The organism is Micromonospora sp. IBHARD004 (genome assembly GCF_052814115.1).
In genome coordinates this window covers 1,117,049-1,230,734 of the sequence record NZ_CP199934.1, presented here as the reverse complement: position 1 = coordinate 1,230,734, position 113,686 = coordinate 1,117,049, and the positions used below count along the sequence as shown (strand labels likewise).

The 113,686-nt window shown below is 71.2% G+C and carries 102 protein-coding genes and 4 pseudogenes (2 of these 106 cut by a window edge); 47 read left to right on the top strand and 59 right to left on the bottom strand.

Annotated elements, in window-relative coordinates; translation table 11 throughout:
* The 7 genes from ACTWO6_RS06045 to ACTWO6_RS06015 all read right to left on the bottom strand — a co-directional run.
* A protein-coding gene (locus ACTWO6_RS06045) for a UvrD-helicase domain-containing protein (protein ID WP_446218662.1) crosses the window boundary here: on the bottom strand, window positions 1-671 show its start. 1,165 nt of this gene lie to the left of the window's left edge; 671 of the gene's 1,836 nt are visible here — the first part of the coding sequence; its start codon is at window positions 669-671; its stop codon lies off the left edge, out of view.
* Entirely contained in the window at window positions 668-5,290 is a 4,623-nt protein-coding gene (locus ACTWO6_RS06040) for a DEAD/DEAH box helicase family protein (RefSeq protein ID WP_446218661.1), read from the bottom strand. Before ACTWO6_RS06040 ends, ACTWO6_RS06045 begins: the two co-directional genes overlap by 4 nt.
* A 119-nt stretch (window positions 5,291-5,409) precedes the next feature.
* Window positions 5,410-6,753: an AAA domain-containing protein gene (locus ACTWO6_RS06035; RefSeq protein WP_446218660.1), complete on the bottom strand. Its 1,344-nt coding sequence runs from the start codon at window positions 6,751-6,753 to the stop codon at window positions 5,410-5,412.
* 5 nt (window positions 6,754-6,758) lie between these two features.
* Window positions 6,759-9,104 (bottom strand): GmrSD restriction endonuclease domain-containing protein, encoded by a 2,346-nt coding sequence (locus ACTWO6_RS06030; protein WP_446218659.1) that lies wholly within the window; start codon window positions 9,102-9,104, stop codon window positions 6,759-6,761.
* A gap of 63 nt (window positions 9,105-9,167) precedes the next feature.
* On the bottom strand, window positions 9,168-10,682 hold the full coding sequence (locus ACTWO6_RS06025; RefSeq protein WP_446218658.1) for a hypothetical protein: 1,515 nt from the start codon (window positions 10,680-10,682) through the stop codon (window positions 9,168-9,170).
* Window positions 10,679-11,812, bottom strand: coding sequence for a hypothetical protein (locus tag ACTWO6_RS06020; RefSeq protein WP_446218657.1), 1,134 nt, complete (start codon window positions 11,810-11,812; stop codon window positions 10,679-10,681). The genes ACTWO6_RS06025 and ACTWO6_RS06020 overlap by 4 nt, the downstream gene beginning before the upstream one ends.
* Window positions 11,809-12,609, bottom strand: a complete 801-nt coding sequence (locus ACTWO6_RS06015; protein ID WP_446218656.1) for a hypothetical protein — start codon at window positions 12,607-12,609, stop codon at window positions 11,809-11,811. Before ACTWO6_RS06015 ends, ACTWO6_RS06020 begins: the two co-directional genes overlap by 4 nt.
* 104 nt (window positions 12,610-12,713) lie before the next feature.
* Between ACTWO6_RS06015 and ACTWO6_RS06010 the strand changes: the two genes are divergently transcribed.
* On the top strand, window positions 12,714-15,173 hold the full coding sequence (locus ACTWO6_RS06010) for an AAA family ATPase (protein WP_446218655.1): 2,460 nt from the start codon (window positions 12,714-12,716) through the stop codon (window positions 15,171-15,173).
* Window positions 15,170-15,589 (top strand): hypothetical protein, encoded by a 420-nt coding sequence (locus ACTWO6_RS06005; protein WP_446218654.1) that lies wholly within the window; start codon window positions 15,170-15,172, stop codon window positions 15,587-15,589. Before ACTWO6_RS06010 ends, ACTWO6_RS06005 begins: the two co-directional genes overlap by 4 nt.
* Before the next feature lie 347 nt (window positions 15,590-15,936).
* Here ACTWO6_RS06005 and ACTWO6_RS06000 read toward each other — a convergent pair whose 3' ends face one another.
* The 4 genes and pseudogenes from ACTWO6_RS06000 to ACTWO6_RS05985 form a co-directional block, all read right to left on the bottom strand.
* Window positions 15,937-17,496 carry a P-loop ATPase, Sll1717 family gene (locus ACTWO6_RS06000; RefSeq protein WP_446218653.1) on the bottom strand — a complete coding sequence of 520 codons (1,560 nt, stop codon included), beginning with the start codon at window positions 17,494-17,496 and terminating at the stop codon, window positions 15,937-15,939.
* Window positions 17,497-18,414: 918 nt separating this feature from the next.
* Window positions 18,415-18,586: pseudogene (locus ACTWO6_RS05995) on the bottom strand (VOC family protein); the annotation flags it as partial.
* Between the two features lie 9 nt (window positions 18,587-18,595).
* Window positions 18,596-18,757, bottom strand: a pseudogene (locus ACTWO6_RS05990) (RNA polymerase sigma factor SigM); the annotation flags it as partial.
* 108 nt (window positions 18,758-18,865) lie between these two features.
* On the bottom strand, window positions 18,866-20,476 hold the full coding sequence (locus ACTWO6_RS05985) for a protein kinase family protein (protein WP_446217566.1): 1,611 nt from the start codon (window positions 20,474-20,476) through the stop codon (window positions 18,866-18,868).
* 1,036 nt (window positions 20,477-21,512) lie between these two features.
* On the opposite strand from ACTWO6_RS05985, the gene ACTWO6_RS05980 reads away from it, so the two are divergent.
* The 4 genes and pseudogenes from ACTWO6_RS05980 to ACTWO6_RS05965 all read left to right on the top strand — a co-directional run.
* A complete protein-coding gene (locus ACTWO6_RS05980; RefSeq protein ID WP_446218652.1) occupies window positions 21,513-22,067 on the top strand; it encodes a DNA cytosine methyltransferase in 555 nt (184 codons plus the stop codon).
* Window positions 22,068-22,073: 6 nt separating this feature from the next.
* Window positions 22,074-22,397: a hypothetical protein gene (locus ACTWO6_RS05975; protein ID WP_446218651.1), complete on the top strand. Its 324-nt coding sequence runs from the start codon at window positions 22,074-22,076 to the stop codon at window positions 22,395-22,397.
* 395 nt (window positions 22,398-22,792) lie between these two features.
* A complete protein-coding gene (locus ACTWO6_RS05970; protein ID WP_446218650.1) occupies window positions 22,793-23,548 on the top strand; it encodes a hypothetical protein in 756 nt (251 codons plus the stop codon).
* A gap of 92 nt (window positions 23,549-23,640) precedes the next feature.
* Window positions 23,641-23,940: pseudogene (locus ACTWO6_RS05965) on the top strand (transposase family protein); the annotation flags it as partial.
* Window positions 23,941-25,064: 1,124 nt separating this feature from the next.
* On the opposite strand, the gene ACTWO6_RS05960 reads toward ACTWO6_RS05965, so the two are convergent.
* Together ACTWO6_RS05960 and ACTWO6_RS05955 are read right to left on the bottom strand one after the other, a co-directional pair.
* Entirely contained in the window at window positions 25,065-25,298 is a 234-nt protein-coding gene (locus ACTWO6_RS05960; RefSeq protein ID WP_446218649.1) for a hypothetical protein, read from the bottom strand.
* Window positions 25,299-25,613: 315 nt separating this feature from the next.
* On the bottom strand, window positions 25,614-27,722 hold the full coding sequence (locus ACTWO6_RS05955; RefSeq protein ID WP_446218648.1) for an MMPL family transporter: 2,109 nt from the start codon (window positions 27,720-27,722) through the stop codon (window positions 25,614-25,616).
* Between the two features lie 475 nt (window positions 27,723-28,197).
* Here ACTWO6_RS05955 and ACTWO6_RS05950 point away from each other — a divergent pair, with 475 nt between their 5' ends.
* A complete protein-coding gene (locus tag ACTWO6_RS05950; protein ID WP_446218647.1) occupies window positions 28,198-29,526 on the top strand; it encodes a right-handed parallel beta-helix repeat-containing protein in 1,329 nt (442 codons plus the stop codon).
* A gap of 76 nt (window positions 29,527-29,602) precedes the next feature.
* On the opposite strand, the gene ACTWO6_RS05945 is transcribed toward ACTWO6_RS05950, so the two are convergent.
* Window positions 29,603-30,952 carry a hypothetical protein gene (locus ACTWO6_RS05945; protein ID WP_446218646.1) on the bottom strand — a complete coding sequence of 450 codons (1,350 nt, stop codon included), beginning with the start codon at window positions 30,950-30,952 and terminating at the stop codon, window positions 29,603-29,605.
* Between the two features lie 106 nt (window positions 30,953-31,058).
* Here ACTWO6_RS05945 and ACTWO6_RS05940 point away from each other — a divergent pair, with 106 nt between their 5' ends.
* Window positions 31,059-31,190, top strand: coding sequence for a hypothetical protein (locus tag ACTWO6_RS05940; RefSeq protein WP_446218645.1), 132 nt, complete (start codon window positions 31,059-31,061; stop codon window positions 31,188-31,190).
* A 29-nt stretch (window positions 31,191-31,219) separates the two neighbouring features.
* Here the strand turns inward: ACTWO6_RS05940 and ACTWO6_RS05935 are convergent, their stop codons facing one another.
* The gene (locus ACTWO6_RS05935; protein ID WP_446218644.1) at window positions 31,220-31,987 is read right to left on the bottom strand and encodes a sterol desaturase family protein; all 768 of its coding nucleotides are present in this window, start codon (window positions 31,985-31,987) and stop codon (window positions 31,220-31,222) included.
* Between the two features lie 155 nt (window positions 31,988-32,142).
* Between ACTWO6_RS05935 and ACTWO6_RS05930 the strand changes: the two genes are divergently transcribed.
* The gene (locus ACTWO6_RS05930; protein ID WP_446218643.1) at window positions 32,143-32,427 is read left to right on the top strand and encodes a hypothetical protein; all 285 of its coding nucleotides are present in this window, start codon (window positions 32,143-32,145) and stop codon (window positions 32,425-32,427) included.
* Between the two features lie 20 nt (window positions 32,428-32,447).
* Here the strand turns inward: ACTWO6_RS05930 and ACTWO6_RS05925 are convergent, their stop codons facing one another.
* A complete protein-coding gene (locus tag ACTWO6_RS05925; protein WP_446218642.1) occupies window positions 32,448-33,467 on the bottom strand; it encodes a hypothetical protein in 1,020 nt (339 codons plus the stop codon).
* A gap of 197 nt (window positions 33,468-33,664) precedes the next feature.
* On the opposite strand from ACTWO6_RS05925, the gene ACTWO6_RS05920 reads away from it, so the two are divergent.
* Both ACTWO6_RS05920 and ACTWO6_RS05915 read left to right on the top strand, forming a co-directional pair.
* Window positions 33,665-34,033, top strand: a complete 369-nt coding sequence (locus ACTWO6_RS05920; RefSeq protein WP_446218641.1) for a VOC family protein — start codon at window positions 33,665-33,667, stop codon at window positions 34,031-34,033.
* Window positions 34,034-34,281: 248 nt separating this feature from the next.
* On the top strand, window positions 34,282-34,635 hold the full coding sequence (locus ACTWO6_RS05915) for a nitroreductase/quinone reductase family protein (protein ID WP_446218640.1): 354 nt from the start codon (window positions 34,282-34,284) through the stop codon (window positions 34,633-34,635).
* Window positions 34,636-34,652: 17 nt separating this feature from the next.
* Here the strand turns inward: ACTWO6_RS05915 and ACTWO6_RS05910 are convergent, their stop codons facing one another.
* The 5 genes from ACTWO6_RS05910 to ACTWO6_RS05890 form a co-directional block, all read right to left on the bottom strand.
* Window positions 34,653-35,546: a hypothetical protein gene (locus ACTWO6_RS05910; RefSeq protein ID WP_446218639.1), complete on the bottom strand. Its 894-nt coding sequence runs from the start codon at window positions 35,544-35,546 to the stop codon at window positions 34,653-34,655.
* A gap of 6 nt (window positions 35,547-35,552) precedes the next feature.
* On the bottom strand, window positions 35,553-36,386 hold the full coding sequence (locus ACTWO6_RS05905; RefSeq protein ID WP_446218638.1) for a PPOX class F420-dependent oxidoreductase: 834 nt from the start codon (window positions 36,384-36,386) through the stop codon (window positions 35,553-35,555).
* A 102-nt stretch (window positions 36,387-36,488) separates the two neighbouring features.
* Window positions 36,489-36,860, bottom strand: coding sequence for a YciI family protein (locus ACTWO6_RS05900; protein WP_446218637.1), 372 nt, complete (start codon window positions 36,858-36,860; stop codon window positions 36,489-36,491).
* Between the two features lies 1 nt (window position 36,861).
* Window positions 36,862-37,524: a DUF998 domain-containing protein gene (locus tag ACTWO6_RS05895; RefSeq protein WP_446218636.1), complete on the bottom strand. Its 663-nt coding sequence runs from the start codon at window positions 37,522-37,524 to the stop codon at window positions 36,862-36,864.
* 67 nt (window positions 37,525-37,591) lie between these two features.
* Window positions 37,592-38,860 carry an RNA polymerase sigma factor gene (locus tag ACTWO6_RS05890; RefSeq protein WP_446218635.1) on the bottom strand — a complete coding sequence of 423 codons (1,269 nt, stop codon included), beginning with the start codon at window positions 38,858-38,860 and terminating at the stop codon, window positions 37,592-37,594.
* A gap of 117 nt (window positions 38,861-38,977) precedes the next feature.
* Here ACTWO6_RS05890 and ACTWO6_RS05885 point away from each other — a divergent pair, with 117 nt between their 5' ends.
* The 3 genes from ACTWO6_RS05885 to ACTWO6_RS05875 are packed head-to-tail and all read left to right on the top strand — an operon-like array spanning window position 38,978 to window position 40,586.
* Window positions 38,978-39,406: a hypothetical protein gene (locus ACTWO6_RS05885; protein WP_446218634.1), complete on the top strand. Its 429-nt coding sequence runs from the start codon at window positions 38,978-38,980 to the stop codon at window positions 39,404-39,406.
* Window positions 39,400-39,624, top strand: a complete 225-nt coding sequence (locus ACTWO6_RS05880; protein WP_372433759.1) for a helix-turn-helix transcriptional regulator — start codon at window positions 39,400-39,402, stop codon at window positions 39,622-39,624. Before ACTWO6_RS05885 ends, ACTWO6_RS05880 begins: the two co-directional genes overlap by 7 nt.
* Complete coding sequence (locus ACTWO6_RS05875; RefSeq protein ID WP_446218633.1) at window positions 39,621-40,586, top strand: NAD(P)-dependent alcohol dehydrogenase; 966 nt, start codon at window positions 39,621-39,623, stop codon at window positions 40,584-40,586. Before ACTWO6_RS05880 ends, ACTWO6_RS05875 begins: the two co-directional genes overlap by 4 nt.
* Here ACTWO6_RS05875 and ACTWO6_RS05870 read toward each other — a convergent pair.
* Window positions 40,587-40,815 (bottom strand): annotated as a pseudogene (locus tag ACTWO6_RS05870) (tyrosine-type recombinase/integrase); the annotation flags it as partial.
* A gap of 206 nt (window positions 40,816-41,021) precedes the next feature.
* On the opposite strand from ACTWO6_RS05870, the gene ACTWO6_RS05865 reads away from it, so the two are divergent.
* The 6 genes from ACTWO6_RS05865 (at window position 41,022) to ACTWO6_RS05840 (ending at window position 46,981) form a co-directional block, all read left to right on the top strand.
* Window positions 41,022-41,540 (top strand): hypothetical protein, encoded by a 519-nt coding sequence (locus ACTWO6_RS05865; RefSeq protein ID WP_446218632.1) that lies wholly within the window; start codon window positions 41,022-41,024, stop codon window positions 41,538-41,540.
* Between the two features lie 25 nt (window positions 41,541-41,565).
* Window positions 41,566-42,411 carry a DUF4097 family beta strand repeat-containing protein gene (locus tag ACTWO6_RS05860; protein WP_446218631.1) on the top strand — a complete coding sequence of 282 codons (846 nt, stop codon included), beginning with the start codon at window positions 41,566-41,568 and terminating at the stop codon, window positions 42,409-42,411.
* 82 nt (window positions 42,412-42,493) lie between these two features.
* Window positions 42,494-43,465, top strand: coding sequence for an ATP-binding cassette domain-containing protein (locus ACTWO6_RS05855; RefSeq protein ID WP_446218630.1), 972 nt, complete (start codon window positions 42,494-42,496; stop codon window positions 43,463-43,465).
* Window positions 43,462-44,244, top strand: coding sequence for an ABC transporter permease (locus tag ACTWO6_RS05850; protein ID WP_446218629.1), 783 nt, complete (start codon window positions 43,462-43,464; stop codon window positions 44,242-44,244). The genes ACTWO6_RS05855 and ACTWO6_RS05850 overlap by 4 nt, the downstream gene beginning before the upstream one ends.
* A 118-nt stretch (window positions 44,245-44,362) precedes the next feature.
* Window positions 44,363-45,255 (top strand): IS5 family transposase gene (locus ACTWO6_RS05845; protein ID WP_446218628.1). Its coding sequence is split into 2 segments (ribosomal slippage): window positions 44,363-44,729 and window positions 44,729-45,255, totalling 894 coding nucleotides; the frame shifts between segments, so codons are not numbered across the junction.
* A 196-nt stretch (window positions 45,256-45,451) separates the two neighbouring features.
* On the top strand, window positions 45,452-46,981 hold the full coding sequence (locus tag ACTWO6_RS05840) for a transposase (protein ID WP_446218627.1): 1,530 nt from the start codon (window positions 45,452-45,454) through the stop codon (window positions 46,979-46,981).
* Between the two features lie 295 nt (window positions 46,982-47,276).
* Here the strand turns inward: ACTWO6_RS05840 and ACTWO6_RS05835 are convergent, their stop codons facing one another.
* Window positions 47,277-47,609, bottom strand: a complete 333-nt coding sequence (locus ACTWO6_RS05835) for a YnfA family protein (RefSeq protein WP_446218626.1) — start codon at window positions 47,607-47,609, stop codon at window positions 47,277-47,279.
* Between the two features lie 82 nt (window positions 47,610-47,691).
* Window positions 47,692-49,347, bottom strand: a complete 1,656-nt coding sequence (kdpA, locus tag ACTWO6_RS05830) for a potassium-transporting ATPase subunit KdpA (RefSeq protein WP_446220568.1) — start codon at window positions 49,345-49,347, stop codon at window positions 47,692-47,694.
* A gap of 498 nt (window positions 49,348-49,845) precedes the next feature.
* Here kdpA and ACTWO6_RS05825 point away from each other — a divergent pair, with 498 nt between their 5' ends.
* From ACTWO6_RS05825 to lysA, 4 genes are all read left to right on the top strand, one after another.
* A complete protein-coding gene (locus ACTWO6_RS05825) occupies window positions 49,846-50,103 on the top strand; it encodes a hypothetical protein (RefSeq protein WP_446218625.1) in 258 nt (85 codons plus the stop codon).
* 75 nt (window positions 50,104-50,178) lie between these two features.
* Complete coding sequence (locus ACTWO6_RS05820; RefSeq protein WP_446218624.1) at window positions 50,179-50,388, top strand: hypothetical protein; 210 nt, start codon at window positions 50,179-50,181, stop codon at window positions 50,386-50,388.
* Window positions 50,389-50,723: 335 nt separating this feature from the next.
* Window positions 50,724-51,056, top strand: coding sequence for an SAV_915 family protein (locus ACTWO6_RS05815; RefSeq protein WP_446218623.1), 333 nt, complete (start codon window positions 50,724-50,726; stop codon window positions 51,054-51,056).
* A gap of 48 nt (window positions 51,057-51,104) precedes the next feature.
* The gene (gene lysA / locus ACTWO6_RS05810; protein ID WP_446218622.1) at window positions 51,105-52,454 is read left to right on the top strand and encodes a diaminopimelate decarboxylase; all 1,350 of its coding nucleotides are present in this window, start codon (window positions 51,105-51,107) and stop codon (window positions 52,452-52,454) included.
* Between the two features lie 150 nt (window positions 52,455-52,604).
* Here the strand turns inward: lysA and ACTWO6_RS05805 are convergent, their stop codons facing one another.
* The 4 genes from ACTWO6_RS05805 to ACTWO6_RS05790 all read right to left on the bottom strand — a co-directional run bounded on the left by ACTWO6_RS05805 (window position 52,605) and on the right by ACTWO6_RS05790 (window position 55,689).
* Window positions 52,605-53,123 (bottom strand): hypothetical protein, encoded by a 519-nt coding sequence (locus tag ACTWO6_RS05805; RefSeq protein WP_446218621.1) that lies wholly within the window; start codon window positions 53,121-53,123, stop codon window positions 52,605-52,607.
* A 1,295-nt stretch (window positions 53,124-54,418) separates the two neighbouring features.
* Window positions 54,419-54,586 (bottom strand): hypothetical protein, encoded by a 168-nt coding sequence (locus ACTWO6_RS05800; protein ID WP_446218620.1) that lies wholly within the window; start codon window positions 54,584-54,586, stop codon window positions 54,419-54,421.
* A gap of 57 nt (window positions 54,587-54,643) precedes the next feature.
* Complete coding sequence (locus ACTWO6_RS05795; protein WP_446218618.1) at window positions 54,644-55,468, bottom strand: inositol monophosphatase family protein; 825 nt, start codon at window positions 55,466-55,468, stop codon at window positions 54,644-54,646.
* Window positions 55,469-55,554: 86 nt separating this feature from the next.
* On the bottom strand, window positions 55,555-55,689 hold the full coding sequence (locus tag ACTWO6_RS05790; RefSeq protein ID WP_446218617.1) for a hypothetical protein: 135 nt from the start codon (window positions 55,687-55,689) through the stop codon (window positions 55,555-55,557).
* Between the two features lie 52 nt (window positions 55,690-55,741).
* Here ACTWO6_RS05790 and ACTWO6_RS05785 point away from each other — a divergent pair, with 52 nt between their 5' ends.
* The 5 genes from ACTWO6_RS05785 (at window position 55,742) to ACTWO6_RS05765 (ending at window position 62,715) form a co-directional block, all read left to right on the top strand.
* A complete protein-coding gene (locus ACTWO6_RS05785) occupies window positions 55,742-56,227 on the top strand; it encodes an MmyB family transcriptional regulator (RefSeq protein ID WP_446220567.1) in 486 nt (161 codons plus the stop codon).
* A gap of 139 nt (window positions 56,228-56,366) precedes the next feature.
* On the top strand, window positions 56,367-56,996 hold the full coding sequence (locus ACTWO6_RS05780; protein WP_446218616.1) for an alpha/beta fold hydrolase: 630 nt from the start codon (window positions 56,367-56,369) through the stop codon (window positions 56,994-56,996).
* Between the two features lie 111 nt (window positions 56,997-57,107).
* Window positions 57,108-59,924: a BTAD domain-containing putative transcriptional regulator gene (locus ACTWO6_RS05775; protein ID WP_446218615.1), complete on the top strand. Its 2,817-nt coding sequence runs from the start codon at window positions 57,108-57,110 to the stop codon at window positions 59,922-59,924.
* Window positions 59,925-60,083: 159 nt separating this feature from the next.
* Window positions 60,084-60,563, top strand: a complete 480-nt coding sequence (locus ACTWO6_RS05770) for a sigma-70 family RNA polymerase sigma factor (protein WP_446218614.1) — start codon at window positions 60,084-60,086, stop codon at window positions 60,561-60,563.
* Window positions 60,564-60,675: 112 nt separating this feature from the next.
* Window positions 60,676-62,715 (top strand): BTAD domain-containing putative transcriptional regulator, encoded by a 2,040-nt coding sequence (locus ACTWO6_RS05765; protein WP_446218613.1) that lies wholly within the window; start codon window positions 60,676-60,678, stop codon window positions 62,713-62,715.
* Window positions 62,716-62,757: 42 nt separating this feature from the next.
* Here the strand turns inward: ACTWO6_RS05765 and ACTWO6_RS05760 are convergent, their stop codons facing one another.
* From ACTWO6_RS05760 to ACTWO6_RS05750, 3 genes are all read right to left on the bottom strand, one after another.
* Window positions 62,758-66,096, bottom strand: coding sequence for a S8 family serine peptidase (locus tag ACTWO6_RS05760; protein WP_446218612.1), 3,339 nt, complete (start codon window positions 66,094-66,096; stop codon window positions 62,758-62,760).
* A gap of 332 nt (window positions 66,097-66,428) precedes the next feature.
* Window positions 66,429-67,985, bottom strand: coding sequence for an MFS transporter (locus tag ACTWO6_RS05755; RefSeq protein WP_446218610.1), 1,557 nt, complete (start codon window positions 67,983-67,985; stop codon window positions 66,429-66,431).
* Window positions 67,986-68,079: 94 nt separating this feature from the next.
* The gene (locus ACTWO6_RS05750) at window positions 68,080-68,778 is read right to left on the bottom strand and encodes an SDR family oxidoreductase (protein ID WP_446218609.1); all 699 of its coding nucleotides are present in this window, start codon (window positions 68,776-68,778) and stop codon (window positions 68,080-68,082) included.
* Between the two features lie 115 nt (window positions 68,779-68,893).
* Between ACTWO6_RS05750 and ACTWO6_RS05745 the strand changes: the two genes are divergently transcribed.
* Window positions 68,894-69,373, top strand: coding sequence for a winged helix-turn-helix transcriptional regulator (locus ACTWO6_RS05745; RefSeq protein WP_446218607.1), 480 nt, complete (start codon window positions 68,894-68,896; stop codon window positions 69,371-69,373).
* 372 nt (window positions 69,374-69,745) lie between these two features.
* Here ACTWO6_RS05745 and ACTWO6_RS05740 read toward each other — a convergent pair whose 3' ends face one another.
* Complete coding sequence (locus ACTWO6_RS05740) at window positions 69,746-70,561, bottom strand: hypothetical protein (protein ID WP_446218606.1); 816 nt, start codon at window positions 70,559-70,561, stop codon at window positions 69,746-69,748.
* Window positions 70,558-71,142, bottom strand: a complete 585-nt coding sequence (locus ACTWO6_RS05735) for an RNA polymerase sigma factor (protein WP_446218605.1) — start codon at window positions 71,140-71,142, stop codon at window positions 70,558-70,560. The genes ACTWO6_RS05740 and ACTWO6_RS05735 overlap by 4 nt, the downstream gene beginning before the upstream one ends.
* A gap of 682 nt (window positions 71,143-71,824) precedes the next feature.
* Here ACTWO6_RS05735 and ACTWO6_RS05730 point away from each other — a divergent pair.
* The 3 genes from ACTWO6_RS05730 (at window position 71,825) to ACTWO6_RS05720 (ending at window position 75,645) form a co-directional block, all read left to right on the top strand.
* On the top strand, window positions 71,825-73,657 hold the full coding sequence (locus ACTWO6_RS05730) for an IS481 family transposase (protein ID WP_446220566.1): 1,833 nt from the start codon (window positions 71,825-71,827) through the stop codon (window positions 73,655-73,657).
* Complete coding sequence (locus ACTWO6_RS05725) at window positions 73,650-74,249, top strand: hypothetical protein (RefSeq protein WP_446218604.1); 600 nt, start codon at window positions 73,650-73,652, stop codon at window positions 74,247-74,249. Before ACTWO6_RS05730 ends, ACTWO6_RS05725 begins: the two co-directional genes overlap by 8 nt.
* Window positions 74,250-74,613: 364 nt before the next feature.
* A complete protein-coding gene (locus ACTWO6_RS05720) occupies window positions 74,614-75,645 on the top strand; it encodes an IS110 family transposase (RefSeq protein ID WP_446218603.1) in 1,032 nt (343 codons plus the stop codon).
* Window positions 75,646-75,775: 130 nt separating this feature from the next.
* Here the strand turns inward: ACTWO6_RS05720 and ACTWO6_RS05715 are convergent, their stop codons facing one another.
* Window positions 75,776-76,603 carry an alpha/beta fold hydrolase gene (locus tag ACTWO6_RS05715; protein WP_446218602.1) on the bottom strand — a complete coding sequence of 276 codons (828 nt, stop codon included), beginning with the start codon at window positions 76,601-76,603 and terminating at the stop codon, window positions 75,776-75,778.
* A gap of 369 nt (window positions 76,604-76,972) precedes the next feature.
* Between ACTWO6_RS05715 and ACTWO6_RS05710 the strand changes: the two genes are divergently transcribed.
* Entirely contained in the window at window positions 76,973-77,485 is a 513-nt protein-coding gene (locus ACTWO6_RS05710) for an N-acetyltransferase family protein (RefSeq protein ID WP_446220565.1), read from the top strand.
* An 82-nt stretch (window positions 77,486-77,567) separates the two neighbouring features.
* Here the strand turns inward: ACTWO6_RS05710 and ACTWO6_RS05705 are convergent, their stop codons facing one another.
* Together ACTWO6_RS05705 and ACTWO6_RS05700 are read right to left on the bottom strand one after the other, a co-directional pair.
* On the bottom strand, window positions 77,568-78,029 hold the full coding sequence (locus tag ACTWO6_RS05705; RefSeq protein WP_446218601.1) for a GNAT family N-acetyltransferase: 462 nt from the start codon (window positions 78,027-78,029) through the stop codon (window positions 77,568-77,570).
* A 276-nt stretch (window positions 78,030-78,305) separates the two neighbouring features.
* Complete coding sequence (locus tag ACTWO6_RS05700) at window positions 78,306-78,485, bottom strand: hypothetical protein (protein ID WP_446218600.1); 180 nt, start codon at window positions 78,483-78,485, stop codon at window positions 78,306-78,308.
* 215 nt (window positions 78,486-78,700) lie between these two features.
* On the opposite strand from ACTWO6_RS05700, the gene ACTWO6_RS05695 reads away from it, so the two are divergent.
* Window positions 78,701-79,561: an AraC family transcriptional regulator gene (locus tag ACTWO6_RS05695; RefSeq protein WP_446218599.1), complete on the top strand. Its 861-nt coding sequence runs from the start codon at window positions 78,701-78,703 to the stop codon at window positions 79,559-79,561.
* Window positions 79,562-79,567: 6 nt separating this feature from the next.
* On the opposite strand, the gene ACTWO6_RS05690 is transcribed toward ACTWO6_RS05695, so the two are convergent.
* The 3 genes from ACTWO6_RS05690 to ACTWO6_RS05680 all read right to left on the bottom strand — a co-directional run bounded on the left by ACTWO6_RS05690 (window position 79,568) and on the right by ACTWO6_RS05680 (window position 82,102).
* Complete coding sequence (locus tag ACTWO6_RS05690) at window positions 79,568-79,957, bottom strand: GntR family transcriptional regulator (protein ID WP_446218597.1); 390 nt, start codon at window positions 79,955-79,957, stop codon at window positions 79,568-79,570.
* Window positions 79,954-80,817, bottom strand: coding sequence for a hypothetical protein (locus ACTWO6_RS05685; RefSeq protein ID WP_446218595.1), 864 nt, complete (start codon window positions 80,815-80,817; stop codon window positions 79,954-79,956). Before ACTWO6_RS05685 ends, ACTWO6_RS05690 begins: the two co-directional genes overlap by 4 nt.
* 88 nt (window positions 80,818-80,905) lie before the next feature.
* Window positions 80,906-82,102: a phosphotransferase family protein gene (locus ACTWO6_RS05680; protein WP_446218594.1), complete on the bottom strand. Its 1,197-nt coding sequence runs from the start codon at window positions 82,100-82,102 to the stop codon at window positions 80,906-80,908.
* Window positions 82,103-82,250: 148 nt separating this feature from the next.
* Between ACTWO6_RS05680 and ACTWO6_RS05675 the strand changes: the two genes are divergently transcribed.
* Window positions 82,251-82,826 carry a hypothetical protein gene (locus ACTWO6_RS05675; protein WP_446218593.1) on the top strand — a complete coding sequence of 192 codons (576 nt, stop codon included), beginning with the start codon at window positions 82,251-82,253 and terminating at the stop codon, window positions 82,824-82,826.
* A 37-nt stretch (window positions 82,827-82,863) separates the two neighbouring features.
* Here the strand turns inward: ACTWO6_RS05675 and ACTWO6_RS05670 are convergent, their stop codons facing one another.
* On the bottom strand, window positions 82,864-84,189 hold the full coding sequence (locus ACTWO6_RS05670; RefSeq protein ID WP_446218592.1) for a hypothetical protein: 1,326 nt from the start codon (window positions 84,187-84,189) through the stop codon (window positions 82,864-82,866).
* Between the two features lie 169 nt (window positions 84,190-84,358).
* Between ACTWO6_RS05670 and ACTWO6_RS05665 the strand changes: the two genes are divergently transcribed.
* Window positions 84,359-84,790, top strand: coding sequence for a VOC family protein (locus ACTWO6_RS05665; RefSeq protein ID WP_446218591.1), 432 nt, complete (start codon window positions 84,359-84,361; stop codon window positions 84,788-84,790).
* 2 nt (window positions 84,791-84,792) lie between these two features.
* On the opposite strand, the gene ACTWO6_RS05660 is transcribed toward ACTWO6_RS05665, so the two are convergent.
* A complete protein-coding gene (locus ACTWO6_RS05660) occupies window positions 84,793-85,965 on the bottom strand; it encodes a hypothetical protein (RefSeq protein ID WP_446218590.1) in 1,173 nt (390 codons plus the stop codon).
* 263 nt (window positions 85,966-86,228) lie between these two features.
* Here ACTWO6_RS05660 and ACTWO6_RS05655 point away from each other — a divergent pair, with 263 nt between their 5' ends.
* Both ACTWO6_RS05655 and ACTWO6_RS05650 read left to right on the top strand, forming a co-directional pair.
* A complete protein-coding gene (locus ACTWO6_RS05655; protein ID WP_446218589.1) occupies window positions 86,229-87,773 on the top strand; it encodes a gluconokinase in 1,545 nt (514 codons plus the stop codon).
* Between the two features lie 48 nt (window positions 87,774-87,821).
* Complete coding sequence (locus ACTWO6_RS05650; RefSeq protein ID WP_446218588.1) at window positions 87,822-89,345, top strand: GntP family permease; 1,524 nt, start codon at window positions 87,822-87,824, stop codon at window positions 89,343-89,345.
* Between the two features lie 142 nt (window positions 89,346-89,487).
* On the opposite strand, the gene ACTWO6_RS05645 is transcribed toward ACTWO6_RS05650, so the two are convergent.
* From ACTWO6_RS05645 to ACTWO6_RS05625, 5 genes are all read right to left on the bottom strand, one after another.
* The gene (locus tag ACTWO6_RS05645) at window positions 89,488-89,811 is read right to left on the bottom strand and encodes a putative quinol monooxygenase (protein ID WP_446218587.1); all 324 of its coding nucleotides are present in this window, start codon (window positions 89,809-89,811) and stop codon (window positions 89,488-89,490) included.
* An 18-nt stretch (window positions 89,812-89,829) separates the two neighbouring features.
* A complete protein-coding gene (locus tag ACTWO6_RS05640) occupies window positions 89,830-90,588 on the bottom strand; it encodes a MerR family transcriptional regulator (protein ID WP_446218586.1) in 759 nt (252 codons plus the stop codon).
* A gap of 160 nt (window positions 90,589-90,748) precedes the next feature.
* Window positions 90,749-91,387, bottom strand: a complete 639-nt coding sequence (locus tag ACTWO6_RS05635) for a hypothetical protein (RefSeq protein WP_446218585.1) — start codon at window positions 91,385-91,387, stop codon at window positions 90,749-90,751.
* Between the two features lie 137 nt (window positions 91,388-91,524).
* Entirely contained in the window at window positions 91,525-93,798 is a 2,274-nt protein-coding gene (locus tag ACTWO6_RS05630; protein WP_446218584.1) for a putative bifunctional diguanylate cyclase/phosphodiesterase, read from the bottom strand.
* A gap of 148 nt (window positions 93,799-93,946) precedes the next feature.
* Window positions 93,947-94,462 (bottom strand): ArsR/SmtB family transcription factor, encoded by a 516-nt coding sequence (locus ACTWO6_RS05625; protein ID WP_446218583.1) that lies wholly within the window; start codon window positions 94,460-94,462, stop codon window positions 93,947-93,949.
* Between the two features lie 89 nt (window positions 94,463-94,551).
* Here ACTWO6_RS05625 and ACTWO6_RS05620 point away from each other — a divergent pair, with 89 nt between their 5' ends.
* Complete coding sequence (locus ACTWO6_RS05620; protein WP_446218582.1) at window positions 94,552-95,505, top strand: S41 family peptidase; 954 nt, start codon at window positions 94,552-94,554, stop codon at window positions 95,503-95,505.
* A 119-nt stretch (window positions 95,506-95,624) separates the two neighbouring features.
* On the opposite strand, the gene ACTWO6_RS05615 is transcribed toward ACTWO6_RS05620, so the two are convergent.
* From ACTWO6_RS05615 to ACTWO6_RS05600, 4 genes are all read right to left on the bottom strand, one after another.
* Entirely contained in the window at window positions 95,625-97,184 is a 1,560-nt protein-coding gene (locus ACTWO6_RS05615; protein ID WP_446218581.1) for a hypothetical protein, read from the bottom strand.
* Window positions 97,181-98,269, bottom strand: coding sequence for a hypothetical protein (locus tag ACTWO6_RS05610; RefSeq protein WP_446218580.1), 1,089 nt, complete (start codon window positions 98,267-98,269; stop codon window positions 97,181-97,183). Before ACTWO6_RS05610 ends, ACTWO6_RS05615 begins: the two co-directional genes overlap by 4 nt.
* Window positions 98,266-99,669 carry an MFS transporter gene (locus ACTWO6_RS05605; protein ID WP_446218579.1) on the bottom strand — a complete coding sequence of 468 codons (1,404 nt, stop codon included), beginning with the start codon at window positions 99,667-99,669 and terminating at the stop codon, window positions 98,266-98,268. Before ACTWO6_RS05605 ends, ACTWO6_RS05610 begins: the two co-directional genes overlap by 4 nt.
* A 263-nt stretch (window positions 99,670-99,932) precedes the next feature.
* Window positions 99,933-100,166, bottom strand: coding sequence for a zinc-ribbon domain-containing protein (locus ACTWO6_RS05600; protein WP_130340386.1), 234 nt, complete (start codon window positions 100,164-100,166; stop codon window positions 99,933-99,935).
* 122 nt (window positions 100,167-100,288) lie between these two features.
* Between ACTWO6_RS05600 and ACTWO6_RS05595 the strand changes: the two genes are divergently transcribed.
* Together ACTWO6_RS05595 and ACTWO6_RS05590 are read left to right on the top strand one after the other, a co-directional pair.
* Entirely contained in the window at window positions 100,289-100,621 is a 333-nt protein-coding gene (locus tag ACTWO6_RS05595) for a YciI family protein (protein WP_446218577.1), read from the top strand.
* A gap of 5 nt (window positions 100,622-100,626) precedes the next feature.
* Window positions 100,627-101,829 (top strand): RNA polymerase sigma factor, encoded by a 1,203-nt coding sequence (locus ACTWO6_RS05590; protein ID WP_446218576.1) that lies wholly within the window; start codon window positions 100,627-100,629, stop codon window positions 101,827-101,829.
* An 86-nt stretch (window positions 101,830-101,915) separates the two neighbouring features.
* Here the strand turns inward: ACTWO6_RS05590 and ACTWO6_RS05585 are convergent, their stop codons facing one another.
* Window positions 101,916-102,560 carry a CHRD domain-containing protein gene (locus ACTWO6_RS05585; RefSeq protein WP_446218575.1) on the bottom strand — a complete coding sequence of 215 codons (645 nt, stop codon included), beginning with the start codon at window positions 102,558-102,560 and terminating at the stop codon, window positions 101,916-101,918.
* Between the two features lie 501 nt (window positions 102,561-103,061).
* Here ACTWO6_RS05585 and ACTWO6_RS05580 point away from each other — a divergent pair.
* Window positions 103,062-104,198 carry a low temperature requirement protein A gene (locus tag ACTWO6_RS05580; protein ID WP_446218574.1) on the top strand — a complete coding sequence of 379 codons (1,137 nt, stop codon included), beginning with the start codon at window positions 103,062-103,064 and terminating at the stop codon, window positions 104,196-104,198.
* Between the two features lie 110 nt (window positions 104,199-104,308).
* On the opposite strand, the gene ACTWO6_RS05575 is transcribed toward ACTWO6_RS05580, so the two are convergent.
* From ACTWO6_RS05575 to ACTWO6_RS05560, 4 genes are all read right to left on the bottom strand, one after another.
* Window positions 104,309-105,169 carry an SRPBCC domain-containing protein gene (locus ACTWO6_RS05575; RefSeq protein WP_446218573.1) on the bottom strand — a complete coding sequence of 287 codons (861 nt, stop codon included), beginning with the start codon at window positions 105,167-105,169 and terminating at the stop codon, window positions 104,309-104,311.
* Window positions 105,162-105,722: a helix-turn-helix domain-containing protein gene (locus ACTWO6_RS05570; RefSeq protein ID WP_446218572.1), complete on the bottom strand. Its 561-nt coding sequence runs from the start codon at window positions 105,720-105,722 to the stop codon at window positions 105,162-105,164. Before ACTWO6_RS05570 ends, ACTWO6_RS05575 begins: the two co-directional genes overlap by 8 nt.
* 89 nt (window positions 105,723-105,811) lie before the next feature.
* Window positions 105,812-107,155 (bottom strand): class I SAM-dependent methyltransferase, encoded by a 1,344-nt coding sequence (locus tag ACTWO6_RS05565; RefSeq protein WP_446218571.1) that lies wholly within the window; start codon window positions 107,153-107,155, stop codon window positions 105,812-105,814.
* Complete coding sequence (locus ACTWO6_RS05560) at window positions 107,152-108,549, bottom strand: FAD-binding oxidoreductase (RefSeq protein WP_446218570.1); 1,398 nt, start codon at window positions 108,547-108,549, stop codon at window positions 107,152-107,154. The genes ACTWO6_RS05565 and ACTWO6_RS05560 overlap by 4 nt, the downstream gene beginning before the upstream one ends.
* A gap of 94 nt (window positions 108,550-108,643) precedes the next feature.
* On the opposite strand from ACTWO6_RS05560, the gene ACTWO6_RS05555 reads away from it, so the two are divergent.
* The 3 genes from ACTWO6_RS05555 to ACTWO6_RS05545 are packed head-to-tail and all read left to right on the top strand — an operon-like array spanning window position 108,644 to window position 110,224.
* A complete protein-coding gene (locus tag ACTWO6_RS05555) occupies window positions 108,644-109,114 on the top strand; it encodes an aminoacyl-tRNA deacylase (RefSeq protein ID WP_446218569.1) in 471 nt (156 codons plus the stop codon).
* 47 nt (window positions 109,115-109,161) lie between these two features.
* Window positions 109,162-109,446, top strand: coding sequence for a DUF427 domain-containing protein (locus ACTWO6_RS05550; RefSeq protein WP_446218568.1), 285 nt, complete (start codon window positions 109,162-109,164; stop codon window positions 109,444-109,446).
* Between the two features lie 58 nt (window positions 109,447-109,504).
* The gene (locus ACTWO6_RS05545; RefSeq protein ID WP_446218567.1) at window positions 109,505-110,224 is read left to right on the top strand and encodes an RICIN domain-containing protein; all 720 of its coding nucleotides are present in this window, start codon (window positions 109,505-109,507) and stop codon (window positions 110,222-110,224) included.
* A gap of 40 nt (window positions 110,225-110,264) precedes the next feature.
* On the opposite strand, the gene ACTWO6_RS05540 is transcribed toward ACTWO6_RS05545, so the two are convergent.
* A complete protein-coding gene (locus tag ACTWO6_RS05540; protein ID WP_446218566.1) occupies window positions 110,265-111,566 on the bottom strand; it encodes an MFS transporter in 1,302 nt (433 codons plus the stop codon).
* Window positions 111,567-111,636: 70 nt separating this feature from the next.
* Here ACTWO6_RS05540 and ACTWO6_RS05535 point away from each other — a divergent pair, with 70 nt between their 5' ends.
* The gene (locus ACTWO6_RS05535; protein WP_446218565.1) at window positions 111,637-112,608 is read left to right on the top strand and encodes a GlxA family transcriptional regulator; all 972 of its coding nucleotides are present in this window, start codon (window positions 111,637-111,639) and stop codon (window positions 112,606-112,608) included.
* 165 nt (window positions 112,609-112,773) lie between these two features.
* Here the strand turns inward: ACTWO6_RS05535 and ACTWO6_RS05530 are convergent, their stop codons facing one another.
* The 3 genes in view from ACTWO6_RS05530 to ACTWO6_RS05520 are tightly spaced (each overlapping or abutting the next) and all read right to left on the bottom strand, a layout consistent with a single transcriptional unit that may run on beyond the window.
* Window positions 112,774-113,394 (bottom strand): hypothetical protein, encoded by a 621-nt coding sequence (locus ACTWO6_RS05530; RefSeq protein ID WP_446218564.1) that lies wholly within the window; start codon window positions 113,392-113,394, stop codon window positions 112,774-112,776.
* Window positions 113,325-113,564 (bottom strand): hypothetical protein, encoded by a 240-nt coding sequence (locus ACTWO6_RS05525; RefSeq protein ID WP_446218563.1) that lies wholly within the window; start codon window positions 113,562-113,564, stop codon window positions 113,325-113,327. The genes ACTWO6_RS05530 and ACTWO6_RS05525 overlap by 70 nt, the downstream gene beginning before the upstream one ends.
* Window positions 113,561-113,686, bottom strand: partial view of an FUSC family protein gene (locus ACTWO6_RS05520; RefSeq protein WP_446218562.1) — the 3' portion only. 141 nt of this gene lie beyond the right edge of the window; only the last 126 of its 267 coding nucleotides appear in the window; the start codon falls outside the window, past its right edge; its stop codon occupies window positions 113,561-113,563. Before ACTWO6_RS05520 ends, ACTWO6_RS05525 begins: the two co-directional genes overlap by 4 nt.

Below are 113,686 nucleotides of genomic sequence, written 5' to 3'. Positions count from 1 at the left end.
CCGCACGCGAGGAGCCCGGGCGGACGTGGCGTACGTGCTCGGAAGTCCTGGGTCAGCGCGAGTTCCACGAGGTCACCGGCGTACCTGCCGCGTACCCACGAGAAGATGTCCGGCTCACCGCCGCGTTCGCGGACCTGGAATCCGTAGATGGCCTGAGCCGGGTCGCCGACCATGGTAAAGCCGCAGTCCACCGACGTCAGCAGTGCCTCGACAAGCTCTCGACGGACGCCGACGAGGTCCTGCACCTCGTCCAGGAGCACATGCCGGAGTGAGGCGGTGTACGCCTCGGCGTGCCCGTCGAGGACGGCGCCGGTCGCCTCGCGAATCCGTTCGTCGAAGGACAGCTGGTGCCAATCCTGGTCCGCGTAGGTCTGGTTCAGCAGATCCAGGGCCCAGGCGTCGAAAGTGCGGGCGGTCACGAACCGGCCGCGTCCGGTGGAAGCCGCGGTCCTCGCCGCGAGTTCACGCACCGCGGCTCGCGAGAACGAGAGCATCAGCACCTCGTCGGCGGACAACTCCTCGTCGAGCAGGTGGTCGAGGCGGCGGACCAGCGTGTACGTCTTCCCCGTACCCGCTGGCGCGATGACGAGGGTGCGCGAGTCAGCGGGGCGGGCCGCGGCCAGGGCCTGCTCCGGCGTCGGGCGGTCGTCGACGGCGGCCGGTGCGTTCACGACGCGCTCCACATCCTCTCGAACTCGGTGAAGGCGAGCTCCTCGCCGTAGTTGACGATGTTGTCGCGTACGTTGAGGATCAGGCACCGGTCGGTCCCACCATTGGCGCGGCCGCGCAGGCCGCGGCCGATCATCTGCTGGTACACGTTGGGGCTGTACGTCGGTCGGGCGACGACGACGGCGCGCGTGGCGGGCGCGTCGAAGCCCTGGTGCAGCACGCCGTAGTTGGTGAGAATGCGAATCCGACCCCGGCCGAACTGTTCGATGATCCGCCGCCGACGTGCCGGTGGCGTCTGCGAGTCGACAGCGGCGGCGCTGACGCCGTGGTCGTCGAGGACGGCGGCGAGGAACCGCGCGTGGTTGACCGAGGTCGCAAACACCAGGACCGGCCAGTCCGGATCCAGGTCGAGCAGCGCCTTGATCAGGGCCTCGTTCCGCGCCTGGTCATCGGCGAGCCGCCGTTCCGCCTCCGGCGGCAGCGTGCCGCCGCGCAGTTGGGACATCCGAGATACCTCGGATTCGGTGAGCGTCAGCTCGCCTCCCTCGAGGACGCGGTGGTCGACGCGGGCGAGGATTCGCTTGTCCTGCAGCGTCCGGTACACGTCGTCGCCGAACACGTCCTTGTCCAGCCGCGTGTTGCCATACCTGCTGACCAGGCGGCTCGTCTCCGCGCTGTTCTTCCCCCGGAACGGCGTCGCGGTGAGTCCGATGAGCGGGCGGGCCGTGCGGTACTGGGTCAGCCCGAGTTGCTCCAACAACCGGGTATAGCTCTTCGTGGTGGACCCGTGCGCCTCGTCGACGATTACCAGTGCGGGTTCACGCAGCCAGGCGTAAGCCGGCTTGTCGAGGTTGTATGTGAGCTTGTCGTCGGTGGCGATGACAAGGTGCGGATTATCCGTGACCGGGCCCGCGTCGCGGGTGCTCCAGAATCTGCTGATGGTCAACCGGGTCTGCCCCACGCCGGCCTTCTCCCAGACGTAACGCCAGCTCTGCACCGCCTGCTCGCACAGCTCCTCGGATTGGGCAATCCACAGGATTGGTCCGCCAGGACCCTCTGAACCGTATTCCTTGAGGTACCGGATGACCGCCTCGACGGCGATGCGGGTCTTGCCTGCACCGGTCGGCAGACTGAGCATCGCCCGCGTCTGGGTCTCCTGCATCAGCAGCCGATGCATCCGTCCGGCCAGCTTCTCCTGATAGTCGTGGAGTGGGAAGTGGGGCGTGGGGCCGGCGACGTGCTCGGTCTCCAGCGGCTGCTCCTCCCGCACGCCCCCGAAGGCGTCGGGCAGGCGCAGATCGGCGACAACGCTCAGGGACTTCCGGTCGCCAGTGAAGCCGACTGCGAGCGCCTCGTGGGTTTTCCCGAGATCCTCCCGGTGGTGCCGCAGGATGCCGTCACGGTGCGCATGTAGCGCCAACTCGGCGATGCGACGATCGTCGACGGGCGCACTCGTCCGTGCCGTCTCCCAGGCGAGCAGCCCTTCCGGCAGCCCGCGACGCAGCCGCTCCGCGCCGATCAGCAGGAGGACCTTGTCCACAATGTTCCTTGTGGCGCGGACCTGCTTGAGCACCTCTTCGTTCTTGGCCTCCTCGCTGCGGGCGAGAACGCTCTCAATCTCCTGCGGGGACAGGCCTAGGTCGAGTTCCCGAGTGATGGCCTGCAGGATCGACCGTTTGTCCGTCGTATGGCGAACGTAGACCACGCCGTCCCGTGCCGCGACGTCCAACGGGCTGGTTCGGATGCCGTTCGGTGTGCGCTTTACCTCCTCCAGTTCACTGCACTGCACGAAGGCCCACCCGTCGGCCTTTCGGCCGCGCAGGACTCTGAGGTGGGGGTACTCCGTGACGACCGCAACGGGTTCCGTCTCCTCGACCTTGCGCAGCTCGGTACTGACCGTCTCGGCGTACCGCCGCATGCCCCAGTGCTGCACCATCGCGTCGACGTCGGCCGCAGTCGGCGCCAGCAGCGCGGGAATGGTCTCCAGCACCAGTGAGTCGTATTCCTCCCGACTCGACGCGACGCAGATCTGGTCGTCGGGCCGGGTGCCCCAGTTGTCGCCGATCCGGCAGCGGGTGTCGCCACCGGGCCAGTCGGCCCCCGACCTCAACACCAGCGCGTAGGCCATGCCCGGCACGGCGTCGTCCTCGGTGACGGCAACGGTCTGCACCAGGTGCTGCCAGAGGTGGCCGGGAATCTGGCCGATGGTCGTGGGCAGCCCGAGCACGTCGGCGATGCCGCGGTCGATCAGCGCGACCGGCAGTACGCCGCGGTACTCGTTCAGCGAGGGACTGACGGCGAGGTCCATCGAGACGACGCCCTGACTGGTCTGCAGCATTCCGTGCCGACGGACCATCCACACCAGGGGCGAGTCGACTTGCTGCGTCAGCCGGCCGGCTCGAGCGCTCCAGTCGCGCACCAGCCGGTCGGCCGGGAGGTTCTTGATGAACAGATGCTTCGCCTCGGCGCTGAGGGTGGCCAGCACGCCGAGCGGTCCGGGCGGGTTGGTGCCACCGACGACGAGGCTACTCAGCCTAGGGTGGGGCACTCCGGCCGGGAGCAGCGCACACATTGCCTTAAGAGAAGCGACACGGTACTCGTCGAACCACGCCGGGCCATGCGGATCGATGTCGGGCACCGGCACGTCCGACATGCCGAGCGCCTCAAGTACTGGTCGGTCGGCGGAATGCACTCGCAGGTCCACTGCGACATCCCGGTCGCGGCTGCCGTCGGAAGGCACCACCCGTCCGGGAAGCAGGCAGTCGATGGGGCGGCGGTAGCTGCCGCCGACTGTACGGACGCGCAGGTCGTGCGACCAGTCGGCGGTTGACTTCGTGATCACCTCTGCGGCCTGGTGCGGTGTCACCCGACGGCACAGCCTCCAGAAGTCCTCCCACTCCTGCTCCTGGTAGTGGGTGAAACCCTTGTCTAGGACGGCGGTGAGCCGCCCTACAGGGGTGGCCTCGTGCACGCCCAACGTGTCCAGTGCGCTGCGCAGCCCGATCACGTCGGTCACTCGCGGATCGACGTAGACGAGGTCGTCGGTCAGCTCGTCCTGTCCACTGCGTTGGAAGACCTCGGTGGTGCCGACAGCCATCATGCCGTGCGACTCGGTGAGCAGGATCCGCGCGCTGCGGGCGCTGTTCGCTTGCTCGTGGTTGCCGCGGACCATCGCGGCGGCGATCTGGACGGCGCGGGCGGACGCCTCGGCGCTGCCGTCCGACACGAGCGCCTCCAGCCACTCCCGGGCGGTCGCCCCGCGACGTCCGGCACCGTCGAAGATGAGTCGTGCCTTCGCGCGACGTTCCCTGCTCTCGATCGACTTGTGCGTCCAGTCGACCGGCCTACCGGGATGGCCTGCCCAGAGTTTCAGCCACTCGTCCGACATGTTCTCCGGTGGCATCTGCAGCTCGGCGGGTCGGCGGAGTTCGCCGTTCTGGTCCGGCAGTGAGGGCAGCGACGCCGCGGTCGTCCACACCGCCTTGGTCAACCGCTCGTCTGCCCACTGCGGAGCCTCGGCGCCACGGCCGGGCAGCAGCATCAGATAGGAGCCCGGGTCGCCCGGATCGACGAGCTCCGGCATTGACTCCACCACGAGTCGGGCGGCCTGCTCGATCAGTTCGTCGTTGAAGGCGTTGCGATCGAAGAGATTCTGCCGGTCCTCGCTCGTCTTCCACGGAGCGTTGAGTAGACCCCGCAGCGTCGTGGCGTAGTTGGTGGGGAAGTAGGCCCAGAACGCGCCCCGATCGCCGGTTCCTCGGAGCGGCACCGCCCAGGCAATGTCGATCTCGGGACGGTCGTGCAGCTCTCCCGCGCCGGCCAGCGCCGTCTGCGACGGGGTGTGCGTACGACGGAAGACGTTCCACTGGGTCGTGGACTCTGTGCCGCCGACGCCGAAGGCCTGCAGGGTATGCAATGTGTCAGTCGACTTGACGAACAGTTCGCGGATCACCGCTCGCGGGCCGGACCGGTCCTCCAGGCACAGCGAAGAGACGTGGGGCGAGAACAGTTGGAATTCCGAGGGGAAGTTCCTGAGGTCCAAGCTCAACCGCGCGGCACTGCCGGGCAGGAGGGGCATCCGCACCACGGTGACCGCCCACTCCAGTAATTCGGCGAGCAGTAGGTCCTGCACGGCGGCCCGCTCGGTGTCGATGAGGCGGGCCATTCTCAGCACGGGTATGTCGGTCGCGTTCGGCGCGACCGCACGGATGGCCTGCTCGGCCCACTCCCGGTCGAAGCCGAAGGAGCCGGTCGTACTGAAGAATTCAGGGGTGTCGCTGACGCTGAGGACGGATTTGACACCTACGCCGAAGCGACCGATCTGACCGCCACGCTTGCGGGAGACGCTCATCCGGAGGATCGTGTCCGCGCCCTCCGGGGTCATCGGATTCCCAGTGTTGGCGCAGTAGAGGAACCGGTCCGTGAGAATGACCCGGATTTCGCCGTTCTCCAGGCCGCGCATCTCGTCGGCGCCGTTCTGGACCAGCTCGTAGACCTGGCGCTCGCCGTAGCCTCCCTGATTGATGCGCCGCTCACCGTTGGCGTGCTCCTGGATCAGGCCCGGATCGATGCGGTACGTCTCCAGGACGCGTTGCGACTGCTCCTCGACGACCTGTCGCACCGATCTATCAGATACGTCCGCGTCAAAGGCCATCTCATTCCTGCCCGATGCTGGTTTGTCGCTCTCCTCAGGTAGCAGGACGGTTGGGAGAGACGATTCTGTGGGCGTCATCTTTTCGCCTATGCAGAGAGTCGGTGAGTGGACAGGTGGGCCAGTACCGCTTGGTTAGCTTCCCAACCGTCAGGGAACTTGACCGGAACGTTGAGGTGCACCGGCTCTGCCGAGGGGTGGGCGTCCAGCAGCTCCGCAATCCCCGCCCGGGTCACCACGATGCAGGCCTGCCGGTGCCGTGACGTGAGCACGCAAAGCCGCCCCGACTCCAGGTGGAACGCCGTCGCGTCCCGCCGCCCCGACAGCGGGTGCAGCACAATCGTCACGTCGTACTCCCGCCCCTGGAGCCGGTTGGCGGTGTCGACGGTGATGCCTGCGGCGGCCTCGCCGAGCTGCGCGCGGATGGCCGCCACCTGGTCGCGGTGCGCGGCCCCGATCGCGATCCGGTCCGCGGTGACCGACGCGCCGCCCGGTTCACGTTCCGAGACCGCGACCGCTCCCCGCTCCAGCACCCGGCGTGCCAGGGCTGCGCACGCCGCGGCCGCCTCCGCGTCGGTCCGCAGCGTGTGCCGGGCCGGCAGCTCATACAGCGCCCACCCGGTCGCCGCCGCCGTCTCCACGGCAGCGTCGATCGGCCCATGCCCGAACCCGGCCGTGGTGAACGACAGCGACCGCTCGCCAGCGGTCGTGCCGGCCTGGAACCCGGTAAAGGGGTAGAACGCCTGGGCCACCAACGGCGCCGCCGAGGGAGGCAGTCGCCACGACACCGGCAGCCGATGCACCGGCAGGTCGGGGTTGTGCCGCAGCAGCGCCACCACCGCGGACTGCATCGGGTCCCAGGTCAGCCCGGTCCACCGCTCGGTGTCGACGGTGGAGAACGGGTCGAGTTGGCCCGGGTCACCGACGAACAGGGCCCGCTCGAACCGGCTCGCCACGCGCAGCAGGGCGTCCGACCGCATCTGGTACGCCTCGTCGACGATCGCCCAGGGCCAGCAGCCCTCGGACACCATGGCCCACTTCGCGGCCGTACCGATGATGACGGACGGACCACCGAGGTCGGCGACCTTGGCGGCGACCCGGACCGTGGCGTACTGCTTAATCCGCTCGGACGCCGCGTATTCGGTGGCCGAAAGCCGCCCGATGTGCAGCTCCGGCGCCTTCCGCGCGAGTCGGTCGATCAGGTCGTCGACCTGTTCGTTGGTCTGCGCGATCACGATCAGCGGCTCGCCGGCGCGGGCCAGCTCGACGGCGGCGCGGACGACGAGGGTCGACTTGCCGGCCCCAGGCGGCGAGTCGACCACGACGCCGCGGTGCAGACCGGAACGCAGGTCGGCCAGCACCTCGGTGATGACGCGCTCGGCCTGAACCGACGGCGAGTCCGCCGGCGCGTCCGGGAGAAGCAGGGTGGTCATGGTGCTCACCGCCGTGCCGGCATGTCGTAGTCGAACTGCCGCAATCGGTGCCGGGCGATGTCGAGCTCGTCGAGCGTGAAGAGCGACTCGTACTCCGGCTTGGCCACCAGCGCCTCCACCGTCAGGTCGAGCCGCCCGCGCTCCCACAGCGCCGCGAACCCGTCGGACACCACAGGGCTGGCGAGCAGCTTCTTGGCGGTGGCGAGCCCACCGTGCTCGGCGATCATGCCGAGGAAGTAGGTGGCGTTGTAGCCGGCCTCGCGCCGCGCCGCCTCGTACACCCCTCGCATCGCCCGCTCGAAGTCCGCGCCCGTCCCCTGGTCGCCGCCGGACTGGGCGGGTACGACCGGCGCGGTCTGCGAGCCGTTGGCGGTCTCGCCGCCGGCATCCGTTTCCTCGCCGAGCGGCTCACCGTCGGCGTCGGCGAGCCCCGCTGCCTGCTCATTGCGCCGGGCTACGTAACCCCGCAGGGCGTCGACCGAGGTGAAGACCTCGTAGCCAAGCTCCTCCATCCGGGCCAGCTCCGGGTTGGTGTCCAGTTCCAGCACGACCGGGTTACCCAGCCCCGGCTGCAGCCCGTCCGGCCAGTACGCCTCCGCCACGCCCAGCACTCGACCGGTGGCGGGGTCGGCGATTTCGCTGTCGAGGGCGGGCTCGGCGCAACCCGCGGCGACGAGCTCCTCGACGAGGGCCTTCACCTGCCCGGCGCGGACGTCGTCGGCCTCCTCCTCGGTGACCACGACCACCGGTCGCAGCGGCTCGGCGGCGGGCTTGGTGCCGTCCCGGAGGCCGGCGAGGAATCCGTTGGCGGCGTTGGCCAGCAGTTCCCGGCGGGCGGCGAGGAAATCCAGGTACCGGTCGGGCCGCCACAGCTGCGGGTCGGTCGGGATCCACTGGGATTCGAGCGCGCCCGGGTGCTTCTGCTGGGTCTCGGCGAAGTAGTCCTCCGGCGGCCGCTTGCCGATCGCGAGGTTGGTCTGCTGGGTCAGGAAGGAAAAGTTGGCGACGGCGTTGACCTCGGACCGGCCGTAGCCGTGCTTGTAGAGCAGCGCCTTGGGGAAGATGTGGTGCACCTGCAGCGAGGTGAGGTGGCCCAGCATCTCGCTCTTGAGCTCCAGGCCGGAGCCGAAGTCGCGGGCGCCGAGCACCCGGGTGAGCAGGTAGAGCAGCGGGTAGAAGCGCGAGCCACGGCCGAAGCCCTCGAAGTCCTGACCATCGATCACCAGGTTGCCGCCGCGCCAGCGGGTCAGGCTGGTGACCAGGCCGTCGATGCCGCTGCGGGCGACCGTCTCGTAGTCCTGGGTCAGGATCGTCTCGGTGGAGCCGGCGAAGCGGCCCCACAGCGCCGCGTGGATGTACCAGAAGAGCATCCGGTCTCGCTGGGTGGCGTCGGCGAACGTGCCGCCGTTGAGGTGCAGGAAGCGGGAGACCACCGGGAAGGCGTAGCGGCCCATCAACACCCGGTCGTGGTCCAGACCGAGCCGCCCGGAGACCACGTCGAGGAAGCCGCTGATGTAGCGCTCACTCGAGGTCAGCGCCTGCGCGAAGTCGGTCGAGCCAACCCCTTCCAGGAACTCGAACTGGGCCCGGCCCGTCGCTACCGCATTGACGTTCCGCAGCAGCCAATCAAGGTTGAACTGGAATCCGGCCGTCGACCAGGTGCCCAGGTGCTTGCGCATCGTCGAGCGAGCCTCGGGCCAGTCGGCGCAGATCTTCGCCAGCGCCAGGTCGCCCTTGGACAGCTTGGTGCCGCCCGAGTTGACCCGGTTGAAGATGTCGACGACGACGTCGACACCCTTGTCCGCGCCGGTGATCTTCTCCTGGTGGAACTCGCGCTCGAGGATGTTCCTCAGCCGGATGAGCCGACCCATGTACGTCGCAAAGTGCGGCATGGTGGCCGGGTGCGCCGTGAGGTTCCCGATCTGCGGTTCGATGCCGTCGATGAAAAGCTCGGTCACGTCGACCCAGGTCGGGTCGTCCCTCATCTTCGCCGGCGCGTAGAACTCGAAGGTCTCCTCCTCGACATTGAACCGCAGGCCGGTGAAGGCGGCCGGGTCACCCTCGAAGAAGGCCGGCGGCTTTCCGCGGACCACCCCGTAGAGGGAGGTGATCCGCTGCTGCCCGTCGAGGAGCAGCAGCTTCACCCCGCCGCCGACGTGGTCGCTGCCCCGGACCGAGCCGTGGTCGGCTTCCGTCTCCCACACCAGCAGCCCGCCGACGGGGAAGCCGAGGTAGAGCGAGCGCATCAGGCCGCGTACCTGATCCCGGTTCCACACGTAGCCCCGCTGGAACTCCGGCAGCAGCACGGTGCCGGAGTCGATCTGGTCGAGGATCGTGCCCAACTTGCTCATGTCAGTTCCCCCACGGATCTGAGCGCTTGGTCATCGGGTGCTGGTGCGGCGGATCGGAGTAGATCATGACCACTCCTCACGGGCGTCCTCGGCGGTCGGCGCGCTGTCCTCGTACGGCGCCGGCGGGCCACCGTGGGTCCACGGCGTCTCCTCCCGAGACGGGAAGGCACCCGGCGGCATGAAGGAGTCGCTGAGCGTGGTGTAGCAGATCCGCTTCCCCACCTCCGGCACAGTGCCGGGGGCCGGGGTGAGCGAGCGCCCCATCCCGCCCGTCAGCTCCAACACGACCGCGGTCGTACCGTCGTCCCGCGGCGACACCGACATCACCCGCGCCTTCTGCCCATTGGGTTGTTCGGGCGAGAACAGCGTCGTGCCCGGCGTGACCAGCACCGGGTCGGTGGTGGTCACCGCGATCCAGGGCCGCAGCGCGCGCCGCTTTCCGCTGGTGTCGATCCGCGTCGGGTGGGCGGCGGTCACGTCGCCGACGAACGCCTCGCCGGTGAGCCGGTAGTCGGCCATCACCATCGGGTCGTCGTAGGCGCGCTGCACGTCGTACGAGGTCAGCGCCCGCTCCATGCGGTGCAGCTTCCTGGCCGCGGCGACCGCTCCGTCGCGGCGGGGCTGCGGGAATCCGCCCTCGTCGAGATGCTCGGTGAAGTTGGTGAAGGCGTCCCGGTCCTCCGCCCAGCGTTTGGGCACGTGCGCTCCGGCGGGCAGATCCCGCAGCAGCGAGATCGCCTGCCACATCAGCCGCCAGGTCGGCTCGAGCTGCGAGCGCAGGATGTCCTCCAGCTCGTCGCGACGCCGGGCCACCTGCGAGTCGGTGGCCACGGCCCGGTCGTACGCGGCCATGGCCGGGGCCAGCACCTCGTTGTCGAAGGTCGGGTCGGTGGCCGGACCAGCGGGTGGCCAGGTCACCGGATCCTCGGCCGCGGCGGCCGCTTCGGCGCCCGTCATGCCCGGCGAGGGCGTGATCCAGGCCAGGAGTGCGGCCAGCTGCGCGTCCTCGAGCGGGCTCTGCCCGGTGGCCCAGTGCATCGAGAGCGCCTGGGTCATCGCCACCAGCGCCGACGAGCCCGGGTGCTCGGCGCGCTCGAAGAAGTACGTCAGCCAGCGGCCGAGCAGCGGCACCGACGGATCCACCGGGTAGTCGCCGTCGGTGCGGCGGAACCGGGTGGACCGGCCGAAGAGCCGGGTGAAGCCGACCCCGCCTGGGTTGGGAACGAGCAACTGCGGCGCGTCGGCGTACCGGTGGCGGGTGTCCTTGCCCTTGTTCGTCGGCACCGCTTCGACGTCGCTGCGGAAGCTGTCGATGTAGGAAACAACAACGCCCGCCAGCTTGGCGGCGAACGCGAACCGTTGGTCGCGGTTCCGGGGCTGCGGCACGATCAGCAAGGTCGGATCGTGCCGGTCGTCGCCCACCATCGCGGCGAGCGGCGCGTTGGCCTCGCCCGCCATGGTGAGCGGGATGAAGACCAGGGGCCGGTCGGCGACGTGCAGGTGACGGACCGTGGTGATCCGCTGGGCGATGCCCTCGACCACGGCCTCTGCCCTTGCCAACGTGGTCAGGGTGCTCATCCGGCCACCCCGCTCATCAGCTCGGCCCGCAGCCGCGCGGCGGCGCGCAGCAGTTCGGCGGCTTCCTGCTGGTCCTCCGCGGGCGCGAGCTGGTTGCGCGCGATGGCCAGCGCCGTTTCCACCCGCTCGATGCCGCCCATCTCGTCCCGAGCGGACTTGCCCAGCGCCGCCGTGCAGCCGCGCGCCTCGTGCCGGCAGAAGTACGCCAGCTCACAGCTGGCCAGACACTCCGGCGCGTACCGGGCTTCGACGGCCTCAAGGGCGGCGACCAGCGAGGCCGGCGAGCGGGTGGGCACCCCTTTGTCGTCGGGCGCGAAGTCGAAGCTGAGAGTGGCCGGCAGGTCGGCCAGCAGCGCGTCGATCCGCGTCATCCGGGACAGCTGCCGACGCAGCACGGCGAGCTGCTTGCGGACGTCGATCCGGACCGCCATCGGCTGGTTGGAGAAGTCGCGAGGGCAGACCAGCACGACGTCATGCGAGACGCTCTCCGGGTCGTATCCGGTCTCGCCGAGCAGCTCGCGCATGGCCAGCACGTAGACCGCGGCCTGGATGGCGGCGGCTGCCACCTTGCCGGAGTCGGCCTGCCCGTCGATGACCGCGAAGGACTTGATCTCCACCACGTGGAACTGCCCGTCGTGCTGGAACGCGATCAGGTCCGGCTCCAGGTAGGCCTGCTGGCCGGCGACCTCGAGCCGCAGCAGCGGGTGGTCGAAGAGTGTGCCGGCCCCTTCGGCCTGGGCGGCGGCGCGGGCGAGCAGGGCGCGCGACCGGGCGTACCGGAGGTCCTGGCTCTTTTCGTGGCCGGCGACCGACTCCAGGTCGTCGTAGGAGACCTCGGGGATTTCAAGGTCGAGCCGCTCCCGCAGCAGCCGCAGCAGCTCGGCGCAGCCGTTGGCTTTGACCTGTGCCTCGAAGGTGTTGCCGCGGGTGATGGCGAACTGCGACTGGCCGAAGCGGGCCGGGTAGTCGATGTAGGCGGCCAGTCGCTGCTTGTCCACGCCGGCGCAGTCGAGCACCGCCCGGCGGGCGCAGCCCGGGTTCGTGGTCAGGGCGGCGATGGTCCGGGCGTTGTGCCGGTTCGCGCCGCCCCCACCTCGAATCGTTGCCAGGCGCTGGCCAACGTCGGTCATGCCGTCCCCCTGAGTACGCGCAGTTTGCTGCCGAAGAGCTGCTCGGCCTCGTCCATTTGTCGGCGACCGCGCTCGGCCGCCGCTTCCCGCTGCGACCGGTCTGCGTCGGCGTGCACCTCGAGCTCGGCCTGCGCGGCCATGATGACGATGGCGTGGTCCACGGACTCGTACCCGTCGGCGGCGCCGGGGATGGTGGACGCAAACCGCCGGAGGAGGCGAACGACGCCGAGGTTCTCCTTCGACATCCGCGAGGCATGCTCGGCGACCTTGATGGCGGCGGTCAGGAAGTCAACACGGGGGCTCAGCGGCCCGATGATGCGCCGCTCGAGCGGCCACGTGGAGACCGCGAGCAGGCCGCGGGCCGGCGCCAGGTGATCGGCGGTCAGGGCTGAGCAGAGGTAGTACGGGCGGGAGTGCCGTGCGGTGCGGAAAGAGCGCTCCTCGTCGCGGCGCAGGTGGGTCAGCTTGCCGGCAGCAAGCCCGGGGGACGCCGAACCGAAGAACGCGTTGTGCACCTCGGCAATCAGCTTCGGTGCGGCAGGGGCCGACAGCAGGGTGAGGGCATGGTGGACCTGTTCACGCACCGACACCAGCGGGGCGTCGTGTTCTGACGGCGGAGCTTCGACCTCGGCATCGTCGGCGAGGTCGGTGAGGGCCTGCTCCCAGGCGCGCTCGGCGCCTCGCAGCTCGGCGCGCAGCGCCCGGGCTCGAGGCTGGTCGCGCGCGATGACGGCCCGGCGGACCGCCGCTCGGAGGTCGTCAATCCGACGCTCCAGGTTCTCTATGGACTCAGCCACGAGAGGCATGGTACAAGTTCCAGTGTTTCCCAGCAATCCCCCGTCTTCGGGATTGTTGCCGTGGGGAAACGATACCTACCGTGACGCCTGGAAAGGAGAGCCATATGGCCGGGGACCAGTCCCTACTTGACCAGGTTTTCGACCGGCTGGCCGAGGACAACATTGCCGACGAGGTGGTGGACCTCGTGCTCGGGGCCTACGTCGGCGACGCTGCGCTCGACGCTGTCCTCGGCGGCGAGCCGGTCGACCTGCCGGAGCGCGACCCGTCCACGCGGCCGCGCCCGCAGCCGCTCTACCTGGAGTCGGTCACCGTCGCGGGCTTTCGGGGTGTCGGTCCACAGCAGAGCCTGCGGCTGCAGCCCCACACCGGGCTCACCCTGGTCATCGGTCGCAATGGTTCCGGCAAGTCGAGCTATGCGGAGGCCGTCGAGCTCGCCCTCACCGGGAACAGCGCACGCTGGACCGATCGTAACAGCGTCTTCAAGAACGGCTGGCGCAACCTGCACTGCGGGTCGCCCTGCGAGATCGAGGTGCTGCTCCGCGCCGAGGGCGCCAAGACCCCGATTCGCGTACGCCGAACGTGGCGTGACGACCACACGGAGGCCGACCAGGGGGCTGGCAGCGTCCTGGCGGACGGGCAGCGGTACGCCGATGCGGCGGAGCTCGGCTGGCAGCAGCCGCTCGACGTGTATCGGCCGTTCCTCACCGCCAGCGACCTGGGCCGGCTCGTCACCTCCACGCCCAGCGGGCTCTTCGACGCCCTGGCCCCCATCCTCGGCATCGACCCGGTCGTCGACGCCGACAAGAGATTGATGCGGGTGCGCAGGGAGCTCAACGACCGCATCACGGCAGTGAAGACGGTACGCGAGTCGCTGCGTACCGCGCTCGCGGACATCGACGACGATCGGGCGCGAGCCGCCGCCGCCATCCTGGCGAAACGGGCTGTGGACCTCGACGCTCTCGACCGGCTGCTCGCCGACGCGGGCAGCGACACCAACGATCCGGTCGCGGCCGCAGCCCGCCGCTTGGTCGCCGTCGCGCTGCCCGACCTCGGCTACGTCGGTGAACTCGCCGACGAACTCGCAGCGGCAGCGAAGCGGGTGTCGGAGCTCGCCGCCACGCGCGCCGGCACCGCCGACCACGCCGCCCAGCTCCTCCGGATGGCGGTCGGCTTCCACGACGAACACGGAGAGGGCCCCTGCCCCGTCTGTGGCACCGGAACTCTCGACACAGCCTGGCGCGCTCGGGCCACCAACACCCTTGACCAGCTCCAGCGCGAGACGATGGCCGTCGACGAGGGGCACCGGCGGCTGCGGGAGGCGCAGTCGCGGGTACGGAACCTGCTCGACCTCGACCGGCGGATCGGTGTTGACGACCTGGAGGCGCTCGCGGGCGTCCTCGACCAGCCCGAGGTGGTAGAGCGGTTCCGCGGCCTCGTGGCGGACTTCCACGCGCCCACCACGGATCTCGCATTTGACGAGCTGGCCGCGCACCTCCGCGCCACCTATCCGCCGCTCTTCGAGGCGTTCGCCGCCCTGCAGCAACATGCGACCGGGTGGCTGCGGCAGCGCCACGACGCCTGGCGGGAACACGCCGCCGCGCTGCAGGACTGGCTCAACCGCGCGTGGGCCTCCTCGGACCACGCCGCGAAGCTGAAGCGGGTCAACGCGGCTCGGGACTGGCTCAAGACGGCAACCGCCGAACTGCGGAATCAGCGACTCGCGCCGTTCGCGCAGCGGTCCCAGGAGATCTGGGACGAGCTGCGCCAGGAGAGCAACGTCGAGCTGAGTGGGATGCGGCTCGACGGCATGAACAACCGCCGTAAAATCTCCTTCCCCGTCACGGTTGACGGCACCGCCACCTCGGCGATGGCGGTCATGAGTCAGGGTGAACTCCAGGCGCTGGGGCTGGCGGTGTTCCTGCCGCGGGCCTGCGCCGAGGACAGTCCGTTCCGGTTTGTCATCATCGACGACCCCGTGCAGAGCATGGATCCGTCGAAGGTCGACGGGCTGGCGCAGGTGCTCGCCGGCCTTGCGGAGACCCGACAGGTCATCGTCTTCACCCACGACAACCGGCTGCCCGAGGCTGTACGGCGGCTGCGCATCGAGGCCACCATCTGGGCGGTCACCCGACGCGACGAGTCGGTGGTGGAGATCCGCAAGAACAGCGACCCGATCGAGCGGTACCTGAGCGACGCCACGTCGATCCTCAAAGCCGAGGAACTGGCCGAGACCGCCCGATACCCCCTGGTGTCCGCCTTCTGTCGGTCGGCGCTGGAAGCCGCCTGCCACGAGCGCATCCGACGCGAGCGCATCGGTGGCGGCGAGCGGCACGGCGACGTAGAGGAACTCATCGAGAAGGCGCTGACGCTGAACCAGGTGGCTGCCTTGGCGCTCTTCGGCGACACGCACCAGGGCGGCAAGGTGCTCGGCCGGCTCAACAGGTTCGGCGGGTGGGCCGGTGACGTGTTTCAGGCCTGCAAGCAGGGGGTGCACAAGGCCGGGAGTTTCGACCTCGAGATGCTGGTTCGGGACAGCCGGCGGCTTGCCGAGGAGCTGCGATGACGACCGGAGAGACGGCAATTCTGCCTGAGAGCTGCCTCGATGCGGCGGACCGGCTGCTGAGCAGCGTCATGCGTGGCACCCGTGGCGCCTGGCCGCGGGCGTGTGCCTGGCTGCTCCGGTTGGCGCTGGAGGCGGCGATGGACGACTACTGGCGGCGGGTTCATCCGGAGGTAGCTGGGATGCGTGCCCGGTCGCCACAGTTCCTGATCCTCGACCGCTACGCTGGCCGGCACATCGCAGCTCGGGCCGGATACGCCTGGTCAGCGTTGTCCCGGGCCGGGCATCACCACTGCTATGAGCTGGGCCTCACGGCAGGGGAGCTGCGCCGGCTCCGGGAGATGGTGGCAGCCGTCATCACCGACCTCGCCTCGGAGCGGACGCCGCAATTGCAGGCTACCGTCGACGTCCCCTCGTGATAGGCGGAACGTTCGGAGAGGAATACCAGCGGGGGCTTCCATCGTGTACGGCTGGGGAGCGATGAAGCCGGTCAGCAGGTCGTCGTGCGTCGTGTCGGGCATGACCGGACGCTACCGGCACAGGCCCTCCCCCGCGGTCCCGCACAGTCCGGGATGCCCGTCGCGGAGCCGGCAGCGCCAGCCGCCATCGAGCGGAGCATCACACCAGACTCACAACCCGTCAGACACCATTGCTGAACCAACCCGTCCACAGTAGGAATGAACTGAAAGATCACTCTATCGCTTATGCGGATCGGCAAGGCGCGGGCCGGGCAAGATCGGCGAGCTTTCTGGTACGAGGCGCAGGATCACATCTGCCTCGATCCGGAACCAGAATCGTCCGTGGAGAGCCTCAGCGAAATGTAGATGCTGTCCACGTCTTCAGGTTGCAGAGCCCATCTGTATGCCGGATGCACTTCCCAATCGAATCCGAAATCGGCAAACCGGCTCTGCAGGTAGCGCGATTGCTCGAAGTACTTGCGATAGATCAGATCTCCACTTTCTCGTCGAGCCGTTAAAAAATTGATCTTATAGAGAAACCCCGCCAGATCCTTCGGGTCGGCTATGCGCCCCGCCTTGAATCTGAATTGACCTTGCTCTTGGATGTTCTTGATCTTCTGTAATAGTTGTCCGGTATCATACACGTATCCCTGCTTGGCGGTTCGCTCCCTCTTCGACGGCTTCATTCCAAACAACAGACGTTCGACATCGGGTAGCTCTGCCCGGAACTCATTAACCGTGTCCTGAATTCGACCCTGAGAGTAGTCTTCAAAAGCATTTTCAAGGTTTGTCGTGTGTATTATGTTCGATCCGCGAGAGCGCGCATCCCTGGCGGCGAGCGTGCAAAGCTTGATAAGGTCGCGCGGGCGGCTGCGAATTAATGACAAAAGAACCCGATAGGTCGGCGCGTTGGACCAGAGCCCCTTGCCGCGAAAGTTAGGCTCAAAGAATGGTGTAAGGAACTTCGCAAGGCGCGGCTGGCTGTAGTACAGAAGGTTCTCGGTCGGCCTATCGGCGCCAGCGCCAAGGTAGCTGTTGATCCTCTTCACCAGTAGGGCGAATATCTCGTGATTCGTCCAGCTGAGCCACACCACAGAGCCTTCGATCTTGTCCGTCGATTCGTCGCTGGTTCGAACAAGAAAGTACACGTCAGACCGGAGCGAAATTCGAAAACGTATTCCGCGATTCTCGTTAGCGATATCTCTTACTGCATTTAGCAATGCCGAGATCCTCGTAATATCCTGAGCCCGACCTTGCCATCCTCGGTCAAGGTCATCTATATACACATAGATTTCACTACTACGCAAGAATGAGTCGGCAAGTAGCTGCTTCGCTGGAGTCAGATCGAAGTATTGTTCCGGGCTGCTGAGACTCCTTCTGAGGAAATCTATTAATTTACCGCCAGCACCCCGAAGGCGTTCACGCCATTCATCGGTTCCTTTCCAGCCCAGGCCGTTAATGGCTTTGGTGGCGAGAAGGTCCTGCAAACCGATCTTCCATGCACGAATCGTTTGAAGGAAGTCGCTCGTGTCGGTCGCTATACCAATCACATCATCCGGCTGAACTACGAGAGTTAAACGGTTTGCCTCCCGGTCCTCAGCGATCGCGATCTGAAAGAGGGCCGACTTGCCCATGCCCTTGTGCCCAACGAGAACTCGGAGCGGCAAATCCGTAATTACTTGCTCGTACACCGTCGACTTGAAATAGTACTCACGAAGTCTCTCAGGCGCCTCATCCTCAGCCGCTTCGTGACCGAAAAGCGCCTGAATTTTCTGTTCTGAGAACGTCGGGGCCACCAGACCTCCTTGGCTTCGTACGGTGCCGATGCGCACATCGTAGGTCACTTTAGGAGGCTGGTTCTGTCCCATGTCGCATTTGTACTAACAGATGCCGAAAACCCCACCTACCTGCCACCGCAGGCCCGTCCAGCATCCTGCGTACCGAGTCCTTTTCGTCGTGATTAAGGGCGGTTGAGCGGGCAGGCGGGCTGAGCGTTTCGCTGCTCCGGGTAGGACCAGCTCCAAGTAGGACACACCCTGGCAGGGGACCAAGATCCCGGCACGCGGTGTGATGCTCCCCTGTTGAAGGCGGTCACGGCGGGGCAAGCTGAGGACGGTGGAAGCGGTCCGGCATCCGCGAGCGGTACGCCGGCGCAAGCCTCGGGTGGCACGCAGCTCACCACCTGATCACCGCAGCGGCCGGCCCGTCCGCTGTCGCCGGTTCACGGTCATCCGCGACTGCTCGCCTGGGACCCTGGTCGCCGCCGCGTCGACGGTCACGGCAGCATCGCTGGTCTGCCCGCTGGGCTGGACCTGCGGAGGTCGCGGTTGACGCGGTGCGGCGTGCCCGGCCACCGACGGGTGACGGCTCACGTCACGGCTCCCCGTCCGGGCCCTCGTCGGGCTACTCCACGTAGTACCGGACGTGGTAGCGCCGCCAGTCCGCCACGCCGAGCTCCTCAGGGTCGTACCGGGACAGGTAGTCCAGCGCCGCCATGGCCTCCTCCGTCCCCACCGATGTCAGGTACGCCGTCGTCCGCTCCCACCCGGCGCCGCAGAGCAGCTGGATGTCGACTCGACCCCTTGGCCCGCCAGATCAGCGGAACGTCGTCCAGGTCCCCATGTGGAAGAGCTGCGTGCAGCCGAGCGGCACCAGCGCGCTATTGTTCTCGATGCCCAGGGCGATCTGCTCCCGCAGCATTTCGCGTACCCGATCGAGGTCGTCCCCGGCGGGGTACAGGCGTTACCGGTCCAGCCAGGCGTCCTCGTCGTTATCGCGTACGAGCGTCAACCTACTCGGGGGACGTGCCAGACGGCCTCGACGTTGGCTGCGGACGAACGCGCCATAGTAGGTCGGGTGGTATTCCGGCCACATCCGGGGCCCGTGCAGCACCTCAGCGGCGGCGGCGTGGAACGCCCGGACGGCGGCGCGGTGCGGTGCGGCGAAGGCGATGTGGAGTCACCCCCGAAGCGGGCCGTCCTGGAGGGCGTCCGCCGCCTCCTCGCGGTCGCCCAGCGTCCGGAGCGCCACCGCCCAGAGCCGGTCCCGGTGCCGGTGGAACAGCTCGGTGAAGGCGTCCCGGTCGCCGGCCACGTGGGCGCGAAGCAGGTCGATGTCGGTCGGCACCAGGCCCGATCGGCGCGCGTCGGTACGGCCACCGGTGCGCCCGCCCGCTCCTCGCCGCGACCGTCCATCACCACGTCCGGCGGGAGTGGTGCCCGGACAGCGGCGGCCGGTTCACGACCCCTGGACGGTGATCTCCTGGACACCGATCTTGTAGCCCCGGTCGTTCGAGGGCAGCTCGGTGAGCCAGAAGAGCAGGTAGCGGTACTTCCTGTCCGGGTCGAAGCCGTTGCTGAAGATCAGCGTGCTGCCCTCGGCCGGCGCGAAGCCCGCACCGATCGGCGACTTCACGTACTCGTTGTAGAGCTTCTTGTCGCCGGAGGAGCTGGAGCCCGGGTCGGTGGTGCCGGTGTAGAGCTGAGCGGTGGCGCCGCTGGCGGAGAGGACGGCCTTCACCGACTTGACCGTGTGCTCGGAGCCGAGGTCGATCCAGACGCCCATGCCGCGCTTGAAGTTGCCGAACTTCGGCGCGTTGTAGGTGTCGGTCTCCCAGCCCACGTCCTCGCTGCCGTCGATCACCTTCTCGGCGTCGCTCAGCTCGTCCCGGCTCTTGCTGTCCGGGTCGATGATCCGGACGTCCTCCACGGCCAGCTTGCGCACGGTGGCGGCGGGCTGGGTGGGCTGGTCGGCCGCCGCGCTGCTGGACGGGCGGGCCACCGGCTCGGTCTTCGGGTCCTTGTCGTCGCCGCCCAGCGCGCTGATCCCGATGAGCAGGCCGACCAGGGCCACCGCGAGCAGCCCGGCGATGCCGAAGGCCACCTTGCGACCACCGGCGGCGGCCAGCGGCGACGGCTCCTCCTCGGGGTCCGCCGTGAAGCGCAGCGGGCCGGCCTGGGCCAGGAAGTGCTCGTCGGCGGGGATGTCCAGCCGACCCAGCTCGGCCGCGAGCACGTCCGAGGAGGTCGGGGCGATCTCCGGGTCGAGCAGGTCCATGGTCAGGTCGTCGAGGTAGGCGGGCACCCCGGCCCGGACCTGACGGGGGGCGGCGATCGCGCCACCGGCGTCGCGTACGGCGTCCGGGATGGCGGCCCGGCCGTGCCCGGCGGTGGCGCCGTGCAGCGGGGCCTCGCCGTGCGGCCAGTGCCCGGTCAGGGCGAAGTAGAGCACCCCGCCGACCGCCCGGATGTCGTTCTCCTGGCTGTCCGCGCCGTCGGTCCGCGCGTCGGCCAGTACCACCCGTCCGTCGTCGCTGATCATCACGGTGCCGGGGTGGACGTTGCCGTGCACCATGCCGGTCGCGTGCACGGCGGCGAGGGCGCTGGCGACGGCGTTGCCGACGGCGGTCGCCCGGGCCGGGTCCAGCGGACCGTCGGCGGCGACCAGGTCGCGCAGGGACTGGCCGTCCACCCACTCGCGGACCACGTACGCCCGGTCCGCCTCGTCGATCGCGTCGTAGACGCCGACCAGGTTGGGGTGGATGACCCGGCTGGCCGCGACGGCGGCCTGAAGCATCTCGGTGGCGGAGTCGCCACCCGGGTAGCGGAGGACCACCGCGACGGGACGGCGCAGCACGACATCGACCCCGCGCCAGACCAGCCGGCCCGCGCTGTCGTTGTTGATGTGCTCGACCAGCTCGTACCGCTCGGCAAGGATCTCACCGGCCGTGGGAGCACCGAAGGTCATGACCGGCGGAGCAGTCTCCTCCGCCTCCTGACCCTCGCCGACCTGGGTCACCCGTCCTCCCTCGGTGATCGTGCCGATCGATGGACCCGTGCTGCTGGGCATGTGGCTTCCCGCTCTGCCTTCGAAGGAACCGGCAGACCGGTGCCGACGCCCACGTCGGGACCTGCCGTACCCGTCGTGTGCGACCTTACCCGGGATGCCCGGTTCTCCGACATGTCATCTTCCCGCCGCGGCCGGTGGGGCACCAGCCCCGGGCTGCCCGATCCGGTTACGACCGTTGTCAGCCACGTTGCTGGCACATGCAACATCAGCACGAGGCCGCCTACGCCGCGCAGTGCGGCATGAGCTCCGTCGAGTCGTCCTCCGGCAGGCTCAAAGGCGGGGCCTCAACCGCGACGGCGACCGCCAAGCCAACGCGGCCCTCTACCGGATCGTGATCACCAGACCCTCTACCGGATCGTGATCATCAGGCTGCGATGGGACCAACGCACCCGCACCGGAGACCTCGCTCATTATCGATATCCGGCACGCGTACAGGCCGTCAACCCAGCCCGGGCGCCACAGCCCACTTCGATACGGGCCCCTCGACGTCCCCTACTCCTACGGGTCGGAGCCGGTCGGCATCGTCGGGCGGGGTGATCGGCGACGGCGCACGGCTCAGCGTCCAGGCCCTGCCGGGCCCCGCACCAACCTCGACTGTCCCCGGCTACGCGTGCCCATCCTCAGACACGTCGGCCACCCAGGGTAGGTACTGCCGTGACTGCGAGTGTGGTGGACCTCTTCTCGGGAGGGGCGGCGCGAGCGCCGGTTTTCACGCCCACCCCATGTTCAATGTGGCAGGCGCAGCTGATGCCCAACTGGGAAAGCCGAGCAGTCCCAAAGGCAGCTTGTCCTGCAATTTGACGTACGCCGCGAATATGGGATTCAATCCTGCAGAAGTGGACTTGTCGGTTGCTTGCCCCGATGAAGTCGCTCATCTCATGACCCTAACGCAGCCCCCAACAGTTCTAATTGCCTGTCCGCCTTGTACTGGTTTCTCGAGAACACTCGCGAGAAATCATCTTCAAGACGATCCGCGGAATGGCTCGTCCGTCGCACAGCCCTTTTCGTTCGCCACTGGCGGCCGGACGTTGCCGTGATGGAAAACGCGCGCGAACTGGTAATGGGACGCTTCCAGGAACATCTCGCAGGTCTTACTGGCGACCTCGCTTCCCTAGGTTACGAAATCCACTTCTCGACTCACTTCCCAAACCGCTTCGGTCTCCCACAAAAACGGGAGCGGGCCTTAGTTCTTGCCGTACGAAACAAGCTCCCATTGCTGACGATGGACGACCTCTGGCGCGGCTTTGAAGTCGACTCCAAGGCCACACATGTGTGTCGGGCTATCTGGGACCGACCAGCCCCTACCATCAAACGGGAGTGCTCGCATGTTGGGAACGGGCGATACGCGCATCCCGAGCAAGACCGCCTTTGTCCCGTTCGGGAGCTAGCGATACTTAATGGGTTCCCGGCTTTCTACCAATTCCGAGAGAGCGTCAGCAATATGTACCGCCATATCGGCGATGCAGTTCCTCCCCTCTTCAGCTATCAGATGGCAGCCCTGGTTAGCTGGATACTCACTGGTTCTCGCCCCGAGAAGCATGAGTTGGTGATGCCAGGAACTCACCTCAGGCCCGACGACATTCGCGGCTGACCGACGATGAAGCCTCCCGCAAGTTCGCCAGGTGTTTCTGCATGGATGAAAAAGCAGAAGTCATTTGATACGGCTCAGGAGCTGCAGCTACGCCGACTCCTTTATAGCAGGGGACTTCGCTACAGAATTCATAGCGAAGTTGTCCCCGGAACGCGGCGAAGAGTGGACCTAGCCTTTGTGACAGCCAAAGGTCGCTGTCTTCATAGATGGTTGCTTCTGGCATGGCTGCCCACAGCATGGATCGACGCCTACGGCCAACTCGGACTGGTGGGCGAAAAAGCTGCAGGAAAACAAGTTGAGAGATGCGGACACCGACCGCCGGCTTTGTGAGGCAGGCTGGCATGTTGTCCGGATATGGAGCATGAGGACTTCGCTGGAGCAGCAGCCATCGAAACGGTTGTCAGGGAACGGGCTCCGCGTCGCGCCTCAAGACCAGTGCCGATTCCGAGGGATCAGCGACACGGCACTTTGTCCAACTATGGGAGCTTTCGCCGTCGCTGCCCCGAATGCCGGGCTGCGAACAGGCAGTACCAAGTCGAGCTGCTTGCACGCTACCGGGAGGAAGGCGGACGTGGCCTGCATGGCAGCGACTATCGGTACCGCACCGACTGTCGCTGTGCCGCTTGCCGGGCTGCCCACGCCGACGAGGACCGGGCGTCCCGCCGCAAGAAGAGGAGCGCCGTGTAAGGTCGCGTCACCAACGCAAGCGACTAGGGACGGTTCTTGTGGCGCCAGGGGATCCACGGGTCAGGCTGGTTGAGATCGTTAGCCGGCTAAACGACATCCAAGCACATAAACTGCTGAAGTTTGCAGAAGCCTTTCTATTGCCTATCGATGCCTGGATGAATCCGCAATCCAACCTGGTAACAGAGGCATTCGCTAAGGAGTTCGAAGCGCGCCTCCAGCTACACCATGCCACCCACAGCAAGCAGCTAGATAGAGTTGGTCTCGAAGACGCAGTCCGGGCAGCATCCATTGCCGCCGGAAGATCGGTTCACGGCCCCATGGGTGCCACTCGCCGCTTCATTGACGAGATCATCGACGGCGAGAGATTTGCCATCAAGAGCACCGCCGCATTGAATGTGAGCGAGCAGTTCCTGCATATTAGCAAGGTCTCCGAGGCGGCCTGGATCCAGGATGTCAGAGGGGCCCAGGCTCGCGCCGAGAAGGCGAAGCAACAGATCCTTTCTTATATGACGGAGGTCGACAGGTTAATCCAACTGCGGATTTTACCTGATAGGGAAAAGTGGCGTTATCAATTGGTGGAAATCCCTATGAGTCTCCTGAGACCTATCCTCGATTTGGATCGAAATCTGTTCGCTCCCGATGGACCAACGATCCCCATCGTCGATGGCCGTGGACCCTGCTTGACTCTCAAGCTTGATCGAAGCGATGCTAAGATCACCTTCACGAGGATTCCCATTTCAAGATGCATTATCCATGCCCGGTGGACCCTTGATAAGAAACCGGGGGATGCGTAACTAAGGGATCTCTCGTAACCCGTCGCTGTCGGCTGAGGACGATCACCGAAGATGTCGTGGTGCAGGTGATCTCCCCAGCCCGGCCGGAGTAGATCTTCCCGTTCACCGGTCTGTAGGGCCGCCCCGTGCCGTCCGCTGGTCCGCCTGGTAGCCGAGCGTGGCGGCCACGCCATCGCTGACGGCCGGCCGGGCTGGCAGTGGGCCTTTGACCTGCCCGACCGGGTGCTGCTGGCGGCGTTTATTGGCGCGCCAACCTGACCCTGCGCCAGATCGGTCGGCTGTTCGGCGTCTCGCACTCCGCCGCCCGCTGGGTCATCGAAACCAGGGGCCCGCTACTGGCCCTGGCCCCGGTGCGCAGGCGCCCGGTCGACCAGATCGCAATCGTAGACGGCGCGGCCAGCATTCCGGCCGGTCGCGGCCGCGCCGGTCGAGCGGATACCGGCGGAGTCGCAAGAACCCGGCGGGCGACGCCCGCGGGAGTGCTCACGGGCATCGGCCGTACCGCAGCGGTACGGACGGCGCCGCACCCCGGTACGCGAAGTCAGCCGCTCAATACAAGGGTGCGACCGCGACGCTCATCGCCACCTGCGCTCATCGTCCACGGGCGGCAGGGCGAGCGGTCAACCTGCGGCGGGCTGATACACGTACAGGGGCTCTTTCCTGCCGGCGCGCTCCGGGCACCTGCCGGTTCTGCCGCCCACCATGCCCACTCTGCCGTCCTGGCACACGGTCATGTAAACCTCACCCGCCTAGAAGCCGTCCACACAAGTGAAGTAGCTGCATACCACGACGGCCGGCTCGTGGACGAGCTCACCGCCGCAGTAGTTGTAGCCGTATGGATTCTCCGGGGCCCGCACCGGTCCGCGGGTATCGGCATCGGCACGCCCGGCGAGCCGGGGGCCGGGCGGACCGTGCCCGGACCGGCCTTCGGTGGTGGCGTGAACTCCGGAACGCGGCGGGGAGTCGGAGCCGACCCGCGGGGCGCGTCTGGGTCGACCGGACGAAGCGGCGGCGCACCGGAGGCGCTGCCGGGAGTGGTCGTCGCGGGTGCCGGTGAAGCGGTGGTGGGGGCGTGACTGGGTGGCGTCCCGGTTTCGGGTGCCGGAAGCGCCGTACGGAGGGGTGCGCCGTCGCCGCCATCGAAGGCGCCGCGTGGGCCGTCCGGTCCGCGCCAGCCGACCATCATGGCGTACGCCGGCAGGGCGATGAGCGCGACGGCGGCCGCAACGATCGCGGGGTGGGCGAGGCGAGCTCTCGCCGGCGCCTGCTCCGCCATGGCCACCAGCGGCACCGGGGGCCGCGATCGCCGGTTGGCGGCCACCGCCTCGTCGAGCCGGGCGAGCACGAGGCGGCGCTGACCGATGAAATCCGCGTACGCCATGGTCAGCCTCAGTCGGAAGCGGGACGCGTCATCCAGGGGTACGCGGAGGCCGGCCAGCGGCCGACCGTCGACGGTGTGCAACATCGTGATGGGTGCCGTCGGGTAGTGCGCGAGGCCGCTCAGCAGCATGAACGTCTACTCGCAATCGTTTTCGCGTCCTCGGAGGATGAGCCGGCGATCGGTGATCACCGCCGTACCGGCGTCGGCCACCCGGATGCCGTGCGGCAACCGGCGGGCCCGCTTCGTCCGCCGGACGGGAACGACGGCGAGTTCGGGTATGGGGAGGTCGACATGGCGGCCGGCCTCGACCTCGACCAGTTCCGCCGCCGGCTGGACGGCGACGACGACCTCGCCGTCGGCCAGGTCCACGGGCAGACCTTCCGGCGATTCGGCCGGAATCTACTCGGCCGCGGCTCGCAGGCGTAGCAGCTCCGTCACCGGGGCCCGCGAAGATGCGGCAGGGCGTGGGGTAGAGCTCCTCCGGCGCGCCCGACACATTGATCCCGCCGCGTACCCGCCGGTTCCGCTGGCCCGCACCAACGCCGGCGGCATCCCCTCGCGGTCACGCTGACCGGCGGCCACCGGCACGACTTCACCCAACTCATCCCGCTGATTGATGCCATCCCAGCCATCCGCCGTCGCCGCCGGCGAAATAGCGAAATATGGTGGTGGCCGCGCCGCCCGCTACGCGTTCGCCACGCTCGCCGGCTCCGGCGGGACGTGCCGCCCGCTGGCCGGCCGCTCGTCGCCGTGGCCCGGCCACCACGCCCGGTGCCCGATCAGAGCGGTCAGGGCGGGGACGAAGAACATCGACATGACGAACGCCGACAGCACGATGCCGATCGCCACCGCGAAGCCCATCTGCTGCAGGAACGAGATCGGCGCGAGCATCAGCACCCCGAACGTCCCGGCGAGGATCAGCCCGGCCGCCGCGACCGTCGGGCCGGCGTGTTCCACTCCGATAGCGGCGGCCTCGTGCGGCTCGTTGCCCTCACGGGCCTCCTCACGCAGCCGGGCGATCATCAGGATGTTGTAGTCGGTCCCGATCGCCACCACGAAGAGGTAGAGGATGATCGGCAGCTGGAAGGTGATCCCGGGCTTGTCCTGCAGCCCTTGGAAGAGATAGACCGTGGCGCCAAGCGTGGCGGCGAAGTTGAGCAGCACCGCAATCACGAGGTAGATCGGCGCGACCAGGCTGCGCAACAGCAGCGCGAGGATGAGCGCGATCAGGCCGGCCGCCACCGGCAGGATCACCGACAGGTCGCGGTTGTTCGCCGAGTTGATGTCCGCGAAGATCGCGGTGGGTCCGCCGACCACCGCCCGGGTGCCGGGCGGGGCTGCCGCGTGCAGGGCGTCGCGCAGGTCGTCGCGGACGAGCGTGATCGCCTCGTTGGAGACCGGGTTTTCGTTGAGCAAAAGGTTGACCCGGGCGACACTCGGGTCGTTGCTGCGCTCCGGGGGCTGTGCCCGGCCCACTCCCGGGGCGCCCGCCGCGACCGCCGCGAAGTCGCTGACCTGTCGCTCGGTCAGCGGCGACCCGTTGCCGGTGGTCAGGTAGACCTCGGTCGGGGCGAGCGCCCCGGCGGCGAACCCGCGCTGCAGGTCCGCGGCGGCCTTCGCCGACTCGGTGTCCTGCGGGAAGCCGGCGCTGAAGTCGTAGTCGGCCTTGTAGCTCAACACGCCCGCGGCGAGCGCGACCAGCAGGGCGCCGGATGCGGCCGCGACGAGCGCCGGCCGGCGCCCGATGGCGGTCCCGAGACGGCGCGCCACGGTGGCCTTGGGGGCACGCTGCCACGCCTTGGACGGCCAGAAGACGTACCGGCCGAGCAACGAGACGACCGCCGGGATGAGCGTGAGCGAGGTGACCAGCATGACGCCGACGGCGATCGCGAGCGCCGGGCCGAGCGAGCCGAAGAAGCCCAGGGAAGCCAGGAGCAGCACGAGGAACGCGACGATAACCGCTCCCGCGGCCGACGTGATGACCTCGCCGACCCGCTCGACGGAGACCATCATCGCGGTGCGCTTGTCGTCACCGGCACGCAGCCGCTCGCGATAGCGGAAGAGCAGGAACAGGATGTAGTCGGTGCCGATGCCGAACAGCACGATCAGCAGCACCGTCTGCAGATCCTGACTCACGTTGAGATCGAACGCCTCGCCCGCCGCGGCGACAAGCCCGCTCGTGACGGCCATGACAACGCCGATGACCACCACGGGCAGCAGCGCGGCGATGGGGCTGCGGAAGATGATCAGGATCAGTCCGATGATCAGGATGATCGTCGCGATGCCGACCACGGCAAAAGCCTTGTTGAAGGTGTCCTCGTTGTCGACGAAGCTCGCTACATCGCCGGCCACGCCCGCGGTCAGTCCGCTGCCCGCCAGCTCCGGGCCGATGGCCGCCCGCAGGTCGCGTACGGCGTCGAGCAGCGCCGGGTCGTCCGGGGTGACCGCATCGAGCCCGACGTTCACCACCTGCACCGACTTGTCCGGCGCCACCGCCTGCGGGCCGGTCAGGTAGCCGGACGTGCGCGAGATGTTCTTCGCCTTGAGCGACTGGGCGAGCTGGCCCACCCTCGCCTCGTCGGCCGGCGTGAGCGACTGCCCGTCGGCGCGCTTGACCACGATGGTCGCTGTCGCTGTGGCCTGCTGCGGAAACGCCCTTTTAGCGAGTTCAATGGCCTGCACCGACTCGTACGAGCGGGGCAGGAAGCTGCCCTGATCGGCGGAGGTGATGTCGGCCAGCGACGGTGTGGCGAGGACGATGGCTGCTGCCGCGAGCACCCAGCCGACAATCACCCACCACGCCCTGCGTACAACGAATCTGCCCAGCCGCTCGAACATGGTCTCCCCCGTTTGTTCGGCACAACCGACGTCTGGGGCCTGGAGCGCCTTTGGGCGCCCGCCCGTCACCCCCCCGGGCAGCCTCCGCTACCCCCTGTGCATCCTACCTTCGACCGGCAATCCTTTTCGGACGCACGAGGGTGCGAAGGCTTGTTGCGTTGAGCGCCCTCGGATAGGTGTCAGGAGCCGTCCGGCGACCCGCACGGGCTGATCCGGCAGCCAAGGCCATCGTTCAGACGTTGACCCAGAGTGCACGGCCCTTCAACGATGAGCCATAGCACCTGTTCCAGCCACCCTTCACACCGCGGGACCGGCCGGGGATGCCTCCCCTGGGTGTCCCACTGCCCCGATCCACCGTCCACCAGTCGTAGCTGATCGCTCGGACGGCGCAGCCGACACGGCCAGCGAGAACATGCGAGGGAAGGCCGCAATGAAGAGAACCGCCATCACGTGCCTGGTCGCTCTGGGCGCGATGACGATCCTGCCGGGCAACGCCTCGGCCGCGGACAAGCCGAAGGTCGTCGTGGATGACGACCGGGCACAGTGCGCAGACGCCGACTACACGTCGATCTCGGAGGCGGTGCACGAGGCGCCTCCCGGCGCAGTGGTCCAGGTCTGTCCGGGCAGATACCGGGAATGGGTCGTCGTCGACAAGCCGCTGACGATCCGGGGGCAGCTCGACGAGGTCGAGGCCGTGGACTGCTTCGACCCCACACCGGGCCAGCTCGATGACCTGGACGCGACTCGCTGGGCGATCGTCGAGCCCCCGGACTCGTCGTGGAGGTCACTGTTCAGCCTGTCGGCGGACAACGTCGAGCTGGCGGGATTCGTGCTCCAGGGCCTGGACCGCCCCACGCCGACCTTGGTCGACGGCTACACGATGTACATCCCGGCCGTTGCCGCGAGCTCCGACTACTCGGGCTACCAGATCCACCACAACCTGGTCCGGAAGAACACGTTGGGTATCGAGTTGGGCAGCAACGGAGCCACCCAGTCCCGCGCCCATCACAACTGCCTGCGGGAGAACAAGTATGGACTGGCCAACCAGCGGCAGCTGCTGAAGAGCGCGAGGGTCGACCACAACCAGACCTTCCGGTCGGAGTCCCTCGCGTACGAGATCGGGTGGGGGTACGCCGGTACCGAGCGGGTCACGCTGGACCACAACGCGTCCCGGGGCGACTCTTACAGCTACCGGGTGGAGAACACCACCGCAACCCGGATCGACCAGAACACGGTCGAGGCCGGCGGTCGGGGGATCTACGTGCGCGGGGGGAATGTCGGACTCGAGCTGACCACCAACGTCATGACCGGTGGGAGCCTGGGCGAAATCTTCTTCGACACACCGACGCTGGCGGTTCCGGAGCCGACGACGGCTGCGGTCATCACTGGCAACACGATCACCGGTAACCGAGGTGTGGGGATCGTCATCGTCGCGCAGGCCAAGGTGACAGGTATGGAGATCTCCGGCAACGTGATCACTGACAACGGGGCCAGCGGGATCGTCGTGCTCGACGGCAACAACGGAAACGTGATTCGGGCCAACATTTCGGACCGCAATGGCCTTTACGGCATCAGGACCGGGCCGAACACCACCGGCAACATCATCGAGTCGAACCAGATGCTCGGCAATGGACAGTTGGACGCCTGGGAGCAGAGCTTTACCACCGTCGACGGCGTGATCGACCTGGCCAACGACTGGACCGGGAACCAGTGCGCTACCGACAAGCCGGCCGGCGCCATCTGCGGTGCCGCATCCTGACGCCGGCGCGGGCGGTCCGACTCGTACGGGCCGCCCGCGCTCGTGTCGACAAATCGGCGTCCGGTAGGGCGAGCGGTCAGCCCGTAACTGGTTGATACACGTACACCGGCTCTTTCCGGCCGGCGCGCTCCGGGCAGGTCCCGGTCCTGCCGCCCACCATGCCGACCCTGCCGTCCTCGCACACGGTCAGGTAACCCCTGCCCTCCCAGAAGCCCTCGACGCAGACAAAGTAGCTGCACACGTCGGGGGCGGGATCATGGACGAGAGAGCCGCCGCAGTAGTTGTAGCCGTACCGGTTCTCCGGCGCCCCGCACCGGTCCGCCGGCACAGGGATCGGCACGACCGGGGAGGCGGCAGTGGCCGGTGCCGGCTCGACGGAGCCAGGGGTGGGGATCGGCTGGGCCGCGTCCGGGCCGACCGGACGGGGGGTCGGCGCATCGGTGGTGACCTCGGGATCCGCTGCGCGGGGGATGGTCGTGCTGGGCGCAGGCGGATCGGTGGTGGGGGCGTTACTGGGCTCCGTCCCGGGTTCCGGAAGCGCGGTGCGCAGCGGTGCGCCAGCATCGCCGCCATCGAAGGCGCCCCGGTCCGGTCCGCTCGAGTCGACCGTCATGGCGTACGCCGGCAGGGCGATGAGCGCGACGGCGGCCGCAATGATCGCAGGGTGGGCGAGCCGGACCCTGGCCGGCGCCTGCTCCGCCGTGGCGACCACCGGCACCGGCGGCCGTGACCGCCGGTTGGCGGCCACCGCCTCGTCGAGCCGGGCGAGGACCAGGCGGCGCTGACCGATGAAATCGGCGTACGCCATGGTCAGTCTCAGCCGGAAGCGGGTCGCGGCGGCCAGGGGGACGCGGAGGCCGGCAAGCGGCCGACCGCCGATGGTGTGCAGCAGCGTGATCGGCGCCGCGGGGTGGTGCGCGATGTCGCTCACCCGCGCGTACGGCCACTCACGGTGGTCCTCACGGCCGAGGAGGATCAGGCGACGGTCGGTGACCACGGCGGTGCCGGCGTCGGTCGCTCGCACGCCCTCGGGTAACCGGTGCTCCCGGTTTGTCGGCCGGACGGGGATGACGGCGAGTTCGGGTACGGGCAGGTCCGCGTTCCGACCTTCATCGACTTCGATCAGTTCCGCCTTCGGCTGCACGACGAGGACGGCCTCCCCGTCGGCCAGGTCCACCGGCAGACCGGTCGCCGTTTCGACCGGCAACTCCTCGGCTGCGGCTCGCAGGCGTAGCAGTCGAACCCCGCGCAGGCACCAGGCCTCGACGGCGTCCTCGTAGGCGTGCCGCCGCCGCTTGTTCTCGCGGGTGGCCCAGCGGGCACGCCAACCCGAACCGGTCCGTTCCACCTCCGTCACCGAGGCCGCCTCCCGTGAAGATGATTCGGCATGGCGTGGGGTATAACCCCTCAGGCCCGGCCAGGACACGCCCTCACCTCCTCGTTGGACCGAATCGGTCACTGGTCGCGTACCCACGGAAGCGGGCTGCCACTCCGGCGAGCGACCGGCGGGCGGGACGGGGCCGGTGGGCGCGGTGACGGCGGTACGTTGCGTTGATGGCGCAGTGCACGACCCGGACGGCCACGTCTGGGAGATCGCCTACAACCCGGGCTTTCCCCTCGGCCCGGGCGGCGAGATCACCGTGCCGGACTTCAGCGTGTCGTGACCGGACAGCACGGGCAGCGCGCGCCCGGGTCACGCCACCAGGGCGTACGGCTCGGGCTCGGCCGACAGGCGGCGCTGGTCGTAGTCGGGGGCGAGCGTGCCGAAGAGCCGGTCCCAGATCGACGTGTAGAAGCCGAGGTTGACCGACGGCTCGACGTGGTGCCCCGCGTGCAGGGTCGGGGTGGCGACCCAGCGGAACACCCGGCTGCGCCGCGTCGCCGGCGGAAGCACCTCCACGCCGAGGTGGCCGAGGATCCCGAAGATGAGGTTCACGGCGGTGTAGGCGAGGATCGCCCATACCGAGAACGCGTGCGTCGCGAGCGCGGCCAGCCAGAGCCCGCCGAACCCGAGGATCTCCAACGGGTGCAGCGCGTACAGCGTGGCCGGCCGGGCGTCGACGAAGCGGTGGTGCAGCGCGTGGGCGAGCGGGAAGAGCCGGGGCCGGTGCGCGACCGCGTGGCCGGCGTACATCAACAGGTCCATCAGCAGGAGCAGCAGGACGAAATCGGTGAGGATCCGAAGGCCTGGGTCCGTGTTCAGGTGGATGATCCCCGCCTTCCACAGCCCCCAGCCGGCGACCGTGACCAGGGCGTTCATCAGGATCGCCCCGCCGGCGAGCCAGACCTGCAGGCGGCTGATCCGGCCGGGATCGGGCAACAGCCGTACGACCGTCGACAGCCGCAGCACGGCGTTGCCGACGCCGACGGCGATGAGGAAGAGGAGGACGTTCTCCAGCAGGGCGAGGCCGGCGACCTGGCCGACGTCGAGTCGCCACGCCCAGTCGAGGACGGCATCCATGCCACCGAGTATTCGCAGGAAAACCGCCCGGTAGAACACAGCTCCCGGGGTTTCCCTCCCCACCGCGAACAGGCACCAGACCGACTATTCCGGCATTTGGCGGGTCACGCAGGACAGCGCGGAGGGTTGCCCCGTCAGCGTTGCTCGCTGCCCCCTTGACGGAACAGTGGGCGGTACAGCGCGGTGGTCAGCGTCACGAAGACCAGGGCGAAGAACCCGAACCCGGGCACCGACGGTGTGACGGCCGCGATCCAGCGAGCGAAGCGCTGACGAACTGCGCGCTCTACCTGACGGCATGGCAGAACTGGCGCGGGGAGAGTGGCGTCGGCTTCGCCTTCTATCCCACACCGCCCCGTCCCGACACGCTCCTCGCCACCGCCATGGGAGACATGGGTTCACCCGTTCGCGAGCTCGGCGACGGCTGGTGGTGGGTGGAGTAGGCCTCAGGTCCTTCAGGCATTCACCGTCGAGCGACACGCGGACGGGCAGGCGAGCCACTAACTCCAGCGATCCGGCCCGGCAGCGGGGTGCTCTGCGGTGCCTCGACCCGGCCGAGGACCAGGTCACGGGGAACGTCCGGCGCGCACCAACACATCGGGCTAGCGGAAGCCCGCCGCCGCAGCACAAGCGACCGGTAGAACGTCACGGTCAGCAAACCCAGCGCCACCGCGACCACCCCGAACCCACCCACCAGCACCGGCGACGCATCCGGATCCCCGTTGACGACCATCACGACCCCCATCGTGGTCACCGACACCGCCAGGCACGTCCACCCGGTGAGCAGCGCGTACGCCACCCGCTGCGCCCACCCCGCCCGCCGCAGCACGCCAACACCCACGACGACAGCAGCCGGCGCGACGATCCCCAAGTCCATCAGCTTGACCATCCAGAACGGCGTCGGACTCGACGCGTACTCGATCATCGCCCCCGGGTCCGACCAGGCCGTCGCCATCGACCGCAGGTGCAACCCGAACACCAGGAAGGCCGCCACCACCAGCAAGGTCACCCCGGCAACCCGGGCGAGCGGCCGGGACGGCGAAGGCAGGCGCAAGGGAAGCGCCCTCCAGGCGAGCACCAACACCGCCTCCGCGAGCAGGAAGACCGCCAGCAGCAGCGGGAAGAACCGCTCCACGTTGCCGGGCAGCCGCAGGTACTCCTGCCCGATGACGACCTGGGCATACGTGTAGAGGGCGTACCCGGAAATGCCGGTGGCCAGCGGCGGCGCGATCGGGTGGCGGCGGAGGGTGAGCACGGCGGCGGCCAGGGTCAGCGGGACAACGACGAAGAGGGCGGCGGCGTCGCTGCCGAGCAGTTGGTTGAGGGTGGTCGGCGAGGTGCGGTACCGCATGAGGTCCAGCCCGAGCGGGCCGACGATCGAGGTGGTCGCCATCGCCAGCGCCAGGGCGGCGAGGGTCGCGGCGAGAGTCCGGTGCCGGTCTTCGACGCGGGCTGCCGGTCGGGTGGTGAGCTGCGCGGTCATGATGCCTCCCGACGCTGCCGCCGGCGCGCCGGGCGCCGGACGGGTGGGCACCATCAGCGTGGGCCGCCGCGGTCCGGGGCGACAGAGGGTGTGGTCACCGGTCGGAGGGACCTTCGTCCCTCGTGACGCGGCAGGACAGCGAAGTGTCACCGGGTGGCCCTAGCCTGTCTTGGTCGGCAGGCGAGGGAGGTCACGGAATGCTCGATCATCTGTCCGTCCAGGTCCGTGACGTGCAGGCCAGCGCGGTCTTCTACGACGCCGTCCTCGCCCCGTTGGGCGGGCGTCGGTGGATGGAGTTCGGCCAGGTCATTGGCTACGGCACCGACCGCCCGGACTTCTGGCTCGGCCCCACCAGCAACGAGGGCGAATCCCGCGAGGCGCACATCGCCTTCGCCGCTCCGGATCGCGCCGCCGTGCGGGCGTTCCACGACGCCGCCGTGGCGGCCGGCGCGGAGGTGTTGCACGAGCCACGGCTGTGGCCGGAGTACCACGGGAGCTACTACGGCGCGTTCGTCCGCGACCCGGACGGCAACAACGTGGAAGCCGTCTGCCACGTCCCCGAGTGAGGACCGACGGTGGACGAGGACGCCTGGCTGGACAGGTACGGCCTCGGTCGAGATCCAACTGCTCTGCGGCGCCGGGTGGGAGCGGACGACGGCGTACCTCGCGTCGGTGGGGACCGAGGGGGCGATGGCGGCGCGTGAGGCGCCAAAGGGGGGCGTTGTTGCCGGGCTCTCCGATCCGGCCGCGAGCGCGCGCGAAGGCACCTAGCCTGGCAAGCAGGAGCAGGTCGGGGACGTTGACGGAGGACACCGTGACCAAAGCCGTCAGGGACGCTCTTGAGGGTGTCAGTGAGATCGAGCTGACCGTGACCGGCCGGAAGACCGGACGGCAGCTTTCGCGCCCCGTGTGGTTCGTGCAGGAAGAGGAGAGCATCTTCCTGGTTCCGATAACCGGCTCGGACAGCCAGTGGTACAAGAACGTCCGCCAGACACCGATGATCCAGGTGTCCTCGAACGGGACGGCGTTGAGCACGAGCGCCACCCCGATCACCGAACCCGACCGGGTCAACCACGTCGTGGAGATGTTCCGCGACAAGTACGGCGCGGATCAGGTGGAGGCGCACTACCCGAAGCACGACGTCGCCGTCCAGGTCTCGCTCATGTAGCCAGTCCGTCAAGAGGGTCAGCCGTTGATCGTCAGCGCGACCGGCATCCCCTGCTGCACCTCGAGGACCGCCCGCTCCCCCAGCGGTTGCGCCAGGTCGACGGTGGCGGTGCGGCGCGCGCCGATATCCCCGCACGCCTCGCCGTCGGCGTGGCGATGCTCGATGACGATCACGACGACGGCGTTGACCGACTCGACGGCCTCCGCGCTGTAGTCGACGCCGCACGGCTGGCTTCCGGGGCCTGGGGAGCCGGTGAAGGCGACGGTCAGCCGCTGGCTCGTCGTGGTCCCGGTCGCCGACTCGATCGCCAGGCCGCCGTGCGGGTACTCGGGACCCCATGCCGGCGGCGTCACCACGATGGCAGCCGAGGGGGCGACCGCGATCCGGGTCAGCCGCACCGCCGTGCCCTTGAGGGTGTACTCCCATGCCGGGGCCGTGGCGGGGCCACGGGTCGTGGGGATCCGGACCGTGGTCAGGCGCGCGGCGGTGGCCTCGAGGGGTACGCACCCGCAGTCCTCGCCGCCCGCCGCTCTCAGCTGGGCGAGTGCCTCCTCGGCCGACATCAGGGGAACCGGCTGCGTCCTGCCGTTCTCCCAGACCACCTTCCCGGTCGGTTGCCCGGCGGTGGGCAGCGCCGTGGCGGGGAAGACCCGACCGGCGAGCAACGCCTGCTTGTTGTTGTCCCCGTTCGCCGGTTCCCAGTCGCCGAGCTGGCCGGTCAGCTCCCCGACCGGCACGAAGCCCTGCGCCCCACCGGCGTCGAGGACCGCCTGGTCATAGCGGGTCAGGGCGTCGTGGGCCTGCTGGCGCAACCTGCCCAGGTCATCCCCGCCGGGGCCGCTGCCGGTCGCGCCGCAGCCACCGACCAAAGCCACCACGGTGACCCATACCAGCCAGCGCCGTCCACCCATCCCCGCTCACCTCCGCACCCCTTCGACGTCCGCCGACCCCGCCAGGGTTCCGGGAAGTCCGGTCGGTGTCACCGGAGTCAGCTCGAAGTGGACGGTACGGCCGGTTTTGCGTCGCCCGAGTCGGTGCATCAGTGGCACGAGCACCCCGTGCAGCATCGGGTGCTTGCGTACCAGCGCCCGGCTGGCGCGGTCGTACTCCGATCCGGTCAGCCGTCGGGCCGTGGCCTCCATGGCCGGGCCGGTCGGCGTGCCGCGCGTGGTCGACGGCGCCACGGCGACCCGGGGGTTGTTGCGGAGGCGCCGGGTCTTCCAGGCCCGCTCGAAGCTGCGCACGTATGCCCGCTCGCCGGCGACGGCGATGCTCACCGGCGTGGCGACCGGGGTGCCGTCGCGGCGGAACGTGGTCAGCACGATGGTCTTCTGCCGGGTGAACGGCGCCCAGGCCGGCGACGGCGCGGGATCGACGGTGCCCACCACCCAGCCCAGCTCCCGGCAGCGGATTGCCAGCGCCACGGCGGCCAGCAGCGACGACAACCCGACCAGCCAGGTCTGCGTCGCACTGCCGCCAAGGTCGGCATCAACAACGTGCGACACCGTGTGCGCCACCCCGCCGACCAGGTACCCGGCGAGCGCCACCGCGAGTGCGTCCGCCCAGATGAGCGCCAGCAGCAAGGTCGCCCCGATGCCGAGCTGGAAGGCCCCCACGTCGTGCACGAAGTGCTCCTGCGGCGGAAACCCCACCGCCGAGCTGAACGAGGAGGGCCAGCCCAGCGCCCAGACGCCGACGGCCACCGCCGCCAGGCCGAGCAGACCTGCGACGACACGAACGATGCTTCTCATACCTGGATGACGAGTCATCCGTCATCGGTGTGACGCGGCCGAAGCCGGCGAGCGGAGCGGGCAGGTGCCCCGGTCGGGAGCACCCGCCCGCGCTCGCTTCGGTCAGCCGAGGTCGGACTGCTCGTGGACCCGCCGCACGTCCACCTCGACGTCGATCCCGTGCTGGATGAAGACGTCGGTGAACCGCTTGCCCCACTCCACCGCCTCTTCGCGGGACCGCACGTCGACCAGCGCGAACCCGGCGATGAGCTCTTTGGTCTCGGTGAACGGCCCGTCGGTGACGGTGGTCTTGCCCTTCTCCACGGTGATCCGGGCCGCCTCCTGCTTGCTGGCGCAGAGGCCTTCCGCGGCGAGCAGCACCCCGGCCTGGACGACCTCCTCCATGAAGGCGCCCATCGCCTTGATGAACTCGGGGCTCGGGTCGAAGTTGCCGGGGACGTCCTCGTCCAGCTTGTGCATCAGCATGTACCGCATCTCAGTGATTCCTTTCGGTGAGGGTGTGGGCGGACACGGCGGTGAGCCACCCGAAGATGAAGACCGAGCCCAGCGCCATCCGGACGCTGATGCTGTCCTGGTCGGGCCAGGCCATGACGACGACGGTCGCCAGGGCGCAGGCCAGGGAGAACACCGCCCAGCCGCGTCGGCCGGTGCGCAGGTACCGGCGGGCGAAGACCAGGCAGGCGATGGTGAGCGACCCGAAGGCCAGCATGGCTCCGACGCCGTGACCGATGGCGTGCCAGCTCAGCGAGTCGGGCGAGCCTTCGGGCGCGCCGGCCGGCCAGCCCATGCTGGGGTCGGAGGGCATCGCCCCGGCGACGATCAGGCCGACGCCGAAGACCGCCACCAGCGCCGGGCCCCACGTCCCGGCCACCGTTCCCCGCAACACCCGTCGGAGCCCGGCGGCGCCGGCGAGCGCCAGCAACCCGGTGAGTACGAAGTTGGCGGTCTGGATCCAGCCATGCTCGCCCAGCGCGAGCAGGCTGAGCGGCTGCCGACTCAGGTCGAACCCGTCCCGGGTGAGCACCTGCGCCGTCGCCACCACCCCGAACAGCGGCCCGGTGGCGATCCCGGCCGCGAGCAGGGTCCGCGTCGACAGGGCGCCGGTGACCCCGCTTCGCGGCATCGTCGTACTGGTCATCTCGATCTCCTCGTCATCGGCTCTCACTGACGCGTCGATCGGGTCGGCCGGGATCCGACATCACCTTTCAAGATTTTTTCTGCCGGTCGCAGGCGGCGGCGCGGTCGAGCAGCAGCGCCCGCTCCCGCGCGTTGCCCGTGAGGGAAGCGGCACGCTCAAATTCCAACCGGGCCTCGTCGTGGCGGCCGAGCTTGGCGAGCAGGTCGCCGAGCACGCTGGGCAGCAGGTGGTAGGTGGCGAGGGCCGGCTCGTCGGCCAGGGCGCGGGCCAGTTCCAGGCCGGCGGCGGGGCCGTCGGCGAAGGAGACGGCGACGGCCCGGTTGAGTTCCACCACGGGCGAGGGCACGAGCCGAGCCAAGGTCGCGTAGAGCGCGGCGATCCGCGCCCAGTCGGTCTCGCCGGGGATACGGGCCCGCGCGTGGCAGGCGGCGATCTCGGCCTGGAGGGCGTACGGGCCGGGGGTGCCGCCGAGCGCCCGGGCCCGGTCGAGGGCGGCGAGCCCGCGGCGGATGAGGAGCTGGTCCCAGCGGCTGCGGTCCTGGTCGTTGAGGAGGACGGGCTCCCCGTCGGGGCCGGTGCGGGCGGCGGTGCGGGACGCCTGGATCTCCAGCAGCGCGGCCAGGCCGTGCACCTCGGGCTCCTCGGGCATCAGCCCCTGCAGGATGCGGGCCAGGCGCAGCGCCTCCTCGGTGAGCGCCGGGCGCATCCAGTCGTCGCCGGCGGTCGCCGAGTAACCCTCGTTGAAGATCAGGTAGATGACCTCCAGCACGGAGCCGATCCGTTCGGCCCGTTCGACGGGGCCGGGCACCTCGAACGGCACCCGGGCGGCGGTGAGGGTCTGCTTGGCGCGGGTGATCCGCTGGCCGACGGTGGCCTCGGTGGTGAGGAAGGCGCGGGCGATCTCGGCGGTGGTGAGGCCGCCGACCAGCCGCAGGGTGAGCGCGGCCCGGGCGATCGGCGAGAGGACCGGGTGGCAGGCGACGAAGATCAGCCGGAGCAGGTCGTCCTCGATGCGTTCCTCGACGGCGGCGTCGAAGTCGGGGGTGAACTCCTCGCCGTCGAGGTCGCGGCCGAGCTCGGCGACCTTGCGCTCCTCGGTCTGCCGTCGGCGCAGCGCGTCGATGGCCCGGCGCTTGCCGACGGTCATCAGCCAGGCGCCCGGGTTGGCCGGTACACCGTCGCGCGGCCACGACTCCAGCGCGGCGACGAGGGCGTCCTGGGCCAGCTCCTCGGCCTGACCGACGTCGCGGACCAGCGCGGCGAGGCCGGCGACCACCCGGCCGGATTCCATCCGCCAGACCGCCTCGACCGTGCGCCGTGCCTCGGACTCCCCCATGGCCATTCATCAGAGCAGCCGGGTCCGACCTTTCCAAGTACGTAAAGATTTCTTGACATCGTGTCGGCTGTGCTTGACACTCGTGATGTCAAAGATTCTTTACCTGGGGAGAGCTCGGTGGCCTTCGAGGAGAAGCGCGCCTGGATCATGGCGCTGGTGGCGGTCGCCGGCTATGCCGCGTACGTGCTGGTGGTCCTCGGCCGCGCGGACGGCGACCCGCTCGCGGACGTCTCCTACGCGGGCCCGCTGCTGGCCACGGTGGCCGCGGCGATCGTCGCGTCGATCGCGCTGAACATCCTGGTCTCGATCGTCTCGCCCGAGGGGGCGAACGAGAAGGACCAGCGGGACCGGGAGATCCACCGGCTCGGCGAATACATCGGCCAGTCCTTCGTGATCGTCGGCGGCGTCGCGGCCCTGGCGATGGCGCTCGCCGACTGGGACCAGTTCTGGATCGCCAACGTCATCTACCTCTGCTTCGTGCTGTCGGCGGTGGTCGGCTCGGTCGCGAAGATCGTCGCTTACCGGCGGGGGTTCCAGTCGTGGTGAAGCCCACCCGGATCACCAACACCATCCGGGCGCTGCGCTTCGCCCACGACGAGATGACCCAGGCCGAGCTGGCCCGCCGGATCGGCGTCACCCGACAGACCGTCATCGCCATCGAGCAGGGCCGCTACTCCCCCTCGCTGGAGATGGCCTTCCAGATCGCCGCCGTCTTCGGCGTGCCCCTCACCGACGTGTTCCAGTACCCGCAGGAGGAATCGTGAAGGCCATCGTCCAGGACCGGTACGGCCCGGCCGACGTGCTCCGCCTCGCCGACGTCGACCCGCCGACGGCCGGCCCCGGCCAGGTGCTCGTGCGGGTCCGCGCCGCCGGCGTCGACCCCGGCGTCTGGCACCTGATGACCGGCCTGCCCTACGCGCTGCGCCTCGGCTTCGGGCTGCGCCGCCCCCGCAACCGGATCCGCGGCCTGGACCTGGCCGGCCTCGTCACCGCCGTCGGCCCCGGCGTCACCGGGTTCACCCCCGGCGACGCGGTCTACGGCACCGGCGCCGGCAGCTTCGCCGAGTACGCCCTCGCCCCCGCCGACCGGCTCGCCCAGAAACCCGCCAACCTCACCTACGCCGAGGCCGCGGCCGTCCCCGTCTCCGGGCAGACCGCGCTCACCGCCGTCCGCGACGCCGCCCGGGTACGCCCCGGCCAGCGGGTCCTGGTCATCGGCGCCGGTGGCGGCGTCGGCTCGTACGCCGTCCAGCTCGCCCGCACGGCCGGCGCGCACGTCACCGGCGTCTGCGGGCCCGGCAAGCTCGACCTGGTCCGCTCCCTCGGCGCGGCGGAGGCGGTCGACTACACCCGCGAGGACCTCCCCGACCAGCGGTACGACGTCGTCATCGACACCGCCGGCAACCGGACACTGTCCCGGCTGCGCCGGGCGCTCACGCCGAAGGGGACGCTCGTCCTGGTCGGCGGGGAGGCGAGCGACGGCAAGTGGCTGCAGGGCTTCGACCGGCAACTCCGGGCGCTGGCGGTGTCACCCCTCGTCGGTCAACGGCTGGTGCCGCTGGTGGCCAAGGAGAGCACGGCGAACCTGGTGGCGTTGACGGAGTTCATCGAGGCCGGGCAGGTCCGGCCGGTGGTCGACCGGACCTTCTCCCTGGCCGAGGCCCCCGACGCGATCCGGCACGTCGAGGGCGGTCACGCCACCGGCAAGGTGGTCATCGCCATCTGACTACGGATCGGTGTGCCGGTCGGCGGCCACGACCAGGGCGGCGGTGGCGTCGGCGCAGCGACGTTGCGCGGCCGGGAGGACGCTGGTGTAGGTGTCGGCGGTGGCCACGATGCTGGACCGCCCGAGCAGGTCCTGCAGCGTCTTCAGGTCCGCTCCGGCCTCGTGCGCCAGCGAGGCAGCGCCGTGCCGCAGGTCGTGCAGCCGGGACCGGCGGCAGGCCGGCGCGTTCGCCGCCCACCGCAAGCCGCAGAGTTCACCGCGGCGCAGCCCGCGCAGGCGGCGAGCCACCAGAACGCGAACAGCGAATCCGTCGACTGCTCCGCCCGTGGGGATGTGCCTCGACGGGGTCGAGCCAGCCGAAGCCGGCCAGCTTCCTGGCATCACGACAGCGCCATGTGCTTGCGCGTGGCATCACTGTGATGTCATAGTGGCATCATGGAACTGCGCCCCTACATCGACGCTCTGCGCCACGAGCTCGCGCTCGCCGCCGCAGCCGGCGGCGATGACGCCCGCGAGCTGGCCGAGCGGCTCACCGCACCGCTCGAGTCCGCGGCCCGGCTCGCGCTGCTCGACGCCCTCTCCGAGGCGGCCGCCGAGATCACCCAAGATCTCGCGCCCGGCTCGGTGGACCTGCGACTGCGCAACCGCGAGCCCAGCTTCGTCGTGACGCCGCCGCCCGCAGACCCGTGGACCGATCAATCAGCCGCCCCGGCGCCGCCGCCCGGTCCGGCTTCGGCTCCGACTCCCGGCGAGGACGAGGCGACCGTGCGGATCAGCCTGCGCCTGCCGGAAACCGTGAAGACCCGCGTCGAGCAGGCCGCCGCCCGCGCCGGTGTCTCGATCAACACCTGGCTGATCCGGGCCGCGGCCGCCGCGGCCGACAGCGACGCCGGGCGTCCTGCGACCGGGAGCGCGACCAGCGGCAGCCAGCGCTACACCGGCTGGGTCCGCTGACCCTCGAGAAGAACGGAGAACCCCCATGCCCACCTTCGACACTCCCGGACCTATCACCGCCTCCGTCGAGCTCACCGCCGGTGAACTGCGGGTGGTCGCGAGCGAGCGGCCGGACACCGTCGTGCACGTACGCCCGGGAGACGACACCGAGAACCGGGACGTGCGTGCCGCCGAGCAGACCCGTGTGGAGTTCGCGGGCGGCATCCTGACCGTGCGCGGCCCCCGCCAGCCCGGCCTCGGCATATTCGGCAGGGTCGGTGCCGTCGACGTACTCGTCGAGCTGCCGGCCGGCTCCAGCCTCGAAGGCAAACTGGGCGTCGGCGGGGTCAGCTGCACCGGGGTGCTGGGCGACTGCCGGCTGCGCAGCGGCGCCGGCGATCTGCAGGTCGAGCAGGCCGAGAGCCTGTCGCTGACGACCGGGATGGGGCTGGTGACCGCCGAAACCGTCACTGGCGACGCCAAGCTGACCACCGGCTCGGGCAAGCTGCGGGTGCGCTCGGTCGCCGGATCGGCCGTGCTCAAGAACGGCAACGGCGAGACCTGGGTCGGCCACGCCGGCAATGAGCTGCGGATCAACTCCGCCAACGGCGACATCGCAGCCGACCACGCCGACGCCTCGATGACCGCGAACACCGCCAACGGCGACATCCGCGTCCGCGAGCTGGTACGCGGCTCGGCGACCCTGCGCAGCGCCGCCGGCCGCATCGAGATCGGCATCCGGCCAGGCACTGCGGCCCGGCTCGACGTGCACACCCAGTACGGCAAGGTCCACAACGAGATGACGGCCACCGACGGTCCCGCCGAGACCGACGAGCAGGCCGAGGTGCGCGCACGTACCGCATTCGGCGACATCCTGATCCGCCGCTCCTGACCCACCCCCGCCGTCCCCGGCCGTGGCGCTCGTGCCCCGGCCGGAGATGGCCCCTGCCCGGAAAAACCGCCAGGAGGCGTAGATGACAACGACAATCACCACCCGGCCCGCCGTCTCGGTGGCCGGCCTGCGCAAGACCTTCGGCACGAAGGTGGTCCTCGACGGCATCGACCTGACCGTCACTGAAGGCACCGTCTTCGCGCTGCTCGGCCCGAACGGCGCCGGCAAGACGACCATGGTGCGGATCCTCGCCACCCTGCTGCCGCCCGACAGCGGCTCGATCCGCGTCGCCGGGCACGACCTGGCCCGCGACCCCGATGCGGTGCGTGCGGCGATCGGCCTCACCGGCCAGTTCGCGGCCGTCGACCGCCTGCTGACCGTGCAGGAAAACCTGCGGCTGATGGCCGACCTGCACCGGCTCGGCCGGGCCGAGGGCGGCCGGCGGGTGGCCCGCCTGATCGAGCGTTTCGACCTCGGCGAGTCGGCACGAAAGCCGGTGTCGCTGCTCTCCGGCGGCCAGCAGCGCCGTTTGGACCTGGCGATGACCCTGGTCGGCAATCCCCGGTTGATCTTCCTGGACGAACCCACCACCGGCCTCGACCCGCGCAGCCGGCACGCGATGTGGCAGATCGTCCGGGAACTGGTCGCCGAGGGCGTCACGGTCTTCCTCACCACCCAGTACCTCGAGGAGGCGGATCAGCTCGCCGGTCGGATCGCCGTGCTCGACCACGGCCGCGTCGTCGTCGAGGGCACACCCGACGAGCTCAAACGCCGGATCCCGGGTGGGCACCTGCTGCTGCGCTTCACCGACCCGGACGCGTTGCACGCGGCGGCCGCGGTGCTGGGCACGGCGCACCGCGACGACAACGCGCTGACCCTGCAGGTGCCCAGCGACGGCGACGTCGCCTCGTTGCGCGCCGTGCTGGGCACGCTCGATCGGGTACGCGCCGAGCCCGACCACCTGACGATCCACACCCCCGACCTGGACGACGTGTTCTTCGCCTTCACCGGCGCGCCCGCCACCACCGATACGGCTTCCGAGGAGACCCGATGACCACCCTCGCCCACACCCTCATCGATTCCCGGACCATGCTGCACCGGCAACTGCTGCACCTGCGGCGCTACCCGTCGCTGACCGGGTTGCTGATCGGCATGCCGGTGATCTTCCTGCTGCTCTTCGCCTACGTCTTCGGCGGCACGCTCGGCGCCGGGATCGGCGGCGACCGCTCCGCGTATGTGAACTACCTGACCCCGGGCATCCTGCTGTTCACCGTGGCCGGGGCCGCCGCCGGCCCCGCCATCTCGGTGGCGACGGACATGACCGAGGGCATCGTCGACCGGTTCCGCAGCATGGCCATCGCCCGGGTCGCGCTGCTGACCGGACACGTGCTCGGCAGCCTGGTGCAGAACTTTCTGGCACTGCTCGCCGTGCTCGGCGTCGCCCTGCTCATCGGCTTCCGCCCGAACGCCACCGCGCTCGAGTGGCTCGCCGCGCTCGGCGTGCTGACTGCGACCGCGTTTGCGCTGACCTGGTTCGCCGTCGCGCTCGGAATGGTCGCTGACAGCGTCGAGACGGCCAGCAACACGCCCATGTTCCTGAGCCTGCTGCCGTTCCTGGGCAGCGGATTCGTGCCCACCGAGACGATGCCGGCCGGGCTGCGCACCTTCGCTGAGTACCAGCCGTTCACGCCGATCATCGAGACCCTGCGCGGGCTGTTGCTCGGCTCCGGGATCGGCACCAGCGCGATCACCGCGCTCGCGTGGTGCGCAGGGATCTCGCTGGTGTCGTACCTGTGGGCCAAGCGAAAGTACAACCAGCGCGCGACCCGTTAGGCCGTGTGTCGAAGTCGGCGGTGGTGGCGAAGAGATTCCGGCGCGTCGGTGATCGATAAGTAGCGAGGTCTCCGGTAGATGGTTCATCGACGAAGAAGACCATCAGCACGGAGACCTCGTGGCCACCGTAGCGGTGACGAGGCGGCACGACCTGACCGACGCGCAGTGGGCGGCGCTGGAGCCGCTGCTACCTGTGGGGCGTCGGCCAGGTCGGCCGCCGACATGGACGAAGCGGCAGCTCATTGATGGGATCCGGTGGCGTACCCGGGTCGGCGCCCCGTGGCGGGACGTACCGGGGTGCTACGGGTCATGGGCGGCGGCGTACGCGTTGTTCCGCCGCTGGCAGCGCGACGGGACCTGGGCGAAGATCTTGACCTGGTTGCAGGCGGTGGCCGACGCGGCCGGGCGGGTCACGTGGGACGTGTCGGTGGACTCGTCGGTCGCCCGGGCGCATCAGCACGCCGCCGGGGCGCGAAAAAGGGGGATCTGCAGGTCGAACCGCCGGGCGGGGTGACGGTCGAGCCGGCCGATCATGCGCTCGGGCGGTCGCGGGGTGGGCTGACGACGAAGCTGCACCTGGCCTGCGAGCAGGGGCAGAAGCCGTTGTCGATCGTGCTGACCGCCGGGCAGCGTGGGGACAGTCCGCAGTTCGTCGCGGTGCTCGACGGCATCCGGGTGCCCCGCCTGGGCAGCGGCCGGCCGCGGACCCGCCCGGACCGGGTCCTGGCCGACAAGGCGTACACGTCCCGAGCCAACCGCCGCTACCTGCGCCGACGCGGAATCAAGGCCACCATCCCGTCGAAGGCCGATCAGGACGCCAACCGGCGTAAACGGGGCTCGAAGGGCGGCCGGCCACCCGCCTTCGACCCCGAGCGGTACAAGCAGCGTCATGCCGTGGAATGCGGCATCAACCGGCTCAAGCGCAACCGCGCCGTGGCCACCCGATTCGACAAGCTCGCCGTGCGCTACGAAGCCACCGTGCACATCGCCGCGATCAGCGAGTGGCTGTGACCGACTTCGACACAGGCTCTAGGGGCGGGCCGCTCGGTCATCCCCCGGATGGCGATCGCGTGGTGATCCGATGGTGACCGGACCAGCGGGAACGTATCCACGTCTGGCTGGACGAGGAGGCTGTCGCAAAGCTTTCGACCTTCAACTGTCAAGAGTGTCGCTGTTATTCACCTACAATGGACGATCATGTCGTGCCGTGGCGTACAACTTCATCTCGTGCAGCCCAGACGGCTCTTCACTGCCCCGGCATGACCTGCGTGGGTGGCTGCCGCCGCAGCACCTGTGCTGGCAGGTCCTGAAGGTCGTCGGTGAGCTGGACCTGTCGGAGTTCCTGCGCGGCTACCGCGCCGATGGACAGGGCGCGGCGGCGTATCCGCCGCAGGTGTTGCTGAGCTTGGTGCTGTACTGCTACTGCAAGGGCGTGCCCTCGTCGCGCAGGATCGAGGCGGCCTGCCTCGATGATGTGGGCTGCCGGATCATCACCGGCAACCAGCACATCGACCATGCCACCGTCGCGCGTTTCCTGCGCCGTCACCGCGAGGGCCTGAAGACACTGTTCGTGCAGGTCCTGGCGCTATGCGCCCAGCGCGGGCTGGTCGACCTGTCCGCGGTGGCGGTGGACGGCTCACCGATGCAGGCGGCCGCCGCCTGCTCCACCAACCGCAGCCTCCACGCCCTGGAGAAGACCATGATCGCCGATGGCGAAGCCGAGATTGACCAGTTGACGGGTGACATAGACGACCCAGCAGCCGCCGAGGACAGCACCCGGCACACCGCCACCGGCAGCTGCCTGCGGCGGCTGTCCCGGCTCGGCGACCGCGTGACACGGGCCCGGGTGGCCCGGGACAAGCTGCATGAGCGCGCGCTGCCCTCAGCCGGCGAGATCCGGATCAAGGTCGAGGCCGCCGAGCGGATGGTGGCCAGGGCCGCCCAGCGCCTGGCCAAGGTCACCGCCGCCCAGCAGCAGCGGCTGGCCGACTACGCCCGCCGGACCCTGCAGGATCAGGCCGCGGGACGGCGGCGCGCCAACGGACGCCCACCGGTTGCGATCGAGGCCAAGACCAAGGTCGTCCGGCAGCAGGCCCGCCTCGCCCGGGCGCAGGCCGCGTTGCACCGTGCGCGCTACCCGCGACCGATCCCGTCCGCGGCGGCCAGGGCCTCGCTCACCGATCCGGCGTCGCGGCTCATGCTCGGCAAGCACGGCGGCTACGTGCAGGGCTACAACGTGCAGATCGCCTGCTCCCGCAACCAGGTCCTCCTCGCGATCGAGCTGCACGACAATCCGTCCGACACCACCGCACTCGTCCCGGTCATCAGACGTGTTCAGCACAACTGCGCGACCGCAGGGCTGACCAGCGACGTCGCGGGGTGGCTGGCCGGCAGCGGATACGCCAGCACCGCGAACTTCACTGCCCTGGCCGATCTCCCGCTGCTCGTGTCGCTCGCCAAGGAGTACGACCAAACCAGGGCCACCAGGCTACCCAGCCACGACGTCCCCGCCGGCCACCGCGACATGGCAGCCCGACTGGCATCCACCGAAGGCAAGCAGCTCTACGCCCGCCGCGGCGCCCTCGTCGAACCCGGCTTCGCCCAGCTGTTCCAACGGTTCGGACGCCGCCTGCACCACTGCGGCACCAGCGACGTCGACGCCGAGATCAAACTACTCGGCGTCGTGCACAACCTGAACAAGATCTTTCGTCACGACGCCAGACGGAAGACCGCTTGACAGCTGAAGATCGAAAGCTATGCGACAGGCTCCCACTCTGCCCGTCGGTGCGCCGAAACCCGCAAGACCAGGCCCCGGACGCCCACCCGGCTCCACCAACCGCAGGCCGGCGCCCCGCCACGACGTCGGTAAAACCGTCAAGCGTGACCTGAGCATCACCGCACGTAAACAGAGCGCAGGTTAAAGATCAAGCTTAGAGCCTGGTAAATAAGGGGTTCAGGCGGTCGGTGGCGCGCTCGGCGTAGCTCGTGCGGTGTGGTGGTGGCGGGGTAGGCGGCGGGGCATCAAGAACCGATCAGGCGCGTGGTGCGTACATGATGACCGCGACGCCGACCAGGCAGATGGCCGCACCGGCAAGGTCGTACCGGTCGGGACGGAACTTGTCGACGACCACGCCCCAGGCCAGCGACCCGGCCACGAAGATGCCACCGTAGGCGGCGAGGATGCGGCCGAAGTTGGCGTCGGGTTGGAGGGTCGCGACGAAGCCGTAGACGCCGAGAGCGACGACGCCGGCACCGATCCAGAGCAGGCCGCGGTGCTCACGTACGCCCTGCCAAACGAGCCAGGCGCCACCGATCTCGGCGAGCGCGGCCAACCCGAACAACGCCAGGGAACGGAGAACGATCACGTCCACTATCCGATCACTTCCTTCGCTACCTTGGTCACAGCCTTCCGTGGCTCGCTGCGGCCTCAGCCCTCCGCCGCTTGCCTCACAGTCCTTCCGCCAGCGGGCCGAGAGCCAGGGCGGGCAGGTAGACCAGGCCGGCCATGATCACCGTGACGCCGACGACCAACCCGATGAACAACGGCGTGTGCGTCGGTACCGTGCCCGCCGTGGCCGGGACCGTCCGCTGGCGCGCGAGGGAGCCGGCCAGTGCCAGCAGGAAGATGATCGGTAGGAACCGGCCGACCAAAATGGTCAGGCCCAACGCGACATCCCACCAAGGCGTGTTCACGGTGATGCCGGCGAACGCGGAACCGTTGAGGTTGGCCGCCGAGGTGAACGCATAGAGCACCTCGGAGAAGCCATGCGGGCCGACGTTGAGCGCGGTGGAGTTGTTGCCGGTCGCGAACGCCACCGCCGTACCCACCAACGCCAGTGCCGGGACCGACAGCCAAAACAGCGACACCAGCTTGATTTCTCGAGCGCCGATCTTCTTGCCCAGGAACTCCGGGGTCCGGCCGACCATCAGGCCGGCCAGGAAGACCGTCATGATGGCGATCATCAAATAGCCGAACAGGCCGGTGCCGACGGAGCCGAGGCCGATCCCGCCAAGCATGATGCCCATCAGCAGGACCCCGCCGCCCAGCGCGGTGTACGAGTCGTGGAACGAGATGACCACGCCACCGTTCCCCATCGTGTTCAATGCGGCGAAGGTCGCCGAGTCCGAGATGCCGAACCGGACGTCCTTGCCCTCCATGGCCGCCCCGACCGCCTCCGGCACCGTGCCGTGGCCAGTCAACTCGAAGACGTTGACGAGGACGACGCTGGCGATCACCAGGATCGCCGTCACGGTCAGGATCGCGTACCCCTGCCGGTTCTGCCCGACCATCCGGCCGAACACCCGCGGCAGGCTGGTCGGGATGACCAGAATCAGGAAGAGCTCCAGCCAGCTGGTCCAGGCGGTCGGGTCCTCGAACGGGTGGGCGCTGTTGACGTTGTAGAAACCGCCGCCGTTCGTACCCAGCAGCTTGATGGACTCCCAGCTGGCCACCGGCCCGCCGGTGATGTGCTGGGCGCCACCGGTCAACGTGGAGACGTCCGTGCCCGCGGAGAGGTTCTGCACCACGCCGAAGACCATCAGGACGATGGCGAGGAGGACGCTGAACGGTAGCAGAATCCGCAGGCTGATCCGGGTCAGGTCGACCCAGAAGTTGCCCAGCTGGTCGGTCCGGCTGCGGGCGAAGCCCCGGACGAGGACGACCGCCACGGCGATGCCGACCGCGGCGGAGGCGAAGTGCTGTACGCCGAGCCCGGCCATCTGCACCAGGTGCCCCATGGTCGACTCACCCGAGTACGCCTGCCAGTTGGCGTTGGTGACGAAGCTGACCGCCGTGTTCCAGGCGAGATGATCGGGTACGCCGGGCAGCCCGTTTGAAAGCCACAGCTTGCCCTGCACCCGCAGGAACGCGTACAGCAAGAGGATTGAGACCAGTGAGAAGGCCAGCAGGCTACGCGCGTACTGGGCCCACGACTGCTCGCCGTCCGGGTTGACACCGATCAGCCGGTAGAACCCACGCTCCACGCGCGCGTGCCGGGTAGCGGTGACGACCCGGAACATGTAGTCGCCGAGGTAGCGATAAGCCACGGCGAGCGCGGGGAGAAGCGAAAGAGAAAAGATCACGCCAGCGGCGGACGTACTCATCGAAACCCTTAAGGGGGGAGGAACAGAAGTGGGAAGCCGGCGTGGCAAGATCGCCCGTCGAACCACGCGTCACCAAACCGGACCGCGGCGGTCAGCCCGGGGCGGCAGCGGGTCCGGCAGTCGATCCAGTCATGGCCAGTTTGATCACGGTCGACTCAGTCAGGGTCGACTCGATCACGGCCGGACGGGCGGAGGCCGCGACGAGGCGGGTACCCGGCCGCGCCGCATCTCGGCGCCGAGGTCCGGATCCGCTCCATCGTTCCACTCCTTATGGCCATCTGGCGCTCGTCTGCCGACGGGGCGTCAGCCATTAGAAGCGTGCGGCGGCCGGCGGGCAAGGGTTCCATACGCGATCTTTACGCCGGCAGCGTCGATTTTGACGCGTTGACCTCCAGGTGACTGGTGTTAGAAGACCTCGGGGCTCCGCCCCGAATCCCGACCCTCCTCAGAGATGTCGTACCCGGGGAACCGCTCGGCGACCGGCTCACCCCCACGCAGGTGGACGCACTGGCCACGGCGATCAGCACACTGTGGGCGGTCCCGCACGACGCGCTGCCGGTCGCCTGTCGGTGGACAGATGATCTCGACTTCGCCAGGAAGCTAACCGCAGGCCCACGGCTAGCAGGCGGCATCACCGCTGCGGCGTACGACGCTGCTGTTGCCTGGTGGCATGGCCCCGAGCCAGCACTGCTGCGGACGACCCCGCAAATGAAAGTCGTGGGCCATCGGGACCCCAATCTCGCCAACTACCTCTGAGACGGCCAACGGGTACGGATCGTCGACTTCGAGGACGCCACCCTCTCTGATCCGGCGACCGAGCTGGCGATCCTGGTGGAACACCTGTCGGCCCGAAATCTGGACGCCGAGGCATCCTGCGCGCGCTTCGACGTTGAGGGTCAGCGCCTGCGGGCCGCGCGCAGGTTGTGGGCGATGTACTGGCTGCGGCTGCTGCTACCCGGCGGCCCGGCCGAGCGCCAAAACCCCCCGGGCACCGCCGATCTGCAGGCCCGACGGCTGCTCTCCCTGCTGGCCACTTCCTGATACCCCGAACCAGCCCACGCGGCCCCCTGGGCCATCCACGGGCCAGTAACCGTGGGCGGTCAGGTGCCGTGAGCTACCACACACGCGGCGTTAACGGGACGTATGGAACGGCGCCGGCGGTGTAGCGATCGCGTATTGAGGTGGTCTGTTCGGGGCGGTCCGGCCTAGCGTCGCGTCTGTCGGCGGTGCCGGCACGACAGCGGCGTTTTTCCACGCCAGAAGGGACCCCCCTCGCAATGGACGCGGCCTTACACCCCCTTTTCGTCCCGGTGCGCCCAACCGGCAACGCCGACACGCTGGTGGTGCAGACCGGACGCCTACCTCAAGGGCCGCGGGTGGGCATTGCATTCACCCGGTTCGATCGACTCGCGGCCGCGATGGGAGAACGGCAGCGCTGGATGCGCCTGTCCGAGTCCGCGTTGCGGGCCATGCTGACTCCCCTTGGCATCGGCCGTATTCAGCTCGACCCGATCCTGGTGGGGCCGGAGATCACACCACCGCCGCTCAAGGCGACCACGCGGAGGCAGCCCACGAAGGGCAGGCCCGCGAAGGACAAGTCAGCGAAAGACAAGCCGGCGAAGAGCAAGCCGGCGAGCAGGGCAGCCGCGAGCGACGACATCAAGGCGAAGGAACGGGTGCCGGTAACCGCAGGTGTCCACCGTGGCTGAACACGCGCGGCACCGCGGGCCAGGGGCTGACGGAAGGTTGAGGATCAGGTGACCACGATCGGGTACGAACCGGTGACGCCCCTCGGGGAGGACGCCCGGCTCTGGCCGCTGACCGCGCATCGCGGGGCCCGCGGTGAGGTATTCGTTGGCGGGGTGGGTCTCACCCGCGTCGCCAAGCAGTGCGGGACACCGACCCACGTTGTGGACGAGGCGGACATCCGGCGCCGCTGCCACGACTACCAGCGGGCCTTCGACGGCGAGGTCGCCTACGCGGGTAAGGCGTTTCTGTGCCGGACCATGGCACGCTGGGTCCAGCAGGAGGGACTGTCCCTGGACGTCTGCTCGGCCGGCGAGCTGGCCGTGGCGCGCGCCGCGGGCTTCCCGGCGGAACAGATCCTCCTGCACGGCAACGCCAAGACTCCCCAGGACCTGGCTGCTGCGCTCGCCTACCGCGTGAGCCGGATCGTCCTGGACTCGGAGACCGAGATCACCCGCCTCGCCGCACTGGTCGGCAGGTCCCCACACGGCCGGCGACAGCAGGTGCTGATCAGGGTCACGCCAGGAGTGGATGCCCACTCCCACCGCGCCATCACCACCGGCACCGACGACCAGAAGTTCGGGTTCTCGCTCGCATCTGGCGCCGCCGAGGAGGCGGTGGCCCGGGTGTTGGCCCGGCCGGAGCTGGATCTGGTCGGCCTGCACTGCCACATCGGGTCCCAAGTGGAACAGATAGAGGCCCTGGAGCGGGCGGCGGAGCTCATGGTCGAGCTGCTCGCCCGGATCCGTGACACCCATGGACGTACGCTTTCCCAACTCGACCTCGGCGGCGGCCACGCCGTCGCCTACCGCGACTACGACACCGGCTCCGATCCGGCGGAGCTGGCCCCGCGCCTGTCGGCCGCGGTAGCCAACGCCTGCGCGACCCACCGCCTGCCGGTGCCGCACCTCATCGTTGAGCCGGGCCGGGCCATCAGCGCCCGGGCCGGGGTCACCCTTTACCGGGTCATCAGCGTCAAACGGACGGCCGCAGGGCGGGTGTTCGTCGCCGTCGACGGCGGGATGAGCGACAATCCCCGACCCGCCCTGTACGGCGCCAGGTACACCATACGGCTGATCGGCCGTCCCGCCCCCGGACCGCACCAACTGACCACCGTGGTCGGCCGGCACTGCGAAGCCGGTGACGTGCTCGCCGAGGACTGCCTCCTGCCCAACGACATCCACCCTGGTGACCTGCTCGCCATGCTGTGCACGGGCGCGTACCACCACGCGATGTCCTCCAACTACAACCTGGTACCCCGACCGCCGGTGATCGCGCTGAGCAACGGCACGGCCAGGGTGTTGATCCGCCGCGAGACCGACGCGGACCTGCTGCGCCGCGACGTCGGCGGCGTCTTCTGACCGCCGCCCGGACCCTTACCTGTACCGACCTGCCGGCTCGCCCCGACCATGGCCGCACGCCGGCCGGTGATCCCTTTCGAATGAATCATTCACGAAGGGGAAGACCAGCGAGCGCGGAAGGAGGGCGGAAGGAGGTCTGCGTCAGCGTGGCTACCGACAGGACAGCGACCGACCCGCGCCCAGGCGGGCCGACCGCGGCCGACGCGGCGCTGCCCGAGCGGGTGGTCGTACGGCTGTTGGCCATCCTGGCCGCCGCAGCGGGATCGGCGTGGCCGTCGGTTGGCTGGCCACCGGAACGCACCCCGGCCGCATCACCGCGCCGTTACTGCTCGTCTTGGCCGGCACGAAACTTTCCGCGTACGCGTTGGCCCGCGGACAGCGTGGTGGGATCTTGACCGCGGTGATGCCGGCGTCGGCGAGCACCGCGTCGAACGCCGCCGTGAATTGCCCGGCCCGGTCCCGGATCAGGAACCTGAACCGGTCGGCTTGCTCGCCCAAATCCATCAGTAGATTCCGAGCCTGCCCGCGGTCGTAGGCCGCCAGGAGTGCGCGAATCTCTGCGATCCGTTCGGCTACGAACGGGGCGTCGAAGCTGTCGCCCGCGTCGGCGTGCAGCCATGCGATGCCTTGCAAGCCGAGCAGGTAGCTTGACGGGTGCCTGAAGGTCATGGTCGCGAACCGTAGCGGCAGTAATCCTGACCAGCGACAGGTTTTGCGGTCTTTGGGCCATCCGTGGGCCAGTAGCCACGGCGCGCATCGGTCACGAGCGGGCGCGAGACGCAACCGGGCCACCCGCCGGCCGCTTGGCCCTCGCCCGCGACAGCCCGGCGTCCAAGTCGTCGCCCGTCCCACCGCACGAGTTCCCCGCCCAGCGGCTTGCCCGACACCAGCACCGTCCAGCGACCCCGTTGGCGTTCGCCGTCCATCTTGACGATGGCGACCAGGCCGCGATCCCCGAGCTGGGCCAGCAACTCCGCCAGGCACTCATCCAACGTGCGAAGGCGCTGGCGGCGTATCTGCGGTGTGAAATCGGGTTCGTCAGACGTAGAAACGGCGTGAAGAACCTTGCCCGGGATTGTCCGGGTGGAGTGTGCTGGGTGAGTCGGGATGAAGGGTCCCGAACGAGGTGAGAAGGACGGTGGCCAGGTCTCGGCGCATTCCGGCGGGTGTGTACGCGCCCCGGTTCCGGAACGGGGCGGTCGGTGCGGGCCAGGAGCGCAAGGCCGCCCCACGCATCCGGGCCGCGATGCCGCCAGCCCCTCGCTTCCACCGCGTCACGCGGCGGGCCCCTGTCGGTTCGACCCGGGTCCGCCGCGTGCCCGCTTCGTCGCCAGCCGTGGCCCGGTAGTGCGGTAGTCCAGATCCATCCCGTCGCCTGAGGCCGGAGAGCAGCCGTCAGGACCGCCGCTACGGACGGCTTGGGTCCAGTCGTGCTCTTCTAAGCGATACACCACCCGACCTCCATTGATTGACCTAGGTCAGCGGTGGGTGCGACCTATCGCCAGCCCCAAGAGCACGAGCACTGCGGCAACGACGACGGTTTTACCGACGTCGTGGCGGGGCGCCGGCCTGATCCTGTCTGACTGCACTCTCGTCGCCGGCCAGGGCGACGCCATCACCGTCATGACCGACCAGCGTTTCGGCGCCGCAGTCGCCGAACTCCGCCGCGGAGCCCTGACCCTGCACGGCACCGAGTTACCCGCCGGCCGCCCCACGCCAGGCAAGTACGAACTCACCAACCAGCCACACGGCTACTGGATCGCAGCCGCCACCCCGGAAGCCGCCCGACAAGCCGTCACCGGCACCCTCGCCCTGCAAGGCCCGCGACGGGTACGCGGGCGGCCCTCCTCACCGACGGCTCTTCGAGGAGCACCCGTGACCCAGCCCCGCCACTCCGTCAGCGTCGCCGCTGTCATCCCCGACGAGCAGGGCCGCGTCCGGGGTACGCGTCGAACCGGTCCGGCTCACCGGCGGCTGGCGTCGGCGATCGTGAAGCCGAGTTGGGTGTAGGAGCGAGAGCGTTTGCGCCACATCGCGGCGAGAACGCCGACCTGTTTGTCGACGTAGTCGTGGACCTCGAAGCTGGTTTTGCCGGGGTGGGTACGCAGGATGCGGCCGACGTACTGCATCATTCTGCCCTTGAACGACACCGGGTGCGCCAGGAACAGGGTGTCCAGCGGTTCCCGGCTCTATGGTGTCGCTACTGCAGAGCCACCCTCCGGTGGGAACTGGTGGCCGATGAGCGCCAGCAAGGCGGCATGCGTCTCCTGGTCCGCCGCCACGACGAGCCCGCCCACACCGGTGTGCAGCGGCTGCCCCTGGATACCGGTCACCACGCATCCGGCGGCCTGGCACAAGGCGATCCCGCTGGCAAAGTGCACGCTGTCCTGCAGGTGGCCGTCAGTGACGTACGCGGCTCGCCGACCGGCTGCCACCCAGGCCACCGCCAGGGTGGTGGAGACCACGCGCGGGCGGAACTGCTCGACGAACCCCGGGTCGGCGAGCAGCCGGACAGCCCGGAACCTGGGATCGTTCGGAAACGGCGGATCGAGGTTGACATCCACCAGTCGCGAATCGGCCGAGGGCGTCAGCTTCTCGTCCACGCCGTCGCGGCGGACGTACGCGCTCGCGCCGTCCGTCCAGAACACCTCTTCGGCGAACGGGTCGGCTGAGGCCGCCACCGTGATGCCGAAGCGCGTCCGCAGGGCGACGTTCACCGCGACCAGCATGCTCCGCGCGGCATAGTTCAGCGTGCCGCACAGGGGATCGACGAGCCACATACGCTCGGCGCCGCCGGCCCCCGTGCGTCCACTCTCCTCGCCGGTCACGGCGTCGTCCGGTCGGGCAGTGCGAAGAACGTCGAGGATGACCTTCTCCGCTTCGATGTCGGCAGCAGTGGCGAAGTCGCCCCGGGACTTCTCAAAGCGCGCCAGCGATGCACCGTACTTCGAGCGCACAACAGCAGCTCCTGCTTGCGCTGCCGCAATGGCCAGGTCCCTGTCCGTGATCACCATGCGCTCAGGATAGAGAGCTTTGGCGGGCATCCGATCGGCGTGGGATCCTCCAGGGACGCGGGTGGTGTCCCCGGAGGCGTGACCGGTCAGGGACGGACCAGGACCTTGAGGGCCTCGCGCCGGTCCATCGCGCAGTATCCGTCGGGCACCTCGTCGAGGCCGACGGTGCGGTCGAAGACCTTGCCGGGCTCGACCTTGCCGTCGAGCACGTCGGGCAGCAACGCCTCCTCGACGCGATGACCATGGCACCCGGCCTACGTCCGCAACGGACGCCTGGACATCCTGGCGGCGAACCAACTGGGGTACGCGGTCTTCTCGCCGATTTTCGCCCACACCGCCCGCCCTGCGAACATCGCCCGGTTCATCTTCCTCGACCCCGCCGCGAGCGACTTCTACGTCGACTGGGAACGCCTCGCCAGCGACACCGTCGCGCTCATGCGGGCCGAGGCCGGCCGCGACCCCTACGACCGGGCGCTCACCGACCTCATCGGCGAACTCTCCACCCGCAGCGAAGCGTTCCGCACCTGGTGGGCCGCGCACAACGTGCGCCTGCACCGCACCGGAGTCAAGCACCTGCACCACCCGCTGGTCGGCGACCTGACCCTGGCATACGAGTCGATGGAACTCACCGCGGACACCGGCTTGCGGCTCAACGCCTACACCGCAGAGCCCGGCTCCCCAGCCCAGAATGCGCTGAACCTGCTCGCCAGCTGGACGGCCACGCCCCAGGAACAGCCCGCCGCGCGCTCGACGGAGTAAACGGCAGCCGCACGGGAACGGTCGCCTCAAGGTTGCGATCCACCGGGAGATCGCGTGCCAGGACGGGCCGGGAGACCAGCTGACCCCACGTCCGAGCCGTGATCCGTTGCTGTGTCAGCCGGGGAAGGGGACGGATCTGGTGTTCGAGGGTTTCGAGGAACTGGACATCGCCACCACGGAGACGACCATCCACGGACGCCGGGGCGGCGCGGGCCCGCCGGTTCTCCTGCTGCACGGCATGCCCGAGACCCACCTCATGTGGCACCGGGTCGCGCCGCGACTCGCGGAACGATTCACCGTGGTCGCGACCGACCTGCGCGGCTTCGGCGACAGCGGGACCCCGCCGAGCACCCCGGACCATGCGCCGTACAGCATGCGCCAGGTGGCCCGAGAGCAGGTGGAGGTCATCGTCGACCACATGATCGACTCGTTGTCCGAGGTGCCGGACGCCTTCCCCGCCGCCGTCCGGGCGGAGTACGTGGCGAAGCTCAGCTCCCCGGACACCATCCACGCCGTCTGCGAGCAGTACCGGGCGGCCGCCACGCTGGACTACCAGCACGACGAGACCGACCGCGGCAACCGGCGGATCCGGTGTCCCGTCCTGGCGCTGTGGAGTCACACCGGCCCCGTGGCGAGCTGGTACCAGCCGCTGGAGGTGTGGCGGGCCTGGGCCGACCAGGTCGACGGCGGTCCCGTCGCGGCCGGGCACTTCCTGCCGGAGGAGGCCCCCGACGAGACGACCCGACACCTCCTCGCGTTCCTCGGCTGACCGCGCGTCATCGGCCCTGCCTCTCCCGTCGCCGTCCCGGAGACCCGGTCTCGCCCCTGGGCCTGTGGTCGCAAGCTCCGGGTGGCGGATCGGCCGGTTACCGTTGCCGGTGTGCGGGCGGAGGCGGGCGAGACGATCGGTTTCTCGGTGCTCGGCTCGATCAGGGTCGTCCGCGCCGGGGCCGAGCTGCATCTGGGCGCCCGCCAGCAGCGCCTGGTGCTCGCGTTGCTGCTGGCCCGGGCCGGTTCACCGGTCTCCCTGGCCGAGCTGGTCGACCTGCTCTGGGACGAGGAGGCCCCGGCCAGCGCCGCGAACGTCGTGCACCGGCACGTCGGGGTGCTCCGGCGGCTGCTCGAGCCCGGCCTGCCCACCCGGTCGGCGGGCCGGCACATCCTCCGGGAGCTCTCGGGCTATCGGCTGCGCGCCGACGAGGAGTCCCTTGACCTGCTGAAGTTCCGGTCGCTGAGCCGGCTGGCGGGCCGGAGCCTGCAGGACGGCGACCCGGAGTCGGCGCTGCGGCATTCCCTCGACGGGCTGCGGCTGTGGCGCGGCCGGTGCGCCGCGGGCCTGGAACCGGCCTCCCGCCTGCATCCCGCGTTCCTCGCCGTGGAGGCCGAACGCGCCCAGGCTGTGCGGGAGGCCGCCGACGCCGCCGAGCGCTGCGGCCGGCTGAGCGCGGTGCTGGCGCCGTTGCGGCAGGCCGCCGAGCAGCACCCGCTCGACGAGTCGCTGCAGAGCCGGTTGCTGCTGGCGCTCGCCGCCGACGGCCGCCAGGCGGAAGCCGTCGAGGTGTACCGGGTGGTGCGCCGCCGGCTCGCCGACGACCTGGGCATCGATCCGGGCGAGGAGCTGCGGGAGGCGTACGACCGGCTGCTGCACCAGCGCACCCAGCCGGCGCGTACCGGGTTGCCGTCGCCACTCCCCCGCCCCGCGCAGCTGCCGCCGGACCTGCCCTTCTTCAGCGGCCGGGACGACCTCATCGCCGAGGCCCGCGCGGCGGTCGCGCGCCCGGGCGGGCCGACGGTGCTCGCGATCGACGGCATGCCCGGGATCGGCAAGACCGCCCTCGCCGTCCACCTCGCCCACGAGTTCGCCGCCGGCTACCCGGACGGGCAGCTGTATGTCGACCTGCGCGGATACGACGGGCGGGAGCCGGCGATGAGCCCGGCCGAGGCGCTGCGCGGCTTCCTCGGCTCGCTCGGGGTGCCCCAGGAGGGCATTCCCGCCGAGCTGCACGCCCAGGCGGGCATGTACCGCAGCAGCCTTGCCGGCCGGCGCCTGCTGATCGTGCTCGACAACTGCCGGGACGCCGAGCAGATCCGGCACCTGCTGCCGGGCAGCCCCGGCTGTCTGGTGATCGTCACCAGCCGCAGCCGGCTCAGCACCCTGCTGACCACGGCCGGCGCCCACCCGTTGCCGGTCGGCCTGCCGAGCGTCAACGAGGCCCGCGCAGCGCTCCTGCGGCCGCTCGGCGCCGGCCGCGTCGCGGCGGACCCGGCCGCGATCGACGCCATCATCGCCAGCTGCGGGCGGCTGCCGCTCGCGCTGGCCGTGGTGGCCGCCCGCGCGGCGAGCCTGCCGCGGACGCCACCGGCGCAGATCGCCGCCGAGCTGGCCCAAGCGCCCGGGAGCCTGGACGGCTTCGACGGCGACGACCCGCAGACCGGCCTGCGTGCCGTCTTCTCCTGGTCCTACCAGGCACTCTCCGCCCCGGCCGCCCGGCTCTTCCGGCTGCTGCCGATCCATCCCGGCCCCGACATCTCGATCGCCGGGGCGGCGGGCCTGGCCGGCGTCCCGCTGCGGAGCGGGCGGGCGCTGATCGGCGAGCTGAACCGCGCGCACCTGATCAGCGAGGACCTGCCGGGCCGCTACCGCACCCACGACCTGCTGCTGGCCTATGCCACGGAGCTCGGCGAGGAGAACGACAGCCCGGCCGAGCGTGCCGCCGCGGAGCTGCGTTGCCTGCAGTTCTACCGGGCCACCTGCTATCAGGCGCACCGGCAGCTGCTGGCCTCCGAGTACCACCCGATGATCGAGCCGGGGCCGGGCGAGACCCCGCTGCGCTTCGCCGGCCACGGCGACGCCATACGCTGGTTCACCGCCGAGCGGCAGGTCCTGATCGCGCTGGTCGGCCAGGCCGCCCGGCAGGGCCGGCACACCGAGGCCTGGCAGCTCGCCCTGGGCATGCAGCACTTCTTCGACCGCAGCGGCCGGTGGGCCGACTGGACGACGACCGGCGAGGTGGCCCTCGAGGCCGCCCGGGCGGGCGGCGACCTGGTCGGGCAGGCCCGGATGCACCGCAGCCTGGCCGGGGCGGCCTACTTCCGGTGCGAGCACGAGACCGCGGTCGGGCATCTCGACCAGGCGCTCGAGCTGCTCGCCCGGCTCGGCCTGCACGGCGAGATGACCCGGGCCGGGATCAACCGGGCGATGATCCTGGGCGCCCAGGGGCGACACGAGGAGGTCGTCCGGGCGCTTTCCGCGGAGCTGGGGCCGGCCCGGGCGGTCGGAGACGACAAACTGCTCGCGGACGCCCTGGTGATCATGGCCGCGAGCAACGCCGAATTGGGCCGGGAGGAAGAGGCCGTGCGCTGCGCCGAGCAGGCGATGGCGCTGTCGCGCGGAGTGCAGTACAGGCTGGGCATCGCCGAGGCGTGGGAGGTGCTCGGCCAGGTGCATTCCGCCCGCCGGGAGCCCGGCAAGGCGGTCGACTGCTGGCGCGAGGCGGCCGTCGCCTACCAGGAGGCCTCGGCGTCGGCGCCGGCCGCGGAGGTGCTGGCGCTGCTCGGCGACGCCCTCGCCGCCGCCGGCGACCACGACGCCGCGGTGCGGGCGTGGCAGGAGGCGCTGGCCCTGATCCCGTACGCGCAGACCCGGACCGGCCGGCGGCTGGCCGGCCTGCTCGCGGCGGTCACGTCGCGTCCGTGACCGATTGCGATCGGCGACGGCACTCGATCCGCACTTCCGCGTCAGTCCATTCGCATCGATCGTCCCTAGGCTCGTGCCTCACTCACCGTTGCTCATGCCTGTGGGGGAAATATGGTGCTGCGGGCACCCGACGAATCACCGGCCGGCCGGGCCGAGCGCATGACCGCGCTGCATGCGGACCACGCCCGTGCCGTGCTGCGTCTCCTGCTCGTGCTGACCCGCGGCCAGCGGCAGACCGCCGAGGATCTGCTCCAGGAGACGATGCTGCGGGCCTGGCGGCACCTCGACTCGGTGCCGGCCGAGCCCGATGCCGCCCGCCGGTGGCTCTTCACCGTCGCCCGGCGGCTCGTCATCGACGCTGTCCGGCTGCGGCGGGGCCGCCCGGCCGAGGTCCATCTCGTCGACATGACCTGGATTCCCGCTGGTGACGACACCACCGGCACCGCGCTGGCGTCGCACGCCATCCGGTACGCGCTCGGCCGGCTGAGCCCGGCGCAGCGCAGTCTGCTCTCCGAGGTCTACCTGGTCGGGCGGTCACCGGCAGAGGTCGCGGGCCGGCTGGGAGTGCCGATCGGCACGGTGAAGTCCCGGACCCACTATGCGCTGCGCTCCCTGCGCACCGGCCTCGAGGCGGCCTGAGCAGGGACGACTCCGCCCGGCCGGCGATCCGGCTGCTGAGTCGAAGCTCACATTGCCGCAACGCGCGCCCGGGACCCTGGCATGCTATGGCGATCGTGGCAGCCAGCCCTGTATGGATCGCATCAAGATGACCAGCCCGCTCTCTTTCGCCGTTCTCGGCCCGGTGCGGGCCTGGCGCGGCCAGTCCGAAATCGACCTGGGCACCCGGCAGCAGCGGCTGATCCTGGCGTTGCTGCTCGCCCGGGCCGGCGGCGCGGTCAGCGTCGCCGAGCTCGTCGACCTGCTCTGGGAGTCCGACCCCCCACCCAGCGCGGTCAATGTGGTGCACCGGCACGTCGGGATGCTCCGGCGGCGCTTCGAGCCGGGCCTGCCGACGCGGGCAGCGGGCTCGGTGCTGATCCGCGACGGCGCCGAATACCGGCTGCGGATCGACGGGGAGTCGCTCGACCTGCTGCGTTTCCGGCGCCTGGTCGCCCAGGCCGGTGGCAGCTCCGGCGAGCCGGCCGTCGAGCTCTACCGGGAGGCGCTGGCGCTGTGGCGCGACCGGTGCGCCTCGGGCCTGCAGGCCGGCGGCCGGGCCCATCCGGAGTTCGTCGCTGTCGACGGCGAGCGGTTCGCGGCCGTCCGGGCGGCGACCGACGTCGCCTTGCGGGCCGGGTGCGTCCACGCGGTGCTGCCCGCGATCCGGCTGGCCGCCGAATACGAGCCGCTGGACGAGGCACTGCAGGCGCGGCTGCTGCTCGCGCTCGCCGCGGACGGCCGGCGGGCCGAAGCCCTCGCGGCTTATGCCGATATCGAGCACCGGCTCGCCGACGAGCTCGGCATCCAGCCGGGCGGCGACCTGCGCGCAGCCCGGGACAGCCTGCTCGACCACGACGCCCCGGCCGACGGCTCCAGGTCGCGGCGCGGCGTCAGACCGGCCTTCATTCGGTCCGGAGCGCCGCCTAGCGGCGCGGAGGCCGAATTATGGCCGCCAGCCGAGCTGGAGTTGTCGCAGCCGACCCGGGCCGAGCCGCCAGCGCAGTTGCCGGCCGACCACCCCTACTTCACCGGCCGCCGCGGCGTCGTGGCCGCCGCGGAGGAGCTGCTGGCCGGAGACCGGCGGACCACCGCGCTGGTCATCGACGGAATGCCCGGCGTCGGGAAGACCACCCTCGCGGTGCACCTGGCCCACCAGCTGGCCGCCCGCTACCCCGACGGGCAGTTGCACGCGGACCTGCGCGGTTTCGACTCCGGCGACTCGGTGATGACACCGGCGGAGGCGCTGCGCGGCTTCCTGTGGTCCCTCGGGGTCGCGCCGGCCGCCATCCCGGCCGAGCTGCACGCCCAGGCCGGCCTCTACCGCAGCATCCTGGCCGAGCGCCGGATGCTGATCCTGCTCGACAACTGCCGCGACTGGGACCAGATCCGGCACCTGCTGCCCGGCACCGGCGGCAGTCTCGTCATCGCCACCAGCCGCCGCCGGATCACCGGCATGGCCGGCCCGGCGGGCACCCACCCGCTGCACCTCGACCTGCTGACCGACGCCGAGGCCCGCGAGCTGCTCACCCGCCGGCTCGGCGACGCGGCGGCCGCCGACCCGGCCGCCGTCGACGAGATCATCGCGCGGTGCGGCCGGCTGCCGCTGGCGCTGGCGCTGGTCGCCACCCGCAGCGTCGGCCGGCCCGGGCTCAGCCTGCCCGCAGTCGCCGGTGAGCTGGCCGAGGCCGACGGCCGGCTGGCCGGCTTCGGGGACGCACACGCCGATCTGGCGGCGATCTTCTCCTGGTCCTACCGGGCCCTGACTCCCGCGGCAGCCCGGCTCTTCCGGCTGCTGCCCTTGCACCCGTCCGGGGAGCTGAGCACGGAAGCGGCGGCCGCCCTGGGCGGCCTGTCCCTGCGCTCCGCCCGCGGCCTGCTCGCCGAGCTCGGGGCGCAGCTGCTGGTCCAGCCCGGCGACGGCCGGTGGCGGATGCATGATCTGCTGCGCGCCTATGCCGTGGAGCTCGGGGAGGAGCACGACGACGCGGCCGAGCGGGACGCTGCCATCGAGCGGGTCTACGGCGACCCGGCCCTGGCCGGGCAGGCGTGGAGCGAGGCCCTCGCCGAGCTCGACGGGACGGGCTCGCCGATGGCCCGGCGGATCCGCGACCGGCTGCTCTGGCACCGGTGACCCGGACGCGGCGTCGGTGGGCGCCGCGTCCGGGGCCCACTCTCAGTACCGGTAGGCGCGGATGATGGTCTGCTTGACCGTGTTACCGCTGGTGTCCGTCGCCGCGGCCCGCAGCGAGACGAAGCCGGTGCCGGCCGGGTTGTGCACCCAGGCGACCGCCTTCTCGCCGGACCGCTGGACGGTCAGCTGCTGCCAGGTCTTGCCGTCGTCGAAGGACGCCTCGACGGTCAAGCTCGTGGTCTGGCCCGGCTCCGCTCCGATCTGACGGTCGAGCGAGACCGGGATCGCGAACAGCTGGTTGGCCGGCGCCCGGTTGTTGATGTTGAGCTCCGGGGTGTACCGGATCGCCGTCATCGGCAGCTTCACCAGTTCGCCGTCGCTCACGTGCCCGGACTTGAAGGTCCACTCCGCGTCGACCACCGTCGACAGGGTGAATGCCGGGTCGCTGCGGAAGGTCGCGGTCAGCCGGTAGTCACCCGTCTCCGCTGGCACCTGCCACGACCAGGGCGCCTGGTTCGCGTCGCCGACCTTGACGCCGTTGCGGTAGAGGTTCACCTCCACGCTGCCGCCGCGAGGGTGCCGGAAGCCCATGTGCCCGGTGCCGTCGCCGTGCAGCGGCCCCGGCCCGCCCATCGTGTCGCCCCAGTAGCGGGTGGCGAACTGCTGGCCGAAGTTCGGCTCCGGGAAGACCGGCCCGGCCACCGCGTTGGCCCACTTCACGTTGTACGTGCGCCCGGGCTGGAAGCTGGTCCACGCCGACTCGTAGTACGTGTACCTCAGCTGGGCCGAGGTCGACTGCCACACCGCCTGCTTGTCCTGGTTGTAGTACTCGGTGATGGTGCTCGGCACGTCGTAGCTGAAGCTCGGCGGGACATTGCGCTCGTCGCGGTAGATCGGCGAGTTGCCGGGCGCGTGCGCGACCGCGGACCGCGCCACCGGCACGCCGGCCACGTCCGCGCTGATCCGGGAGCGGACCGTGGCGAAGTCGCCCGCGCGCAGCTTGCGGGTCAGCCCGGTCATCATCTCCTCCGGCTCGTAGAAGTAGACACGGTAGACGTACGGGCTGTTGTGCAGGCTGCCGTCCTGGGCCACCTGACCCCACATCCCGTTGACGTAGGAGACGAAGCCGGGCGTCCTGCCGGCCCCGATCTGCGCGGTGCGCAGGTGGTCGAAGGGGATGCCCATCAGCACGCCGAACGGGTCGTTGCTGCCCCAGATCTGCGGCTGCTCGGTCCGGATGGTCCAGCCGAACTCCTGATGGACCGCGGTGGCCTTCGGGTTCGGCACCGACACCGCGATCGGCTTCGCCAGGCGGGCGTCCATGGTGAGCGCCTGGTCCGTGGTCAGGTCGAGGCTCGGGCGCATCAGCGACGTGATCTGCGGGAGGAACGGGTCGCCGGTCAACAGGTAGGTCTGGACCAGGTAGCGGCCCGCGCGGACCCGGTACGTGGTGGTCGCGGGGTCGCCGAACACCATGATGGTCTGCCGGTCCAGGTCGGTCAGGACGGTCACCCAGCCCTGCTCGGGCGTGGGCGCTCCGCCGTCCGGCCCGACGAGCTTGAGGCTCAGCTGGTGGCGGGCGACGTCGAGCGCGACCGGGGTCTGCACCTGCGCGCCGTCGCCGGTGGCGGTCACCTCACCGCCGAAGTAGTGGTCGGGCAGGTCGGCGCCGGCCTGGACGTTGACGGTCACGGTGGCCGTGCCGCCGGCCGGGACCGTCACCGAGGAGGCGCTGAGGCTGAACAGGCCGGCCGGCGCCGGGGCGCCCTCGGCGTCCTTGGCGTCGAGGGAGACAGCCAGGGTGAGGGCGGAAGAGCCGCTGTTCGCGTACGTGACCGTGCTCTGCTGCGCAGCGGTGGTCCGCTCGAAGGCGACGCTGACCGGGCTCGCCGTGACGGTCTGCTGGATCGCCCGGGCGACGTCGAGGAAGCCCGCGCCCTGCTCGTAGACACCGATGGCGGCGCTCGGCTGCGCGGCCGCCATCAGCGTGGACTTGATCCGCTCAGGCGCCCAGTCCGGGTGCTGCTGGGTCAGGATCGCCGCCGCGCCGGCCACGTGCGGAGTCGCCATCGAGGTGCCGGAGAGGCTGGTGTACTGCGGGTTCTCGTCGTTCGGCCACAGGTCGGAGGTCGAGCTGCGGGCGGCGAGGATGCCGACGCCGGGTGCGGTGACGTCCGGCTTGATGCCGGCGTCGCCGGTGCGCGGACCCCGGCTCGAGAACTCGGCCAGCTCGCCCGTCTTGGTCACGGCGCCCACGGTCAGCGCCTCGGCCACACTGCCGGGCGAGTTCACCGTGGACTCGCCGGCCCCGCCGCTGTTGCCCGCGGCGACGACGAAGAGCACGCCGTAGCGGTGGGTGAGATCGGCCAGGGCCGCCTCGATCGGGTCGGTCTCCGGGCTGTCCGGGCCGCCGAGGCTCATGTTGGCGACCTTGACGCCCTGCTGCGCCGCCCAGGTCATGCCGGCCAGGATCGCCGACTCCGGGCAGCCCTCCTCGGTGCAGACCTTGGCGCTGTAGAGGGTCGCGCCGGGCGCCATGCCCTTGTAACGGCCCTGCGACGCGGCCGCGCTGCCGGCGATGGTGGAGGCGACGTGGGTGCCGTGGCCGACCCGGTCGAGGGTGTCCGGGTCGGCGGTGAAGTTCTCCGCGGCGGCGACGTGGCCGGCCAGGTCGGGGTGGGTCTGGTCGACGCCGGTGTCGATCACGCCGACCTTCACCCCCGTTCCCGTCCAGCCGGCCTGCCAGGCCTGCGGCGCGCCGGTCAGCGGGACGCTGACGTCGAGGGTGGGGTGGCGCAGCCCGTCGAGCCAGATCTTGTCGAACCCGGCCCGCAGCCGCCGCTCGGTGCCACTCCCGGCGGAGGTGACGCTGTTCCAGAAGGACACCGCGTCCGCGCGGCTCTCCGCGACGGCGCTCGCCCCGGAGAGCGCCCGGGTGGTCCGGGCGCCGGCGAGGCCGGCGGGGGCGGCATTGCCGTGCTGGACGATGAGCGGCAGGGTGGCCCGGGCGTCGTCGTAGCCGAAGCCGACCAGCATCGAGATGTCGAAGAGCCGCCCGTCGAGCTTGCCCCGGTTGAGCAGGCCGACGGCGTCGGCGGGGATGACCCGCACGTCCTCGCCGGCGCTGTGGGTGATGAACGGGATCCGTTCCCGTCCCTTGCCCGGCACGACGTCGACAGCCGTCTGGCCGTCCTTAGTGCTGACGTGGACGGTGTCGCCGGTGAGCAGAGTGACCGTCCGGGGCTTGGACGCGACCGCGGGTGTGGTCGCCGGCTTCGCGGCCCGGGGCTGCGCCGACACCGGCGAACCGCCCGGAGCCACCGCCGAGACGCCCAGCACCAGCAGTGCCAGCGCCGATATCTTGCGAACTGAACGCATCATTCTCCCTGGATGAAGGCGAGAGCTATCCGGGAGCTCCGGACGTGACCGGCGGGTGAAAGTTCATCCCGAGTGACCTGGGTCACTGCCGCTGAACCGGTGCGGGGCGGGGCCCGCACGTCTGGACCGCCGAACCTCCATCCACACATCTGCACACCTGCCAGCGCACCCGAGCGGGCCGAGGAGCCCGATGCTCGCGAAATCGCTGGTTCTTGCCGCCGCGGGTGGCCAGGCCACGGCTGCCCGGCCTGATCGTCCATCACTCGGCACTTCCGGTGCGTCCGGTGATCGTCGATGGGCTGCCCTGCGTTCCGGCCGCCCAATGCGCGGTCGACCTAGTGGTGCGGCCGGTTGCGAACGAGAGCGAGGGCGAGCACGGCGGCGGCGAGGAAGACGATGGCGTTCACGCGCAGCCCCGCCTGCACCCCCGCGGTCAGCGCCTCGGCGAGCGCCGCCCGGACCGGATCGGGCAGCGGCTGGGTGCCGCTGGTGCCGGCGGCCACCGCCGACTGCACCGCGCTGCGGGCCGGCTCCGCGACCTGGTGCGCGGCGAGCCGCTCCGGCAGCTCGGCGAGCAGTCGGGTGGTGAGCAGGGTGCCCAGCAGGGACGCGCCGAGTACCGATCCCACCTGGCGGGCCGCGTTGACCGCCCCGGAGGCCATGCCGGCCTGGGCGGGGGCGACGCTGGCGAGCGCGGCGGCGGTCGCGGGGGCAACCACCAGACCGCAGGCAGCGCCGAAGAGCGCGAGCAGCGGCCAGCGCTGGCCGAACGTGGTGGCCGGGCCCTGCGCGGCCAGGCCGAGGCTGGCCAGGCCGCCGAGGAGGAGACCGGTGGTGAGCGGCGCCTTGAAGCCGGTGCGTCGGATGGTCCGCCCGGCGCCGAACGCGGCGAGCGCGTAGACGCCGAAAGGCACCAGCATCCGCCAGCCCGTGTCCAGCGGGTTGAGGCCCTGGGCGCGTTCGTGGAACAGGACGAGCAGGATCGCCACGCCGGTGAAGCCGAACAGCGACACCGCGGCGACGACCATGACGGCGCTGAACGAGGCCGACCGGAACAGTCGCACGTCGAGCATCGGTGCGGCGGTGCGCAGCTCGACCAGGACGAACCCGACCAGCGCGGCGGCGGAGCCGAGCCACGCGGTGACCACCGGCGGGCTGGTCCAGCCGTCACGTCCGGACCGGATCAGGGCGTAGACGAACGCGGCGATGGTGACGGTGGCCAGCAGCAGGCCCGGCAGGTCGAGCCGGCCGTTGCCCTGCCGGGACTCGGCCACCGCGACCGCGGCGACGACGAGGGTGACCACCCCCAGCACGATCGTGGACAGGTAGACAGTGTGCCAGTGGTGCTGCCGCAGCAGCGCCCCGGCGATGAGCGGGCCCACCGCCAGGCCGATGCCGGAGGCGGCCGACCAGGCGGTGATGACCTCGGTGCGCCGGTGCGGGTCGGTGAAGGTCGCACCGAGGATGGCCAGGCTGTTCGGCAGGATCAGCGCCCCGCCGATGCCCGCCACGAGCTGCCCGGCGATCACCCAGGCCGGGGTGCCGGCCTGCGCCAGCACGGCCCCGCCGGCGATCATCGCGGCGACGCCGGCGCCGAACATCCGCTTGCGCCCGAAACGGTTGCCCAGTGTGGCGGCCGAGAGGACCAGGCTCGCCACGGCCAGGGTGTAGGCGCTCGGGATCCAGATCAGGGTGGTCGGCTCGACGTGCAGGTCCCGCTGGATGGTGGTCAGGGCGGAGACGGTCGCGGTGATCTGCAGGAAGGTGATCGCCGCGCCCAGGCACATCGCGACGAGGGTCGCCACCTGGCTGCGGCGGACGGGTGACGGCGGCGCCGACGCGCCCTGGGTGGTGGCCGGCCCGGTCGGGGGCAGGGTTCGCTGGTCGGTCACGTGGACTCCTGGAGGGGTCGGTCCGCGGTGGCGCCGGCGGGGAAGGCGGTGCTTCCCGCGCCGGTGGCGCGCGGCGAGAGGTGAGGGGCGGCGGTCACGGGAGCTGCGGGTAGAGCGCGGCCACGCCGCCGGAGAGCTTGCCGCGCACGTCGCGGCTGAGGTCGTCGGCGAGGATCTCGTACGCGTCGGCGGCGAGCTGGTCGACCGTGTACCGGGCGACGTCGGCGGGAGCGAGCTTCGCGGCGGTGACCGCGCGGGTCATGTCGGTGTCCATGAACCCGACGTGCAGTCCCGCGACCCGGATGCCCGCCGGGGCGAGCGTGACCCGCAGCGAGTTGGTGAGCCCCCACTCGGCGGCCTTCGCGCCGCCGTACGCGCCGCCGCTGGGCAGGGCCAGCCAGGAGAGCACGGACAGCACGTTGAGGATGATGCCGCCACCGTTGCCTTCGATCACCGGGGCGAACGCCCGGACGACGGACAGGGTGCCGAAGTAGTGGGTCTCCATCTCCAGCCGGATCTGGTCCAGGTCGCCGGTGAGCAGGTCCGCTCCGGTCGCCGAGCCCGCGTTGTTGATCAGCAGGGTGACGTCGCCCGCGGCGGCCGCCGCCGTGGCCACGGACCCGGGATCGGTGATGTCCAGCTCCAGCGGGCGGGCACCGGGCAGGTCGATCTGCGCGGCGTCGCGCGCGCCCGCCCAGACCGTCGCGCCGCGGGCGAGCAGCTCGCTGGCGACGGCCCGGCCGAAGCCACGGTTGGCGCCGGTGACCAGGGCGGTTGCAGCCGAGATGTCCATGTCGTCCCGTCTGGGTAGTAGTGTCGGCCGGCTAGCTTATGCAGAAGCAAGCCAGCCAGGAACCAGTGAAGCACCTGACTGGCGTCAACACAAGTCAGCCCGTACGCTGGCCGGTATGACGGATCTACGGGACGACCGGGACGCCTGGTCGAGGGCGAACTGCTCGATCGCCCGGGCGATGGACATCGTCGGCAGCAGGTCGGCGATGCTCATCATGCGTGAGGCCCTGCTCGGTACGCGCCGTTTCGACGACTTCGTCCACCGGGTCGGCCTCGGCGAGCCCGCCATGGCGGCCCGGCTCAAGGAGCTGGTCGCCGCCGGCCTGCTCGAACGGGTCCCCTACCGGGAGCCGGGGCAGCGCACCCGCCACGAGTACCAGCTCACCCGCAAGGGCCGCGAACTGCTGCCCGTCATCACCGCGCTGCGCAACTGGGGCGACACCTGGGCCGCCGACGACACCGGTCCCCCCGTCCTCGTCACCCACCGGGAGTGCGGCCACCGCGTCCGGGCGGCGCTCCGCTGCGAGCTGGGCCACGACGTCAACGAGGGCGACGTGGACATCGTCGCCGGGCCGGGCCTCATCCGCAGCACCTGACGACCGGCGGACACCGGCCGCGGTCGACCGCGGTTGGTTCGTTCTGGTGGATCCAAGTCCGGCGCGGACGCCTACGTGCCTACCCGCCAGCGACCTACAGCGGAGCCTTCGCTTCCCACAAGATTTCTCATCTTGCCCTTGGTGATCCATAACCCGGCACCCGCGCCGTTGGTCGTGACAGGTTTGCGACTCCGTATCGATCTGACGAAGGGGAAGCGCCGGCAGACGCCTGCCGAGGGCGACGGTCAGGGTGAGTCCAAGGTCGATGAGCGGACGATCTTACTATCGGACTCTGCATCTCTGCTGCATCGGGCACGGATCGGGCACGGCGACCGCTTCGGTCCGAACGAAACGATCATGGGTTCTCGTCACCTATGGGCTTGCCCATCGACTCCAGCGCTCGGCCGGTCGGCAGTCAGTGCCAGGCTTGCCGTAGACAACGTTGCCGGAGGAGTCGGCGTAGCAGTGATCGAACTCGTCGGACGGACGAAACAGTAGACGCCGGTCAATTTCGGTGCCTCTGGCGTCATAGCTGACCAACTCAGCGTCCTCCCTAACAGTGGCGCCCTCGGTGAGCAGGCCGAACACGCCGTCAGTCAGCCGTGCCGTGGTCGTGTGCCCGTCGCCGTGTTCGAGCACCAGCCGGTGCACCCGAGCGCTGACCCGGCCAGTCACGGCGACGTCACCGCCGTCCATTTCGGTCGACATAAGTAGGAGTCGCTGGACCGGGCCGGGTAACCAGCCCCGTTGTGGCCAGTCGCGTTCCCCGCTGATACCCCCACTGACCTCCGCACCTGATGACATTGAGACATCACAGGTGAAGTACCCGGTCTCCGTCAGGAACAGTGCCACGGCACGTTGGTCCTGTTCAGCCGCCACGGCTAGCTGGGCCATCGACACCGGAACCCGCTCATGCTGCGCGTTCCACGACAGGCACTGCTCCATCGCCTGGCGCAGCGTCGGTGACAGCTCGTTCGGACCCATCGCCAGGTGCTGCACATCGTCGTCGTTTGGCGCCACCGCCACGCCGACCACCACCGCTGCGGCTGCCGCCATGGTGGCAATCCCCAGCCGCACCGCCGCGCGGGGCCGCGGCCGGTGGATCGACCTCATCAGATCCGCCCGCATTCGCGCCGCCTCGCCGGGCGGCAGATCCCGCTCAATAGGCGCGTCGAGAATGTCTCTCACCGCTCCTCCTCCTGCTTGTTGTCGTCAGTGACCATCCGTGCCAGCCGGGCTCGTGCGCGACTCACGCGCGAACGGACCGCGCCTTCGCTGATTCCGAGGACTGTCGCCGCCTCGCCGTACGGCACGCCGGACCAAAGACACAGGGCAACCGCTTCGCGTTCTGCGCGAGGGAGTCGGCGGACCACCGCCAGAATCTTGGCCATCTGCCGTTCGTCATCGAGCCGCGCGGCTACGTCGCTGGCCGGGTCTACGTCAGCCTCCCGCTCCGGCGGCAACCTACGCAGGGCTGCCAACCACCGACGGGCCGAACGCCACTCAGTACGGGTCGCGTTGGTAGCGACCACCAGCAGCCAAGGCAACGCCAACCCGTCAACCAGGCCCGCTTCACCCCGCCTACGCCACGCGACCAGGAAGGTCGATTGCGTAACGTCTTCCGCGAGCGTCCAAGAGCCAGTGAGCCGGAACGCGTGGTTGTACACCGCCCGGGCATACCGGTCGAAGAGCCGGCCGAAAGCGATCTCGTCACTGGCTGCGATAGCCGACCACAGATCTTGGTCAGACGGTTGTATCTGGCTCGTCACACCTCACTATCGCCGGCTGGGGCGAACCTGTTGCAGGCCCCCTCGAGCACCGGCGGCAGCCCACAACGCCTGACGCCATCCCGCATGCCGTCGACCCGCCCAACCGGGGAGCGGGCCGCCGCCCGGCCCGCCACGTCAAGCGGACCTTGACGGCAGGTTCGGACGCTGGCGGGTTGGGCGGTGGTCTGCTCGGCTTGCCCGGGTCGAGGGTAAGCGGGATGGCCTACCGTAACCACCCACGGCCCGGCACCCGCCGACGATCTTCAGCCATCCTGGAGCCGGAGCGCCCTCGCCGGAGGCGCAGTAGCCGCAACGCCGCTCGGTGCGTCAGCTCGCCTGCGGCCTGGCGTCCGCTTCGCTGCGCCGCGCGGGTCCTGGCCGCGCGGCCCGGCCGGCTGCCGGCCGACCACCTCACCACTCAACGCCCTGTCTGTCGTTCTGCGGCGGCCCCCTGGGCTTCCCGCTTCCGCGCCAGCCGCCGGGCGTTCTGCGTGGTCGGAGCGGAGCGCCAGGGGAGCGCAGGCCGCGCGCCCAGGCGGCGGCGCGTGCGGCCCGTTCAGGGCCGCCTTGAAGACGTACAGAAAGTTTGGACGGGGATTCTGTGAGGGTGTGTCCGACTCCGGTTGATGTGTTACACCGTGGCTTCACTTGATGCGTAACACTCCGCCGAGTGCTGGTGGAGATGAGCGTGACCGAACAGCGCTATCGAGCAGTGTTGGAGGTTGGGGCCGGGCTCCCGGTCACTGAGGTGGCCGACCGGTTCGGGGTCTCCCGCCAGGCGGTGCACCGTTGGCTGCGCTGGTATGCAGAGGAGGGCCTGGACGGGTTGCGGGACCGGTCCCACCGCCCCCAGGGGCATCCGACCCAGACCCCGGCGGAGGTTGAGTCGGCGATTTGCGAGTTGCGCCGGACGCATCCGCGATGGGGCCAACGACGGTTGCACTACGAGCTGGGCCGTCGTGGTTGTCCCGGCCCCGTTCCATCCTTGAGCACCATCTACCGGGTCCTCGTCAGGCACGGGCTGATCGATCCGGTGCCGCGCCGTAGGCGTCGTCAGGATTATCGGCGGTGGCAGCGTGAGCGGCCGATGGAACTGTGGCAGATGGACATCGTGGGTGGCGTGATGCTCGCCAACGGCCGGGAGGCAAAGGTCGTCACCGGCGTGGACGACCACTCTCGGTTCTGCGTCATCGCCGCCGTTGTCCCTCGGGCCACCGGTCGGGCGGTCTGCCTCGCCCTGGCCGCCGCTTTGCGGGAGTACGGGGTTCCGGAGGAGCTGCTCACCGACAACGGCAAGCAGTTCACCGCCCGCTTCAACCGCGGTGGTGGGGAGGTGATGTTCGACCGGATCTGCCGGGAGAACGGCATCACCCACCGGCTGACCAAGCCGCGCTCACCCACGACCACTGGCAAGGTCGAGCGGTTCCACCAGACGCTGCAACGCGAACTACTCGACACCGTGCCGGCATGGCCCGACATCGAGGCGGCCCAAGCCGCCATCGACGCGTTCCGGCGCGAATACAACACCAACCGGCCGCATCAATCCCTGGACATGGCCTTCCCGGCAGACCGATTCACCGCCCGCCCCACCGATCCGCAACTGCCGCTGCGCCTGCCGCGAAGGCTGACCTCGGACGAAACTCGTCCGGATGAGCCGTCACCGGCCACGGTGCCGCAACCTCGCCCACCACACGATGACCGGCCAGCCACCGCACCGCCGCTGCTCGTCTCGGCCAGCGGCATCGACCCGCTCAACCTCGCCGTCGAGATCACCCGCACCGTTCCCGCCTCCGGCAACCTCGCCGTTTGCGGGCAACAGTTCTGGCTCGGCCCCGCCAGCGCCGGACTCACGATCGGCCTATGGGTCGACACCACCGTCGTTCACCTACTCCTCGGCGGGGTCCGTCTCAAGACCGTGCCCTCCCGGCTCACCCCCGGCCACCTGCGTCAGCTCCTTGCCGACGGAGGCCGCCCCGCCGGACCACCCCCGGTCACCGCCAGCCCGGTAAAGCCCGGCGCCGCCATCGAGGTCGACCGTCTCGTCAACGCCACCGGCCTGGTCAGCCTCGCCGGCCGGCAACACCCCGTCGGCTACCACCTCGCCGGCCGGCGCGTCACTGTCCGCCTCGACCGCGGCGTCATGCACCTTCTCGACACCGACCGGACCCTGCTGCGCAGTCTGCCCAACCCGCTGGTCCTGGCTGAACAGGCCCGCATCCGCGACGCCCGCCCCGCCGGACCACCACCGCCACCAGCAGCAGAACCACTACGAGTCGAACGGCGGGTCAGCAGCCGCGGCGCCCTAGTCATCGCCGGACAGCGCATCCACGTCGGGACCAGCCACGCCGGCCGAACCGTCACCGTCGAAGACGCCGGCGCTACCTTCCGCATCCACGACCGCGACCACGTTCTCGCCGAGGTGCCCCGCAAGACCACGAAGAACATCGCTAGATTCAAAGCCCGCAAGCCCGAGCCCCCACGACGGCGCCTCCCCTCGGAGATCCCCCATGAATGAAACCGACCCCCCCGCTTCCCGCCTTGGCGACGAAGCGGCGATGAACGACGCTGACCCGGTCCCCCCGTCACGGCACAGACGCATCGTCGCCAGGGTTCTCGTGGCCGCCGTCCTGCTGACGCTGACGGCAATGGCAGTCCGCAGGACGCCCTTGTTGGGCTGCACTTTCCCCCCGGGCGACCAGGCCGCAGCGGTGACGGCATACCGGAAGGACCCGGCATTCTCGCTGACTCCGCCGAACGGGCGGCTGCTCAATGAGGCGTCCAAAACACGAGCCTGTGACCACCGGGTACCCCAGAACCGGGAGGAGTCGGCAGGGCCGGACTTCGCGACCGTTTCGCGCCAATACGCCGTGGACAGCAAGTACACGGTGGACGAACTGGTCGCGCTCCTCGGGCCGGGCGTCGAGGCGGCCAGCTGGCATTACCAAACCTCCCAGGGTGATGCAGGCGGCGCCATCCTGTGGTACTGCAAGGCGATCAACGGGATGACCGCCCGGCTGGAGGTGATGAGCCTGGCCGACGGCACAGCCGACCACGCCGCCACCTTCACCGTCCTCATCGACGGCCGCCCCGACAACACAGACTGCTAAAGCTGCCGCCCTCGAGCATTGGCACCTGCCCTGCAGCCACTGAGAACAAGACCGAACAAAACCATGATCGTCTAGCCGGATGTGTAACGGATCAACTGAATGCGATCCGTAACGCATCAAGTGGAGCCCGACAATTCTGTGAGGGTGTCCCCCCGGCCGAGCCTGACCCGAGTTTGAACCGGCTCCGTGCCCTGAAGTTGACCCGTCGACCCGGTCGGCGGGGGCACCTTTCTCGGCGCTCGCACGGGCCGGCGTGGTGACCTGATTAGGAGCTCGGGTTTCGTCCCTCATCCCCGTTCTGTCCAGCGTCCTCCTCGTGCTCAGCGGCCGAGCGACACCCTTCACGCACCACACAGGAGGCAGAGTGAACGAGGACCAGGACGTGACCGTCGGGGTCGACACCCACAAGGACGTGCACGTCGCGGCGGTGCTGGATCAGGCTGGCAGGCTGCTAGCCACGAGAAGCTTTCCGACGACGACGCGCGGCTATGCACAGCTCGCCACCTGGGCTGAGTCCTTCGGCACGGTCGCCGCGGTCGGCATGGAAGGCACCGGCAGCCACGGCGCCGGATTGCTGCGGTTCCTGACCGAATACGGCCTAGCCGTTGTCGAGGTCGACCGCCCTGACCGCTCCACCCGGCGCCGCATCGGCAAGACCGACACCATCGACGCGGAGTCCGCGGCCCGAGCGGTGCTGTCCGGTCGCGCCAGCGGCACCCCGAAGACCCGTGACGCCCAGGTCGAGATGATCCGGGCTCTGCGCGTCGCCCAACGTGGAGCGATGAAGGCCCGCATTCAAGCCGGAGGCCAGCTCGAAGCCCTCGTCATCTCGGCACCTGAAGCCATCAGGCAGCTGCTGCGCGGGCTGGCAGGCAAGCAGCGCGTCCGCGCTTGCGCCGCTCTGCGGCCTGGCCGGGTGACCGATCCAGCCACAGCCACCAAGGTTGCCCTGCGCAGCCTCGCCCGCCGCTGGCTAGCCCTTCAAGCCGAGATCGACGACCTCGACAGCCACCTGACCAGCCTGGTCACCGCCGTGGCCCCCGACCTGGTCGCCCTACCCGGCGTCGGCGTTGACACCGCTGGGCAACTCCTCGTGACCGCCGGCGATAACCCCCACCGGCTGCGGTCCGAAGCCGCCTTCGCCAGGCTCTGCGGCGTCGCCCCCATCCCCGCCAGCTCCGGCCGCACAGACCGCCATCGTCTGCACCGCGGTGGCGACCGCGACGCCAACAGCGCCCTCTGGCGCATAACCCTGGTTCGCATGCGCTGCCACCAACCCACCAAGGACTACGTCACCCGCCGGATCAGCGAGGGCAAGACCAAGACCGAGATCATGCGCTGCCTGAAGCGCTACATCGCCCGAGACGCCTACCGGCTACTCACGAACTCCCCATAGCCAACATCGGTCTCGACACCATTAGCCCGATCAGGCACGCTGCACCGTGTCCCGGCTGATGCTTTACAGCTGCGTCCCACCTGCTGCTTGACATGGTCGGCGTTTTTCGCCGTTACGGCCGCCAGTCCGTCTATGAGGAGGATTTTTCCCCGGCAGTCCAGTCGCGGACGAGGGCGGCGAAACCTACCGGCCGTTCCATCGACGGCAGGTGCGCGACGTCATCCCAATCCACCCGCCGGGCACGGGGCGCACCGGCGCACACGCGGCGGGCGGCGTCGTGGGTGGTGTCCAGATCGTGCCCGCCTACGAGTACCAGCACCGGCAGGTCCAGATCGCCCAGCCGTTCCAGGGCGGGCGGCTCCAGCTCCGCCTCGTCGACCTCGCCCCACGAGTCCGCGATCTCGAACGCATTGCACTGCATCAGCCGGACAGCGGACACCACCGACGGCTCGACCTCGAAAACGCTGCGGCCGGGGCCGGCGACCCAGGTGGTCACGTTGGCCTCGACCGCAGCATCGAGATCGCCACTGGCCAGGGCCGCCTTCTCGGCGTCGAAGAAGCGGCGCAGATCGGGCGTCAGCTCGGCCAGGAGGCTGCCACCGGGCGGGCACAACAACAGCGACTGCACCAGATCGGGCCGGGTCAGGGCGACCTCCGTGGCCACGCCCGAACCGAACGAGGCGCCGACCAGGTGGCACCGCGTGACGCCCAGATGCTCTAGCGTCGAGAGGACGTCGGCGACGTGGTCCAGCCCCCCGTCCGGCCGGGTCGTCGACTCGCCGAAGCCGCGCAGGTCGACACGGACGACCGTGCGGTCGGCGGCCAGGTCGCCCCAGATCGGGTCCCACATGCGCCGGTCGGCGATGCCCGCGTGGATGAAGACGACGGGCAGGCCGCCCTCCTGCGGCGCGCTGCGGTCGTACGCGATGCCGGACGGGGTGTACGACGTGGCAGTCATTGGTCTCCTGGTCTGTTCGAGGCGTCGAACCAGCGATTCAACCGTGGCCGCCAGCCGATGGCCAACCGTGGTGCACCGGTGGAGAACTTGGTCACTCGCGGCCCGGAGCAGGCCCGCCGGCCGGATGCGCTGCCATCAACCCACTACGTCGCATGCCGCACTGCCAAGGGCAAGACCAAGACCGAGATCCCGCGGTGCCTCAAAGCGCCACATCGCTCGCACTCCCCGTCCGGACGGACCCGGACGGCTTTGGGCACTTCGGCGACGAGCGTTGACATCAATAGGAGCGTCAGGTCGCCGGCAACCGGCATGTCCTGCGCCGGTTGATGGTTGACAGATCGGTATCACGACCTGAGTGACAATCTGACAATGAATGACATCAGGATCCGCGACCGAACGGCGGCTGACCTGCCACAGTGCGTCGCGGTCCTCACCGAGGTCCATCGCCTCGACGGCTACCCGCTGAACTGGCCGGCCGACCCGGAACGATGGTTGTCGCCATCCAACGCCCTGCACGCATGGGCCGCCGAGACGGAACGAGGCTCGATCCTCGGCCATGTCGCCGTTCACCGGATCTGCTCCGCAACTGACCCTGCCTCGACGCCCGCAGGCGAGGTCAGCCGCCTGTTCGTCGCACCCGCCGCCCGCGGGTACAACGTCGGGACCCAGCTCCGAACCCACGCCCGCCAATGGGCCATCAAGCACCGGCACCAGCTCATCCTGGAGATCGTCGAGGACCAGCGGTCAGGCCCCGCCATCAGCCTCTACGAGCACACCGGCTGGCAGCACACCCACACGACCACCGCCACCTGGACCAGCCCAGAAGGCCGGCCCGTCCGTCTGCGCCGATACACCGTCACCGAAGGCGCGCCCGACACGTGATCATGCCGTATAGCCACAGGTGTCACACACGTCCCGAGACCGACCGGACGCGTCCCACCTGACGCTTGACATGATCGTCTCGCTATTGCTGCCGGCTCGGATCCCGAGGTACCAGGAGAGGGTCGGACGACCGCCGCATCAACTGCGATCGTCCGACGTCCTCCGTGAAACCCCAGCGCCGGTAGAACGACAGAAGCTCGGGCTGGCAGACAAGCTCGATGCTGCGCACCGCAGCCAACCGGGGGTGGCTGACGATCGCATCGAGCAACATGTGGCCCACGCCCGAATGTCGGGCGCTCGACGAAACGATCACGTCGAGAACCACGGCCAGGTAGACACCATCCGTGAGAACCCGGGCGAACCCCACCAGTCGATCGGTCGACCGCTGAACCAGGGCGAAGACAAGATCGGACGCCACCAGCATCGCCGTCACGTCGTCCGGGTCCCGGTCCGCGGTCCACCACTCCGACGCGAACACCTCCATCAGCTGCGCCAGGCGGTCGCCTTCGACAGCCTCTCTGACCTCGATGTCCGAACGGTCCACCGCGACAGCTTGCCAGGCCGCGAACGACTCGGCATCCAAGGCCGGCTGTCAAGCATCTCCTGGGACGGATCCGGCAAGCATGTGGTGGGACTCGGCAGCCGGCAACCGGCCGGATCGAACGTGTGTTCCCGTCGAGCCGTCCGCGGCAGCCGAGGTCAGCGCAGCGGGTCGTGGGTGCCGCGCGGCACGCCCGGCCGGCAAGGACGTACCCGGTCGGCGGCGATTCGCCCACCCACCGCAGTGCATCAGTGGCACGAGCCAGCACGTCGCCCGGCATCAAGGTGTTGACGGGCGAGCCGCCCGCCGGCGGAGAGCGATCCGGCCGGTGTGCTCCCGCAACTTCCGCGCCGTCCGACCCAGCTCGAACGCGATCCGGGCGGCCTCGTACGCCTCTGCGGCACCCGGCTCCGCCATCCGGCGCTCGCACAGGTCGTCCCACTCGGCGTGCTCATCCATCCTTCGGCCCCCTCGACGATGGCGTGCCGCTCTGCCAGCCATCGCTCAAGAGCCCAACGACGGGCAACGCAAGGGGTCCTGGTGCTGTTCGTCACGTCTCGGCAACACTTCCGCCACCGGTCGGTCAGAGCGCCCGACCGCGCCGGGCTCAGGATGTCGGGTCGGGGATCACCCGGGCGCCTAGCGTCGGTGGTGGAAACAGGAAGGAGCACCGGGTGCTGGAGCGGCTCAACCAGGCCATGGAGCACATCGAGCGGCACCTCGACCAGCCGGTCGACGTGGTCGAGCTGGCGCGGATCGCGGTCACGTCGGAGTACCACTTCCGGCGGCTGTTCTCCGCCCTGGCCGGCATCCCGCTGTCGGAGTACGTCCGGCGCCGGCGGCTCACCGTCGCCGGCGCGGAGGTGCTGGCCGGCGAGGAGTCGCTGCTCGACATCGCGGTCCGCTGGGGGTACGGCTCGAACGAGGCGTTCGCCCGGGCGTTCCGCGCCGTGCACGGCATCGGTCCGAGCGAAGCCCGGCGTACGGGGGCGGCGCTTCGCGCCCAGCCCCGGATGTCCTTCCGACTCGTCGTCGAAGGGAGCACCAGCATGCGATACCGGATCGTGGAGAAGGACGGCTTCCGCCTGGCCGGGCGGAAGGCCCGTGTTCCCCTGGTCCACGAGGGGATGAACCCGGCGATCGTCGCGTTCATCCGGAGCATTGGCCAGGAGACCGTACGCCGGATGGAGGCGCTGTCGGACCAGGAGCCGCGGGGCATCGTCAACGTCAGCGACGACCTCGCCGGCAGCCGGGAGGAGGGCACGGAACTGGACTACTGGCACGGAGTGGTGACCGGCGCCGACGTGCCGGAGGATCTGGCGAGCCTGCCGGTGGCGGCGGGCGCCTGGGCGGTCTTCGAGGTCTCCGGTGAGTTCCCGCAGGCGGTGCAGTACCTGTGGCGGGACGTGTTCACCCAGTGGTTCCCGTCGAACCCGTACGAAAGCCGGCCCGGCCCGGAGATCTCGAAGGTCCGGGTGTCGGCGGACGGGAAGCAGGCCGACGCCGAGCTGTGGATCCCGGTGCGGCGGGCCTGAGGGACCTCAGCCCTCGGCGGCCCAGACCCGCCGGAGGGCGTCGAGTGCCGCTTCCCGGTCCGCGCCGAGCAGCCGGGCCTGCCGCAGGTAGGCGGTCGCGTGCCGGTCGAGGGCGCGGCGGCGTTCGTCGGCCGGCGGCGTGGCGACCCGGTCCGCCACCCGGGTGCCGCCGCCGCGTCGCGACCGGACCAGGCCGGCGATCTCCAGCTCCCGGTACGTGCGGGCGACGGTGCCGACGGCCAGGCCCAGGTCGCCGGCGAGCTGCCGCAGCGGCGGCAGCCGCTCCCCGGGGTGGAGCACTCCGGAGTGGATCAGGTCCACGAGTTGCCGCCGCAGTTGCTCGTACGGGGGCATGGGGTCGTCCGTGTCGACCCGCAGGGTCGGTGGCGCGCTCACGCGGAAACCGGGTCGGTCCGAGAGGCACGGGCGCCGGGGTTCAGGATGGCGGCGGCGCTCCACCCCAGCACCGCGAGCCAGATCGGGATGAGCAGGATCAGCAGCCAGGCGGCGACGGTCCACCACAGGGGCCGGCACGGGCTGGCCAGCAGCCCGGCGGCGGTGACCAGGCAGACGCCGAGCAGTGGGATGGTGACCAGGACGCCGCAGGCGCCGGTGACGGCGATGGCGGAGCGGCGCCGCTCGGCGTCGTCGGGCACCATTTCACCCGCGTCGGCCTGCGGGCGGGGGCGCCCGACGACCCGGTACAGCGCCAGCGCGGCGATCAGCACGCCGACGCCGACCACCAGGGCGAGCGGGAGACTGTAGAACGAGCCGGCCCACGGGCCGTGGGAGCCGGTGATCTCGCCGCAGTCGTACGCCAGGGAGCGGCCGGCGCGGCCGAGGTCGTCGGCGGATCCGGCGGCGGTGGTGGCGACCAGCAGGGCGGCCAGCGCGGCACCGGCGGCGGCCACCGCCGCAGCGGGGCGGCGCGGCAGGTAGTGACGGATTTGTCGGGTCTCCAGCCCGGCGCGGCGGGTGGTGCCGGCGGGGCGGACGGCGAGGCTCTCCCCCGCCACCACGCCGGCCAGCGCACAGAGGCCGAACAGCGGCGCGGCGAGCAGCACGCCACGCCCGAGCGGGTCGTAGCCGGCGGCGACGGCGGCGACCGCTACGCCGAGGGTCAGGCCGGTCCAGCGCCAGCGCCGGGTGGTCCGCCGGATGTGGTCGGTCGCCGGGTCGGGCGGCGCCGACGGACCGGTCAGCGCGGCGGCGAGCAGCACCACCACCACGAGCCCGAGGATCACCGTGACGACCATGACCACTCCTCTTGTCTCAAGCATCTGACACAAGTGAGCATGATCGGTCGCCCCGGTTGTGTCAATGAGCTGATACAAGCACCGTGGGTCAGCCTGTCAGTCTTCCCTGCTCCGCCTCGGCGGCAACCGCGGCCTGCGACAGGCAGGCCGGCACGTCGCCCGCGTGGTACGGGTGCTCGCTCGGCTCGATACCGGCGAGGAACATCGCGTACACCGCCGCCAGCCGCAGCGGAGCTACCGGACGCAGCAGGGCGACCGCCCGCTCCGGGTCGCAGCCGGGCACGTCGGCCCGCCACCGGGCCGCCCACGCGGCCAGCAGCGGCGCGGCCGTCGCCGGGTCGAGGGTTTCGGTGAGCCGCAGAATGTCGAAGGCGGGGTGGCCGACGAACGCGTCACCCCAGTCGATGATCACCCGGCGCTCGCCGTCGCCGCGCACGTTGCCGGGATGCAGGTCGCCGTGGACGAGGGTGTCGGGCAGCCCGCAGCGGCGTACCTCGTCGAGGCGGTCGTCGAGGCCGGCGAGCAGGCCGTCCACGGTGGAGACGTCGTGCGGGGCGAGGGCCGCGCGGATCCACCGGGCCAGGGCCGGCCCTCGCCGGTCCGGTACGCCGGCCGCGACCAGCGCCGCCACATCGTCGGCGGCGCGGACCTGGATGGCATGGTGGTCGGCGGCGACGGCCGCCCGCTCGTCGACGTCGGCGGCGTAGCGGTCCTCGCCCGGCACGTGGTCGAGCAGCACCCGGCCGGCCCCGTCGTCGGCGAGCAGGGGCGGAGTGGCGCCGGGCGCGGTGTCGGCGAGCCAGCGCAGCACCGTGCCCTCGTGCCGGAAGAAGGCCGGCACCTGCTTGAGCCAGGCGCTGCCGTGCTCGCCGTCGAGTCGCCAGATCGCCGAGAGGTTCCAGGTGCGCTGCTGCGCGACGACGGTCGCCGGCCGGCCGAGCCGGTGCAGCTGCGCGGTGGCCCAGGCGAGGCTGCGGGCCGGGCCGCCGGGCTCGGCCCAGGGGGCGCGCAGCGGGTGCGGCGACAGGTCGACCGGCACCGGGTCCAGTGGCCCGGCCGGCCGTTCGGGGACCTGACCCAGGTAGGTGAGGTGGCCGCCGGGCGGCTCCGGCCGGTCCGCCGTCAGCAGCCGCAGCACGGCCACGTCGAGGCCGTACCGGCGGCGGGCCCCGGTGACCACCGAGCCGACCTCCTGCCACCACGGTTCGGGCACGTCGTACGGGGGGAGGGCGCCGAGCGGCGCGCCGGCGTGGTCGACCAGGACGAGGGTCACGGTGCGGGACACGCCGGGACGGTAGCGCCCCGCCCGTCGCGCCGGCGAGTGGTTAACGGGCCGGGCGGGCGACCCCGAGCCGAACCGGGGGTCGCCGGTCCGGGGCCGCTGGGGGGTGAGCCCGGATGTCGCCGCCTCATCCCGCTGCCAGGCTGACGCAATGATCACCACCGATTCCCGCGCGACCGCCCCCGCCTCGTACCCCTGGTTGCGGCCGGCGGCCGTGACCGCATCGCTGCTGCTCTTCGGTTACGGCGTCCTCCGCCTGCTCGACGGCCTGGACGGGTACCGCGACAAGTCCGGGTGGCCCTGGCTGGCCGGGCACACCCTGTTCCTGCTCGGTATCGTCCTGTTCGCCGTGTTCATGGTTGGGCTGCGCGGCCGGCTGCTCGCCGCCTCGCCCCGCCAGCGGGTGCTCACCGACGCGGCGACCGTGGCCGGGCTGGTCGGCGCGGCCGCCTTCGGCTGGGTGATCCTCGGCGATCTGTTCCCGCGCTTCGCCGAGGCGGTGTCGACGCCGGACCTGGTGCTCATCGGTGGCCCGGCGCTGTTCGAGCTGGGTCTGCTGACGCTGCTGGTCCGGGCCGCCGTCGTCCGGCCCCGGCTGCTGCCGTTCTGGGCGCCGGCGCTGGTGCTGGTCGGTTTCGTCGCGATCGGGGTCGACCTGGACCTGCTGCCGGTCGGCGCCGCGCTCGTCTTCGGTGGGCTGCTTCCGGTTCGGCAGCCCGCGCCCTGAGCCCGACGGGATCGTCGGCCCCTGCCCGGGGAACCGGTCAGACGTAGACCGGGTGCCGGGTGCCACCGTGGTCGGCGCAGGGACCTCTCTGGATGCCGGTCCTGCTGATCAGGCCGTCCTCGCACAGGACCAGGTAGCCCTTGCCGTCCCAGAGGGTGTCGACGCAGTCGAACCAGTCGCAGACGTCCGGGGCGGGGTCGTAGATGTAGGAGCCGCCGCAGTAGTTGTAGCCGTACGGGTTCTCCGGGGCGCCGCAGAAGTCGACCGCGGTCGGGCTCGGCGAGCCGGTGCTCGGACCGGTGCCGCCGGGCGTCGGCCGGTTCGAGGGCGTGACCCGCGACCCGCCCGGGGTCGGGCCCGGAGCGCCCGACGTGGCCGGTCCGGAGCCGGGTGCGGCCGGTGCGGTACCGGGCGCGGAGCTGCCGGACGCGCCGGTGCCGGTGGGCAGGGGGCCGGTGGTGGGAGCGGTGGACGTGACCGGCGCGCCGACGGAGGCGGACGCCGAGGGTCCGGCCGGGTCGGCCTCGCCCGCACCGGGCCCGCCGTCGACCTGCATCCCGACCATCGGCCGGTCCGCCGTGGACCGGCGGACCACGCCCGAGACTGCCGCCACGGCCACCAGCACCGCGACGGCGGCGACCAGCGCCGGGCGGGCGAGCCGGGCGACCACCGGGGCTTCGGCCGGCGTGGCCGCGGACGGCTCCGCGGGCCGGTTGCGCCACTGCGCCACCACCGCCTCGTCGAGCCGGTCCAGCAGCGCGTCCCGCGCCCCCGTTGCCTCGGCGTACGCCAGGGTGAGCCGCAGCCGAAAGCCGGACGCGGCGGCCCGGGGCACCCGCACTCCCCCGATCCCGCCGCCGGCGTGCGGGTGCAGCAGGGTGAACGGCTCCCGGGGATCGTGCGCCACCCGGGCAACTTCCGGGTACGCCCACTCCCGGGTCCCGCCGCGGCCGACGAGGATCAGCCGCCGGTCGGTCACCACCGCCATCCCGGCGTCGACCACGGCCACGCCCTTCGGCAGCCGTGGCTTCCGGTCGGTGTCCTCGACGGGCACGACGGTCAGCTCGGGCGCGGGCAGACCGGCGGTGTGCCGGGCGGTCACCTCGATCAGCTCCGCCGCGGGCTGCACGGCGGCCACGACCTCGCCCTCCGCCAGCGGCACGGGCAGCCCGACGGGTGGCTCCGCCGGTTCCTCGGCCTCCTCGGCCTGGGCGCAGCACTGCCGGAGCTCGTCGTGGCGTCGTCGCCACGCCGCCACGGCGGCCTCGTACGCCGTGCGCCGCCGCTCGTTCTCCCGCCTGGCCCACCGGGTTCGCCAGCCCGACGCTGTGCCGTCCGTCGCCGCCACCGTGTCGCCTCTCATCGCGAAGGGTTTCCGCGTCCATCCGGTACAACCGTCCGGGCCGCCGCAGGACACGCCGTCGGCGTGGACCGGTTCGGTGGATTCATGGCGGTCGAACGGCGGATGGCGGACGGGCGTGTGGCGGCGCGGCGCCCGATCCCCGCCGGGTACGGGTCGATACGGTCGCGACATGGAGCAACGCATCAGCCTGGTCACCCTCGGCGTGACCGACCTGGCCCGGGCCCGGGCCTTCTACGAGCGGCTCGGCTGGCGGGGCCAGGAGGTCGAGCAGACCGTCTTCTTCCAGGCCGGCGGGCTGGCCGTGGTGCTGTGGGGGCGGGACAAGCTGGCCGACGACGCCGGCCTGACCGACCGGGGCGCTGACGGGTTCGGTGGGCTGGGCCTGGCGCAGAACGTGCGGAGCCGCGCGGAGGTCGACGCGGTCCTGCGCGAGGCGGCGGAGGCCGGGGCGACGGTGACCCGACCGGCCCGGGAGACCTTTTACGGCGGGTACGCCGGCTGCTTCACCGACCCGGACGGTCACCTGTGGGAGATCGCCTGGAACCCCGGCTTCCCGCTCGCCGAGGACGGCACGCTCACCGTCCCCGACTTCGGCGGCTGAGGTCAGGTCCAGAGGGTGCGGCGGACACCCTCGTGGCCGGCGCAGGCCGTCGGCTGGCCGCCGGTGAGGCTGAGCATCCCGTCGCGGCACTGCACCAGGTAGCCGCGGCCGGACCAGAAGCCCGGGACGCACTCGAAGAAGTCGCAGATCCGCTCGGCCGGCTTCCGGATCCGGTAGCCGCCGCAGTAGTCGTACCCGAAGGGGTTCGCCGGGGCGCCGCAGCGGCGTTCGCCGGCGAGCTGCGGCGCGGCGGTACGGGACTGCGAGGGGGTCGGCCCGGCACTGGTCTTCTTCCGGGGTTTGGGCGCGCTCGTGGTCTCGACCTGCACCACGGGGGCGACCGGTCGGGACGTGGGCGTCGCGGTCGCCGCCGGGGTGGCGGCGGAGGCGACGTCCGAGCCGGGCCGCACCGGCGGGTCGGACTCGAAGAGCATCGCCGGCACGACCAGGGCGAGGGCCGCCGCCACCGCGACGGTACGCCGGCCGCCCGGCACCCGCGCGGCGAACCGGGCCTGCGCCGGGGTGACGATGCCCGGCCGGAACGGCTGGGTCTGCGCGTGTTCGGCGATCAGCTCGTCGAGCTCGGCGACCACGGTGGCGCGCTGCTCGATCGCGTCGGCGAAGGCCAGGGTCAGCTTGAACCGGAAGTCGGCGACCGCGCCGGTCGGCAGCAGCAGCCCGGAGGTGCGCCGCCGGTCGAGCACCTGGATCAGCGTCACCGGGGCCGCCGGGTCGTGGGCCAGGCCGGTCATCCGTCCGTACGCCCAGTCGCGCCGGCCGCGCCCGCCGAGCAGCACCAGCCGGCGGTTGGTGACGACGGCGAGCCCGGCGTCGGTGACCTTGAGGCCCTCCGGGCGGCGCGGGCGCACCGCCGGCGGGTCCGGGTCGACGGTCAGCTCGGGGGCCGGCAGCACGGCGGTGTGCCGCACCTCGACCAGTTGCGCGGCGGGCAGCGTCCAGAAGACGACCTCGCCGGGGGCCAGCTCCATCGGCAGGCCGACGCCGGCCTCCACCGATCCCTGGAAGGAGCCGGCGAGGGCACGCAGCCGGCGCAGCTCGTCGTCCCGCCGCCGCCACGCCTCGTCGGCGTCGCGGAAGGCCCGCTGCCGCCGTTCGTTCTGCCGGTGCACCCACCGGTACCGCCATGTGGAACCCGTCGAATCAGTCTTCGCCACGCCGACTCCTCCGCCGCGCGAGTCCACCAATCGGGGTGTCATTCACATCAACTGCGAGGGAAGGCCGATAAGACACGCGAAAGTCATTAATGTGACCGATCGGTGGATTGACCCGCACGATAGGCGGAATCCGCTGCGTCGATTCCTGGGCCGGACCGGCTGCGCGTGGTCGGGCCGCTTCACCGTGCGAGGGGGTGGCGGCGTCGGTAACGTCAGCCGCGAGCCGGGGTGCGCCGTGGCCCTCGGGGCGAGGAGGTGAACCGATGGGCGACACGACCTCCACCGTCGTGGTCGGCGTGGACATCGGCACCACCAGCACCAAGGTCGTGGCGTACGACACCGAGGGGCGGCAGCTCGCCATGCACTCGGTCGGCTACCCGCTCGACGAACCGCACCCGGGCTACGCCGAGCAGGACCCCGCGCTGATCTTCGACGCGGTGGTCGAGTCGGTCCGGTCCGTGGTCGCCGACCTGCCCGAACCGATCGCCGGGCTGTCGTTCAGCACCGCCATGCACAGCCTGATCGGGCTGGCCGCCGACGGCACCCCGCTCACCCCGTCGATCACCTGGGCGGACTCCCGGGCCAGCGCCCAGGCCGAGCGGCTGCGCGCCGCGCCGTCCGGGCTGGCCCTGCACCGCCGCACCGGCACGCCCGTGCACCCGATGGCGCCGCTGCCCAAGCTCGTCTGGTACGCCGAGCAGGAGCCGAAGCTCTTCGAGCGGGTCGCGTACTGGGTCGGCATCAAGGACTACGTGCTGCTGCGGCTCGCCGAGGCGCTGGTCATCGACCACTCGGTCGCCTCCGCCACCGGCCTGATGGACATCCACAAGTTGGCCTGGGACGCGCAGGCGCTGCGCATCGCCGGGATCACCGAGGAGCAGTTGCCGCAGCTGGTCCCCACCACCACCGTGCTGCCCGGCCTCACCGCCGAGGCGGCCGCGGCGACCGGCCTGCCCGCGACCACCCCCGTCGTCGTCGGCGCCGGGGACGGCCCGCTGGCCAACCTCGGCCTCGGCGCGGTCAAGCCCGGCGTGGTGGCCTGCTCGATCGGCACCTCCGGGGCGATGCGGGTGGCCGTCGAGCGGCCCGCCGTCGACCCGCTCGGCGGCGTCTTCTGCTACGCGCTCACCGAGCGCCGCTGGGTGGTCGGCGGGGCGATCAACAACGGCGGCATCGTGCTGCAGTGGGCCGGCGAGGCGCTCGCCCCGGAGCTGGGCGAGCACGCCGAGGAGGAGCTGCTCGACCTGGCCGCCCAGGCGCCGGTCGGCGCCGGCGGACTGATCATGCTGCCGTACCTGCTCAGCGAGCGGGCGCCGCACTGGAGCGCGCTGCCCCGCGGCGCGTACGTCGGGCTGACCCACGGCCACCGGCGCGAGCACCTGGTCCGGGCCGCGCTGGAGGGGGTCTGCCAGCAGCTCGCCCTGGTCCTGGGCTCGGTGCGGGCGGCCGGCAACGAGGTCCGGGAGATCCGGGCCAGCGGCGGCTTCGCCCGCAGCCCGCTGTGGCGGCAGATCCTCGCCGACGCGCTCGGCATGCCGGTGCGCTTCCCCGCCGGGCACGAGGGCTCCAGCTTCGGCGCCGCGCTGCTCGGCATGCAGGCCCTCGGCCTGATCGACTCGATCGAGGTCGCCGCCGACCTGGTGGAGATCGACGAGACGGTACGCCCCGACCCGGCCTCGGCGGCCACCTACGCGGCCCTGCTACCGCTCTTCTCCGAGCTGTACGACGCGCTCGTTCCGACGTTCGCGTCGCTGCGACGGCTGGCGCCGAGCCTGCCGCCGGAGCCACCACCCACCGCTCCTGTGTGATCGCCCGTCCCAGTCCGGCACGGACGACTACCGAAGGTCGTGATAACCGTGGTCACATTGCTCGCCGCACCGGCGGAACCGCTCACCGACGCCGGGAACACCCAACTGATCCTCGCGGCCCTGCTGGGCATCGCCGCGGTGGTGCTGCTCATCGCCTGGGGCAAGGTGCACCCGTTCCTGTCGCTCATCCTGGGCGCGGCCGTGCTCGGCGTGGTCGCCGGCGTGACACCGGACAAGATCGTCACCTCGTTCAGCGGCGGGGTCGGCTCCACCGTCGGCGGGGTCGGCCTGCTGATCGCCCTCGGCGCGATGATCGGCGGGCTGCTCGCCGAGTCCGGGGGCGCGGACAGCCTCGTCGAACGCGTGGTCAGCCGGGTCTCGGGCACCGCCCTGCCATGGGCGATGGCCGGGGTCGCCGCGCTGATCGGCCTGCCGCTCTTCTTCGAGGTCGGCGTGGTGCTGCTGGTGCCGATCGTGCTGCTGGTGTCCCGGCGGACCGACGTACCGCTGATGAAGATCGGCATCCCGGCGCTGGCCGGCCTCTCGGTGCTGCACGGCCTGGTGCCGCCGCACCCGGGCCCGCTGGTCGCGATCGACGCCCTCGGCGCCAACCTCGGCCAGACCCTCGCGCTGGGCCTCCTGGTGGCCATTCCGACGGTGATCATCGCCGGTCCGGTCTTCGGCAACTTCATCGCCCGTTACGTGCCCGCCACCGCGCCGGAGGCGCTGCTGCCCACCCGACGACCGCTGACCCCGGCCGGCCGGCGGGGGCCCGCGGCCACCGGCCGCGGCCCGGTCGACGCCGACGGGGACCTGGTCGCCGAGGACGACCTCATCAACCCCGGCACCGGCCACCCCGGCGAGCTCATCGACGAGGCCGCCACCGAGCGGGTACGCGCGCGCCGGGCACCCGCCCTGTGGGCCGCGGTCGTCACGGTCCTGCTGCCGGTGGCGCTGATGCTCCTGCGCGCGATCGGCGAGCTGACCCTCGACAAGGGCACCGGGGGGCGCAAGGCGCTGGACATCGTCGGCACCCCGATCGTCGCCCTGCTGGCCGGGGTCATCTTCGCGATGATCTTCCTCGGCTACCGGACCGGTTTCAGCCGCTCCCAGGTCTCGGGCTTCCTCGGCGGGTCGCTGCCGCCGATCGCCGGCATCCTGCTGATCGTCGCCGCCGGCGGCGGCTTCAAGCAGGTGCTGGTCGACGCGGGCGTGGGCAACCTGGTCGCCGACGCGGCGAAGGACGCCAACCTCTCCCCGCTGCTGCTGGGCTGGCTGGTCGCGGTCGGCATCCGGGTCGCCACCGGCTCGGCCACCGTCGCCACCATCACCGCCGCCGGCATCGTCGCGCCGTTGGCCGCCACCCTCCAGGGACCGGAGGTGGCGCTGCTGGCGCTGGCCATCGGCTGTGGATCGCTGTTCTTCTCGCACGTCAACGACGCCGGATTCTGGCTGGTCAAGGAGTACTTCGGGCTGACCGTCGGGCAGACCATCAAGAGCTGGTCGGTGATGGAGACGATCATCTCGGTGGTCGGGTTCGTCGGCGTCCTGCTGCTCGACCTGATCCTGTAGGGGCGGAGCCGCGCGAACGCTGTCGACGCTCCGGCCGCGTCGCGGACCTGTCCATGAGTGCCTACGAAGCTGATGTCGCAAATGAATCATTGGGCTGTGCCACCACCGTGTCCCCTGAGCCGCCGGGCCGGGCCCCGGCGACTCAGGGCGCCTCGACGCCGGAGATGCGGTACCGGTGCACCTCGGCGCCGAGGATCGCCACCGTCTGCTCCTCGGAGGGGCCGGACCCGCGGAAGTCGAGCAACTGCTCGTCGGTCTCCCACCGCTCGTAGACGTTGATCCGGCCCGGCTCGACCAGGTCCGCGCTGACCGCGAAGTCGATGCAGCCCGGAGCGGAGCGCGCCTGCCGGACGGTCTCTGCGCAGGAGGCCAGATAGGCGTCCCGGCCGTCCGGGTCGACATAGAGACTGCCGGCAACGATGAGCACTGTGGACCTCCCGGGCTGAGCGGACACCTCAGCGCCCATGGTCGCAGCTCGGCAGCGTCAGGCCCGGCTGATCGCGTTGGCGTGGATGGCCTCGCTCAGGTACTCGGCCAGCCCGGGCCGGATCTTCTCGAAGTACGCGGTGAACCGCGGGTCCGCCACGTACATGTCGGCCAGCCCGGTGTGGATCTCGTACGAGCACTCGTAGAACCAGCGGCTGATCAGCTGCCGGTGCTCCTCGGCCAGGTCCATCGCCGCCGGGCTGTCGGCCGGCGCGCCCGAGTCCATCACCGCGGCGACGCGCCGCCCCCACTCCTCGTTCTCGGCCTTGTTGCGCAGCCAGTCCTCCTTCGAGTAGCGGGCGGTGCGCCGGGTCGACTCCCGGTACGCCTCGCTGTCACCCCAGCGCTGCTCGGCCTCCTCGGCATGCGCGTCCGGGTCGAAGTCGCCGAAGACCTCGAACCGCTCCTCCGGCGTCAGTCGGATGTTCACCTTGCTCGCCTCCATCGCGAACTCGATCGCCGTGACCATCTCCTGCAGGCGCTTGATCCGTACGGTCAGCAGCTCGTGCTGCCGGCGCAGGTGCGCCGCCGGATCCACCTCGGGGTCGTCGAGGATCGCGGCGATCTCTTCCAGCGGGAACCCCAGCTCCCGGTAGTAGCGGACGAGCTGCAACCGCTCCAGGTCCGCCTCGTCGTAGCGGCGGTAGCCGGCCGAGGTGCGCCCGCTCGGCGAGAGCAGGCCGATCTCGTCGTAGTGGTGCAGCGTCCGCACCGTCACCCCGGCCAGCTTCGCCACCTGACCCACCGTGTACGCCATGGTCCCCTCCCTTCCGCGACCAAGGCTCCCGCCTCCCGTTGCGTGAGGGTCAAGTCCGATTCTGCGGCCCGGCCGCCCGAGGTGTCCGGGGAACACGACCGCCCCCGGTCTCCCGTGGGGGTGCGGGAGACCGGGGGCGGTCGGGTCGGTGCTGGTCGGGTCAGGTGGTGACGCGCTCCCGGGCCTGCTCCGGCGCGGCGAAGGTCTCGCTGGCCGGGGTCCGGAAGGCGTGCACCAGGCCGGCGAGCGACAGCAGCAGGAGCAGCGCCGCGCCGAGGTACATGGCCAGGGCGCCCTGGCCGGCCTTGCGGCCGAACTCGCTGAAGCCGTACGAGGTGAGCAGCAGGCCGCGCAGCGTCTCGCCCTTGAAGACCGTCTCCCGCTGGGCGGTGACGTCGGCGAGCTGCTTCTGCAGGTCGGCCAGGTTCGCGGCCTTGGTCTGCTCGGCCTGGGCCACCTGCTCCTTCAGCGCGGTCTGCGGGGCGCCCAGGTCGGCGTACGTCTTGCCACCGCCGATCGACGTGAGGTGCAGGCCGATGAACTCGTTCGCGTAGCACTCGGCCTGCTTGCCGGTGGTCAGCGGCTGGCCGGCGTACTCGCGCAGGCAGTCGGACTTCTTCTCCTCGTCGGTGAGGGTGTCGGCCGGCTTGAAACTGATGTGCTGGGCGCTGAGCTGGTCGTGCACGTAGGTGTTGGCGAAGTTGGCGTTCGTCGTCAGGACGATGCCCACGACGAGCAGCAGGACCGCAAGGCCCAGCCCGCCGATGCTGAACAGCAGATCCAACGTCCGTCGCTTCATGGGGGGCTCCTGAAAGGATGGTGGCGCTTCTCGGTGACCGTTCCATCGTGGCGGTCGGCGGGGTGCCCGGAGCAGGGCCGAACCCCCTGTCCCGCCCGGGACCTTCGACCTGCTCTCGGTGGGCCGGGTTGCCGGGATCAGCGGGCGACGTCGACCGGGGTCAGCGTGGTCAGCAGCTCGGGCAGGGCGGCCGGGCGGCCGTACCGCCAGCCCTGGCCGTGCACGCAGCCGATCGCGGTGACCGCCGCGTGCTGCGCGTCGGTCTCCACCCCTTCGGCCACCACGGCCAGGTCGAACGCGGCGGCGAGCCGGTTGACCATGTCCACCGTGGCGTACGCCCGGGGGTCCTCGGTGCCGAGCCGGGCCACGAAGGACCGGTCGACCTTCAGCTCGGTGGCCGGAATGCGGTGCAGGTAGCTCAGCGAGGAGTAGCCGGTGCCGAAGTCGTCGATGGCGATCCGGATGCCCAGCTCGCGGAGCTGGCGCAGCCGGTCCAGCACCGCGTCGCTCCCCTCGATCAGCGCCGACTCGGTGAGCTCCAGGGTGAGCGCGCGCGGCGGCAGGCCGGCGCCGGCGGTGGCGGCGGTGACCGTCGCGATCAGGTCGGGCCGGCGCAGGTGCGCGGCGGCGATGTTCACCGCGACGGTCACCTGGGGCGCGCGTTCCCGCCAGGCCGCCGCGGCCCGGCACGCCTCGTGGATCACCCAGCGGTCGACCGGCAGGATCAGCCCGGTCTCCTCGGCCAGCGGCAGGAAGCTGGCCGGGGCCAGCAGCCCGAGCCGGGGGTGCCGCCAGCGGATCAGCGCCTCGACGCTGCGTACCGCGCCGGTGGCCAGGTCGACGATGGGCTGGTACTCCAGGTGGAGCTGCCCCTCGTCGACGGCGCGGCGCAGGTCGGCGATCAGCTCCGCGCGGGTCACCGCCGACTCGCGCAGCGCCGGGGTGCACGTCCGGTACGCGGACTTGCCGGCCGCCTTGGCCGCGTACATGGCGATGTCGGCGTCGCGGAGCAGGTCGGTGTGGGAGGTGTGCTGCGGCCCGTACTCGGCGATGCCGATGCTCGCCGACGGGTTGAGGCCGAGGTCCTCCTCGCCGGGCAGCGGCTCCAGGGCGGTGAGCAGCCGCTCGGCGAGCCGCTCCGGCGGCACCGGCCAGTCGCCGTGGACCAGCACCGCGAACTCGTCGCCGCCGAGCCGGGCGATCATCCCGTCGGCGCCGGTGGCGTCCCGCATCCGCTCGGCGATGCTGGTCAGCAGCCGGTCACCGGTGGCGTGCCCGAAGCGGTCGTTGACCTGCTTGAACCCGTCCAGGTCGAGCAGCAGCACGGCGACCGGCACGTCGTCGCGCAGGGCGCGGCGCAGCCGCCGGTTGAAGGTCAGCCGGTTGGGCAGGCCGGTGAGCTGGTCGGAGTAGGCGAGCCGGCGCAGCCGGGCCACCAGCCGCAGGTTCTCGTTGGCGGCCAGCCCCTGGCGCAGCGCCAGCACGCCGAGCAGCGCCATCATGCCGAGGAAGATCAGATGCGGGGTCTGCCCGGTGGGCCGGCGGGCGAGCCCCACCGCGACGATCGCCCCGCCCACCGGCAGGTACGGCAGCGCTACCCGCCACCAGGGCGGCAGCGGCGATTCGGCGGTCTCCTCGCCGCCGCCGCCGCCGGTGGGCGGCGGGCACGCGGTGGCGGCGCCGATCAGCAGGTAGCTCAGCGGCCAGCACAGGTCGATCGGGTGGCCGGGCGTGTAGCTGCCGTGCGCGACGAGCGAGACGTAGGCCGTGTCGGCGGCGGCCCGGATGGCCAGGCTCGCCCCGATCACGGTCAACGGCCGCCACATCGGCCGGGACGGCCCGGCGACCGCGACCAGGATGGTCAGCTGCATCAGGTCGAACATCGGGTAGAGCAGGCCGAAGGTGCGCAGCGGGTCGGCGAGGTCGGCGGCGGCGACGTCGCGGAACACCACCACCCAGCCGATCGGGATCAGGGCCAGCCCGACGATCACCCCGTCGAGCAGGGTGCGGGCCTGCCCGATCAGGCTGCGCGGGGCGGCCAGCGAGCAGAGCAGCGCGGCGGTGCCCGTGACGATGCCGGCGGTGAAGATGCCACCGATCAGCGGGTTGTGCGGCAGTTGATGCCCGTCGAGCCGCTGCACCGCCCACAGCACCCGGCCGAGCGCGGCGAGCGCCATGGTGACCGCGAGCAGCGTCCAGAACCGGCGCAGCGCCACCGGCTGCCGGCGGGCCACGCCGACGCAGGCGACCGCCGCCCAGGCCGCCACCGCCACCGCTCCCAGGTCGCTGGCGAGTGCCGCGCCGGGCAGCCCGGCCAGCAGCCAGCAGGCTTCCCCGAGTACGACGACCGCGGCCGCGACGAGACCGACGCGGCCGGACAGGGTGGGACGGGCCACGACGGCGCGGCTCACGTCCTGCGGCAGCACAACTATTCGCTCCGGCTCTCTCTCAGACGTGCACCCTCGACGATGAGGACCGGTCACGGGCGGCGAACGGCGCAAGCGTAGTCACCCGCCCGCTGCCGCCGCCAGAGCCGACCGGCGCCCGTCACCCGCCCGATCAGGACGGTGACGCGCTGTCGCCCTGCCGGTAGAGGGCGACCAGCACGCCGTACCGGGGCGCGTCCGGTCCGGCCTCCTCGGCTGCCTGGACGAGGTCGTCCAGGGTGGCCCGGAGCCGGTCCGCCTGGGCGGGGGTGAGCCGGAGGTGGCGCAGGTGCAGCAGCGGGTCGGCGTCGGCGGCCAGCTCCTCGGCGACCGCGCCGAGCAGCGCGCCGGTGGCGCCGGGGTCGCCGGCCTCGCCGACCAGCCGGCGGAAGCTGCGCTGGTGGTACTGCTCGGTGCCGCCACGCACCTGCCGGGAGTGGGCGACCCGCACCATGCCGGTCTCGGTGAGCACCTTGAGGTGGTGGGCGACGGTGCCCTTGGCCGCGCCCAGGCCGGTGGCGAGCTGGCTGATGGTGGCGGGCCGCCTGCCCAGCGCGAAGAGCAGCCGGTGCCGGAACGGGTGCGCCAGCGCCTTGAAGTGGGCCGGGGTGCTGACGGTCAGCACCTCGTCGGGCGTCTCCTCGGTCACCACCAAAGCGTCCACTTCTCTTGACGCTTTGTCAATCGGGCTGCTCTACTGCGAGCACCACACAGTGGAACCACGGACGGGGGCAGCCGATGCGACAGGACGAGATCACCGAGGTCGTCGAGCGGGCCGTGAAGCTGGTCGCCGAGCGTTACGTCCTTGCCGACGTCGCCGAACGGATCGCCGCACACCTCGGCGACCGGCTCCGCGCCGGCCGGTACGCCGACGCCGCCGACCCGGCGGCGCTGGCCGCGCTGGTCACCCAGGACCTCCAGTCGGTCAACGGCGACCTGCACCTGCGGCTGCGGCACCACGCGACGCCGCTGGTCGAGCAGGACGACGACCCGATCGAGGCGAGGCTGGCCCCGCTGGTCAGGACCACCATGGGTGGGGTGGCCCGGGTGGAACGCCTGGCCGGGAACATCGGCCTGCTGGAGATCCGCCCGTACCTCTTCTCGCCGCAGCTCGCCGGCGACGCGGTGACCGCGGCGCTGCGGCTGCTCGTCGGCACCGACGCGCTCCTGCTCGACCTGCGCGGCAACCGGGGCGGTAGCCCCGACATGGTGGCCCTGGTCTGCGGCTGGTTCTTCGCCGAGCCGGCGCACCTGCACACCATGCACGACCGGAGCGGCAACACCCGCCAGTTCTGGAGTGCGGCGTACGTGGCCGGGCCACGCTACGACGCCGACAAGCCGGTGTACGTGCTGACCAGCGCGGAGACCTTCTCCGGCGGGGAGGAGCTGGCGTACGACCTCCAGCAGCTCGGCCGGGCCACGGTGGTGGGTGAGCGCACCCGCGGCGGCGCGCACCCGTGCGACGGCTTCCCGGCGCACCCGCACCTGGAGCTGACCGTGCCGGTGGCCCGGCCGGTCAACCCGGTCACCGGCACCAACTGGGAGGGCTGCGGCGTGGCGCCGGACGTCGAGGTCGCGGCCGCCGAGGCGCGCGACCTGGCGTACCGGAGGGCGTTGGCGGCCCTGCTGGACAGCGACCCGGAGCGGCCGACGGCGGACGAGGTGCGCGCTGCGCTGGCCGGCCTCTCCTGACCGGCCGCAGGAAGATGCCTGGGTGCGGCTACCGGGGGTGACGGGCCAGGACGTGACCACCGCTCATCGGGCCAATATGGCACGGTCCACGGTGGATGGCCGGGACGCCGGCCCCGACCTCAGGCCCACTCCTCCGCCGGTTCGCCGCCGTCGCCTCCCGGGGCGGGGACCGCGGAACCACCCTCGACGTGGGCCGCCGGCTCGTCCGTCGGCGGCGCGGCGGCGGGCGGCCCACCATGCGTCCAGGGCGTCTCCTCCGGCGCCGGGAAGTTCCCCGCCGGCAGGAAGGCGTCCGACAGGGTGGTGAAACAGAGCCGCTCCCCCACCTCCGGCACGGCGCCCGGCGGCGCGGTCAAACCCCGGCCCATCCCGCCGGAGAGCTCCAGCACCACCTCGGTCTTGCCGTCCGCGCCCGGGGTCACGAAGACCACCCGGGCCTTCTGCGCCGGGCGGGCCGGCGACCACAGCGCCGCACCGACCGGCACCAGCACCGGCTCGGTGGTGACCAGCTGGATCCGGGGCCGCAGCACCGGCCGCTTCCCGGTGTCGTCCACCCGCTTCGGGTCGGCCAGGGTCACCTCGCCGACGAACGCCTCCCCGGTCAGCCGATGCTCGGCCATCACCAGCGGGTCGTCGTAGGCGCGCTGCACGGCGTACGAGGTCAGCGCCCGCTCCAGCCGGTGCAGGCGCACGGCCGCGGCCACCGCGCCGTCGCGGCGCGGCTGCGGGCCACCCCCGGCGTCGACGTGCTCGGCGTACCCGGTGAAGGCGTCCTTGTCGCCGTCCCACCGGCCGGCCACCCGGGCCCCCGGCGGCAGGGCGCGCAGCAGCCCCACGCCGCGCCACATCAGCTCCCAGGTGGGCGCGAGCTGGTCGCGCAGCAGGCGCTCCAGCTCCGCGTACGCCGCCGCGCGGGCGACCGGGTCCGCCTCGGCGTCGGCGTACGCGGCGATCGCCGGGGCCAGCCGCCGGTTGTCGAAGTCCGGGTCGGTGGCGGGGCCGGCCGGTGGGCAGACCGTCGGGTCCTCGGCCCGGGCGGCCGCCGCCGCGCCGGTCAGCCCGGCCGCCGGGTCGATCCAGCCGAGCAGCGCCGGCAGGTGCAGGTCCTCCACCGCGCTCTGCCCGGTCGCCCAGTGCAGGGTCAGCGCCTCGGTCATCGCCAGCAGCGCCGCCGAGCCGGGGTGCTCGGCCCGCTCGGCGAAGAAGGTCAGCCAGCGGCCGAGCAGCGGCACCGACGGGTGCACCGGGTAGTCACCGTCCGGCCGGCGGAACCGGGTGGAGCGGCCGAGCAGCCGCAGGAAGGTGACCCCGGCCGGGTTCGGCACCAGCAGCTGCGGCGCGTCGACGTACCGGTGGCGGACGTCCCGGCCCCGGTCGGTGGGCACCGCCTCGGTGACGCTCCGGAAGGAGTCCAGGTACGGCAGCACGACACCGGCCAGCTCGGCGGCGAACGCGAACCGCTGCTGGCGGTTGCGGGGCTGCGGCACGATCAGCAGCCGCGCCTCGTCCGGGGCCGCGCCGACCAGGGCCGCCAGGGGGGCGTTCGCCTCGCCCGCCATGGCCAGCGGGATCAGCACCAGCGGGCGCTCCGACAGGTGCAGGTGCCGGACGGTGGCCACCGGCTGGGCCAACCCGGCGGCGAGGGCCTGCGCCTTCGCCAGCGCGCGCAGCGTACTCATGCGGGGTCTCCGGTGAGGGCGTCGGCGCGCAGGCGGGCGGCGGCGCGCAGCAGCGCGGCGGCCTCCCCCTGCTCGGGGTCGGGGGCCCGCTCGCCGGCCGCCAGCGCCAGCACCTCGGCGACCTCGACGATCCCGCCCAGCGCCTCGCGGACCGGACGGCCCAGCGCCGAGGTGTGCCCGCGCGCCTCGTGCCGGCAGAAGTACGCCAGCTCGCAGGCGGCCAGGCAGTCCGGCGCGTAGCGGGCCTCCACCCGGGACAGCGCGGCGACCAGCGTGCCGGGGTCGGCGGTCAGGTCGGCGGTGAACTCCGCCGGCACGTCGGCGAGCAGGGCGTCGATCCGGGCCATCCGGTCGAGCTGACGGCGCAGCGCCAGCAGTTGCTTGCGGACGTCGAGCAGGCTGGCCACCGGCTGGTTGGCGAAGTCGCGGGGGCAGACCAGCACCACCTCGTGCGACACCAGCTCCGGGTCGTACCCCTCGGCGGCGAGCAGCTCGCGCAGCGCCAGCACGTAGACGGCGGACTGGACGGCGGCGGCGGAGACCTTCGCCGGGTCGGCCTGCCCGTCGATCACCGGGAAGGACTTGACCTCCACGACGTGGAACCGGCCGGCGAGCCGGGCCGCGACCAGGTCCGGTTCCAGGTGCACCCGCTGGCCGGCGACCTCCAGACCGAGCAGCGGATGGTCGAAGAGCGCCGCCCCCTCGCCCGGGTCGGTCAGCGCCGCCCGGGACCGCTCGTGCCGGTCCGGCAGGTCGTCGGCGCCGCCGAGGTCCGTCCAGCTCGCCTCCGCCGGCACGGGTACGCCCAGCCGCTCGGCGACCAGCCGCAGCAGCTCCGCCCCGCCGTCGGCCTTGACCTGCGCCTCGAACGCGTTGCCCCGGGTGATGGCGAAGCGGGACTGGCCGTACCGGGCCGGGAAACCGATCCGCTCGGCCAGCTTCGGCTTGTCCACCCCCGCGCTGTCCAGCACCGCCCGCCGGGTGCAGCCCGGGTTGCCGGTCAGCGCGGCGATGGTCCGGGCGTTGTGCCGGCGGGGCGGCACCCCGCCGCGGATCTCGGCCAGTCGCCGTGCGCTGCTCGTCATGATCCGCCAGGATAGGCGCTCTCCGCCGGTACGGCCGGGAGCGCGCCGCGGCGGACCAGCACGGCGGTGGCCACCGCGGCCGCGAGGGCCAGCCCCGCCAGCGACCAGAGCACCGTACGCAGGCCGCCGGTGAAGCCCGGGTCGGCGAGCCGGCCGGCGGTGGTGCTGGCCAGGACCGCCCCCACCACGGCGATGGCGATGGTCTCGCTGGTCAACCGGGCCGTGTTGATCATCCCGGCGCCGGTCGCCGCGCGGCCCGGCGCGACGCTGCCGATCGCGATCGCGTCGAGCAGCCCGATGGAGAGCCCGACCCCGACGCCGATGGTCAGCAGCGGACCGGCCAGCGTCGCGGTGTCCGCGTCCGGCCGGAGCACGGTGGCCCAGGCCGCGCCGGCGGCGACCACCACCACCGAGACGACGGTGACCGCGGTGGCCGGGACCAGCCGGGTCAGCGCCCCGCTGAGCAGCGGCAGCACCAGGGTGGGCGCGGTCAGCAGGATCAGCGTCGCGCCCGCCGCGCCGGGGCTGAGCCCGACCACCGTGGTCAGGTAGGACGGCAGGTAGACCAGCAGCGGCACCAGCACCGCGACGATGGTGGCCGCCGCCAGGCAGATGCCGAGGAAGCGGGGGCTCGATAGCAGGGCCAGGTCGAACATCGGGTCGGCGCGGCGGCGTTCCACCCGGACGAAGACCACCAGCAGCGCCGCCGCGGCGGCGAACGCGCCGACGATGACCGGGGCCGCCCAGCCGTACGCGGGACCCTGCACGAAACCGAAGATGAGCAGCAGCAGCGCGGCGGTGAACGAGACGGTGCCCGCCCAGTCGACCCGTCCCGGGTGCGGCTGGCGGGACTCCGGCAGCAGCGGCACCAGGGCGAGGACGGCGCAGGCGGCCAGCGCCGGGGCGGCGAAGACCGCCCGCCAGCCGAAGCCCTCGATGAGCAGCCCCGCGATCGACGGGCCGAAGGCGAGGCCGACGCCGATCGCCGTACCGAAGAGGCCGAACGCGCGGGCCTGGGCACGGCCCTGGAACGCCCCGGCGAGCAGCGCGGAGGCGCTGGTCGCCGCGGCGGCCGCGCCGACGCCGGCGAGGGCGCGGGCGACGTCGAGCAGCAGGATGCTGTCGGCGGCCGCGGCGAGCAGCCCGCCGGCGGCGAAGACCGCGACGCCGAGGGCGTAGACCCGGCGGCGGCCGAACAGGTCGGCGAGCGCGCCGGTGGCGAGCATGAAGCTGGCGAACGTGGCGTTGTAGCCGTTCACCACCCACTGGACGCCGGCCAGGCCGGCGTGCAGGTCGCGGCCGATGTCGGGCAGCGCGACGGACGCGCCGGTCAGCGAGACCGGGAGCGCGACGGTGGACAGCAGGACGGCCACCAGCACGACGGCCGGGTGATTGCGCACGATTCTCCCCGTTCGGACGGCGGCCCCAGCGTAGATCGCGCAGGTCGGGACGGGGTCCGTGCGGGGTGGAAGATCACAGGCCGGTCAACGGCCGGCGGAGCGGTTCCAGGGCGAGCGCGGTGACTCGGCGCCGGCCGAGGGCCGGCTGCGGCGGCGGTGCCGGCGGCCGGGCGTGCACGGCGGCCGGGAGACGGTGTGCACCGGGGCGGTCGCCGGGACGACCGGCTGCCGGCCGATCAGCCAGCACAGGAAGCGGGCCATGGTCAGCCGACCGGGAGGCGCTGCGCCTCGGCCCTGGCGATGTCGTACTCAGCGCCGCAGAAGGTGCACTGCTGGGTGTACCGGGTCCGCACCGGAATCAGCGGGACGAAGAAGAGGGTGAACCTGGTGGACCGGCGGGTGATCACCTGCGCGGCCTGGTTGCCGCAGTTGCGGCAGACCCGGGTGACGACACCGGACCGGTCGACCTTGGTACGGAGCCCGAAGATGAAGAACATCGCCCGGCAGTACCCAGCCGGGCCCGGAAAATCACCACCGAAAAAATTCTGGTAAGCAGGTGTCCGGATCCGCGGGGGCCGTTCGTCAGGCTGCTGCAACCACGACACCGAGGAGCGAACCGATGAAGTACCTGATGTTCGTCTGCACCGACACCGAGCCGGACACCGACCCGACCGCCGCCCCGGACATCGACGAGTGGGTGGCCGAGCGGGACGGCCGGGGCCAGCGGCTCATGGGCAGCGCGCTGGGGCCCGCGTCAGCGGCCACCACCGTGCGGGTACGCGACGGCGAGCTGCTCCTCTCCGACGGCCCGTTCGCCGAGACCAAGGAGGTGATCGTGGGCTTCGACCTGCTCGAGTGCGCCGACCTGGACGAGGCGATCGAGGTGGCCCGCACCCACCCGATGGCGTACAGCGGCCGGCTGGAACTGCGGCCCCTCGTGGACCTGGACTGACACCGGTGACCGACGCGGCAGACGCGGTCGCCGGCGCGGGCGCCGAGGCGTACCCGCGGATCGTGGCGACGCTGATCCGCGTCACCGGTGACTGGACGCTCGCCGAGGACTGCGCCCAGGAGGCGCTGGCCACGGCGCTGGAGCGCTGGCCCCGCGACGGCGTACCGGCGAATCCGGGCGGCTGGCTGATGACGGCCGCCCGGAACCGGGCCGTGGACGTGCTGCGCCGGGCCACGGTGGAGCGCCGCAAGCTGCGGGACCTGGCGCTGCTCACCGACCCGGAGCCGGCGCCACCGGAGGGGGACGTGGTGGACGACCGGTTGCGGCTCATCTTCACCTGCTGCCACCCGGCGCTGGCCCTGGAGGCGCGGGTCGCGCTGACGCTGCGCACGGTGGCCGGGGTGCCGACCGCCGACATCGCCCGCGCGTTCCTGGTCACCGAGTCCACCATGACCCGGCGGCTCACCCGGGCCAAGACGAAGATCGCCACGGCCGGCATCCCGTACCGGGTGCCGACCGGGTCCGCGCTGGTCGAGCGACTGCCGGGCGTCCTGGCCGTGCTCTACCTGCTCTTCACCCGTGGATACGACCCCGACGGCGAGCCGGCGTTCGCGGACGAGGCGATCCGCCTGGCTCGGCTGCTCGACGAGTTGATGCCGAACGAGCCGGAGGTCGCCGCTCTCCTCGCGCTCTTCCTCTTCCAGAACTCCCGGCGCGCGGCCCGCCGGGTCGCCGACGGCAACCTGCTCACCCTCGACGAGCAGGACCGCTCCCGCTGGGACCACGCCGCGATCGCCGAGGGCCTCGCGGTGCTCGCCCGGGCCGGTCATGGCCCGTACGCGCTCCAGGCCCGGATCGCCGCCTGCCACGCCACCGCGCCGACCGCCGCCGACACCGACTGGCCAGCCATCGCCCGCTGGTACGACGAACTGGCCCTGATCCGCCCCACGCCGGTGATCCGGCTCAACCGCGCGGTGGCCCACGGGTACGCGTACGGTCCGGCGGTCGGGCTGGCCCTGGTCGCCGAGGCCCGCTCCGGCGGGGCGCTCGACGGCTACCCGCCGGCACTGGCCGCGGAGGCCGAGCTGACCGCCCGCCACGGCGACCCGGTCCGCGCCGCCGCCCTGTTCCGGGCCGCCGCCGATGCGGTGGGCTCTGCGGCGGAGCGACGGGCGTTGCTCAGGCGCGCCGCGGGTCTGGCGGGTTGAGCGTCCGCAGACATGGCACCCCGGCCCCGGAAGGCATCCACTCATCACCGGATGAGCGGATGCCTTCTGGAGGGAGCGCACCCCGGTCAGTCGTCGTCGCCGTGGTCGTCGTCGCGGTCGTCGCTGATCTGGCCCCTGATCTCGCCCATCGGGTACTTCGAGGTGTGCACGTTGGCGTACGTGACGCCGGCCTCGATCGCGTCGACGAGCTCGTCGAACTCTCCGGGCTGGATGCCCTGGTCGGCCGGGCCGATGACATCACCGGGCTTGATGGTTCCCTCGATCGTGGCGGGAGACTTGGGGCAGGGCTGAACGCCCTTTGGCGCGCCGCCCTTCGCGTCCTTCAGGTTCGAGCAGAGGAAGACGGCGATCCCGCCGCTCTGGTGTCTCCCCCCGAAGTGGATGTGCGCCTGCTGGACGTCTCCCTCGAGGTCCTCGTAACTCAGTTCAAACTCGATCTCCTTCTCCCGTTCGTCGATGTGCGCCACGAACCGACCCGAGCCGGGCGTCGAGATCGTGAGCGGGTCCTCCTCGAAGCCGCTGAGCTTCGCCCGCACGGTCCCCCGCTCCCGCTCGTTGCCTCCGTCCCGCGAGTCGGTGTTGCCTGCGTCCCGCCAGTCGAAGGAGTCGTGCGAGTCGCGGGAGTCGTGCGAGTCGCGGGGGTCGCCTCCTCCGTCGCCCATCGCCGCGCTTCCCACGGCGGTGCTCGCCACCGCCGCGCTGACCGCCATCGCTACTGCCCACAGTCGGGTACGTCCCACCATTACTGCTGCTCCTTCCTAGGCGAAGCCTGGGCCCAACCTCGTTGACGGCGGTTTGCCATCATTTGGGGGACACAGGCAGGAAGGCGCCGTTCAGCCGAGAACGAGAGTCCTGATGAGCTGCGGCACTCGGGCTGAACAGGCGCCCCTATAGTGAAATTTTCCCACATTTGCCCGATGTCGCGGTCGTCTTCCCAGATCCGACCACGAGAGATCTTCGGAACCCGTTGACCGGCGGCCCACGTCCTGCGCGACTTCGCACCGGCAGGGGCCCCTGTACCACGATGGGGTGACAGCAGGCCCTTTTGGTGACGTCAGTTGGTGGAGCCGGCGGGCCAGCCGTTTCGGCTCGGCGGCGTCGGTCCGCGTGGTACGACAGCCGGGCGCGGAACAGTGACCGACTTTCGGAAGGGCGTGCCGATGCCGGCGAGCGATGCTGGGGTGTTGCGCGATCCCACCAGCCCGCAGCACGTGACATTTCTCGAGCTGTTCTTCGACCTGGTCTTCGTGTTCGCGCTCGACCGCGTCTCCCAGGGCCTGATCGACGAACTGGACTGGCTCGATCTCGTGCAGGCGATGGTGCTGCTGCCAGCCGTCTGGTGGATCTGGATGATGACGATCTGGATGACCGACCGGCTCGATCCGGAACGGGCCTCGACCCAGCTGACCGTCATCGGGATCATGCTGGGCAGCCTCATGCTGGCATCCGCGGTGCCGGACGCCTTCGGCCGCCGCGGCTGGTTCTTCGCCGGCACGTACGTCGCCGTTCAGCTGGGGCGCACCCTGTACCTGGTGGTCCTCCTGCGCCGCCACGAGTTGCGCCGCCGGAGCCTGCGTACGCTGTTCTGGTTCGCCGTGTCGGCCGTGCCCTGGCTGCTTGGCGCCGCCAGCAGCGAGCGGCTGCGGGTGGCGCTGTGGGCGCTCGCCATCACCATGGAGTACGTTGCGGCCCGGCTCGACTTTCCCACACCTGGGGCCGGCCGATCCCCGATCTCGGAGTGGGGGCTCGCTGCGGCGCACATGTCCGAGCGGTTTCGGCAGATCGTCATCGTGGCACTCGGCGGAACCATCATCGTCGCCGGAACCACCTTCGGGGCGAGCGACTTCGGCCTCTACAGTGTGGCCGCGCTGGTGGTCTCCTTCGCCGTCACCGGTCTGCTCTGGCGGATCTACATCTACCGGGCGGGTGAGCTGATGTGCGAGGCGCTCGCTCGATCGGCGAATCCCGCACACCTGGGCCGTTCCACCGCGTACACCCATCTCCTCATCGCGGCAGCCGCCATCACCGTCAGCGTCGCTGACCGGCTCGTCATCGCCCAGCCGCTGGCGCGCCCGAACGCGTCATGGACCGCGGCGATCATGGCCGGACCGGTGCTGTTCCTGCTCGGCCGGGCCCGCTTGGAGTACACCGTGTTCGGCCGGGTGTCGTACTCGCGACGGATCGGGCTCGCCGTGCTGGCGGCCATCACTCCCGCGATGATCGCCGTACCGCCGCTGGCGGTCGCCGCAACGATGGTGGCGATCCTCTTCGGGGTTGCCGCCGGCGACGTCGCCGGCTGGCGCCGTAATCCAAGCACCCCCACTCCACCGCGCGCGGCAGCGGGCTAGCCCACCGCTGGACTGTGAAAGAAGCCCCCGACCTCGCCTTTGGGCTGGTCGGAGGCTTCCCTGCGGTGCGCTCCCAGCGGGACTCGGGCCCTGACCTTCTGAATCCTTGGTCAGCTTGTCGCGTCAGCCGTCGGCATCTCCACGGAGAGCCAGATCGGCTGCCACTCCGCCATCTCGTGGTAGCGGCGCAGCTCGGCCAGCCCGGCGACCGACCCGCTCCAGGCCGCGTACGGCGGGTTGCCCTCGTCGAAGCCGCTCTGCACGAAGGTCAGCTTGGTCTTCCCGGCGGACTCGGCCAGCTCCCAGGTGGTGACGCCGACCGGTCCCCAGTCGACGGACATCTTCCGGCCGGGCTCCAGGTCGACCACCTTGGCGGCGTGCCCGGACTCGAAGCCGCCCATGGCGTACCGGCCGCCGACCCAGGGCTCGATGCCGATCGGGTACCCGAACCACGCGCTGGCCTGCTCGGAGTCGGTCAGCGACTCCCACACCCGGTCCATCGGGGCGGCGATCGTCAGCGCGCCGCGCAGGTCGGCGGAGGTGAAGTCGGTCCGGGGCAGCAGCGGCCGGCCCTCCAGATGGGCGGCCAGGTTGGCGATCCCCAGGGCCCAGAACGTCTGCAGGACACCGCGGATGCTGCTGCCGCTCATCGCCTCGGCGAAGTCGAAGTGGCTCTGCCGCAGGGTGAGGACGGTGGTCTCCCCCTCGGGCGTCAGCTCGAACTCGGTGGTGGTCTCCACCCCGTCGAGCGGCCAGGCGAAGCGCAGTACGTGCTCGTCGACGTGGAGCAGCCGCTGGTGCGGCGCGTCGCCCTCGGGGGTGAAGCGGCCCCAGAACGCGTACTGCCGGGGCAGCTCGACCTCGGCGTGCTCGGCCAGCCAGACGCGCAGCTCGGCCGGGTGGGTCAGGGCGTGGCGGACGGCCTCGGCCGGCGCGGCCAGGCGGGCCCGCACGGTCAGCAGGTCACTCATGGTTGTCGCCTTTCGGGTAGCAGGCCACGGCGAGCTTGAAGGCGTCCCCCTCGGCGCCGCCGTAGCGCGTGAACAGGTCCCGCAGCGTCGACTGCAGGTCGTGCAGGAACTCCTGGCGCCGCTCGGCCGGCACCCGGATCTCGCCGGAGACGCCGATCGACGGCAGCTCGGGCGCGGTGCGGTCGAGCGCCGCGACGTCGGCCTGGACCTCCTCCATCAGGTCGAGCAGGTAGCCCAGGCTCAGCTCGTCCCGGGCCCGGCGCAGCCCGCCGATCCGGCCGACCAGCCGCGGTGAGAGCCAGTACGACCGGGCGGCGGCCTGGTAGATGCCCTCGCTGATGCCGCGCACCTTGCGGGTCGAGACCTGCTCGGCCAGGCCGGCCGCGACCAGCTGCTTGACGTGGTAGTAGACCCGCTGAGGGGTCTGCTCCAGCAGGGCGGCGACCTCGGTGCAGGTGCGCGGCTCGGCCAGCTGCCGCAGCACCTCGATGCGCTGCGGCTTGAGCAGGACCTCGGCCTGCTCGCGCTCTTCCAGGTACAGGACGTCTCTCATGGCAAAATCAGTTTGTACGTACAAAACTTCTTTGTCAATGGGAACGACGAGAGGGGACGGCCGCGCGGCCGTCCCCTCTCGTCAGATCGTCACGGCGTCCAGTCGGGACGCAGCGGGTAGCCGTTGACGCCGTCCCGGCCGTTGTGAGTGGCGAGGACCTGATGCAGCTGGATGCCGTTGCGCTCGAACCCCATCCGCGAGCCCGCCATGTAGAGCCCCCACACCCGGGCCGTGCCCTGCCCCACCTCGCCGACGCAGAAGCCCCAGTGCTCCACCAGGTTGCGGCACCAGCCCGCGAGGGTCAGCGCGTAGTGCTGCCGCAGGTTCTCCTCGTGGTGCACCTCCAGCCCGGCGTCGTGGATCTCGCTGATTAGCCGGCCCGGCCCGGCCAGCTCGCCGTCCGGGAAGACGTACCGGTCGATGAACGCGCCGGAGCGGTGCGGGGCCCGGTTGTCCGCCCGGGTGATGCAGTGGTTGAGCAGCCGCCCGCCCGGCCGCAGCCGGTCCCGTAGGAAGCCGAAGTAGGCCGGGTAGTTGCGCACCCCGATGTGCTCGGTCAGCCCGATCGAGGAGATCGCGTCGAACTGCTCGCGCGGGGCGTCCCGGTAGTCCAGGTGCCGCACCTCGGCCAGCTCGCCCAGCCCCTCCCGCTCGATCGCCGCCTGCGCCCACTCGGCCTGCGCCTTCGACAGGGTCACCCCGAGCGCCTTGACGCCGTACTCCCGGGCCGCGTGCCGGACCATGCCGCCCCAGCCGCAGCCGACGTCGAGCAGCCGCATCCCCGGCTTCAGCGCCAGCTTGTTCGCGACCAGGTCGTACTTGGCCTGCTGCGCCTGCTCCAGCGTGTCGTCCGGGCTGCGGAAGACCGCGCAGGTGTACGTCATCGACGGGCCGAGCACCTTCTCGTAGAAGGCGTTCGAGACGTCGTAGTGGTGGGAGATCGCGGTGCTGTCCCGGGTGCGCGAGTGCCGCAACCCGTTCACCACCCGCTTCCAGCGCGGCGACGCCTCCTGCGGCGGGGGTGGCGGCGGCATCAGCCGCTCCCAGCCGAGGCCGCGGACCAGGGCCAGCGCCTCCGGCACCGGCGGCAGCCGCAGCGGCATCTCGTCCTTGAGCACCCGCAGCGCCTCGTACGGGTCGCCCGGGTGGACGCCCTCCAACCCCAGGTCGCCGCTGACGTACGCCCGGGCCATGCCGAGGTCGCCCGGCGCGGTCAGCAGGTACGACAGGCCCCGCTCGGAGCGGATCGACAGGGTGATCCCGGCGTCGGCGGGGCCGACGGCGCTGCCGTCGTACCCGGTGACGCGGACCGGCAGCGCGCCGGTGGTGACCGCACGGACCACGTCCGCCACGGTCGGGCCCGTACGCCGGCCTCCCGCCGGCGGGCCGGACGGGGCGTCCGCCGCCCCCTGTTCACGGTCGATCAGGCTCATTGACGTCTTACCGCCTTTTCGTAGAGTCCGGTGAGCCGGTGGTCCGGGTCGTAACGGTCCTTCACCGCGCGCCAGGTCTCGCCGCCGTAGAGCCGGTCGAACGCCGCGCGGTCGTAGTACGCGTCCGAGTAGAGCGACTTGTGCCCGCCCGCCTCCGACACCGCGCGCTCGACTGCCCGGTTGACGTCGCCGTCGGCGGCGCCCTCGGCGATCGGCACGCTTCCCCAGAAGCCGATGTTCACATACGTTTCGCCCGGTTGGAGGGGATACAGCGGCCACGCTCGGGCGGATCCCGGGCCGGCCGGCTCCCGCAGCCGCAGCGGGCAGAGCCAGACCGGGGTCATCCCCACGTGCCGGTCGAACCAGCGCAGGAACTCGGCGGTGCCGTCGAGCGGGATCTCCACGTCCTGCACCACCCGCTCCCGGGCCGGCTGGCCGCGCCAGCGGTCGACCCGCGCCGCCACCTGGTGGCGGTGCTCCAGCCGGACCAGCCGGTGGTAGAAGTCGCTGCGCCGGTACCGCGCCGGCCAGAACCGGCGGACCACCGGATGCTGCACCCCGAACGCCGCCGAACACCAGAACCAGTCGGTGTCCCAGCGCCAGAGATAGTCGTACGTGGTGAGGGCGTCCCGGGTGCGCCGGCGCAACGAGCGGTAGTAGATGTCCTGGCCGGTGTAGTCGCTGGGCCGCTCCGCCTCGTCGGTGAACGTCCCCAGCACCAGGTACGCCTCGCCGGGGCTGAACATCACCCCGTCCATCGCGTCGACCGGCTCGCCGGCCCACTCCCCCTTGGCGACCACGTCGCGGATCGCTTCGGCAAGCTCCTCCAGCCGGCTGAACCGGATGTTGCGCAGCGCCACGTACCGACGGACCGGTTGCAGCTCGATGCGCAGCCGGGTGGCGTAGCCGAGGCTGCCCAGCGAGTTGGGGAAGGCCCGGAACAGGTCGGCGTGCTCGCCCTCCGGCCGGACGGTGAGGATCTCGCCCGCCCCGGTGAGCACGTCCATCTCCCGCACCGACTCGTGCGGCAGGCCGTTGCGGAACGAGGTGGACTCGATGCCCAGCCCGGTCACCGCGCCGCCCAGGGTGATCGTGCGCAGCTGCGGCACCACCAGCGGCATCAGCCCGTGCGGCAGGGTCGCGTCGACCAGGTCCTCGTAGGTGCACATGCCCTGCACGTCGGCCGTGCGGGCGGCCGGGTCGACGCCGAGCACCCCGGTCAGGCCGCTGACGTCCAGCCCCGGCGTCCGGGGCGCCGATCGGGGTCGGAACAGGTTGGAGGTGCGTTTGGCCAGCCGCACGGGCTCGCCGGGTGGCACCGCGGCGTACGACCGCCGCAGCGTGTCCACCGCCTGATCATGGTCAACCGGATGATCCACACGCTCCGCGCGCATGAGATCACATTACGCCTCGACCGCCCGATCCGGTGGGATGTCCACGATGGCCATTTCGCGTCCCGCACGAGGCCGCCGGGTTACCGTGGCGGGCATGCCGTCCCCCGCGATCGCCGCCCTCGACGCCGCCGGCCTGCCGTACCGGGTCATCCGGCACGGCCCGGTCCAGAGCCTCGCCGAGGCCGCCGCCGCCCGCGGCGTCGCGGTCCCCGACGTGGTCAAGACGATCGTGGTACGCCGGGGCGAGGACGACCACCTCTTCGTGCTCACCCCCGGCGGCCGGGTCGTCTCCTGGCCCAAGCTGCGCGCCCTGCTCGGGGTGAGCCGGCTGTCCATGCCGGACGCCGAGGCCGCCCGGGCCGCCACCGGCTACGAGCGCGGCACCATCACCCCGTTCGGCTCGACCACCGCCTGGCCGGTGGTGGCCGACGAGCGGCTGCGCGGCCGGGAGATCACCCTCGGCGCGGGCGAGCACGGGGTGGCCGTCGCGGTGGACGCCGACGCCGCCGTCACGGCGCTGGCGGCCACGGTCGCCGACGTCACCGACCCCGAGCCCGCCCGCTGACCGCCGGCCGCTGGCCGCCGCCGCTGGGGCGGCATAGCGTGGGGACCATGCCGAAAGCCGTCTGGAACGACCTGATCGTCGCCGAGAGTGACGACACCGTGGTGGTCGAAGGCAACCACTACTTCCCCCGCGCGGCGCTGCGCGACGACCTGATCCGCGACTCCGCCACGCACACCGTCTGTCCCTGGAAGGGCACCGCCTCGTACTACACGCTGGAACACGACGGGAAGACCAGCGCCGACGCGGTCTGGTACTACCCGGACCCGAAACCGGATGCGGCGATGGTGCGCGACCGGGTGGCCTTCTGGAAGGACGTCCGGGTCGTCGACTGAGTCACCCCGGCACCGGGGCGACTGGCCACCGACGGTGGCCGTGGGTCAGGATGCCCCCATGTCCGACCCACACACCGACCCGCCCGGCACCGTGTACGGCGCCCCCCGCACGGCCCGCCCCGGCCTGCCGCGGGACCCGCTGATGCGGATCGCGCTCGGGGTGGCGCTGGTGGGCGTACTGCTCGGGGCGTTCTTCGCCACCGGCGTGCTCGGCGGCGACGACGAGCCGGTGCTGCCCGCGGCGGCCGCGCCCACCCCGCCGGCCGACGGGCCGACCGGGGCGGCGCCGACCACCGAGGCCGCGCCGACCACCCCGGCCGCGCCCTCGCCCACCGCCGCGCCGACCACCCCGCCGGCGCCGGCGGCCGGGCCCAGGGTGTTCCGGGCCGCCGCCTCCGGGCTCTGCGTCGGGGTGACCGACGACGACCCCGAGGGGGCGGACGCGCAGCTGGCCGACTGCACCGGCGGGCCCGAACAGCAGTGGGTGGCGACCCCGGTCGCCGCCGACGTGTTCACCCTGACCAACGCGGCCAGCGGCAGATGCCTGGACGTTGACGGGCAGCGCACCGACGACGGCGTGGACGTGCAGCAGTGGTCCTGCAACGGCCAGCCCAACCAGCAGTGGCGGCTCGCCCCGACCGGCGCCGGCCCGGTGCTGCTGGTCGCCGTGCACAGCGGCAAGTGCGCCCAGGTCGACGACGCCGGCACCGAGGCCGGTGACGAGCTCGAACAGGCCCCCTGCACGGGCGCGCCCGAGCAGCAGTGGGCGGTCGGCTGACCGGCTCCCCGATGTCCCGGGCCGGGCCCGGCGAGGCGCCTCAGCCCCGGTAGCTCCACGCCCGGCCGCCCGCCGCCACGGGCAGCGCGACCGGCACGGGCGCCGGTCCCCGGCGGCGCAGCAGCAGCGAGAGCCCGGCCGCGCCGATCGACAGGGCGCCGGCCACGTACCAGGCCAGGGCGTAGTCGCCGAGCCGGTCCCGGACCAGCCCGGCGCCGGTGGCCGCGATCGCCGCGCCGACCTGGTGGGCGGCGAAGACCCAGCCGAAGACCACCGCGCCGGAGGCGCCGAAGTACTCCCGGCACAGGGCCACCGTCGGCGGCACGGTGGCCACCCAGTCCAGGCCGTAGAAGACGATGAAGACCAGCATGCTCGGATGGGCCGTACCGGCGAAGAGGCCGGGCAGCACCAGCAGCGAGGCGCCGCGCAGCGCGTAGTAGATGCCGAGCAGCAGCCGGCTGTCCATCCGGTCGGTGAGCCAGCCGGAGGCCACCGTGCCGACGATGTCGAAGAGCCCGACCAGGGCGAGCAGCCCGGCGGCGGTCGTCTCCGGCATGCCGTGGTCGTGCGCGGCCGGCACGAAGTGGGTGCCGACCAGGCCGTTGGTGGTCGCCCCGCAGATCGCGAAGCCGCCGGCGAGCAGCCAGAACGGCCGGGTCCGCGCGGCCTGGGCCAGCGCGCCGACCGCCCGGGCCGCCGCGCCGCCCGCCGGCGGCGCCGGGGACACCACCTCGGTCGCGCCGTAGGCCGGCAGCCCGAGATCCGCCGGGTGCTCGCGCAGCAGCCACACCACCAGCGGTACGACCGCCAGCGCGGCCCCGGCGACGACGAGCGCCGCCACCCGCCAGCCGTGGTCGCGGACCAGCACCGCCACCAGCGGCAGGAAGACCAGCTGCCCGGCGGCCCCGCCCGCGGTCAGCACCCCGGTCACCAGGCCCCGCCGGTGGACGAACCAGCGCCCGGTGACGGTCGCCACGAAGGCCAGCGCCATCGACCCGGTGCCCAGCCCGACCAGGACGCCCCAGCAGAGGATCAGCTGCCAGCTCGCGGTCATGAAGACGGTCAGCCCGCTGCCGAGCGCCACCAGCACCAGCGCGCCGGCCACCACCCGGCGGATGCCGAAGCGGTCCATCAGCGCGGCGGCGAAGGGCGCGGTCAGCCCGTACAGCATGAGGTTGACCGAGACGGCGGCCGAGATGGTGGCCAGCGGCCAGCGGAACTCGGCGTGCAGCGGGTGCAGCAGCACCCCGGGCGTGGCGCGGAAGCCGGCCGCGCCGACCAGCGCCACGAAGGCGACGGCGGCGACGGACCAGGCCGGGTGGAGACGGCGGAATCGGGTCACCGTACGAGTCTCGGCGTCGGCGGCCGGAACGACGAGTGGCCGGAAAGCCATCATGCGCAATAATCGGGCCATGACCCTCGTCGCGCACCAGATCGCGGTGCTCGCCGTCGACCAGGTGGTCGGCCTCGACCTCGGCACCCCGGCCCAGGTCTTCAGCACCGCCCGCACCGACGACCTGACGCAGCTCTACACCGTCGACACCTGCACCCCGGGCGGTCGACCGGTCCGCAGCACGGCCGGCTTCCAGGTCCTCCCCGACCACGGGCTGGAGCTGACCGAGACCGCCGACACGGTGGTCGTCCCCGGCATCCACGGCGGGCCCGCACTGACCGACGGCACGGTCGACCCGGACGTCGCGGCGGCGCTCCGGGCGGCCCACGCGCGGGGCGCCCGGATCATGTCGATCTGCACCGGAGCCTTCGTGCTCGCCGCCGCCGGGCTCCTCGACGGCCGCCGGGCCACCACCCACTGGGCGTACGCCAGCCTGTTCCGCAAGCTGCACCCGGACGTCGACCTGGACCCGGAGGTGCTCTTCATCGACGACGGGGTGCTCACCTCGGCCGGGGTGGCCGCCGGCATCGACCTCTGCCTGCACGTCATCCGCACCGACCACGGCAGCGAGGTGGCCAACCGGGCGGCGCGGCGCTGCGTGGTGCCCCCGTGGCGGGACGGCGGCCAGGCCCAGTACATCGAGCGGCCGATCCCCCGGGCGGCGGAGACCGGCACGGCGGCGACCCGGGAGTGGGCCCGGCAACGGCTGCACGAGCCGGTCGCGCTGCGCGACCTGGCCGGGCACGCCCGGATGAGCGTGCGCACCTTCACCCGGCACTTCCGCTCCGAGACCGGGCTGAGCCCGGCGCAGTGGCTGCTCCAGCAGCGCACCGAGCACGCCCGGCTCCTGCTGGAGACCACCGACCTGACCGTCGACCAGGTGGCCCGGCACGCCGGCTTCGGCACCACCGCCGCCCTGCGCCAGCACTTCCACCACCGCCTCGGCGTCGCCCCCGCCACCTACCGCCGCACCTTCCGCCACACCCCCTAACCCCCCCACCCCCCACTCCCCGCTCCCCGCTCCCCGCTCCCCGCTCCCCGCTCCCCGCTCCCCGCTCCCCGCTCCGGCGATCTTGCACTTGGGGCCCCTCCGATGGCCTGTTTGCGGCTTTTGCCGGGGCACCAACTGCAAGATCGACACGGGACTGGGCGGGGGTCAGGGGGTGGGGGGTGGGGGGTGGAGGTGGTGGAGGGCGGTGCGGGCGTCGTGGAGGTGGGCCTCGGTGGTCGGGGGGTACTGGGTGGGCGGCGTGTGGGTGGCGGATCGTCGGTGGTGGTCGGGAGGGGCGGTCATCGCGGGCGCCATGGCCGGTAGCGGCAGGGCGGCCAGCTCGGCCACCCCGTCGGCCAGCTCGGTCAGCCGGGCCGGCAGTGGATCGGTCGCCGGCGACGCGGCCCGGGCCAGTCGGGTCTGCACGTCGTCGCAGAGCAGCAGGACGGCGGCGACCAGCACGTCGACGTCGTCGAGCGGACGGTCGGCCCGCCGCAGCCGGGCCAACCGCCGGCTGCCTCGTACGGTGCGACCGGTGACCCGCCGGGCTGCGGCGCGGGCCCCGGCCAGCTCCCCGAGCCGGGCGTGCGCGTCTCGGGCCTGTTCGCAGGCGGCGCGCGCCTGCGCCACCGAGCCCCGGCGCAGCGCCTCGGCCGCGGTACGCAGGGCGTCCGCCGTGTCCCGCAGGATCCCCCGGACGGGTGCCTCGACCAGCCTCACCGGGTCCGGGCTGAACAGCACCTGGCTGCCGAGCAGCCCGACCAGACCGCCGACGGCCGCGTCCACCAGGTAGCCACCGGGGAGCTCGCCGCCCCGACCGCCACCACGATCAGCACGGCGGCGCCGGCCTGGATGTAGGTCAACGGCCGGGGGTCGACGAGCGCGGCCATCGACATGGCCAGCGCGATCGCCGGCACGATCAACCAGAACGCGTTGCCGGTGTGCAGCGCGCTCACGCCTCCCCGACCAGGACACCGGCCAGCACCCCGACGAACAGGTCGACGGCCTGCCGCCCCCGGCCGCCCACTCCGCCGGTCAGGCAGATCAGCGCGGCGGTGGCGGCGAAGATCGGCGTCCC

Bases quoted from the DNA above. Each gene is read 5' to 3' on its own strand.
- ACTWO6_RS06035 (WP_446218660.1), bottom strand. From the start codon at position 6,753: ATGACCACCCTGCTTCTCCCGGACGCGCCGGCGGACTCGCCGTCGGTT.
- ACTWO6_RS06030 (WP_446218659.1), bottom strand. From the start codon at position 9,104: ATGAGCAAGTTGGGCACGATCCTCGACCAGATCGACTCCGGCACCGTG.
- ACTWO6_RS06025 (WP_446218658.1), bottom strand. From the start codon at position 10,682: ATGAGCACCCTGACCACGTTGGCAAGGGCAGAGGCCGTGGTCGAGGGC.
- ACTWO6_RS06020 (WP_446218657.1), bottom strand. From the start codon at position 11,812: ATGACCGACGTTGGCCAGCGCCTGGCAACGATTCGAGGTGGGGGCGGC.
- ACTWO6_RS06010 (WP_446218655.1), top strand. From the start codon at position 12,714: ATGGCCGGGGACCAGTCCCTACTTGACCAGGTTTTCGACCGGCTGGCC.
- ACTWO6_RS06005 (WP_446218654.1), top strand. From the start codon at position 15,170: ATGACGACCGGAGAGACGGCAATTCTGCCTGAGAGCTGCCTCGATGCG.
- ACTWO6_RS06000 (WP_446218653.1), bottom strand. From the start codon at position 17,496: ATGGGACAGAACCAGCCTCCTAAAGTGACCTACGATGTGCGCATCGGC.
- ACTWO6_RS05985 (WP_446217566.1), bottom strand. From the start codon at position 20,476: ATGCCCAGCAGCACGGGTCCATCGATCGGCACGATCACCGAGGGAGGA.
- ACTWO6_RS05980 (WP_446218652.1), top strand. From the start codon at position 21,513: ATGGAAAACGCGCGCGAACTGGTAATGGGACGCTTCCAGGAACATCTC.
- ACTWO6_RS05975 (WP_446218651.1), top strand. From the start codon at position 22,074: ATGAAGCCTCCCGCAAGTTCGCCAGGTGTTTCTGCATGGATGAAAAAG.
- ACTWO6_RS05950 (WP_446218647.1), top strand. From the start codon at position 28,198: ATGAAGAGAACCGCCATCACGTGCCTGGTCGCTCTGGGCGCGATGACG.
- ACTWO6_RS05935 (WP_446218644.1), bottom strand. From the start codon at position 31,987: ATGGATGCCGTCCTCGACTGGGCGTGGCGACTCGACGTCGGCCAGGTC.
- ACTWO6_RS05925 (WP_446218642.1), bottom strand. From the start codon at position 33,467: ATGACCGCGCAGCTCACCACCCGACCGGCAGCCCGCGTCGAAGACCGG.
- ACTWO6_RS05920 (WP_446218641.1), top strand. From the start codon at position 33,665: ATGCTCGATCATCTGTCCGTCCAGGTCCGTGACGTGCAGGCCAGCGCG.
- ACTWO6_RS05910 (WP_446218639.1), bottom strand. From the start codon at position 35,546: ATGGGTGGACGGCGCTGGCTGGTATGGGTCACCGTGGTGGCTTTGGTC.
- ACTWO6_RS05905 (WP_446218638.1), bottom strand. From the start codon at position 36,386: ATGAGAAGCATCGTTCGTGTCGTCGCAGGTCTGCTCGGCCTGGCGGCG.
- ACTWO6_RS05900 (WP_446218637.1), bottom strand. From the start codon at position 36,860: ATGCGGTACATGCTGATGCACAAGCTGGACGAGGACGTCCCCGGCAAC.
- ACTWO6_RS05895 (WP_446218636.1), bottom strand. From the start codon at position 37,524: ATGACCAGTACGACGATGCCGCGAAGCGGGGTCACCGGCGCCCTGTCG.
- ACTWO6_RS05890 (WP_446218635.1), bottom strand. From the start codon at position 38,860: ATGGGGGAGTCCGAGGCACGGCGCACGGTCGAGGCGGTCTGGCGGATG.
- ACTWO6_RS05865 (WP_446218632.1), top strand. From the start codon at position 41,022: ATGGAACTGCGCCCCTACATCGACGCTCTGCGCCACGAGCTCGCGCTC.
- ACTWO6_RS05860 (WP_446218631.1), top strand. From the start codon at position 41,566: ATGCCCACCTTCGACACTCCCGGACCTATCACCGCCTCCGTCGAGCTC.
- ACTWO6_RS05855 (WP_446218630.1), top strand. From the start codon at position 42,494: ATGACAACGACAATCACCACCCGGCCCGCCGTCTCGGTGGCCGGCCTG.
- ACTWO6_RS05850 (WP_446218629.1), top strand. From the start codon at position 43,462: ATGACCACCCTCGCCCACACCCTCATCGATTCCCGGACCATGCTGCAC.
- kdpA (WP_446220568.1), bottom strand. From the start codon at position 49,347: ATGAGTACGTCCGCCGCTGGCGTGATCTTTTCTCTTTCGCTTCTCCCC.
- ACTWO6_RS05805 (WP_446218621.1), bottom strand. From the start codon at position 53,123: ATGACCTTCAGGCACCCGTCAAGCTACCTGCTCGGCTTGCAAGGCATC.
- ACTWO6_RS05800 (WP_446218620.1), bottom strand. From the start codon at position 54,586: ATGATGCAGTACGTCGGCCGCATCCTGCGTACCCACCCCGGCAAAACC.
- ACTWO6_RS05795 (WP_446218618.1), bottom strand. From the start codon at position 55,468: ATGGTGATCACGGACAGGGACCTGGCCATTGCGGCAGCGCAAGCAGGA.
- ACTWO6_RS05770 (WP_446218614.1), top strand. From the start codon at position 60,084: ATGACCGCGCTGCATGCGGACCACGCCCGTGCCGTGCTGCGTCTCCTG.
- ACTWO6_RS05765 (WP_446218613.1), top strand. From the start codon at position 60,676: ATGGATCGCATCAAGATGACCAGCCCGCTCTCTTTCGCCGTTCTCGGC.
- ACTWO6_RS05760 (WP_446218612.1), bottom strand. From the start codon at position 66,096: ATGATGCGTTCAGTTCGCAAGATATCGGCGCTGGCACTGCTGGTGCTG.
- ACTWO6_RS05750 (WP_446218609.1), bottom strand. From the start codon at position 68,778: ATGGACATCTCGGCTGCAACCGCCCTGGTCACCGGCGCCAACCGTGGC.
- ACTWO6_RS05745 (WP_446218607.1), top strand. From the start codon at position 68,894: ATGACGGATCTACGGGACGACCGGGACGCCTGGTCGAGGGCGAACTGC.
- ACTWO6_RS05730 (WP_446220566.1), top strand. From the start codon at position 71,825: ATGAGCGTGACCGAACAGCGCTATCGAGCAGTGTTGGAGGTTGGGGCC.
- ACTWO6_RS05725 (WP_446218604.1), top strand. From the start codon at position 73,650: ATGAATGAAACCGACCCCCCCGCTTCCCGCCTTGGCGACGAAGCGGCG.
- ACTWO6_RS05715 (WP_446218602.1), bottom strand. From the start codon at position 76,603: ATGACTGCCACGTCGTACACCCCGTCCGGCATCGCGTACGACCGCAGC.
- ACTWO6_RS05710 (WP_446220565.1), top strand. From the start codon at position 76,973: ATGAATGACATCAGGATCCGCGACCGAACGGCGGCTGACCTGCCACAG.
- ACTWO6_RS05700 (WP_446218600.1), bottom strand. From the start codon at position 78,485: ATGGATGAGCACGCCGAGTGGGACGACCTGTGCGAGCGCCGGATGGCG.
- ACTWO6_RS05685 (WP_446218595.1), bottom strand. From the start codon at position 80,817: ATGGTCGTCACGGTGATCCTCGGGCTCGTGGTGGTGGTGCTGCTCGCC.
- ACTWO6_RS05675 (WP_446218593.1), top strand. From the start codon at position 82,251: ATGATCACCACCGATTCCCGCGCGACCGCCCCCGCCTCGTACCCCTGG.
- ACTWO6_RS05670 (WP_446218592.1), bottom strand. From the start codon at position 84,189: ATGAGAGGCGACACGGTGGCGGCGACGGACGGCACAGCGTCGGGCTGG.
- ACTWO6_RS05665 (WP_446218591.1), top strand. From the start codon at position 84,359: ATGGAGCAACGCATCAGCCTGGTCACCCTCGGCGTGACCGACCTGGCC.
- ACTWO6_RS05655 (WP_446218589.1), top strand. From the start codon at position 86,229: ATGGGCGACACGACCTCCACCGTCGTGGTCGGCGTGGACATCGGCACC.
- ACTWO6_RS05645 (WP_446218587.1), bottom strand. From the start codon at position 89,811: ATGGGCGCTGAGGTGTCCGCTCAGCCCGGGAGGTCCACAGTGCTCATC.
- ACTWO6_RS05640 (WP_446218586.1), bottom strand. From the start codon at position 90,588: ATGGCGTACACGGTGGGTCAGGTGGCGAAGCTGGCCGGGGTGACGGTG.
- ACTWO6_RS05635 (WP_446218585.1), bottom strand. From the start codon at position 91,387: ATGAAGCGACGGACGTTGGATCTGCTGTTCAGCATCGGCGGGCTGGGC.
- ACTWO6_RS05620 (WP_446218582.1), top strand. From the start codon at position 94,552: ATGCGACAGGACGAGATCACCGAGGTCGTCGAGCGGGCCGTGAAGCTG.
- ACTWO6_RS05615 (WP_446218581.1), bottom strand. From the start codon at position 97,184: ATGAGTACGCTGCGCGCGCTGGCGAAGGCGCAGGCCCTCGCCGCCGGG.
- ACTWO6_RS05610 (WP_446218580.1), bottom strand. From the start codon at position 98,269: ATGACGAGCAGCGCACGGCGACTGGCCGAGATCCGCGGCGGGGTGCCG.
- ACTWO6_RS05600 (WP_130340386.1), bottom strand. From the start codon at position 100,166: ATGTTCTTCATCTTCGGGCTCCGTACCAAGGTCGACCGGTCCGGTGTC.
- ACTWO6_RS05595 (WP_446218577.1), top strand. From the start codon at position 100,289: ATGAAGTACCTGATGTTCGTCTGCACCGACACCGAGCCGGACACCGAC.
- ACTWO6_RS05585 (WP_446218575.1), bottom strand. From the start codon at position 102,560: ATGGCGGTCAGCGCGGCGGTGGCGAGCACCGCCGTGGGAAGCGCGGCG.
- ACTWO6_RS05575 (WP_446218573.1), bottom strand. From the start codon at position 105,169: ATGAGTGACCTGCTGACCGTGCGGGCCCGCCTGGCCGCGCCGGCCGAG.
- ACTWO6_RS05570 (WP_446218572.1), bottom strand. From the start codon at position 105,722: ATGAGAGACGTCCTGTACCTGGAAGAGCGCGAGCAGGCCGAGGTCCTG.
- ACTWO6_RS05565 (WP_446218571.1), bottom strand. From the start codon at position 107,155: ATGAGCCTGATCGACCGTGAACAGGGGGCGGCGGACGCCCCGTCCGGC.
- ACTWO6_RS05560 (WP_446218570.1), bottom strand. From the start codon at position 108,549: ATGCGCGCGGAGCGTGTGGATCATCCGGTTGACCATGATCAGGCGGTG.
- ACTWO6_RS05555 (WP_446218569.1), top strand. From the start codon at position 108,644: ATGCCGTCCCCCGCGATCGCCGCCCTCGACGCCGCCGGCCTGCCGTAC.
- ACTWO6_RS05550 (WP_446218568.1), top strand. From the start codon at position 109,162: ATGCCGAAAGCCGTCTGGAACGACCTGATCGTCGCCGAGAGTGACGAC.
- ACTWO6_RS05545 (WP_446218567.1), top strand. From the start codon at position 109,505: ATGTCCGACCCACACACCGACCCGCCCGGCACCGTGTACGGCGCCCCC.
- ACTWO6_RS05535 (WP_446218565.1), top strand. From the start codon at position 111,637: ATGACCCTCGTCGCGCACCAGATCGCGGTGCTCGCCGTCGACCAGGTG.